The sequence below is a fragment of the Flavobacterium suzhouense genome (genome assembly GCF_042684765.1).
Lineage (GTDB): Bacteria > Bacteroidota > Bacteroidia > Flavobacteriales > Flavobacteriaceae > Flavobacterium > Flavobacterium suzhouense.
This window is the reverse complement of sequence record NZ_JBHUMD010000005.1, coordinates 112,060-222,796: the sequence shown is the minus strand read 5'-3', so window position 1 is coordinate 222,796 and position 110,737 is coordinate 112,060. Positions and strand designations below refer to the sequence as shown.

Sequence of the window (110,737 nt, the reverse complement as noted above, 5' to 3'; positions counted from 1 at the left end):
ATTGTACTGGTCATAAAAGGCATGATCGTCACCATCGCGATCGGCAAGGTAGGCGTCAAGGCTTTTTACCAGTTTTTGAAAGTCAGTATTGGTGGAGTTGGTTCGTACTAATCGTATCATAATTATTGGCAATAAAAAAGCGCGGATGAACCGCGCTGTATATAGTATTTAAAATTTTTCTTCATCTGGAATCTCCGAAGCTTTTGGCTCCTTATGGAAATCCAGTTTCTTGCGTCGAAGCTCAAAGTTTTGCCCAAGATATACCTTACGTACCATCTCATCCTGAACCAGGTCTTCAGGTACTCCCGCCTTTAGAATACCTCCTTCAAACATAAGGTAACTCTTTTCGGTAATGGCAAGGGTTTCCTGTACGTTGTGATCCGTTATCAGGATACCGATATTTTTGTCTTTTAGCTGTGCAACGATACGCTGAATGTCTTCAACGGCAACCGGGTCAACTCCTGCAAAAGGCTCATCCAGAAGGATAAATTTAGGGTCGGTAGCCAGTGCGCGTGCAATCTCGGTACGACGGCGCTCACCACCCGAAAGCAGGTCACCACGGTTAGTGCGGATGTGCTGTAACGAGAACTCATCGATAAGTGCTTCCATTTTTGCTTCCTGTTCTTTTTTAGACAGGTTGGTAAGCTGCAGCACGCTCAGGATGTTGTCTTCAATACTTAGCTTTCTGAATACCGAAGCTTCCTGTGCAAGATAGCCAATTCCATGCTGTGCACGTTTGTACATCGGAAAATCGGTAATCTCGGTCTTATCAAGGAAGATCTTGCCGCTGTTAGGTTTTACAAGCCCAACAATCATATAGAACGATGTTGTTTTTCCGGCACCGTTTGGACCCAAAAGTCCAACGATCTCACCCTGATTAACTTCTACCGAGATGCCTTTTACAACACTTCGCCCTTTATATGTCTTTATTAAATTCTCTGCTCTTAGTTTCATGTATGTCCTGTATTAAACAGTTGTGTTGCCTGCACTCTCATCAAGCGCTTCCCAAAATTCGTAAGCCCTGCGCAGGTGAGGGATAACAATAGTACCACCAACAAGCGTGCCGATACTTAAAGCTTCCATTACCTCGGCTTTGGTAAGTCCTTCTTTGTGGCAGGTTTCCAGGTGGTATTTTACGCAATCATCACAACGAAGCACTACAGAAGCCACAAGGCCTAAAAGTTCTTTGGTTTTTACGTCAAGCGCACCTTCCATATAGGCATTGGTGTCAAGATTAAAAATACGTTTGATAACCTTATTGTCGTCCGCCAGGAGCTTTTCGTTCATTTTTTGGCGGTACTCGTTGAATTCTTTTACTATATCAGCCATTGTTTTCTGCCTTTTCTAGTTTTGCTTTGTTTTTTTCGATTCGTGCCGCGATAAAGATACTTACCTCATAAAGGATAAGTAGTGGTATCGATACTATAGTCTGACTCACCACATCAGGAGGAGTGACTATAGCGGCAATGATCAGTATGACAACAATTGCATATTTTCTGTATGTGCGAAGGAAATTTGCCGAAACCAGTCCTATTTTAGAAAGGAAGTACATAATTATAGGCATCTCAAATACAAGTCCGCACGATATTGCTGTTGTTTTTACAAGACTAAGATACGAATCCAGGTCGATATCATTCTTAACTACGTCACTAATCTTGTAGTTGGCCAGGAAGTTTAAGGACAATGGTGTAATTAGGTAATGTCCAAAAATTACGCCTATAAAGAAAAGTAGCGATGTCATGACAATAAAGCCAACAGCATATTTTTTCTCCTTATCGTATAAGGCCGGGCTGATAAATTTCCAGAACTGCCAAAGGATAAAAGGGAAAGCCAGAATGAAACCTGCAGTTATTGATGTCCAGATGTCAGTGGTAAACTGGCCGTCCATTGTTCTACTCTGTATCTCAAAAGGCAGCTCCTGAATACAAAAGCTTTTATCGAGATCGTATTTATTAGCAAGGTCGCAAAAAATTCGGTAGGTTATAAAGTCACCTTTTACAGGAGCGAATATAATCTGATCGAAGATAAAACTACTAAAAGCAAAGGCAATACATCCTCCGATTATAATACCAGCAGAGCTTCTTACCAATAGCCAGCGCAGTTCTTCCAGGTGGCCCAGGAATGACATTTCACCAGCATTATTCTTTTGTTTAGCCATTATACTATTCCTTCTTTTAAGATATCATGTAAATGCAGTATGCCTTTATACTCGCCATTGTCGGCTACCACAAGCTGGGTGATGGAATGATTCTCCATGGTATTAAGGGCATCTGCAGCCATGTCGGTACTTTTTATTGTTTTCGGGTTGCGGGTCATGATATCCGCTGCCGTCACTCCAGCAATATTATCCCTGTCATTCAGCATTCTTCGGATATCTCCATCGGTAATGATACCAACAATTTTCTCGTTTTCAATTACAGCAGTAACGCCGAGCCTTTTTTCGGAAATCTCCACTATGGCTTTTTTAATGCTGCAATCAGGACTAACCTGAGGTTTGTGGGTGTCGTCAAGCATGTCACCTACGCGAAGCAACAGCTTTTTGCCCAATGCACCTCCCGGATGGTATTTAGCAAAGTCCTCACTTCTGAAATCGCGCATCTCCATAAGGCAAACAGCCAGTGCATCGCCTAATACAAGCTGTGCTGTTGTACTGTTGGTAGGGGCAAGGTTGTTAGGACAAGCCTCTGACTCTACATACGCATTAAGTAAATAGTCGGATTCTTTTCCAAGGAAAGAAGATTTGTTGGCCGTCATTGCAATAAGAATATTGCCAAAACGTTTTAACAAAGGAACCAATACTTTGATTTCAGGACTGTTGCCGCTTTTTGAAATGCAGATAACCACATCGCCGGGCTGTACAATGCCTAAATCGCCATGAATGGCTTCGGCAGCATGCAGGAATATTGATGGAGTTCCTGTAGAATTAAGGGTTGCAACGATTTTTTGGGCAATGATGGCACTCTTGCCGATTCCGGTAACTACAAGCCTTCCTTTGCTGTTGTAAATTATCTCGGCTGCTTTGGCAAAATCGTCGTCAAGGAATTGTACCAGGTTAGCAATGCTCTCACTTTCAGAAAGTATAGTTTTTTTGGCAGAAGCCAATATTACGTCTCTATTTATCAAACTTGTGAAATGTTTAAAAAGTTGTGCGTGTTAAAGATTTTTGTATCTTTATGTTCTGCAAATTTATGTAAATTACTATTAATAAATAATGAAATCGACCGAAATTGACTTGCACAAAGAGTTAAAAAAATATTTTGGTTTTAACAAATTCAAGGGCCTTCAGGAAGATGTTGTAAAGAGTATTATTTCAGGCCACAACACATTTGTTATTATGCCTACAGGTGGCGGTAAATCATTATGTTACCAATTGCCTGCGCTGGCACTTGACGGAACTGCAATCGTAGTTTCTCCCCTTATCGCGCTTATGAAAAACCAGGTGGATGCCATCAGGAGCCTTTCATCTGAGCCCGGTATTGCACACGTACTTAATTCCTCGCTTACTAAGACAGAAATTAATCAGGTTAAGAAGGACATCTCTTCGGGATTGACGAAATTGCTTTATGTTGCTCCGGAATCACTGACAAAAGAAGAATATGTCAGTTTCCTGCAAAGCGTACCGCTTTCGTTCGTAGCCATAGATGAAGCTCACTGTATATCGGAATGGGGGCATGACTTTCGCCCGGAATACCGTAACCTGAGGAGTATTATTCGCCAGTTGGGCGATGTACCTGTTATAGGGCTTACAGCTACTGCTACGCCTAAAGTACAGGAGGATATCCTGAAAAACCTCGAAATGACCGATGCGAATACTTTTAAAGCATCGTTTAACAGGGCTAACCTGTTTTATGAGGTTCGTACTAAAACCAAGAACGTTGAATCGGATATTATTCGTTTTATTCGTCAACATAAAGGAAAATCGGGCGTTATCTACTGTCTGAGCCGTAAAAAGGTAGAAGAGATAGCACAGGTATTACAGGTAAATGGCATTAGTGCCGTACCGTATCATGCCGGCCTTGATGCCAAAACCCGCGCCAAACATCAGGACATGTTCCTTATGGAAGATGTTGATGTAGTTGTGGCTACCATTGCTTTTGGTATGGGTATCGATAAACCGGATGTTCGTTTTGTAATACACCATGATATCCCTAAATCATTAGAGAGCTACTATCAGGAAACCGGACGTGCCGGACGTGATGGCGGTGAAGGCCACTGTTTGGCTTACTACTCTTATAAGGATATCGAAAAGCTTGAGAAATTCATGTCGGGCAAACCGGTAGCAGAACAGGAGATAGGTTTTGCACTGCTTCAGGAAGTTGTGGCTTATGCCGAAACTTCGATGTCGCGACGTAAATTCCTGCTGCACTATTTTGGTGAGGAATTTGACGAGGTAAATGGCGAAGGTGCCGATATGGATGACAATGTTCGTAATCCTAAGAAAAAAGTTGAAGCTCAGGATCAGGTAGTGACATTGCTGAAAGTGGTAAAAAATATCAATCAGCTGTATAAATCCAAAGAAGTTATCTTTACCCTTATAGGTAAGATCAATGCCGTTATAAAAGCGCATAAGACCGATTCGCAATCGTATTTTGGTTCCGGTTCTGACCATGACGAAAAATACTGGATGGCGCTTATACGTCAGGTATTAGTCGAGGGGTATCTCTCTAAAGATATTGAGACGTATGGTGTACTGAAGCTTACTGCCGAAGGGGAAGATTTTATAAAGAATCCAAAATCGTTCATGATGAGTGAAGATCATGATTATAACGAGAATGAGGAAGAGGCTACCGTTACGGCGGCTAAATCTTCAGGAACTTCTGATGAAGTGCTTATGGGTATGCTGAAAGAGCTTCGTAAAAAAGTGGCAAAAAAACTAGGGGTACCTCCGTTTGTGGTATTTCAGGATCCTTCGCTTGAAGATATGGCACTTAAATATCCTATCAGTATCGATGAGTTGGGTAACGTACACGGAGTAGGTGAGGGTAAAGCCAAGAAATATGGTAAGGACTTCGTTGAACTGATTGCGCGTTATGTTGAAGATAACGACATCATGAGACCGGATGATCTTGTAGTAAAATCGACAGGGGCCAATTCAGGACTTAAGTTATACATTATCCAAAATATTGACAGGAAGCTTTCGCTAAATGATATCGCTAAAGCGAAAGGTTTGGATATGGATGCGCTGCTTAAAGAAATGGAACAGATTGTTTATTCCGGAACCAAACTGAATATCAGTTACTGGATCGATGATATTCTTGATGAGGATCAGCAGGAGGAAATCCATGATTACTACATGGAGTCAGAATCCGACAGCATCAAAGATGCGTTGAAAGAATTTGATGGCGATTATGATACTGAAGAGCTACGCCTTATGCGTATTAAGTTTATCAGTGAAGTGGCTAATTAGTATTCAGTCGCAGTCACAGTTTACAGTTTGAAACACACACACGAAAAAAAATATAAAAGAAAATCCTGAATTGCTTCAGGATTTTTTGTTTCTATACAATATGAGATTGAAGTTTACTGTTTTCCACTGAACACTGAACACTGAACACTGAACACTGAACACTGAACACTATCCTTCGTACAATTCCCCTCTATGTGGCTTCAGTGCATCGCGAACCTGTATCATGTGCTCATCGGTCACAACCATCCATGCAATGGCATGCATATCAGACAGGATATCAAATCCGGTGATGTTAAGTGGTAGTTTTTCTATGGCGATATATTCTTTAAGGTGTATCTCGTGGTGCTCGGCAGTTTTGGCTCCGGCTTCCCCACGGAAATCCCATATCAGTTTTATTTTTCTCATTTTTTAAGTTGCAAAGTAGCTGAGTTGCAAAGTTACAAAGTTTAGCCAGTCTGCAAGGTTTTTGAAACCTTGTAGGTTTTAATTATGGTAAAGTATTTATATTTATGCCGGTCATACCTACAAGGTTTTGAAAACTTTGCAGGAGATAAAACATAACATAAATGAAGCACTATTTTAATTTTTATACATCTTATAACCAATTCTACTTGGGAGATGAAGGGAACAAAGGTGATACTGGATCTTCCAATTTTTGGACTGAAAAAGCTTTTTCAGATCGATTAGCACTTGAAAACGGTGTTGTTGGAGTCGGAATTCAAAGCTGGGGAGATGTTAAAGGTGAGATTGAAATATTAGAGAATGCCCCAGAGAATACAGATTATGAACAATATGACCATGTCGTTGAAGGTGGGATTAATATTCGGTCAGGAGAACTGCAAATCATTGATTGTCCAAATGGTAGTTTGGAGTTGTCATTAAAAGTTGATCCGGGTAATTATAGAATAAGAGTCTATGGTTCAAATTTTATTAGTGTTGAAGAGTCTGATTTGGCCAATGATACAGATAATGATTATTATAGAATAGAAATATGGCAGTCTAATGATTTGGAAAGAAAAGTTTTAAAACAGTATAATCAAGTTTAATCTATATTTTTATAAAATCCAATATAACACTAATGAAACATCTATATCTAACCGCCTTTCTCTTTTCAATAACCATAACATCTGCACAGGAACTAAACCTGCAACAGGCCAATGCCCTTGCAAAACTTCCTGTAAAATGCCTTCAGCAGGAATACCCAAATAAGCTAAGCCAGCTTTTAGCAGATGCCTCAGAAATTCAGTCACCAAAACAACTGCACCCTGCTTTTTATGGGTGTTTCGACTGGCATTCTTCGGTACACGGACATTGGAGCCTTGTCTATCTGCTAAAGAAATTCCCTAATCTTGAAGGTCGTGAAGAAATTATCAATAAGCTAAAAATAAACCTGTCAAAAGAAAATATAGCACAGGAGGTAGCTTATCTGAATAAGAAACATGAAAAGTCATACGAGCGTATGTATGGCTGGGCATGGCTGCTGAAACTGCAACAGGAATTAAACACATCCAATGAGCCTTTTGCTAAAGAACTGGCTGCTAACTTGCAACCGCTTACGACACTTTTAGCAGAACGTTATACTGAATTCCTGCCAAAACTGAATTACCCTATACGTGTCGGTACCCATACCAGTACGGCATTTGGGCTTAACCTTGCATGGGATTATGCGGTTCATGCCAATAATCAAACTTTACAGCAAAGTATCAGAACGAATGCGCTTCGTTTGTTTAAGAATGATATTGATTGCCCGTTTGCATGGGAGCCAAGCGGTACCGATTTCCTTTCACCCTGTATGGAAGAGATAGGTATTATGCAGCGTGTTATGCCTGCTAAAGATTTCCTGAAATGGCTTAAGGACTTTGCTCCGGCATTATTCGACAAAAAGTTTACATGGAAACCGGGAGAAGTTTCCGACCGTACCGATGGTCATTTGGTACATCTTGACGGACTTAACTTTAGCCGTGCTTGGAATTTATATACACTTGTAAAACAATACCCTAAAGAACTTGGGCACTTAAAGCCTTTGGCTGATGCCCATTTTAAATATTCATTGCCTTCAATAACCGATGGTAACTATGAAGGCGAACACTGGCTGGCGTCGTTTGCGTTGTATGCCTTTGAGATGAAGGAGTAGTCAGGATGTCGGAAGTCCGATGTCCGAAGATTTATATGCTCTTTTTCCCCTCTCCTTTGGAGAGGGGTTAGGGGTGAGGTCAAATTTAAAAATATTCATTAATTTTGCCCCATGCCAAGAGAACTTCAGATACAGGTGGCGCCCGAAGTAGCCGCACAACAACCATTGTTAGTTAACCATATTGCTAAACTCATGCAGGTAAAACCTGAGGAGATACGCCATGTGGCTATCATTAAGCGTTCTATAGATGCCCGTCAGAAAGCGATTAAGATCAACCTTAAGGTAGCTGTATACTGGAATGAAGATTATATCGAAACCAAAGCTCAGCTTCCTGATTATAAAGATGTTTCCAATAAGCAGGAGGTCATTATCATTGGTGCGGGCCCAGCGGGTTTGTTTGCTGCATTGCAACTTATCGAGCTTGGACTGAAACCAATAGTCTTGGAACGTGGTAAGGATGTACAGGAGCGTCGCCGTGACCTGAAGGCTATAAACCGTGATCATATTGTTGGTGAAGACTCTAACTACTGTTATGGTGAGGGTGGTGCAGGAACTTACTCTGATGGTAAACTCTATACACGCTCTAAAAAGCGTGGTGATGTAGACCGTATCCTTGAACTATTCGTAGGCTTTGGTGCAAGCGAAGAGATACTGGTGGAAGCCCATCCGCATATTGGTACGAACAAACTGCCGAAGATCATCAAGTCAATGCGCGAGAAGATCATTGAGTTTGGCGGTAAGGTATTGTTCGATACCCGTGTGGTGGATATCTTGGTGAAAAATAGTGAAGTGGAAGGCGTTGTAACACAAAATGGTGATACAATAAACGCCTCAAAAATAATATTGGCTACGGGACATTCTGCCCGTGATATCTTTGAACTTTTAGACCGTAAAAAGATATTCATAGAAGCGAAACCTTTTGCCCTTGGTGTTCGTGCAGAGCACCCTCAAGCACTGATAGACAGTATACAATACAGTTGTGATTACAATACAGGCAGGGGAGAGTTTCTTCCTCCGGCACCGTACTCTATTGTAAAACAAGTCAATGGCAGGGGAATGTACTCGTTCTGTATGTGTCCGGGTGGGGTGATAGCGCCTTGTGCTACCAGTCCGGGAGAGGTGGTAACCAATGGATGGTCGCCTTCAAAACGTGATCAGGAGACAGCCAATTCAGGTATTGTGGTAGAACTTAAACTTGAAGATTTCAAGCCTTTTGCCAAGCATGGCGCTCTTGCCGGAATGGAATTCCAAAAGGCTATAGAGCAGAAAGCATGGCATTTAGCCGGTGAAACACAGCGTGTTCCGGCGCAGCGTATGGTCGACTTTACACAGTCTAAAGTATCGGCTGATATACCTAAAACCTCTTATGTGCCGGGTACTACCTCGGTGGAATTAGGGCAGGTATTTCCGGGGTTCATTACCCAGGTGTTGCGTCAGGGATTTGTTGATTTTGGCAAATCAATGCGCGGTTACCTGACCAATGAGGCTATTTTACATGCTCCGGAGTCAAGGACTTCATCACCGGTGCGTATCCCAAGAGATAATTTTACTTACGAGCATCTGCAAATCAAAGGATTATATCCTTGCGGCGAAGGTGCGGGCTATGCAGGTGGTATCATTTCAGCGGCAATTGATGGCGAAAAATGTGCCATAAAGTGCGCCGAAAGCCTCGCCTAATATTACTCTTTTTGCTCTCAAAACGCCATTTTTGTGCGTAAAATTATAATTGGTCAAAAGTCTGAAATTCAGAATTTTGTAAATTAATGTTTCTTTTTTAGTTTTTATTATGTAATGTTTTTGGTTACAGTTAAAGGTTGATTTTGTTTTTAAGTCGGCATATTTTTTTATATTCGCAAACAGATTAATTTTCCTACATATCACCGATGAAAAAAATAGTTACCCTTTTCCTTTTTGTATTTTCCTTTTCAGTTTATTCCCAATACAATTTTAAAGTAGCAGATTCGGTTCTGGCGTCCTATAACAAACCGGGTTCGCCGGGTGTTACTGTATTGGTTAGTAAGGATGGCAAAGTCATTTACCAAAAAAGCGGTGGTTATGCTAATATCGCCAAAGGTGAACTGATAAATAACAAAACCTTATTTAATCTTGCTTCCGATACCAAGCAGTTTACTGCTGCCTGTGTTGTTATGCTTTCGCAAAAAGGCAAACTTAAGCTTGATGACAATCTTGCTAAATACTTTCCGGATTTTCCTGAGTATGCGCAAAAGATAACTGTTCAGGACCTGCTGAACCATACTGCGGGTCTTGTGGATTACCGAACTGCATTCTGGATAGGAGGTAAGGAGGTAAATGTCTTGTCAAATGAGGATATAAGGAATATGCTGAAAGCAACCCCTTTAAATTTTGAACCCAAAACGGATTGGAGCTATAGTAACTCAAACTATTGGTGCCTGGTTCAGATTGTTGAGCAGGTGTCGGGAATGCCTATAAGTAAGTTTGCAGAGAAAAATATCTTTAAGCCTTTAAAGATGAAAGATACCCATTATCACCGTGGGGTTGCAACACTGAGGAATGCTGCTATAGGTTATAAGATGGATGATGTTACATACACAGAAATTGATAAGGATACGGGAGTACCCGGTGGAAGTGGAATGTTTTCTACAACGAGCGACATGCTAAAGTGGCTTTCTGAAATGCAGAGCAAAAAAGTGCTTGGGACTGCTTTTTGGGATGTTATGCTTAATGGACAAAAGTATACAATAGGTAAAGAGGTATATTATTCAAATGCCTTGTTTTTTCAGGCTTTGAGTGGTAAAAAGGCTATTCATCATGGTGGTGATCTGGATGGTTACCATTCTGATATGAGTTATTTTCCTGATGAAAATGTTGATATCATTGTCTTTACCAATAGGGGTGATTTTAATGTATTGAGTATGCAGAAGGCTATTACCAGTCAGCTTTTCGGGTTTAAATATTCATGGCCGGCAGTAGAAAAACCTGTAGTTGTAAAGGTGCCGGGTGAAAAAATTGAACAATATTCAGGTGTTTATGAGGCTGAAGGAATGCTATTTGAAATTACTGTGGCCGAAAACGCAATACATGTTTTGCAATTCTGGGATGGCTCCAACTATGATATCCCAGCAACGGGACAGAATTCTTTTACCTTAGCTCAGGCGGGTGCTGATTTTTTATTTGAGGATATAATCAGTGGTAAGGCGCAGACTATGAAACTGACTCAGGAAGGAGAGACAATGCCTTTTAAACGTGCAGAAAATTATGATTTCCCTGATTTTAGCCGTTTTGAAGGAAGCTATTTTTGCAGCTCATTAAATGCAAAGTATACTTTTTCTCAGCAAAAGGGGAAGTTATTTTACAGTTTGAATGGGCAGAACCCTAAACAGGTTTCGGTGATAGAGGAAGATACTGTTTATATTGGGCCTTCAATAGTATTGACATTTCATCGTAATAATAATGAGGTTATGGGATTTACACTCAATCATGTAAGAGTTAAAAACCTTGAGTTCGTTAAGATCTAAATAAAAATCCCCTCCGCATAGATGCAAAAGGGGACAGGGTGGTTAAATAGACGTTTTACGAAGCCATTTTAGCATATCAGTAGTCATTTGTGGCAGAAGTTGATGTGCGGCGTAGTATTCATGATATTCGGGTGTAATGCCTTTATTCTCCAGCCATTGTTGAGCATCGCGGGCATAGTCAATGGTCAGCAGCTCGTCTTCAATGCCGTGTGAGATAAAAACTTTCAGTTTTTTTAGTTCTTTAGAGGGCTGTACCATTGGACGTATTTCCTGCAAAAGCCTGCCACTCATTACGGCAATGCCTTTTACCAGTCCCGGATTGGAAAGCGCAACGCTGTAGGACATAATCCCTCCCTGGCTGAAACCACCTAAAAAGATATTCTTTTCGTCAAAGCTGTATTTTGCTTTCATTTCGCCTACAAACTTTGCAATAAGCTGACGGCTTTTTTCCTGTTCTTCAAAATTGATCACAGGTTTTCCGGTTGCGAAATCAACATGGAACCAAGCATATCTTCCTGTGCTTAGGGTAAGCGGTCCGCGTGCGGATATCACAAGGAAGTTATCAGGAAACTGATCGGCAAGGCTAAAAAGATCGTGTTCATTACTGCCTACCCCATGCATGAGTATGATAGCAGGAGGGTGAGCAGTTTTTATTTTTGGCTCACGAACCATATAGTGAAGTGAAGCCTTTTCCTGGCTCTGTAGTGTCATGGTCATTAATGTTAAGAGTAAAGTTAGTGTAGCTTTCATGTTATCCGATCTTAACGGAAGTCATGGTTAGTGAGCCTCCTACAGCCTTGTCGTTAAAGATACTCACGTCTTCGTCTTCGCTCTTTAAAGCAAGTGTGTATAATAAAGGCAAATAATGTTCCGGCGATGGAATAGCCAGTTCAAACGCTCTTCCCTGTGAAGCAAAATTGATGAGCGACTTGTGGTCGCCCGATTTTATATACTCTTTAATTTTATTGTCGGCTTCAAACGCCCAGTCGAAACCAAAGTTGTCAGTATGGATATTCTTCCAGTCCAGCATCCTCAGGTTATGTACAATGTTTCCGCTACCGATGATAAGCACGCCTTTTTTACGCAATGTTGCAAGCTCCTTACCTAATTCGTAATGGTATTGCGGCGGCTTGGTATAGTCGATACTGAATTGTATTGTAGGTATATTGGCATTAGGGTACAGGTGTTTTATAACCGACCATGCGCCGTGATCCAGTCCCCATTTATCATCCAGTTCTACATGGGCAGAGGTAACAAGCTGTTGCGTTTGTTTTGCCAGTTCCGGGCTTCCGGGAGCCGGATACTGTACATCAAAAAGTGCTTTAGGGAATCCTCCGAAATCGTGTATTGTTGGCGGACTCTGCATTGCAGTTACAAAGGTGCCTCTTGTTTCCCAGTGTGCCGATACACACAGTATGGCTGTAGGTTCAGGTATTTGTTTGGCAATTTTCCTGAAGTTGGCAACAAATTCATTTTCTTCAATGGCATTCATAGGGCTGCCATGTCCTAAAAACAGGGCCGGCATAGTAACGCCTTTATTTTCTATATTTTGGGATAGTTTTCCTAATTCGCTAAGGCCCATTACTCCTGCGTCTGCAAATGGCAATGCGGCTATGCTCTGTAAAAACTGTTTGCGATCCATAATGATAATCCTTAAAATTATAGTACAAAGTTCAGCAATACTGCTGTGCAGCGGGTAACAGTTTTAGGTAAAAACGTAGTACAATCAGGAAATGAGCTTTTGCATATCTTCCTTAAATTCGGTAGGGGTCTGACCCGTACGCTTTTTAAATACCCTTGTAAAGTAGGCTTTCTCATTATATCCCAGTTCAAAACCTATTTCAGAAACTGTCTTATCGGTGTAGATAAGCAGGTTCTTTGCTTCAATAAGTTTTCGGGTTTCTATAAGCTCCGATACGCTTTTTTGCATGATCTGCTGGCAGATGAGGTTAAGGTTTCGCGCCGACATAAACAGCTTTTCGGCATAGAAGTCTACACCCTCCGGCCTCCTGAAATTGTTTTCAAGCAAGGCAAGGAAGTTTTTAAAGGTAATGCTGTTGGTCTTTAGGAGGTCATTTTCAGGATCCGCTTTTTTCCTTTCATTCTCAATCATCATGAACAGTGCCGAAAGCAGGTGCTTTATGATAGAGAGATTAGGTTGTGGCATGTTGTATTCCCTGTCCATCATTTCACAAAGTGTAACCAGGCGGTTAAAACAATCGTCTTTTTGGGTTGTAATAGTAGCATAGTTGTGGTAAAATGAATAGAGGCTAAAAGTAATTTCGGGAATGAATTCGCTTTTAAAGCGTACTACCCACATATCGCATTTGCCATCTTTTAGTGCAGGTTTTACCCTGTGTACTTTTCCTTTGGTAATAAAGCTTACAAAAGGTGCTGCGTAGGTGTTGGTGTCAAAGTCTATAAAATGTTCCAGTTCGCCTTCCATTGCTATGATAAGCTCTTCGTAGTCGTGATTGTGCGGATTGTTAGGCAGCGTAGCAATGCGAAGGGTTTCTTCGGGGGTAAGACGGTATATTTTAAATAACTGGTCCATTACTGAGTTTGTTATCTTATAAAAAGTCTCTCGTCAAAATCGAAGGGCTCAATAAGTTTTACTTTGATCTTTTTGAAGTCTTTATGGGAAGGATTGATAAGGTAATTGAATTCGCCCTGTACAACTGCAGATGGTACTTTAAGTACGGCTGTCTTTTCTTCGGTTACAAATATATCTCCTATTTCCTGTGTTGAATGGGCATGAGGGAGCGATTTCCAGTCCTCAGGGAGGGAGGGAGATTTTATCTCAGTAATCTGTATCGTGTTGGGAATCTCAATCGCAATAAGTACATAATCTATTGGCAATATGCCAAGGGGCGTATGTACAGCGATTTCTGTAGTACACAGTGCACGTGATTCGCTGGTATATACCATTGCAGTACCTTTGCTGTTCCAGCGGCCACCGGCTTTTTCGGCACCGCGTCCACTAAGGTCATTGGCATATACTTCTTTGCTCAGTCGGAAAACTATCATGCCAGTACCCCGTGTTCGATCCTTATAAGCTCATCTTTTAAGAGGCCTATTCCGAAAGAACTGTCAAAAAGCTCTTTGGGTTTTATTTTGCCAAGGGCAAGGTTTTGGGTGTTTAACCAGGTATCAAAGTTATGGCTGTTGCCAAAAACTTCTATTCCTTTTTTGTACAAAAGAGCTATCTCTACTATCTTTTCTGACTGAAGGGCATCAAAGGTGCGCTCTTCTTTTTTGTAGCGTTGCATGGTACGTTCAGAGACATGCAAAAAGCCTGACCATTCGGCAAGGTCGAACGGGCTTTTTTCCATAAAGTTTACAAACACGGGGAATTGTATTCCCTGACGTACCAGTGATATCAACGACATAATGTTTTTATCATCAATGGCATTGTAACTGATGTTGTTGCTGAAAAGATCAATCGCTTCCATGGGGCTTCAGAATTTGATAATGACAAAGTTACGAAACTATTTTTAGTTTATCGACATTTGTCGTTAAATTTTTCAAATATGGCAAATGTTAAAGTTATTTTTATTTCAGAAAAAAATGAAACTTTGTGATGGTTTAGCATGGATTTTGTGTACATTTACCTGTATTTAAAACTATTAACCGTCCTGCAGGTTTAATAACAGGTCAAATTTGTCAGGACTAAATTTATTGCCATGGCAGTTAAAAAAATAATACAAGTTTCTAAATCTGATATTATTGATAAATATTCAGATTATTGCCTGATGAATGGGCATAAGCCGGCATCAGTGTATAAGTTTTCTAAAGAAAATGGTTTTGATGAGGCTGAATTCTATAAATTTTTCACTTCTTTTGACTCATTGGAGCATTTTTATTTTGCAGAAATGTTTAATCATTCACTTAATGTATTGCAGCAGTCGCCGGCCTATGCGGAATATGGCGGCGTAGAAAAACTTTCGGCATTCTATTTTACCTTTTTTGAAATGGCTACAGCTAACAGAAGCTTTATAGTCTATATGATGGAGGAGGGAGGTCTCGGACTAAAGAATGTGAAAAAACTGAAATCACTGCGTGCTGAATTTTTAGTGTATGCGGAAGCGGTGCTTGAAAAGCCCGTACAAGCAGGTGATGAAAGGGCAAACAAGCTTCAGGGCAGAGCGCTGAGTGAAGGAGCATGGCTACAGTTCTTATCTATCTTTAAATTTTGGATGGAAGATACCTCACCGGGGTTTGAGAAGACCGATGTGTATATTGAAAAATCAATTAAGGCGTCGTCAGATCTTGTGTACAACAGTCCGTTGAGCAGCCTTTTCGACCTTGGAAAGTTTGTTTGGAAAGAAAAATTTACCGTATAATATGAAAAGGCTTGATTCTATTCCCACAAATAAGATTGAAAGGGTTACCAAACTGGTTGCCACTGGTGCAAAGGTAGGAGGGAATTACCTTAAATATTACGGGCAGAAAATTGTTAATCCTGAGATGACAAAAGATCAGCTGCATGAAGATAATGCTGCGGATATATATGACGGGCTTAAAGAATTGAAAGGTAGCGCGCTCAAAGTGGCACAGATGCTGAGTATGGAAAAAAATTTGCTCCCGCAGTCGTATGTGGAGAAATTTTCACTGAGCCAGTTTTCGGTACCGCCGCTTTCGGCACCATTGGTGATGAAAACATTCAGGAGCTATTTTGGTAAGGAGCCGCACATGCTGTTTGACGAATTTAGTGCCGATTCTATTAATGCTGCAAGTATAGGGCAGGTGCATCGTGCTAAAAAAGACGGGAAAAATCTTGCTGTAAAAATACAGTATCCAGGTGTAAGGGAGAGTATTGGTACTGATATTGCTTTGGTAAAACCAATAGCGATTCGTATGTTCAACCTTCAGGGAGCTTCTGACGAATATTTCAAAGAAGTGGAAGATAAACTTATAGAGGAAACTGATTATGTGCTGGAACTAAAGCAGAGTGAAATGATAAGAGAAGCCTGTTCTCACATTGAGAATTTGAGATTTCCTAAATATTATCCGGAGCTTTCGTGCGAGAAGATTATTACAATGGACTGGATGGAAGGTATTCATCTTTCTGAATTCTGTAAGATGGAAACATCTCAGGAAAAAAGAAATAAAGTAGGACAGGCATTATGGAATTTCTATATGTATCAGATACATGAACTTAAATATTTTCATGCCGATCCGCATCCGGGGAATTTTCTTGTGGATGCCGATGCTAACCTGATGGTTATTGATTTTGGCTGTATGAAAAAAATACCTGATGCTTTTTATGTGCCTTATTTTGATTTGGCTAAAAAAGAAAATCTAAATGATCCGGTATTTTTTAATGATAAGCTGTACGAACTTGAAATCCTGAAAAAAACTGATTCAGCTAAAGAAGTAGAGTTTTTCTCTACGCTGTTCCACGACTTGCTAACAGTATTCACTGAGCCTTTTCAACAGGATAATTTTGATTTTTCGGATACAAAATTCAGCGATGCTATAGCGGGGCTTAGCGAAAAGTTTGCAAATGACAAAACACTCAGAAAAATGAATGGTAATCGTGGATCGAAACACTTTATTTATGTTAACCGCACATTTTTCGGATTGTACAGCCTGTTGTTTGACTTAAAAGCAGCTATAGATGTAAGTACCTATAAAGGGTATGTTACTGTATGATAAAAAATATTGAAAATAATAAATGCCACGCTATAACGTGGCATTTATTATTTTAAGGCACAGGTATCTCTTCTTCGAGCATATTGTGTTCGGTTTTATCAAAATACGTGCAGGTCATCTCAACCATGTCTACAACCCATTTTTCGACACCATCCTGAGCACATTGGCTGCAAAAGGTCGGATAATCGGTTTCTCCTGCCTGATGGGCATTTAGATGGTGGATAAAGCTGCTTTTATCGCCTTTGTCGGCTATTGTTTTAGGTTCATAAACCGCAGGAGACTGTACCCTGTAATTGTCGCTGCCCCAATATACGGTATGGCCGTCTTTTACATAGGTGTTGTAGTGGATAATTCCCAGCTTTATAAGATCCTGAACATACTGGGGGAAATCGGCACCACTCTTAACTTTTGAGTGTGCCTGTTTGATTTTGTCTAATGTAAACATACTACTCAAGTTTAGGGTATTAAAGGTACAAAAATTAAATACAGAGGTATAGGTTAAGGTAAATGTTTTTATTCCAGTCCTTTTTTATCAGGATGCCAAAACGGTTTTGTTTTTATTTGCTTTGGTGAAAAATTCAGTTCCTTTTTAAAATAGTTATGAAGGCCAACACAGATTGAGGTTTCACCGGCTATGTATACTGCAGTATTCTCTTTACGGACGCCACTCCATGAAATTTCGGCAATAAGGTCTTCCAGTGTATTGGCACACGATTCAAGGAAACCAAAGTTTCGTTTTGGATATATATCATCAAAATAATGTTCTTTACTTGAAGAATAAACTATTCCCGAGGCTTTGGCCATGAGACCGGTGTGGCGGTTAAGTTCGTAAAGGTGTGCCAGTGAAGAAATATCTCCTAAAAACAAATGATTGTCGGCATCAGGACTTAATGTGAACTTTCCTTCCGGTCCGCGGAAGTAGATAGTATCGCCATATTCAAGGTTCTGAACCCATTTTGCTCCCTGTCCGTTTGAGAAAGTACACACGGCAAGATCGGCTTGGTTTGTAAGTTCGTCATAATACCAGATGGAGTAGGAACGAACCAGATTAGAAAGTGACATCATATTGTCAAGTCCAACCAATACCCTTAGTTGCTGTCCCGGAATATAATTCTTTAGGTTGTCTCCATTTATTTTTATCCTGATGTGGTAGGTAGTTGGTGTTATCTGTTCTTTATAAATTAGTTCTGCACTGCGGAACGTTTTGTTGATAATAGATTGTATAATGCTCATGTTGTGATTAATTGCTGGTGCAAAGTACCGTCAACAGGCTTAAAAATCCATTTTACGAATCATATAAATTATTGGACTATTCGCGGAATTTTTTTCTGAATGATAAAGGCGTCTGGCCTGTTATCTTTTTAAAAAGACGTGAAAAATAAGTGTGGTCATCATACCCAAGCACATAGGCAATTTCCTTAATATCGGCATCGGTATAGTATATTTGCTTCTTGGCTTCAGTAATCATTGTGTTCTGTAGCCAGTGAGTTGCAGATAATCCTGTAGTTACGTTTAGGCAGTGATTCAGGTGTGATGTGGTGATATTAAGTTTTTTGGCATAGAATGATGGTAATTGAAGGAAAGAATATTGCTCAAGCAATTCTTTGAATTTGAAGGTTATAATGGCTGCCTGACTTTTTGGTTTAGTTTTTACGTTCCTTTTTTTATAATACAATGCACAGGCCTGGCTCAAAAAGGCTGTAAGCAGGCCGTTAAGGATTATGGATTTATACGGGTTGTCGGAAGTGAATGTCTGGTGTAGTAATGCAGCCGTATCTTCAAGATCTTTGCCTTCACCTTCTTCAAATTTGGCATATTGCTGCTGTGCCGAGAGATTTTCCAGCATATCACGTAGATGGTTCGGTATGAGGAAAGACTCTACCGACATAAAAAATCCCTTTACATCATTGCTTGCTTCTTTTGGTGCGTGTACCTGAAAAGGTTTTACCACCATAAGGCCTTTTGCTGAAAGCTCAAAATCTTCCATATCGCAATGAAAGACCGATGTTCCTTGTAGGGTTATCAGAAAGATATAGTGGTCGTCCATATGCTCCTGCATATAGTCTTCGGGTCCTACTTCTTTTTTTACATCTTCAAAAGAAATATAATCAAGATCAATACCTCCCACAGCACGGGCGTCCTGTTTATTTATGGGGATGTTTTTGATGGTTTTCATAGCAAAATTATGGGATTATAAATGTATGGTTTTTTAAAATATATACAATATTGTCAACTCCTGCTATCAAAACGTTAAACGGTCTGTTATCCGCAAAGTTTTTCTTATTTTTGAAGACTATTAGAAAGCTATGACAGAAGAACAGGTAATACTCGTAAACGAAAACGATGAACAGATAGGGCTGATGCCTAAAATGGAGGCTCATGAAAAGGCTTTACTGCATCGTGCTTTCTCGGTTTTCATACTAAACTCCAAAAACGAGATTATGCTGCAGCAGCGTGCGGCTCATAAATACCATTCTCCATTATTATGGACAAACACAACCTGTAGCCATCAGCGTGAAGGAGAGACAAATATTCAGGCAGGAATGCGTAGGCTTAAGGAAGAAATGGGGTTTGAAACCGAACTTAAAGAGCTTTTTTCATTCATTTATAAAGCGCCGTTTGATAATGGCCTTACTGAACACGAGCTTGACCACGTGATGATAGGGTATTATAATGATGCCCCGGATATTAATACTGATGAAGCCGAAAGCTGGAAATGGATGAGCATTGAGGCTGTAAAAGAAGATATGCAACTGCATCCCGAATTATATACCGTATGGTTCAGGATTATTTTTGATGAATTTTATCATTTCTTAGAAGACCATAAATTATAGTTGGCAGTCGCAGTATTCAGTTAGCAGTGCCTATAAAAAATATAAAATAGTCAATAGACAATTATGAGAGTAACCGTAAGCAGAAGTGCCCATTTTAATGCTGCCCACCGCCTGTATCGTAAAGACTGGAGTGATGAGCAGAACAACGCTGTTTTCGGTAAGTGCAACAATGCAAACTTTCACGGGCATAATTATGAGCTTATCGTAAGCGTGACCGGAGAGATCGATCCGCAAACAGGGTATGTTATCGATATAAAAATACTTAAGGATATTATTGCTGATGAGGTAGAAACGCCTTTTGACCATAAGAACCTTAATCTTGATGTGCCAGACTTTGCCGACCTGAATCCTACTGCCGAGAATATTGCAGTAGTGATATGGAACAGGATAAGAAGGCGCATAGACAGCGCAATGGATATTGAGGTGGTGTTGTATGAAACGCCACGCAATTTTGTTACGTACAGAGGAGAATAATCCAAATCCAAAAAACATATATAATGAAATTGTATCCGCTGGTCTTTGAACCCATCCTGCAGGACAGGATATGGGGTGGGACTAAATTAAGAACCGACCTTGGTAAAGACAATCTGCCTACTGAAACTACCGGTGAAAGCTGGGAACTTAGCGATGTAAAAGGCAATGTAAGCGTTGTGGCTAACGGCGACTATAAAGGACAAAAACTTACCGATTTGTTAGAGCAGTTCCCTGCCGAAGTGCTGGGGTATAAAGTACACGAGAAATTTGGTAAGGAGTTTCCTCTGTTGTTTAAATTCCTTGATGCAAGAGATGACCTTTCCATTCAGGTGCATCCTAATGATGAACTGGCAAAAGCCCGTCATAATTCATTCGGGAAGACTGAAATGTGGTATGTTATGCAGGCTGATGAAGGCGCACGCATTATTGTTGGCTTTAAGCAAAAATCAAGCCCTGAAGAGTATCTTGAGCATTTAGAGAACAAAAGCCTTATTGATATACTAAATGAGGTACCGGTAAAAAAAGGTGACGTATTCTTCCTTGAAACCGGAACCATCCATGCTATTGGTGCCGGTATTGTTATTGCCGAGATTCAACAGACTTCTGATATTACCTATAGGATATATGACTGGGACAGGGTAGATGCTAACGGCAATTCCCGTGAGTTGCATGTAGAGTTGGCGCTTGATGCCATGAACTACAATACTACCGATACCCAAAAACATTATACCACGGTAGAGAACCGGGCTAACGTAATGGTAGAATGCCCTTATTTCACTACAAGTTACCTGCCGCTTAATGGCAGTACGGGTGTGAGTAAAGACGGCAGCAGCTTTACGGTTTATATTTGTACGGAAGGCGAATTTGCTGTTGAAGCTAATGGCGAAAAGCATAATTTCAAAAAAGGGGATACCGTGCTTATTCCCGCGTCGTTAAAGGTTTATCTTCTTTCGGGAGAGGCTACATTGTTAGAAATAGGTATTTCTTAACAGCATAATCAAAGAATAAGCTTAACTTTGCAAACAATTTAAAAACAAAATAGAGATGGCAAGCGTAAAAAACTTAAAGAAAGACATCAATTTCGTATTAGGAGATATTATCGAGGCAGTTTATGTTTGGGAAATAGCAACAGGCGGAAAACCAACTGAAAAAACTGAAGCGCTTATAGATGAGGCTATTGTACTTTTCGACAGCCTGATCGCTAAAGTAAACCAGAAAAACGTAGAAAATAAAAAAGCACACTTCAGAGCTATCAATAAACAGCTTGAAGATTCTGCTACACAATTAGTTGAGAAAATCAACGCGCTGTAAGCAAAAAAAATCAATAAAACGGGGCAATAAATAGTTGCAAAATTCAAAACCGCACTATATATTTGCACCCGTATTGAGAACGCCGGTGTAGCTCAGCTGGCTAGAGCAGCTGATTTGTAATCAGCAGGTCGTGGGTTCGAGTCCCTCCATCGGCTCAATAAAAACCGCTTAGGAAACTAAGCGGTTTTTGTGTTTTTATGACTTTTAGTTATAAGTTGACAGTTTATAGTTTACAGTCTCTTTTGCAGCGGATTACTGCGACTGCGACTGAAACTGTCAGAAAAACTGAATACTTTTTTTTGAAAACCTCTTGCAGAATAGAAAAATCATTATATATTTGCACCCGTATTGAGACGCCGGTGTAGCTCAGCTGGCTAGAGCAGCTGATTTGTAATCAGCAGGTCGTGGGTTCGAGTCCCTCCATCGGCTCAATAAAAAACCGCTTAGGAAACTAAGCGGTTTTTGTGTTTTATGTGGTAATCGTTTTTTTCTTTACGAGTCCTATTAAAATATTTGCGATTAACAAAGGCTGCGCTGCAATTGCAATCAAAACTATAAGCGTAATACCTGTATTAAATATCTCAGAGCTGTTGTCTAAAATATCATCAGGATTACTTGTTGCTAAAGTTATTGCCCATAGAATATAGTATGCAATAAAACTGCCTATTGTAATTATGGTGTGTATAGCTATAAGTTTTTGATTTAATATTTTTCCAGACACCTTATAAATAAGTCCTATTATAAAATATATTAGCGTAAGGCCGGTGTATATATGTGAATGAGCCATCACGTAATGCGTGTCATGAACATTTACATCAAACACGCTGTTTTCATCGGATATGAACTCTGTACAGGCAAGAAAGCCTAATATAATGCCCACCGCCCAAAAATACTGATATACGTTACTAGTTTTCATATATAACAAAACTAATAAAAAAAACCGCTTAGAAAGCTAAGCGGTTTTAAACTGTTTACTGTGACTGAATACTACGACTTTTATTTCACTTCAGCCGTTTCGGCTTTTTTTCTTTCAGCTACATATTTGGTCAGCATCTTTCCGTAAAGGGATTTAGCCACTTGGGGAGACATGCTTTTTTGTATTGTGTCAAGATATTTAATATTGATATCAGCAATTTCGGATAATGCGATATAAGGGCCAATTTCGTGTTTGGCATTGTTTAGCGCAAAATTTGCGGTGTAAAGATACCTTCTCTTTAAATGCTGATCGAATTTTAATGAAATGCTATCTAGTTGGGTTTTATTACCGGCTTTTGTTGCTTCCAGATTTTTTGCTACAAGGTCCAGATTGTCATTACTGAATCGTGATCTTATTTTTTGAAAATCTTCATAAAGTTTCTGGTTTTCAGAACCTGTAATTTTAGCTTTGTAAAAGAACTCGTCATTACTTGATTCGATTTTCATATTGCCCGGTTCAGCAAAAAAAGGAAGGTTATTATCTACAGATGTAGTTTGGCCTCTGTCAAGGAAAAGGTAAAGCATTTCCGGAGAGTCTATTTTTAACCATGTCTCAAAAGTAGATTTACCGTTAAATTCGATTGTGTCAATTGCAACAAGCGACGTGTCTACCACTTTCTTGATATAAATCTTTCCTTTTTTAAGTCCTTTAATGTTTCCGGTAAGGTGCAGATTGGCATCCGTATGTTCTTCTTTATTACACGAAACAAGCAGCGCCAGTGCCATCAGGGCAAGAATAGTTTTTTTCATATACTGAGAAAACAGGTTTTTAAAATTTTCCGCAAAGTAAGCAAAATAATGGAGGTATTCTCAGGGTATTTTTAAGAAAATAAAGCCTAAAATAAAAAAGGCTTCCGCATTACGAAAGCCTTGAGTATAATCAGAATGTTCTGTCTTAGTCTATAAGCATGTTAACCAGCTTAACGTTGCTGCGGTGTACAAAGTCTACAAAGTAACCCGTAAGTCCAAACGTAGATTTTTCTGCAGTAGTACAGGCTTTGGTAGTGCCATTGTTTCGGTATTCTTTCTGGCTTGCAGTTGCAGGTTTAGCAGAAGTTTCCTGAACTTTAGCCTGTTTAGCAGCAACTTTCTTGCATCCTGTTGTCTCGTGGGTTTCAGGGGCAGGCTTTGGCTCGGTATTTTTTTCTGTGTTTGCAAAAGCTGCAGTACCAAGTACAAGAAGCGCCAGGGTTAATAAATTTTTCATATTAGGTTGATTAGTAGTTTAGTAATTGTTGTAAATGTACAAAATTATCCTTTAAGCCATGCTTCTTTCAGCTTGTTTTTTGCTGATTCAGTAGCATGGAAACCTTCTGTTTCTTCCACCGGAAGCTTTACTGTACCTTTTATTTCCTGTTCTTTACTGTCACGTCTTATTTTTACCGTAATAGCATCACCTTCTTTCCACCCTTCACTGGCTCCTAAAAGGTCATAGATGTTATCAAGGTTGTAAGCTTTACCGTTAACGCCTAATATAACATCACTGTTCCTAAGTCCAAGGTTTGTCATAAACGCATTAGGTGTAACAGTTGGCAGGATTACGATTTCTTTAGCAGGATTGATAGTTACCATAGGGATCTGGCCATCTTTAAGGAAAGGATTTCCAGGGGTTTTGATCGTAGTTTTTGTGACGCCCATTTTAGCAAAATACTGATCGTAAGGTATAGGTGTTGTTCCTGCAACATATTTTTTCAGAAACTCTCCAACTTCAGGATAGGTTAGCCTTGTAATGGTTGCAAAAAGATCTTCGTCATTAAAAGGTTTGTTGCTTCCGTATTCTTTAGACAAATCCCTCATAAGAGTTAGTATTCCTTTTTGCCCGTTGCTGCTTTCCCTCATCTGAATGTCAATGCACATTGCGATAAGAGCACCTTTAAGATATACATTATAGTAAGCATCTTTATAAGGCTTCAGCAATATGTTTTTACTCATATTGGTAAAGTTCATAGTATCGTCAAATCCTTTTGACTGCGCTATCTTTTCCGACATCCTCTGGTAAAATTCATCCTCGGTAATAAGTCCCTGATTAACCTGGAACAGGTTAGCGAAATATTCGGTAACACCTTCATACATCCAAAGATGCTCGCTCATTTTTGGTGTATTGTAATTGAAATAATGTATCTCCTTAGAGTGTACGCTTAATGGAGTTACAATATGGAAGAACTCATGTGAAACAACATCTTTCAATGTGCTTTTTAACTGGTCTAAAGGATAATCCTCCGGCATTACCACCGTTGTAGAGGTAGTATGCTCTAATGCCCCATAGCCATGGGCATCGTCCGGAGTACCATCGGTAAGGTAAATAAGTACGCTGTATTTCTTAGTACTGTTTATAGGACCCAGAAATTTCTTTTGTGCACGCATCATAGTCTCCATTTCAGGAGTCAGCATTTTTGCGGTTATTTTTCCGGTAGGAGAGTACACAGCGATAAGAATATCCATATCATCTACTTTAAAAGTAGTATAATCCGGTTTGGTATACATGATAGGATGATCTACGAGATCAGGGTAACGTGGTGATGTAAATACATCTACCTCATTGCTTGCATCGGTATCAATAAGAGAGGTAGCTCCCCATAGGTTTGAAGGATGCGAAATGGTAACGGTATAAGGAGTTTCACCTTTGTTTTCGAAGTAACCTATAAATCCGTGAATGTTTACCACAAAGTTTTTATCTGCAAGAATATTGGTTCCGGCAGGTGAGAAAATATCATGAGTGTTTTCGATATCATAGGTATCGTTAACAAGATAAGTTACTTTTGTCAGTTTTTTTGCACCCTCAATCTTCCATGAATTTTCATCCGGTCTTGTAACTGTAAGCTCTTTTCCTTTTTTGTCAAAAGCTTTAAAGCCTTCTATATATTTTCCGTAATTGTCTTCTGAATAAGTTCCCGGAACAATTTTAGGAATAAAAAAGGTAGTTGTTTCCGTATCAAATGCAGGCGGAGTAATGCTTACCATCACTTTGTCGTCTTTTACATTCTTAAGGTCTATGGCGACCTGAATGTCTTTGCTTTTTTGAGCAAAAGCCATACTGCCTAATGACAACGCTATAGCAAGCGTACAGATGAATTTTTTCATAGTTTGGATCTTATACTTTGTAAGTCGATTGAAAGCTTTATTTGTTACAAAATAAATTGAAAAATATCTTACTATGTTACAAAATTATTTATCATAACGATACTTCTTCGAGTTAGATCGTATTAATAGCCATAATATTCCTGTTAGTAATGCAGGTATCTGTACATATTCTCCCAGTTCGGGCCATACAAAATACCGAATAAGTATTTCAGATACTATCAAAACAGCAGCCATGCTAAAGAAAACATTTCTGAACAGCGTGGCTATGGCTTCAATGTTTACTTTAGCCTTTTCTGCCGGCGACATAGTGTTGTAGCCGGCGATAAGGTTGTACATTTTGCCATATTTTACTGCTATTGCAGCTACGATAAATATAAAAGCAACAGCAAGCATAATTGTTTTTATTGTTTAAGTATCCAGTTGGTAATTTCATCAAGTGCTACGGGGGCTATGGTTTGCTCTATCTCGCCATATTCCTGAAGTGATCCTGTGGTGCATTCCTGAAACAGGTGGTTCAGGTTCATTAGCTTTTTGGTAGTTACTTTTTTATTGCCCCCTTTTTCGGCAGCTCTCTTTATGCCATCAAGATTTGCATCGGCGGCTACCTGTATGTCTTTACTGCCGTTAATAGCAAGAATAGGGCACTTAAGTTTTTCAATAACCGGTGCAGGGTCATACCTAAGAAAATATACAAACCATGGTGAAGTAAGTTGCTCGGTTTGTCCGGCAACAACACGGACAATTTCATCTTTAGGCACTCCTTTAGAAGCAAAGAAAGCACCAAATTCTTTTGTCAGGATGTCGTTAACTGTAGCCTTTCTGATTTTCTCATCATTTTCGGTTGTTATGGTATTGTATACTTTTCTTAAGGTAGCCCCCATTGTTGTAAGTTCATTTTCAGGAATGCCGTCAGCCTTGCCTGCAAGGTAGTTTTGAAGCACCATTAATTCACTGCCTTTAATGCCCGGGCCGGCAAGGGAAACTATAAACGCTATATTGGCATTTTTTTCAGCTACCAGTTGCGCTATCAGGCCGCCTTCACTATGTCCTAAAAGGCCTATTTTCTTTTTATTTACTTCTTTTCTTGTTAGCAGGTAATCAAATGCCGCCTGGGTATCGGTAGCAAAATCAGCAGATGTATCATTTATTGGATTTCCACCCGATTTTCCAACACCTCTGTCGTCATAACGAAAGACTCCTATGCCGTTTCGTGTAAGATGATCGGCCAACACAAGAAAAGGTTTGTGATCCATAATTTCCTCATTACGGTCTTGTGCGCCACTTCCACTGATAAGTATGACAACAGGATAGTTTCCTTCTTTTTTCGGTAACGTAAGTGTTCCACCCAGGTTAATACCTGCCTTTTCATTTTTGAATATTATATCTTCGGTGTAGTACGGGAATGGCGCTTTAGGTTCCTGAGGACGTTTTGCTTTGGTTTCTATTATTTCACCTTTGCTAAGATCTAGTGCCAACGCATAAGTTCCCTGGTTAAAAGTTCCTTTAATAATGTCGTTTTCGAGCTTTCCTTTGTAGCTGATGCCTGCTGCGGCAATGGAAAAAGTAAGAGTATTGTCTGTAAAAGCAATTTTGTCCACAGGCATATCTTTAGATCCCTGGTCGGGGCTGTCCATAGTGGCAGTATAACCTCCAACACCTGCAGAGATGTTTAGGACAAGGCGTAATTTACCGCCCGGTATTACAAGGTTACCCTGCCATTTTCCGGAAATGTCCTGTGCGAATAGCGATGCTGAAAACAGCATCATAAGTAATAAAAGTGTTTTTTTCATGATGATTAAACTATGATTGATGATTGAACTATTGGTAGATTAGTGGGAAAATAAAAAATGAAACAATTTCTATTAATAGGATTGTTACAATAAACATTACTATTTGTTTTGTGGTTTTAAGATTTGAAGCCGTTTTAACTCCATTGTACAGTAAGGCGAAGAACCAAATAACTAAAGGTATTAAAAGCAGGCTGATCAAAAGAACAGGAAGGATTTCAGGGAGCATTTTTTCAATGGTACCCGGATCCTCTCCCACTACGGCATCAATTTTTGCCATGTAGCCGCCTACACCGGCAAGGGTAGTTATGTAAAGAGGTATTCTGGCAATAAGAACAGTGCTTAAAATATCTATAGGCCTTGTTTTTTTATTGATACTATAGCTATAGATAAAAAGACCTGCAAAAAGGAGAGCAATGGCAAATACGTTTTCTGTAAAAGCAAGAACGAATGTTGTCCCCTGGTTACTTATATGCATATCCAGTGCTCCGTTGTAATGTGCCCCAAACAGGTAGGCCAGTAATGAACCAAGCGCTATTGCTAAAAGGCCAATAAAAAGTAACGGACGTGCGTCGTATTTCTCAAAAGGGTTGAATAATAGTTTTTTCATAAGTGGTTTAGTGGTTATTCTTCTGGTGTTAGTTTTTTTACTTTTTCGATCAGGTCGTCCAGGCGGTTACGTACAGTTGGATAGCTGATTCCCATTTGTGCAGCCATTTCTTTAAGGCTTCCGCTGGTCAGGAAAAACTGAAGTATAAAAGCCTGTTCGTCTGCCGGGAGCCGCAGTAAGGGAGGCAGAGGGAAGTTGCCTGTTACTTCGGTGCTGCAGGACGGACACGACAATCGTGATACCTGCAATGATGCCGAACAGCTGGGGCAGGCAATTGGAAGTTTAGGTGTTTGCATGATTGATGATTTAATTTTAAACAAATTTAAATAAAATTAAATACAAGTTGAATAAAATTAAAATAAATTTTCTTTTTGTTTAGTTTTAGGTCAAAAAAAAGCTCCCTAATGTGGGAGCTATATATTAAAATTTATTTTTAAAGTAATATTTTGAATCCAGTTCGTCATCTTCTAAACTGTTAATGGGTTTAGGCTTAGGCTTTTTAGATGCCACCTTTTTCTTCCACAATTCAAAATTATCCTGAGATAATTTTTTATGCATAATCTCTGTCACTTCCTTTTCCGATAGGCCAAATTCTTTTTTGATTTCTTCAAAGGGTTTTCTCTCCTCCTGGGCTAGCGTTACGATTCTTTCCAGCGCTTCCCTGTCTAATTCGGTATGGTTCTTTTTCATCAGATGAAAAATTAAATCAGGTAATATTTTAAATGTTTATGATTCTTTACTCAATATTAGTAAAAAAAATAATCGAATATGTAGGAGTCTTTCTTTTTGAAGTTTTTTTAAAATTTTTTAAAATTCAATTAATAATTTCAAAATCTTACCGTCGTGATGTCAAAAGAATTACATTTTTTCTTTGTTGAGAGCCCTGTTGTTGCTAATCAGGTATACAGAAAAGCCCAATAAATTAACACTAACTGAATCGGTAGCCTGATGAGGCGTACCCATTTTGGTAGTCCCATAGCAGCTTTCTCGTTGGTATACATGTATACATTCGCAGGGAAAATGGCAATCAGCAATGCGATTATTCCCCATGCGGCAAAAGCTGATGCGGCAGGAATACAAAGTAATATTCCTAAAATGACTTCGGCAGCTCCACTTATCAGATTAAGAATCTTTGGTACTGGAAGAAAAGCAGGGATCATTTTTATATAAATGCGAGGTACCCTGAAATGATTAATACCCGCCAGTATGTAGAGTAGTGCCATTAAATATAAATGCCATGGTGATGCCATAATTGGTGTTTTACTCAAAGTTAATCTTTTATATCTTTGAAGTATGATAAAATCAATGCATAAACTTTTCACCCTGTCTTTTCTTTTCCTGCTGCTATCATGCGGAAAAGAAAAAAAGGAGTCCGGACCGTCCGGGCTTAATGATACCAGTACGATAGTTATAGTGCCAAAGGATACTTCAGTGATTTCTGTTAGTAATAATGATGTTATAGAAAAAGAAGCACATGTACAGGTAAAAAAAACTAGCGGATGTGATATGCTGCATAAAGGAATTTTTGTTTACAAAGATCCACAGGGACAGGATGTGAAGGTAAGCATTACAGATAATGTATGGACCGAAGAGCACAAAAACGGCCAGTATGTTACCATAGCCCAAATGAAATGGACCTGTCAATGTACCTATGAAAACACGCTGTTGATGTCTTCGTTGCCTGGCTTTAGTCTGCCACCCGGAACTGTAATGCAGGTAACTATTGATAAAGTAGAAGGTTTAGATATCTATTTTACGGCTACTGCTGCCGGTAAGAGTTACCATAGTAAGCTAACGAAAATATAGTTGGTTTGGTGATAGGGTTATTCGTTTTACTAATCACTAATAGTATATACATGTTAGATTTTATTATTCACCAGGGTGAAGCTAACAAATAACCATATCCACAAATAACCTAATCAACTGTGTTGTTTCGCTTCTTCAATTAAATCATTAAGGTGAATACGCAGTGCTTTTACCGATATGCTTATTTCCCAAAATGAAATAGCAAGAGAGCCTAACAACAGCAAAAGACTTAATCCAAAAACATAAGCGCCCCAGTCCTGTACTCCGCCAAAAAGCAATGCCATCGAAAATACCGAAAAGAACAGGCTCAGCACGCCATACATCTGCATGTGGCGAATCAGGGTCAGCCTTTTGTTAAGGTTGGCAATTTCCAGCAGGATACTTTTTGTCTGATTCGCTTCATAATTTGCTTTCAGTCCGCGCACTATGGTAGCGATGGTCAGGAAACGATTGGTATACGCTAATAATATCAATGATGTTGCCGAAAATAAAAGGGCAGGAGTTTCTATTGGGAGGTTCATCTGTGTGTTTTTTGGTAGAGTAAAGTTATGAAAGTTTACAATGAATGCTACCCCTAATATTAAGATACTTTAAGGTTAATTAGTATACCGCTAACAACTGGGTGATTGTAATTGCTTTAATTTTAATGTAATAACAATTAAAAACAACTGCTATGGATTCGATTAACAAACAACAGAAAGAAGATAATTTTAAAGACCTGATAGGACAGGAGGCTCTGGAGAAGATAAAATCCTTGTCGGATAAATCAGGAGGGTGCTTTTTCTGTACCCGCATAGAAACAGGAAAACGTTTTGAAACCCGCCCAATGGCTCCCGAAAAAATAGATGATGAAGGGAATTTCTGGTTTCTGAGCGCCAATGATTCCCATAAGAATAAAGAGATTGAAGCCGACCCAGCAGTACAGCTTTTATTTCAGGGTTCATCATACAGCGATTTTATGACCCTTTACGGAAAGGCAACCATTAGCACCGATAAACAAAAGATTGACGAACTTTGGGATGCCCAGATGAAAACCTGGTTTACTGAAGGCAAGGACGACCCACGCATCACAGTAATTAAATTTACCCCGACAGATGGTTACTACTGGGATGTAAAAACTAATATGGCAGTATCCATGATAAAACGATTGTACGGGGCGGCAGTAGGCGAAACCTACGACGACTCAATACAAGGAAAAATAAAACCTTAATGGGTAATGTTAGTTATGAAAAGCCATCTTTCAGAAATGAGGGATGGCTTTTTGTTGCTTACAATAATTTTTTATATAATCTTCCTGTTTACCGCATATGCAAGTGCTTCGAGTATGTTACTAACATTAAGGCGTTCAAAAATCTTCCTTCTGTAATATTTAATAGTATCAGGTGCTACATGTAGTTTTTCGGCAATTTCATTTATAGTAAGTCCTTGCGCGTGAAGTTGTAAAACCTGTATTTCTTTTTTTGTCAGGCTGGCTTTATTTGATTTTTGCCATGCTCGCGTTGAGGTATCCAACGTCCACATTTCGTCGCTGCCTTCTTTGTAGATTTCAATGTTTCCGACAGTCTTATGGTTTGATATTGACACCGCGCACAATGATTTCCATAGTTTGCCCTCAGTTGTAAGCAACAGCGGCGTAAGCTTATGGTTAATGAGAACTTTTTTATTGTCTTTATTTATAAGATGGAAGTCGTAAGTAATCGAATAGTTTTTCTTTTCTTCAATCGGGAGGCGTTCGTAAAAATCAAACCCGGCTTCATTTATTATTCCCAGTATTTCAAGGTCTTTTTCGGGTACATGCCTGAAATAAAACTCATACCCCATTTCCTTTACTTCGTTAGCTGTATAGCCGCACAGGAATAACGGATTGTCGGAGACATAATCAAAAGACATCTTTTCATAGTCAATCACATACACACTTTCATAGGTGAGCCTTGCAAATGCTTTTACCACTTCAATGTAGTCGGGGCTTTTGTTTTGGTCAGAAGCCGATATTTCGCCGATAGTATTTCTGGTAAGCAGGCTGGATTTTGGATTGTTCATGGTTGTTGGTATTCACTTCAAATTTACACTATAGTGTAGTATTAAAAAACTTTTTTGTGCTAACCTTTGTTGCAAAACCAACCGCCATTATGAAAAAAATAGATGAACTTACTTTTGAAGAGCTTTCACTTCGAAAATCGAAACTAAAAGGTGTAGTAATAGGTTATGGGATATTGATAGTTATTGCCTTGTTACTTTTTATTTATCTACAAGCAAAACCCATACTTTTTATTCCTGTTTCGGTTTTGCCTGTAATTGGGCTGCCATTGTTCCTGTCGTTAAAAATGACGATGGATGAAATAGCAAAACGAAAAGGAAGAGGGTAATATAAATTTATAATTTATGGATACTGCTGTAAACTGTAAAAGCTGTAATGAGCCGATAAATAAAAACTTTTGTGCAAGTTGTGGACATCCTGCTGTACTCAAAAGGGTAGACAGTCATTATCTGCTGCACGAAATTCAGCATGTGCTCCATTTTGAAAAGGGTATAGGTTACACCACAAGAGAATTGCTGCTGCGGCCCGGAAAAACAGTAAGGAGATTTCTGACCGAAGACAGGAGCCGGCTTATCAAGCCCATCATTTTTTTGATTGTAACCTCGCTTATCTATTCTACAATAGCTCATTTCTTTCATACCGAAATAGAGGTCCCTGTTCTAAAGGATTCGGCAGTTTTCAAGATCCTGCAATGGTTACAGGGGCATTATGGCTACGCCAGTATCATAATGGGAATGTTTATTGCATTTTTTCTTAAGCTGTTTTTTAGGAAGCAGGGTTATAATTTATTTGAGATATTAGTGTTGCTGTGTTTTGTAATGGGTATAGGCATGCTTATAGGGTCAGTATTTGCACTTATCGAAGGGCTGGCCCATATTGAACTCAGCAATTTCGGCTCCCTTGTAACCTTTTTATATAGCGTCTGGGCTATTACCATGTTCTTTAAGGGTAAAGCAAGCAACTATCTTAAGGTATTTGTCGCTTACATAACAGGTGTTCTCGTATTTACCATCTTAGCTATATTCTTAGGTGTGCTAATCGACCGTTTATAATCATCATCAATCAAAAAACGCACAAAAAAACCTGCAGTTCTCACTGCAGGTTCTCAATACTATGATCTAATATCTCAATACTATTTTATCAATTCAAAACTACGTTTTACGAAAGCGGTAAGCTCTTCGCCTTTTAGCAGGTTTTGCGATAGTTTGGCAAGGTCAAGCGCCTGTTTTACCAAGGCTTCCTGATGCGTTTTGTCAGTTGAGTTCAATATGTTTGAAGATAACTCATGGTTAGTGTTTACCACTACATTATACATGTCAGGGAAATTACCAAACATACCCTGTCCACCGCTTGCGCTCATTTCTTTCATACGACGCATGAACTCAGGCTGTGTAATCATAAAAGGAGCAGCATTGCTGTCCATCGCCTCAAGCTGTACCGAATAACCTGATGCAGGGATGAACTCCTGGATAGAAGCTTTTAGTTTTTCCTGCTCTTCGTCGCTTAGTTTAGAGATATGTTGCTCATCTTTTTTGATAAGCTTGTCAATATGATCGGCATCTACACGGGCAAATGTAAAGTTCTCATTATCGGCTTCCAGCTTCTGGATAAGGTGCGACACGATAGGCGAGTCAAGAAGCAATACTTCATAACCTTTATCCTGAGCAGCCGCGATGTAACTGTGCTGTGCATCTTTGTTAGAAGCATAAAGCACAACTAATTTGCCATCTTTATCCGTTTGTGTCGGAGCCAGTTTTTCTTTTAATTCATCAAGGGTAAAGAATTTGCCATCAACAGTTGGGTAAAGTACAAACGCACCTGCTTTTTCGTAGAATTTAGGCTCGCTAAGCATACCATACTCAAGAACGATCTTGATGTCATTCCATTTTTGCTCGAAATCTTCACGGTTTTCAGTGAATAGTGATTTCAGTTTGTCAGCCACCTTACGGGTAATGTAGTTTGATATTTTCTTTACAGCACCATCTGCCTGTAGATACGAACGTGATACGTTAAGCGGAATGTCCGGTGAATCGATCACTCCACGAAGCATGGTAAGGAATTCCGGTACTATGCCTTCAACATTATCTGTTACGAATACCTGGTTTTGGTATAGCTGTATTTTGTCTTTTTGTACCTGTAGGTCTGCCGAAAGTTTCGGGAAGTATAAGATACCAGTCAGGTTGAACGGATAATCTACATTAAGGTGTATGTTGAAAAGCGGTTCTTCAAACTGCATTGGGTAAACTTCCTGGTAGAAGTTTTTATAATCTTCATCAGTAAGATCTGATGGTTGTTTTGTCCATGCAGGATTAGGGTTGTTGATGATGTTGTCAACTTCAACAGTTTCAGCTTTGTAATCTTCAGGAGCATCTTCCGGTTTTGGAAGCGTTTCTGTACGTGTACCAAATTTAATAGGCACCGGCATGAACTTATTATATTTTCTTAGAAGTTCTGAGATTCTGTTTTCCTCAAGGAACTCTAGTGAGTCTTCAGCAATGTGAAGGATGATTTCTGAACCTCTGTCAGTTTTGTCAGCCGGCACAAGCGTAAATTCAGGGCTTCCGTCACATGTCCAGTGAACCGCAGGTTCGTCTTTATAAGATTTAGTAATGATCTCTACTTTTTCAGCCACCATGAAAGCAGAATAGAAACCAAGGCCGAAGTGTCCTATGATACCTGAGTCTTTAGCTGAATCCTTATATTTTTCAAGGAATTCTTCAGCACCCGAGAAAGCTACCTGGTTGATATATTTCTCAACCTCTTCACCTGTCATACCTATACCCTGATCGATGATGTGAAGTTTTTTACCTTCTTTATCAATCTTTACCTCAATTACAGGGTTTCCATATTCAACTTTAGCTTCTCCAATACCCGTAAGGTGTTTTAGCTTAAGCGTTGCGTCTGTTGCGTTTGAAACCAATTCACGTAAAAAGATCTCATGGTCGCTGTATAGGAATTTCTTGATTAAGGGAAATATGTTCTCTACCGAAACATTAATTTTTCCTGTTGTCATAGTAATAGGTTTTTATATGTTTTAAGTTTTCACTGTATACTCAAATAAAATACCAATCGGCAAATGGTGACAAATTGACATTTTTGCTTTCTTTCTCTTTTTAAATGTTGTGTTTTCGACCGGCTATTTGTTAAAAAAAGTGCTTTTAAGAAAAGATTAATATGGTGCCGATTTAAAAAATCTTTAGATAAAATCACTTTGGTTATCAATACTCCTGTGTGTGTCAGGCTTATGCGTGATAACTAAAGTTAAAAATATTCTTATTAAAAAAATAACATGTGTGTTGCTTTGTACATCACTTATTCATTAATTTTATACTGCAAAAAATCAATGGATTTAAACCTTTAAAACCTTTTAAACTATGAAAAAATTTCTTTTTTTAAGCATGTTTGTCATTATGCTGGCTTCATGCGGAGGCCTTGACACAAAATCGCAATCAGGTCTTAAAGGAAACTGGACTATTACTAATGTAACATATCCCGGTTCAGACTATATTAAAGTGACTTCTTTTGATGTTGCTGATTCAAAATGTTTTGTTGGCAGCAGCTGGAACTTTGTATCAAACAACAACAAAGGAACTATGAACGTAAACGGAAGCGGAAATTGCCCTTCTTTCAGTAGCCCTATTGTATGGACAGTTACTAAAACAGGAGATTTTACACTTAAAATCACTGAAGGTGCAAAAGCTAAAAGAGTAACAGAAGGTTACTTCCTTAAGATGAGAAACCAGAGTGAAACTTCTTTTCAGCTTGTAGATAATGTAAATGTAGGCGGTAAAAATGTTGAGGTAGTTTACCAGTTCTCTAAAATGTAATCAATAAAATCAAATATTTAACTCATGAAAAAGACAAAAATTTATATGCTTACACTTGCACTAATTGCAAGTATAGGATTCACTTCATGTGAGGCTGTTAAAAATACAAATAATACTCAAAGAGGTGTTGCTATTGGAGCTGCTTCAGGTGCTGTTATAGGCGGTGTTCTTGGTAACAATGTAGGTAAAGGTGGTAACACAGCTCTTGGTGCTATCATTGGTGGTGTTGTAGGTGGTGCTGCCGGTGGTGTTATTGGTAACAGGATGGATAAACAAGCCCAGAAAATTGACCAGGCTCTTCCGGGAGCTGATGTTGAAAGGGTAGGAGAAGGAATCAAAATTACATTAGGTGAAAACTCAGTAAACTTTGATCTAGGTAAATCTTCACTTACTGCTACAGCTAAAGCTAACCTTGACAAGCTTGTACCGGTATTCAACGAATATCCTGATACAGATATTCAGATAGTAGGTCATACAGACAGCAGCGGTAGCGATGAGCTTAACCAGAAACTTTCTGAACAAAGAGCTGCATCGGTTAAAACATATCTTTCAAGCAAAGGTATCAGTGCAGGTAGAATTGTTACTACCGGTCGTGGAGAAACTGAACCAATTGCTGATAATACTACAAAAGAAGGTATGGCTAAAAACCGCCGTGTAGAATTTGCTATTACCGCAAATGAGAAAATGAAAGCTGACGCTCAAAAAGAAGCTGCGAAACAGTAATTGTTTCTCGTTATCATAAAGAAAGAGGCTGCCTTATTAGGCAGCCTCTTTTGCATTTAAGAAAGTGTTAGTTATAATTAAGACATAGCGTAGCTATGAATGTTCTTGTTTTTACCACCAGTCAGCTCTGTTTTTATTACGTCCCAAATAGTAGGTAAGCCCTATTGATGCATTCAGCATTTTTCCGGTATAGGTACCGTTATATTCGCTGTAAAAAGAGTTTTGTTGCCTGAAATTCAATATTCCCGATAAATCGCCTCTTAGTGCAAAAGAATCATTTATGTATAATTGGACCGTGCCTCCTATTATAAAATTACCAATATTGTCATAGTCTCTCTCTTCAAACGGATTGAGCCTGGTGTAACCTACTCCGCTATGTAAAAGCAAACCTACAGTACTATTGGTAAGTTCTCTGAAATTTAATACCCTTCCTATATTGTATACCGCCTGAACGGAAGCCCTGTCGAGAATACTTCCTGTGCCGGGTGTTCCGTTGTCGTCAATACGATCATGAGCATAGTCAAATTTTACACCCCAATATTCATTAGCCATATATCGGAAGCCGATACCTGAATGTTTAAAACTGGTTTGTGTCGGATTCCGTGTATAGGTTAGTCCATATTCTGCCTCAAATGAAAACTGGTTAAAACGGTTGCGTGTAACGCTCAATTGTGAAAATGCCTGTGTGGTTAGCGCAAGAGCTAAAATTGTGATTGTTTTCTTCATACTGTCAGGCAGAGCCCCCTACTGTTAAATTAGTTAATTACAAAATCCAGGGCAGCAGATAATTACGTATATATAATTATCTGTTGCTAAGGCCGCTACTGCGGCATATATAGTAAGGGATGTTTATTTATTGGTTAGATTGGTTAAGGCGTTTTCAGGTTCTGAAAGCGCCTTTATTGTTTCCGTCCGGCCAATAAAAAGTGAGTATAGGTGATATTGGTACAACGCTATATGTTAAAGAATATTGACAAGGCAGTTGTTAAAAGAATATTAAAATTTTTAAATACCCTATTCGGATAGTAATTACATATTTTAGGTCTTAATATTTGTTAAGCAGGGTGGAGTGTATTCCCTAATTGAATATTTTTGCAGAATAATAGAACACAAATGCTTGCAGTAAAGAACATCTCATTCGGCTATACCGATAAGATTATTCTCCACAATATAAATTTTACCGTAAAGAAAGGCCAGAACATTGCTGTTATTGGCGAAAGTGGCTGTGGCAAGAGTACGCTGCTTAAGCTTATTTACGGTTTATTCGATCTTAACGAAGGTGAAATAACATACAAGGGAGAGGTTGTTACCGGGCCTAAGCACAACCTTATTCCGGGAATGCCTTATATGAAATACCTTGCACAGGATTTCGATCTTATGCCTTATGTAACAGCCGCTGAGAATGTAGGGAGTTTTTTATCTAATTTCTATCCTGAAGAAAAACAACGACGCATTGCCGAGTTACTGGAGATTGTAGAGATGAATGCTTTTGCCGATGTAAAGGCAAAGTACCTTAGCGGAGGGCAGCAGCAGCGTATTGCATTGGCTAAAGTGCTTGCTCTTGAGCCTGAAGTGCTATTGCTGGATGAACCTTTTAGCCATATCGATAACTTCAGGAAAAATGCTTTGAGACGTAATCTTTTTGCTTATCTGAAACAAAAAGGGGTTACGGTAATTGTGGCCACGCATGACAGTACCGATGCACTATCATTCGCTGATGAAACCATAGTGCTGAAAAATGGGAAGGTACTGGATAAAGCACCTTCTAAAGAAATATATTATTTCCCTCACGATAAATATACCGCATCGCTTTTTGGTGAGGTAAACGAGATAAAGCTGGAATTGCTTACACTTACCCAAAACCCTGAAGAAACGGTATTGATATATCCGCACCAATTAAAGATAACCGAAGGAGGCCCGTTAAAAGTAGTTGTAAAACAATGCTATTTTAAAGGGAGCCGTTATCTTATAAAAGGAGCATTAAACCGCCAGGTTATATTCTTTGAACATAACAAGGAGATTGAGGTAAATACCGAAGTAGCTCTTGCTGTTGACAGGGAAGCTTTTGGCTAATTAAAGTGTAAAGGTAGCTTATAGTATGCTTTTATCGGTTGGCCTTCTTCTTCTCCCGGTATCCATTTAGGGCTATCGGCTATAATCTCTCTGACTTTTTCATCAAATTTAGGGCTGATTCCTTCCAGGGTTTCAACTTCGCTGATACTCCCGTCTTCATTTACCATAAACGTTACCAACATAGAGCCTGGCCTGTAGCTTATGGCGCGTTGCGTCTTTGGGTGAATCGAATTAAGGAATGCCTTGAGACCTCCGGGATATTCCGGTGCTTTCTGTTTTTTGTTGTTTTCTTCTTCGGTAGTCAGTACATCATGAACTCTTTCTTGTGCACTGGGGGAAAATGCAAAAAATGCAGATAAAAAAGCTGTAGCTAATTTCTTCATAAAAAAAGTTTATGATTCAAATATAAAATAAACTTTGAGTAAAACAAATAGTTTGATAATCAAATCGTTATATGGTTAATTTTTTCTGATGAAATAAAACTTGCTCAAAAAGGGACTAAAGTGGTATTAACTAAAAATCAGGCATTAAATGAGGTTTAATTTTAAAGAATGTTTAATTTTGTAAACTGATTTTTAATAAAATAATCAATTTATGTATCATTCAAAAATCTCTGGATTAGGTTATTACGTTCCGGAAAATGTTGTGACAAATGAAGATTTGTCTAAAATAATGGAAACCAATGACGGGTGGATCCAGGAACGTACCGGCATTAAAGAAAGAAGACATGTTGTAAAAGGCGATGGCGATACCACAACTACTATGGGGGTTAAAGCTGCAAAAATTGCCATTGAGCGTGCCGGTATCGATAAAGAAGAAATTGACTTCATCATATTTGCAACCCTTAGCCCGGATTATTATTTCCCAGGTCCCGGTGTTCTTGTGCAAAGAGATCTTGGTATGAAACGCACTGTTGGAGCACTTGATGTGCGTAACCAGTGTTCGGGTTTTATCTATGCTATTTCGGTTGCCGATCAGTTTATCAAAACAGGAATGTATAAAAACATTCTGGTAATAGGTTCTGAGCTGCATTCTACGGGTCTTGACATGACTACACGCGGACGTGCTGTATCAGTAATTTTTGGTGACGGTGCAGGAGCAGCTGTTCTTAGCAGGGAAACAGACCTTACAAAAGGTATCCTTTCTACACACCTTCACTCTGAAGGGCAACATGCCGAAGAACTTTCACTTATTGCTCCGGGTATGGGTAAACGTTGGGTTACTGATATTATAGCTGATGCCGATCCTAATGATGAGAGCTACTATCCGTACATGAACGGACAATTTGTATTCAAGAACGCGGTAGTTCGTTTTAGCGAGGTAATAAATGAAGGGCTTAAGGCTAATGATCTTCAGGTAAGCGATATCGATATGCTTATTCCTCATCAGGCTAATCTTAGGATTTCACAGTTCATACAGCAAAAATTCGGTCTAACTGATGATCAGGTGTACAATAATATCATGAAATATGGTAATACTACTGCAGCGTCTGTGCCAATCGCGTTAACCGAAGCATGGGAGCAAGGTAAGATTAAAGAAGGCGACACTGTGGTATTAGCTGCCTTTGGTAGCGGCTTTACCTGGGGTAGTGCTATTATTAAATGGTAATTCTTTCAGTTGTAAAGTTGAAAGTTATAAAGTTTTAAAGTCGGCCACTACTGCTGAAATATAGTATCCCGCTTAATTTGTAAATAAGAATTAAGTGGGATTTTTTATGGGTTGGAGTGAAGCTTTCTTCTTTTGAAAGGAGGAGGGGTATCTTTTATTCCTATTTTTGAAATCTAAAATCTACGATTTATAATCTGAAATCTATGTTCTGTTTACTGCTATTTATTCTCATTATAATAATAGTATGGTGTTGGTATCCTGCTACACCATTGCCAAAAGGTACTATCATAGATAAGCTGGTTGTACGAAAGTCAGAAAGAAAAATGGAAGCCTATTCTGAGGGGAATCTTATAAAAACCTATAATGTTGCTTTAGGGAAAGACCCTGTTGGGCACAAACAGTTTGAAGGCGATAATAAAACACCTGAGGGTATTTACATAATCAACGACCGGAATCCGCGTAGTGCTTATTATAAGAATTTAGGAGTGTCGTATCCTAATGCAACGGATAAGTCTAATGCATTAAAACTTGGAAAACCGGCAGGGGGAGATATTAAAATTCACGGGCTGCGAAATGACAAGGGGTATATGGGGAAACTCCACAAAATGAAAGACTGGACAGCCGGTTGTATTGCTGTTACCAATGATGAAATGGATGAATTATACGCAACTGTAAAGCAAAACGCGGAAATTGAGATTTTGAAATAGAATTGAGAATTGAGAATTGAGAATAATGATTAAACATCTCATATCTCAATACTAAAAAAATAAAAAACAAAAACCCCGGGCGCAACTCCCGGGGTTTTTCCAACCTAAACCTAAATTTAATATGAAGATATCATATTAAGTTGTTGCCAGGTAGTAGCTTAGAACATTCCACCACCTGCTTGTTTTGTATTGTCGTCGCGTTGCTTGCGTTGTAATGCTCTGTTTTTACCTCCTCCAAACATATAGTTAATTCCGAAGTACACCGTACGGCTTTCCCAACGGAACTCTCCTTCCTGTGGAAACGGATTTTTTGATTCGAAACCATAACGCATAGTTTTGAACATATCGTTGTAACGAAGACTAAGTGTCATTTTGTTGTCAAGCAGTGTATAACGCATACCACTGTCTATTTTATACATGTTTTTAGTATCATTCTGGATTCCGTTTACCGGCCCGCGGTAGAAACCAAATACGTTAAAGTTTAATCTGCTGTTTGCTTTTAGGTTAACGTTAAGCCTTGCGTTAAAAGCATTTGTTGTTATGCTTTTGGTTTCAACGATATAGGTTCCGTCGGTCTGCTCGATAGAGATTCTACCTTTTTGATCAATACTCGAAAAGTCTATTGCAGGCTGCATGTCCAGCCATTTGTTCACTTTGTAGTTTGCAGAAACTTCAAAACCAAAGGCATTGTTGTTGTTGAAGTTGCCATAGCTCATTACCTGGTCATCTTTGTTTGCGGTAGTTTCGTTAGGATACAGTATTCTGCTAATCTCGTCATTTATCAATCTGTAGAATACACCACCAGTTATAGAAGACCCTTTACCAAACATTTTGGTATAATTAAATTCAATTGAATTAGTAAACTGTGGTTTCAGTTCAGGATTGCCTATCGAGGTGAAAAGCGGTGTAGCAAACTCCCTGATTGGTTTTGTCTGCTCAAGGCTTGGCCTGTCTACACGACGGCTGTAGCTTAATTGCAGCATATTTTTCTCATTAAGGCTGTATGTCAGGTAAGCCGAAGGGTATACTGTTAGGTAATCATCTTTAAACGCCGGTATACCGGTATTGTTTGCAGTTACTTTGTAGCTTTCGAAACGCGCACCCAGCTGGTAACTAAATTTCTCAAATTTCTGCCCGTATGTGGCATATAGTGAATATATATCCTGATCGTAGGTGTAATCAACATATTCCTGGCCAAGTTCAACGATAAGCGGGTTTGTTGTACTATAAATGTTGTCTGAGCGTATCAGCCTTGCTTCGGCGCCAAACTCTAGTGTAGACTTATCACTCAAAGGATTTACATAGTCTAGATTTAAGGTCATATTTTGACGGTTATCCTCTACATTGTCATAATAAAATCCAGGGCCAGTACCGATTGTGGTGTTGTAATCTACATTCTGATTTTCCTGAGAGTCATTATAGTTGCCTTCGAAATCAAGGGTATGCCCTTCTTTTTCAAACTTATGCTTAAAAGCCAAGTTGTAGGAGTTGTTATAGCTGTCACCGTCCAGATCAGATACCTGCGAGATATCCGGCTGCCCTAAAGAAGGGTCGTAAGTAGCATTAGTAGCTATGGTAGCAATGCCGCTGCTGTAGTTTTGGTTGGTATATACTGACAATGTGTTGTTGTCATTAATGTAGTAATCCATACCAATTTTACCAAGGAAGTTTTTGTTGTCATTCACGACATCGATAAGCTGATGCGAGTCTTTGTCAAGGCGGTTGACAAATCCACCGTTAAATTGCTTGCCCTCATTACTGCCAAGGGTTGTAAAGAAATTAACTTTCCCTTTGCGGTAGTTCATGTCTAACGAATTATTGGTTTTAGGGGTTTCACCAAAAGTGAGACCGGCATTAAAGCTTCCGTTAAAACCATCCTTTGAGTTTTTATGAAGTACGATGTTTATAATACCGCTCATACCTTCCGGATTGTATTTTGCACTCGGATTGGTAATCAGCTCAATTTTTTTAATAGTGGTTGCGGGAATTTGCTTTAGCAATTGGGCAGGATCAATATTAGTAGGTCTTCCGTCTACAAGTACCCTTACATTTGTGTTTCCGCGAAGAGAGATATTACCATCCTGATCGACATTTACCGATGGTATATTATTCATAATCTCCGATGCAGTGCCTCCTGCAGTGGTTAAGTCACGGCCTACGGTTATAACCTTGCGGTCCAGCTTTTGCTCAATGGTAGAAACTTCTTTTACGATGTTTACTTCATCCAGTGTTGAAGCTTCTTCGGTAATATTAATAGTGCCGAGATTTACGCTTTTTGATGAATCGCTGAGATTTGCCGTAAGGTTTACGGTTTTGTATCCCATAAACTGTATTTCCACAGCATAGTTTTTCAGCGGAAGGCTTTTGATGGTAAAAGTTCCGTTTTCTTCAGAAATGCCCCCACCGGTTACAGTACCATTTTCCTTAAGGACAATGCTAACGTAAGGTAGTGCCTCTTTTGTTTTGCTGTCAATAATTTTACCCGATATGGTACCTGTGTTTTGGGCAGCCATAGTCATGATACTCCCAAGCAGGAGCATGCATAAGAACTTAAATTTCATTGTTCGTGATTTGATTGATGATTTTTTGGCAAAGGTACCGTCTGTAAAACTAACATTCAATACAAGTTACCCTTCATGCACTGGCAAAATTTAATAACAATCCTGCTTTATGCATTTAACAATAAGACAATCAAGAGTGTGTTTTGTTACAAAAAAATGCGAAAAAAATATTATTTAGAAAGAAACAAAATAAGCTTAACAAATTTTGAAGAATTTTGGTGTACCTTGTACTGAAATGAAATCTACTGTTAATCAGTGTCTTCGTTTTTTATGGATAATAAAGAGATTGGGCTTTAAATTATGATTTATTTAGAAAAAATCGTTTCAGGACGTTGGTAAAATATGTTTATCTTTGCACGCTTAAAAAAATAATACAAAATGGCATTATCGAATATCTTAACTTTCCAAATTATCAAAGCGGTTGAAGCTTTGTATGGTGTAACTGTAGAAAAAGTTGAACTACAGGCTACACGGAAAGAATTTGAGGGTGATGTTACCATGGTTATTTTTCCACTGCTTAAAGTTATAAAAGGCACTAATCCTGCCGAGCTTGGTAGTAAAATAGGAGAGTACCTGGTTGAAAATACTGCTGAGGTAGAAAAATTCAACGTGGTAGGTGGTTTCCTTAACCTTGTTATTGCCGATGCATACTATATCAACTATTTCAACGGTATTAAGAACGATGACAAATTTGCTTTTCCGGCAAACGACCCGAATGGCAAAGCTGTTATGGTAGAATATGCCTCGCCAAATACCAATAAGCCACTTCACTTAGGACACGTCCGTAATGTATTGCTTGGATATTCTGTAGCTAACATTATTGAAGCAGCAGGTAAAAAAGTATACAAAACACAGGTTATCAACGACAGGGGTATTCACATCTGTAAGTCGATGCTGGCGTATGAGAAATTTGGACATGGTGAAACTCCGGATAGCGATAACATAAAAGGAGACAAACTTGCAGGTAATTATTATGTCGAGTTTGATAGGCACTATAAAAATGAGATAAACGAGCTTGTAGCTTCAGGTATGACCGAGGATGAGGCTAAGAAAAAAGCTCCAATACTTCTTGAAGCACAGGAAATGCTTCGTAAATGGGAGGCCGGTGATGCTGAGGTAATGGCACTTTGGAATAAAATGAACGGCTGGGTTTACAAAGGGTTTGAAGAAACCTATGCAAACATAGGCGTTAGTTTTGACCAGAACTATTATGAAAGCAATACCTACCTTTTAGGGAAAGACGTAGTTGCCGATGGCCTTGCTAAAGGTGTGTTTGAAAAAGATCCTGATGGTTCAGTTTGGATCGATCTTACTTCTGACGGGCTAGACCGTAAGATCGTATTACGTTCTGACGGGACATCAGTATACATTACCCAGGATATAGGTACTGCAATCCAGCGTGTGAAAGATTTTTCAGATGTTGGCGGTATGGTATATACTGTGGGTAACGAGCAGGATTACCACTTTAAAGTGCTTTTCCTAATCCTTAAAAAATTAGGATATGACTGGGCTCAGAACCTATATCACTTGTCTTACGGAATGGTTGACCTTCCATCAGGAAAAATGAAGAGCCGTGAAGGTACTGTAGTTGATGCAGATGACCTGATGGCAGAAATGACCGCTACTGCAAAAAGCATCTCTGAAGAACTGGGTAAACTTGAAGGTTACTCAGACGAGGAGAAAGCAAAACTATATGAGACTATTGGCCTTGGTGCCCTTAAATACCAGATGCTTAGGGTAGATCCTAAGAAACGCATTCTTTTTGATCCGAATGAGTCTATTGACTTTAATGGAGATTCTGGGCCTTTCATCCAAATGTCGTATGTAAGAACAAGGGCTATATTGCGTAAAGCTGATTTTGATTTAGCTAAAGATGTGACAGATGTTGAACTTCATGTAAAAGAAAAGGATCTTATCAAACAGATGGAACTTTTCGTTACTATAGTTCAAACAGCGGCTCATTCCTACAGCCCGGCTATAATTGCTAATTATGCTTATGACCTTGCTAAAGAATTCAGTTCTTACTACCAGGTAGTATCTATACTTGGAGAAGAAGATATGAATATAAAACTATTCAGGGTTCAGCTTTCTAAGAAAGTTGGTGAAACTATAAAAGCCGCTTTCGGCCTGCTTGGCATTGATATGCCAGAGCGTATGTAATTGTTGAGTGATGAACCAGAATAAGCCTTACTTTTTTCAGTCGTATGCCATTATTGTGATATCAGTGATATCGCTATTGGTGTTTAAGCCATTTTTACCAAAGAAGATATTCTCGGAAACTCCTGTTGCAACTAAAAATGTAGTAGTAGACAGCCTTGCGCTCGAAGCTGCAGCTGAAGATGAAGGTGTAGCGGAAGAGCAAAACGATACATTACAGGATAACAGCCGTATTAGCTTTGAGGCTGTAAACGGTATTAAGTTCCCGACAGAAAATTTTGATGATTATAAAGGTTATCAGCATTTGGTACTTTTCTATGAAAAGCTACTTCAACTGGAAACCAAACAACAGGGTAATGTAAGGATCGCCTACTTTGGTGACTCTATGACTGATGGCGATATGATCGTTAAAGAATTCAGGGCAAGCCTTCAGAACAGGTTTGGTGGCGAAGGCGTAGGGTTTGTAAATATTACATCAGAGTCGGCACCATCAAGAAGCACGATTTCGCACCAGTTCTCATCTAACTGGAAAACGCTTTCGTATCTAAATGTAAAAAATCCTGTTAAGCCATTCGGTGTCAACGGACACGTATTCTTTGTTAAAAAAGATACAGTTGAGCCGGTTTGGGTAAAATATAAAGCCAGTAACCTTTCGCATTTGTCTTCACTTAACAATCCTACACTTTTCTATGGTAAATCAGGAAACAGGGAGGCAAGTGTAAACTTTATAGTAGGTAAAGATACTATCGCTAAAAAACTGAATCCGTCAAAAAAGGTAAATGCGCTTAGTCTTGGGACAGGAGATATAAAATCGTTTAAGGCTAACTTTGTTAAAGCTGATTCGATTCCTTTCTACGGATTTAATTTTGATAACGGAAGAGGTGTTCATGTTGATAATTTCTCGAACAGGGGTAACTCGGGACTTCCTATCGCAACTTTTAATACCGAGGTAATGAAGGCTTTCAATGAAAAGCTTGGATATGACCTTATTATACTTCAGTATGGTACAAACGTGCTGAACTATGGATCACTAAATTATACCTGGTATGAGAAGAAAATGTCCAGAGTTGTGGCGCACCTCCGCGAATGTTTCCCGGGAGTAGCTATACTTATTATTTCTACAGCAGATAAGTCTACCAAGTATGATCTTGAAATGAAAACCGATTCAGCTGTAGTGCCGCTTACACGTGCACAACGTAAATATGCTGTAAGTTCTGAGGCTGCCTATATTAATCTTTATACACTGATGGGGGGTGACGGCTCGATGGTAAAATGGGTTGAGGAAGCACCTGCAAAAGCAAATAAGGATTATACGCACTTTAACTTTAGAGGAGCTAAACAAGTATCAGATCTTATTTATAAGCAGATAAATAACGGATATGAACAGTACAAAAAGCTAAGGGGAATGGCTCCAACCGTTCCGTCAGCGCCTACAGTTGCGGAGCCGTCTAAACCTGTTGTTAAAAAGCAGGATTCTATAATCAAAAAACCTGACACCACAAATGCAGAATAAGCTATTAGCCATACTATTCCTGCTGTTGTGTTTTTCTGCATCAGCACAGGTCGATACTACCGAAGTGGAGATAGATTCTGTGTTTGCAGGTTACGTAAATATTGATACTACCGAAATTGTTTCCGGTGACAATATTATTACCAATACTTCTGCCTTAAAGCTTGTTTTTATGAAGCTTTATCAGATGGAAAAAGAAAAAAAGGGGCATGTAAATATTGTTCATGTTGGCGATTCCCATATCCAGGCTGACTTGATGACAGGGGTAATACGTAAAAACTTGCAGGAGCGTTTTGGTAATGCGGGTTGCGGGTTTTCATTTCCGTATAAACTGGCACGTACCAATGGCGGACGTTATGTAGGCTTTAGTTCGAATGCCTCATGGCAAAGCAGAAGAAATATATATTCACAAGAAGCCGGAATGAATGTAGGGCTAAGCGGTATAGCTCTTAAAACCCGTGAAGATTTTGTACTGGCTCTTAATGTAAGAGATAGTTCTTACGACTTTAATACCATAAAGGTTATCACACCGGGTAATAAGCCTTATTTCGATTTGGCAACAAGTTCAAAAACTATAGTGCTTGAATCTACGGTTCCTAAAAAAATAACCCACCGTATTAAGAGCGGGGAGGTTTTAGGAAGCATAGCTAATAAATATGATGTAAGTATTGCTCAGATAAAAAAAGCAAACGGACTTAAAAGTGATAATATCAGGGCAGGAAAAATTCTTAAGATTCCAACAAGCCAGATGCAAAAGAAACAGGTAAAACGATCAGAGTTTATACCTCTTGCACTTACAACCGAAGCAAAGGCTAGTTTGTATCACAGCGATGCCCAACTGGATAAAATTTATCTGTTGCCTGCTAAAGGACCTGTTGAATATACACTTAGCGGCGTATCTCTGGAGAAAGATGATGCCGGGCTGTTATATCATAGTATAGGGGTTAACGGAGCGAAATGTTCTGATTATAATAAATATCCTTTGTTTTTTGATCAGCTTCCTGCGCTTAGTCCTGATCTTGTTATTATTTCTCTAGGAACCAATGAGTCATTTGATAAAATGAATGGTGATGCTTACAAAACTCAGCTTAATACTTTCATTGCAAATGTAAAGGAAAAGAATCCTGATGCAGCGATATTGGTAATGACACCACCACCGTCATTATTTAAAAGGAAATATCCTAATATGTTTGTCGCAGATTATGCCAAAAAGATATTAGTTGAAGAGACTGAAAAAAATTATGCCACTTGGGACCTTTTTTCCGAGATGGGAGGGCTTTTCAGCGTTAACCGAAATGCTGCCAAAGGACTGATGAGTACAGACAGGGTACATTACTCTAAAGATGGATATGAAAAACAGGGCAGGCTTTTTAGTGAAGCTTTCCTGAATGCTTATGATAATTTTAAACTTAATAACGGTTACTAACTAATGCAGCAGATTTCAGATATTTTTTCGCAATTTTCAGGCGAAGACATAGTAAAATTGTTTGCCTATGACGCGAAATCGCCTTTGCTATTCAATACCTGGAGGTTTCTGGGATTGTTTCTGCTGTTTTATCTTTTTTATATACTGCTAAGGAATACATTTAGGGCAAGGCTTGTATATACCATATTTTTCTCGCTTTATTTTTATTTTAATTCAAGCGGTATGCTTTTCGTATTGCTGCTGTTTTCTTCAGTTGTTGATTATACGCTTGGTTATTTTCTTTACAGGGAAGAGCGTACCACATACCGAAAGATCTACTTGTGGTTTAGTGTAATTGCTAACCTTACGTTTTTAGGGTATTTTAAGTATACAAACTTTATTATAGGAACGTATAATGACCTTTTTGGAGCTCATTTCGAATTTTACAAAGTAATACTTCCGGTGGGTATTTCATTCTATACCTTCCAGTCGATAAGTTACATTATAGAGATCTACAGAAAAGAAATAGTACCTACTAAAACCTATGTTGATTATCTTTTCTTCGTATCGTTCTTTCCACAGCTTGTGGCGGGTCCTATTGTGAGAGCTAAGGATTTCATTCCGCAAATTTATGCTAAGCTTGAACTTACGAGGGAAGATGTAAACAGGGCGTTGTTCCTTATTATTGGCGGACTTATCAAAAAAACGGTAATATCCGATTATATCTCCATCAACTTTGTTGACAGGGTATTCGACCTGCCTAATGCTTATACACCATTTGAGAACCTTATGGCTGCTTACGGCTACACCATCCAGATTTACTGTGATTTCTCAGGCTACAGTGACATGGCGATAGGTATAGCGCTGCTTTTAGGATTTAAGCTGCCTACTAACTTCCGTACACCATATAACTCGTCTTCTATCACCGAATTTTGGAGAAGGTGGCATATATCACTTTCTACATGGTTAAAGGATTTTCTTTATATATCAGTAGGTGGTAACCGAAATGGCTCTTTTGCGGGTTTCTTTTTCCCGGTTGTGTTTTTCCTTTCATTAATAGTGTGGGGTGCAACTTATGGGCCCGAGAGTAACCTGCCGCTTATACTTGGTATTGGTTCTTTACTGGTGTTTACACTTACTTTTGCGCTTTCAAGAGACAAAGACAGAACCATGTTTACCAATGTGAACCTGATGACAACCATGTTGCTGGGCGGACTTTGGCATGGTGCGAGCCTACGTTTCATTATTTGGGGTGCGCTGCATGGTATGGCTTTGGCAGTACATAAATTATTTGCAGAATATTTCCCTGAGCGAAAAGGGGCACCTAAAACAGGAGCTAAACGTGTATGGAACTTCTTTTCAATAATCCTGACTTTCCATTTTGTCGCATTTTGCTGGTTGTTTTTCCGTGCTAAAGATTTTACTACAGCACTGGAGGTTATTAACAACATAAGCCTGGTGAAGTTTGCCCCTGAACAATGGCAAACTATCATTATGGGGTATAAAAATGTATTCCTTCTTATGCTTATAGGTTATGTATGGCATTTCCTTCCGGAAAGTTTTTCCTCTACACTGAGAAACACCTTTGATAAAACCCCTCTTGTTGTTAAGGGGATTGTTTTAGGATTGGTGTACTGGCTGGTTTATGCTGCAGCTTCTGCAGGACCACAACCATTTATTTATTTCCAGTTTTAGGGTTATATGTAGGAATATTTCGTTTTTAGCTGAAAATCAGTATTTTTGAAAGCTAAATGTGTGTTTTAGGTTAATTTTTTGTGTACTTTTCGCCCCTAAATTAACTTATTACTATGAAGAAAACTTTACTATTACTCTCGTTACTTGCAGGTTTTGCAGTTCCGTTCAAAACTATGGCACAGGAGGCATATACGCTTACGCCGTTTGATGGTGCTATTTTTTATGGAATGTATGGTGAAACTGTAAGCGAACCTGTTCCTGAAGGACTTATTCGTAACTCTAACTCTTCTTATGGAAGAATGCTTACGCAGGAGGAACTTGATGCATTCGGTAATACACTTACCATGACAGTTACACTTAGCCCGCTTTGTGATAACTATGACAGGATTGGTAACGTAAACCTTGCCTTTGTACCTAAAGGACAAACAACTTATGATTATAACGAGGTTAAAAGAATTGAGATTGGCCGTTTTATTACTCCTTTCATGAGACTGACTAATACTACAGTAACGGAGGTACCTTATGTATATGATCTTAATCATTTAACGAACCTTTTCCACGATGAGGCATTAACAGCGGTTTATGATCTTTGGATAGAACTTGAGGTTTATGGTTATCAGGGTGGCCCTGGCCAGGGAGGTGCGGCTGTTGAAATTCCAATTTGTGCTAACAGAAAAGATGTTTATATGGGCTCTTTAACTTTCGAGTCTACTACTGATGAAAATATTGCAACACCAGCTTCTTCATTTGTTACACCATTGTCTTTTAAGTATGAGCTAAAAAACTATACCCTTGATGGTACAGATGTATTAGATCAAACGGTAAGATCATTGTATGTAACTCTTGATGCTCCGGTTCAAAACGCACAGCTTCATATTATTACTTCTAACCACGGATCAAATAGTCAAGGTGAAGAGTATGTTAGAAGAAACCACTTTATCTATTTTGATGATGAATTAAAACTACAATATAAACCGGGAGGTGTATCATGTATACCTTACCTTCAATACAACACTCAGGTAAACTGTATTTATTACCAGTGTAACGGAACAAGCAATCCTCCTGTTATGCCTGATGATGATGCTTATTGGTACTGGAATAACTGGTGTCCGGGAGATAAAATTCCTAACCGCGTTGTTGAGTTAGGAGATCTTGCGGCAGGTCTGCACACATATAGAATTGAAGTTCCGGATGCAGTATTTGCAGGAGATCAGGGATATTTTCCAATGTCTGTTTATTTAACAGGAGAAGGCATTGATGGTTTAGTATTGGACAAACAAACTTTCCTTAAAGAAGCGGTAAGTGTTTACCCTAACCCAACAAATGATTTTGTTACAATAAATACAGGCGGTCTTGCTATTAAATCAGTAAATGTGGTTAATACTTTAGGTCAGAATGTTTACACAGGTTCTTCTGATAAAATTGATATGACTCAATTCCAGTCAGGAATTTACATGGTAAAAATTGCATTTGACAATAACCAATCGGTGATTAAGAAGATCATTAAAGAATAATGATTTCTATTATAATTTAAAAAGCGCCTTTAAGGCGCTTTTTTTATGTCTAAAATGTAAATTTTATAAGTGCGTTGGGGGTGCGCTCAAGCGCATAGGTATTTACAACTTCGATACCGTTGTTGTCACTGTTAATACGGTAATATCTGTTTATGATATTTTTGCGGTTGAAAATATTTTGTACTGAAAGGCCTAACTGTAATTGCGATTTTTCAGTGGCTTTTATAACATAAGAAGCAGAGAAGTTTACCTGGAAAAAGTTCTGGATGTTTGCCGAGTTGGGTGCTGCATACTGAACAACAGGACTGGAAGGTGTAACAAATTCCGGTGCGTTGCTAATCGCAGGCGTAAAAGGTTTGCCGGTAAACCATCTGGAACCTAATGCGATTTTTACTTTTTTCCACTCATAAATTGCAGCGGTATTTATAGTATGTTCGATCTCAAAACTGCTCGGAAATTTGTTCGGAATAAAGTTGTCAAACTTATAATTGTTGTCGTTTAACGTATAGCTCATCCAGGTATAGAAGTTTTTGAATTGTTTCTGAACAAGGAATTCACTTCCCCATACAGAATATTGTCCTGTGTCATGCAAGAGTTCCAGCTGATCCTGGAAGCCCTGTCCGCCTGAGGTAATACCTTTTACCCTTTTATAATAATTTTCTAAAGATATAAGCCAGCCATTGCGTTTATAGGTTGCTCCTATAGATAATTGCCTGCTTTTTTGAACGGGTACATCCTTATCGTTAGATAACACCCATCTTCTTTTCTCTATGCCCAGAAAGTCACCCTGAAGTTCAACAATCTGTGAAGTGCTCTGACTTTTCATTTCGGCAAGGCCTTCAAGCTGCCAGTCGGGAGTCAGAGTATAATTTACCTGTAAACGTGGTTCAGGGTAGACCATGCCAAATTTGGTAATGTAATTTAAACGCACTCCGGCTCTTGAATGTAGTTTTTTATTTTCGGTATCATATTCAACTTCGCCAATAAGAGCGTGGGTTCTTAAAACCTCTTTAATATTCCTGCTGTAAGATGGCTCGTTAACCCGATCTGAATTTTCGATACCTATCTCGTTATATTGATACCCGGTGTGCAACTGGTAACGGTCGGTTAGCTTTTGATGGTCAGCGATCTTTAGTCCCATGTCAAGGATAGTATTGCCTTGCTGCATTACCTGTCCAGACTGTATTGATGAGTTGTTTCCGTCAACATTATAATAAGAAGTATAAAAACTGGCTTCGCTGCTGTGGTTTTTATTCCATTGCGTATTCCAGCCTGCCGAACCGCCAAGTGTTAGCTGCTGAAGATTACTGCGTTCTGTAATAACAACACTCCCTTGAGTAAAGTCAAGATTGTTTCTAATTCCAATGAAGTCTACAAACAGGTTGTGCTTAGTTCCTATTTTCTGATGATATTGTCCTGTAAAATCATAGAAGTAAAATTCTTTGTCGCTTTGGTAGTTTATTTTGGTGCTCTGATCCAGGTCGGTAACTATAGTGTTCTGAAATATCCTTTTAGAGTACTTGCTATAGGTAGGGAATTCTATGGCATCAGTAAATGAGCGTCGGGCTGAAATTTCGAAATTTGCATTTTCACTGGCTTTTATCCTGGTGTAAAAGTCAACATTGATCATGTTGCTTCCAAAGGTAAAATTACCATTTCCTATATCTTTAGTATGAGACGATATATCAACGGCGCTCGATACGCTCTCTCCATAAAATGCAGAGGTTCCGTTCTTAAAGATTTTTACCTCATTACCCAGGTTAGGGTTAATTGCCGAAATTAATCCAAAGAAGTGACCGGTTTGATAAAGGCGTATGCCATTCCATAAAAACAGGTTTTGGTCGTGCGTACCACCCCTAACATTAATGTTAGATACGGTTTCATCGATGCTGCTTATGCCCGGAAGCTGCTGCATGGTAAGCAACACGTCGGGTTCTATTAGTCCGGGTAGGATGCCAAACTTTTTAGGTTTGAGCGTAAAGCTTCCATCTTTTTTTTTGGAGATACCCGTGGCAATATAACGCTCGGTAATCAGTTCCTGAAGTTCGAGTACTTCGAGTTTTAAAACAATGGCTTTACAGTCATCCTTAAACTCTTTTACGTTTATGCTTATGGGTTCGTAGTTAAGGTGGTCGATAAAGATACTTCCGGTAAGAGAAGCGGGCAGTTCAAAATAACCATCCTGTCGGGTAACAATTTTGCTGTTGTCGGGAAGTTGTATGACAGCCCTGTCTACGGGATCGCCAACTTCATCGATTATGTAAGCACAACGTTTCTTAGCTATTGATGGGGCAGAATATATTACGATATATCCACCAACTTCTTTGTAGCTTAAATGGGTACGATTTTCTATGTATACCAGTTTGGCTTTTAACGGAAGGAATATTTCAGGCGGAGAAATAAGTTTGCCTTCGATGTCTTTATCGGCATAGTTGAACTTTACATTATGGTAAAGCGCCATGTCTTCAAGCAGTTTTTTGAGCTCAATACTTTTATTTTCGTTCTGCCCAAAAATATTGGGGACGATAAATAAAAGCGGTAAGAACATCAAAAGATGCCTGATTTTTAGCATTATTCAACAGAGAGTATGATTTTATTGCCTGCTTTATGTGATTTTAAATGGTGAGCAGTTTCAATAATCTCAAGGGCATCCCCAATGTTGTTCATTGGTATTTTACCGGAATGCTTTATAGTACTGATTTGTTTATCCGAAAGTTCGATATCTACACGGTACTGACGTTTCATTTCTTCAATGATTCGGCCCAGTTCTTCATGCTGATAGTTTACCTCATAAGTAAGCCATCCCGGTTGAGTATCTTCCTCTGAAGGCATATCTAACTGTTTGCCATTATCAAAAGCTACACTCATTCCCGGTGTAAGCAGGATGGTGTTTCCATTGCTGCTTACTCTGACCTTACCTTCAAAACAGGTTACATCAAAACGGTTGTCCCTTGCTTTTACATTAAACTGCGTACCTACTACGGTAACTTTTCCCATAGTCGTAATCACATCAAATGTCTGACCTTTGGCTACTTTAAAGTAAGCCTCGCCATCAAGATGCAATTTACGATTATTTTTCCAATTCCAGGCTTTATAATCGGCTTCAGATCCCGAGTTTAATGTCACTGAGGAGTTATCCGGTAGTTGGAATTCTGTACGCTGTCCGTTTTCAGCAAAGGCTGTTGTGGTTTTATTAGTATATACAAAGTAAGTTACACCTAATGTAAGGATTAGCATTGCTGCAATTCTAGATATCCATGGGCTCATGGTTCTTACTTTTGCCGGTCTGTTTTTGTTTGCCTCAATTCGGGAATACAAAGCATCCATGTCAGCTTCAGGAACGGTAAGCTGCGCAGAATATTCTTTTATCTTATTGTAAGTAGCATACTCAGGCGTGGCCATGAAGGCTTTTAGTTCCTTCTCGTCCAGCTCATTATTGAGCCATTTTGCTAACATATTCTCGTTGTTCATTTTTATTCCTTTTTTACTATAACAGCTTTCTTTTAAATTACCCTACCTAAGGTTGTCAATTTCTTTTCGTAGTTCTGTTAGTGCTCCGTGAAGCCTCTTTTCTACAGCCTTTACACTTATACCGAGAATTTCGGATATCTCATGATATTTCTTTCCATCGATACGATGTAAAAGAAATGCCGTACGCTGGGCTTCGGTAAGTTTAGCAATGGCATTTTGCAGTTTAGTCTTAAACTGGTCTTCTTCAAGTAAAAATTCCGGACTCTGGTTGTCGGTATTTTTTGGAGCACTTTTTTTAGAATACTCCAAAACAACTTTTTGATGCGCAATCTGATTCAGCGTCGTATTGTTGGCAACGGTGTATAAAAAAGACTTGGCTTTGTCTAAAGGTACATTAGCGCAGTTTTCCCATAGCTTTATAAATGCTTCCTGGGTAACATCTTCTGCCTGCTCTTCGTTTCCGTATTTGTAGTACAGGTAATTGCGTAATGATTTTGCATGGTTTTTAAAAAAATTAGCAAAAATAATATCCTCGCAAATGCCCTTTAGTGAATTGTCTTTCATTTTGGCTTGTAAAAGTGGGCGTAAATTATAAAAAAAATAGAAGTTGCATACAAAGCGTTGTAAAAAATTAAAAATGTGCTTTTTGGACAAATACTAAATCAACTTTTGCAAATTCTAAACCAGTTTGGGCAGCTTCTAATTTACGATTTCAAATCGTGTAGAATTTTACTTTATTTGTATCAGCATTAATGAGTGAAACTTTAAAAAAATTATAAAATTTTGCTCTATATGTTCATCATTACTAATTTTACATTAATATTTTAATACTAAACCAATGAAAAAAATCAATCTATTTGTTGCTTGTCTTGCTTTTATGGGACTGACTGCCTGTTCAGATGATGACGGGAAGTATAATGTAAACGGCAATGCAAATGCAGTAGCAAACAACCTGAAGTCAGGAACCTGGAGAATTACTCTTTTTCAGGAAGACGGTAATGACGAGACAGGGAATTTTGAAGGGTATAATTTTACCTTTGGTGAAAATGGAGTGCTTACAGCTACAAACGGGACCAATACTTATACAGGTGCATGGTCGGTTTATGATGACGATAACAGCGATGATGATAGTACTGATGACAGCTTTGACAGCGATATTGATATTGATATAACTTTCACTGAGCCTCTTGAATTTGTTGATTTGACCGATGATTGGGATATTGCTACCAGAACAGGGACAGAGATTAAACTTGTTGATGTGAGCGGAGGCGATGGAGGAGTTGATTATCTTACTTTTCAAAAGAACTAAATTAATTTAAGTAGTATAGTCTTTTTTGGAGGTTTTATTACCGGATAGAAGATATTTTGATCCAGAAGATAAGCTTCTGGAGAGTAACATACATGAAAAAGAACCCTGATTTTATAAGGCCAGTCGCTTAGGTGATTGGCTTTTATTTTTAAAAAAAGTAAAAAGCAGGTAGGGTTTTTTTAAATTTGACTGTTTAAGATTATATCACATAGAATGATAAAAAGATTTTTTGCTGTTTTGATATGCGTATTTGCGGCAGTTTCCTGCCAAAATGAATCGGTAAGTGAAAATACCGAAGCATTAACACGTAGCTCCAATTTGACGGATGTGTTGAAGTCAATTTCGGCTAATGATACAGCAGAGGATAATGTGATTGACAGTACCAGTTGCTATAAGATAAAGCTTCCGGTGCAAATTATGGTTAACGGACAGCAAATAAGAATTGTTTCACCGTCTCAATATGAGGCTGTAGCGGCAATCTTAAATGAAAGCGAAGAAGATGATGATCGCGTTACTTTGTTTTTTCCGATAACAATTACAGATCAGGATTATAATGAGGTAACTGTTGAAAATCAGGAATTGTTTGATGCGATTCGCGAAACCTGTACTGACCCGGTTCCGGCAATAGGAGATGATTGTGTTTCATTAGTGTTTCCTCTGAATTTTTACCGTTATAACAGTGGTTTTCAGATTCAGAACACTTATGTACTTAACAGCAATAAAGATCTTCATGTTATGCTGATGACTTTGGGACCTAACGAGTATTACTCGATAGGATATCCAATTTCGTTAAATGTAAAAGATGGCGCAGGAATAACTGTGTTTTCAAATGAAGAGTTACTGAGTGCTATAAATTTTGCGCTTCAGGGCTGTGAGCAGGGCGGATGCACTAATCCGGGTGTACTCGTAGAGGATTTATCGCTTTACATTACGTTCTCAAACGGAGTTGTAAAAGACCTGAAAGGTAGCGAAGTTACTGTGCCGCAGGATATAGTTTTTACAGCAGACAGACAGGGGAATCAAAAATGTGCGGTAGCTTTTAATGGTTCGCAGTTTTTACAGGTAACAAAAAGCGCTGATAATGCCATTGTACAAGGTCAGCCATATAGTATAAGCCTTTGGTTCAGGATGCAGAATACCAACGGTGGCGACGTTGAAAAGCTTTTCTCAAAAGGAAATGCAACAGGAGAAGGCTTTCAGTTAGTAGTTAAACAGCTTAATGCTCCTTTGTTTGCTGCAGGAAATGTTGAAATTGCAGATACTGACTGGAAAACGGATGCAGCCCTTCCGGTAGATACAAGTAACTGGCATCATTGGGTAGTAACAGTAGATGAGGCTAATAATATAAAACTATACCGTGATGGTGAGTTAAGAAATAGTCAGGATGCTTCTGAAGCCAATATTGGAAATGTAGCAATGGATTATTTTATAGGAAGCGGTTTTACAGGTTTCCTTGACGACCTGAGAGTCTACAAAAAAGTGCTTTCGTTTACTGAAGTTCAGGTTTTATATGAGCTTGAAGGCGATTGCAATACATGTTTAGAATAGTTGTGTTTTTTTAAATATTCAAGTTTTTTTCCGAAGAAAACCGGCCCCTTCCCAGGCCGGTTTTCTATTTTTTACAGTTTGGTATGCCAAACCTTTATTATAATCGTCTCAAAGCATACCTTTTTATTTGTGTAAACACTGCATCTTAAAAATCAAATTCTTAAATTTGCACCTCTATAAAAAGAAACCCTGATTTATGTTTGATAATTTAAGTGAAAAATTAGACAAAGCCTTACATATACTTAAAGGTCACGGAAAGATAACCGAGGTAAACGTTGCCGATACTCTTAAAGAGGTTAGGAGAGCATTACTGGATGCCGACGTTAATTTTAAGATCGCTAAAGATTTTACTACTAAAGTAAAAGAAAAAGCGATTGGCGAAAATGTACTTACTACATTACAGCCGGGCCAGCTTATGGTTAAGCTCGTTAAAGACGAACTTACCGAACTTATGGGAGGAGATGTTTCAGGTATTAACCTATCGGGAAATCCTACGATAATATTGATGTCGGGTCTTCAGGGTTCTGGTAAAACTACCTTTTCAGGTAAACTTGCCAATTACCTTAAAACTAAAAAGAACAAGAAACCATTATTGGTTGCCTGTGATATTTACCGTCCTGCGGCTATCAACCAGCTACACGTTGTAGGGGAACAGATAGGTGTAGAGGTATACTCTGAAGAGGGTAACAAAAATGCTGTTGAGATTGCTCAAAATGCCATCAAACATGCTAAAGCAAACGGATTTAATGTAGTTATCGTCGATACTGCCGGTCGTCTTGCGATAGATGAAGAGATGATGAACGAAATTGCTAACGTTCATAAAGCGATAGAGCCAAACGAAACCCTGTTCGTAGTAGATTCAATGACAGGTCAGGATGCTGTTAATACTGCAAAAGCATTTAACGACAGACTGGATTTTGATGGTGTTATCCTTACCAAACTTGATGGTGATACACGAGGTGGTGCCGCTATCTCTATTAAATCAGTAGTTAACAAGCCAATTAAATTCATTGGTACGGGTGAGAAGATGGAAGCAATTGATGTTTTCTATCCAAGCCGTATGGCCGACCGTATCCTTGGTATGGGTGACGTTGTTTCCCTTGTTGAGAGAGCACAGGAGCAATATGATGAAGAAGAGGCAAGAAAACTACAAAAGAAAATCGCTAAAAACGAATTTGGTTTTGACGATTTCCTTGCACAGATTCAACAGGTTAAGAAAATGGGTAACATGAAAGACCTTGTTGGGATGATACCCGGTGCAGGAAAAGCACTAAAAGATGTTGAGATTGAAGACGACGCCTTTAAACATATAGAAGCTATCATTTATTCAATGACGCCAGGTGAGCGTAGCAAACCTGCAACCATTGATGTAAAAAGAAAGAACAGGATTGCAAAAGGATCGGGTACCTCTATACAGCAGGTAAATCAACTGCTGAAACAGTTTGAGCAAATGAGCAAAATGATGAAGATGATGCAGGGTGGTGCCGGCAAGAACCTGATGCGAATGATGGGCGGAATGAAAGGAATGAGGCCTTAAAATACAGAGACGCGGTTAAACGCGTCTTTTTTTATTATATTTAACTGTCACGGCAGTATTCAATTGAACATCTATTTTCAAAAATAAAACACGAACAATGCAATTACTCGACGGAAAAAAAGTTTCGGAAGATATCAAGAATGAGATTGCCGAAGTTGTAGCAAAAATGAAGAAGAACGGCGAAAAGGTACCGCACCTTGCAGCTGTAATCGTTGGTAACGACGGAGCGAGCCTTACTTATGTAGGGAGCAAAGTAAAAGCCTGCGAGCGTGTAGGATTTGAATCTACACTTGTAAAAATGCCAAGCACTATTTCTGAGCTTGAGCTTTTGAAAAAAATTGAGGAGCTTAACCAGGATGATAACATCGATGGTTTTATAGTACAGCTTCCGCTTCCAAAACAAATCGACGACCAGAAAGTACTCATGGCGATAGACCCAAGCAAGGATGTTGACGGTTTCCACCCTGAGAACTTTGGTAAAATGGCACTGGATATGACTACTTTTATTCCTGCAACGCCATTTGGTATCCTTGAGCTTTTAGAGCGTTATAATGTAGAGACAGCAGGTAAGCATACAGTAGTTATTGGTCGTAGCCACATTGTAGGCCGCCCAATGAGTATCCTTATGGGGCGTAAAGGTTTCCCTGGTAACTCAACCGTTACGCTAACGCATAGCCACACTAAAAACATCGCACAGATAACAACTCAGGCTGATATCATTATCACTGCCCTTGGTGTGCCAAATTACCTTAAAGCAGAGATGGTTAAGGATGATGCAGTAATAGTAGACGTTGGAATTACACGCGTTGCTGATGATACAAACCCTAAAGGTTATGTTATTACCGGCGACGTTGATTTTGAGAACGTAAGCAAAAAAGCGTCTTTCATCACTCCGGTTCCGGGTGGAGTAGGGCCAATGACAATTGCTATGTTGCTTAAAAATACGCTTCTTGCAAGAGAGCTTAGAAGAGACAAAAAGTAATATTTTATGATAGAAAAGAGAGCCAATTGGCTCTCTTTTCGTTTTTAAAAATCTGTAGATGTAGTTGTGTCTTTCAGATTTTCAAATTCATTCATCTGGCTTTCAAACTTGGTGGTTGCCCTTCTGTAGGCATCACTTCCTAGTAATAGATGAAGAGGTGGATTTTGTTCAAAAGCAGTCTGTATCATAATGGCAACGCCTTTTTCAGGGTCACCGGCTTGTTTACCGTCAAGCCCCTGATATCTGATAAGCATTTCATTTATGTTATCATAAGCACCATCAATATTTTTCGGAACGGCTAATGACTCTTTAGACAGGAAACTTGTTCTGAAACCACCCGGTGCCACAGCTGTAACGGTAATGCCGAAGGGTTGTACGTCCTGTGCCAGTGCTTCAGATAAACCAATTACTGCCGACTTGGCTGCTGAATAGGCTGCCCATCCCGAACCCGGTGCAACACCTGCTATGGATGCTATATTTATTATATGTCCTGATTGCTGTTTACGCATGATAGGCAACGTATGACGTATAGTATTAAACACAGCGAATACATTAATGTCAAAAGCAGCACGAACATCACGATCTTCTACTTCTTCAAGGCTTCCGCCAATACCATACCCGGCATTGTTGACAAGTACATCAAGCCCGCCAAATTTAGCTTCCGTTTTTGTTATCGCTGCTGCAACCGAACTATCGCTTGCAAGGTCTACTTCCAAAGGCAGAAAGTTTTCTGAATCGCCAATAGCTTTAATGAGTTCAGCAGTTGTGCGCGATGTGGCGGCTACTTTTTGTCCCGTGGCTAAAAGCTGTTTCACGAATAATAATCCGAAACCTTTTGATGCTCCGGTTACAAACCATATTTTTTGTTTATCTGTTTTCATTGTTATTAATTTAATGGTAGTACAAATTTCGGAAAACTTTGTGTCTAAACGTTTATGGCTTTCAAACGGTTAGTTGTATTAATCAAACAGGAAGGGCTGCCTCATTGAGGCAGCCCTTTTTTTCATAGCTTTTTTAAGACTATCTTTTCAGATAGTCCCTATTTATCACCGTAACCTAAATTTATTCTTTGATGATTTTGATTCGTTTTGATCCGTTTTCACCAATTACATTTACAAGGTATGCTCCTGTAGAAAGCTGTTGAAGATTTACAACTGCATTCTGTGTGTTTACATTTTGAGAATATACCAGTTGTCCGGTAATGCTGTATACTTCTACTTTTTCAATTGTAGACTGCGCATTAAGGTTAAGTACATCTTTTACAGGGTTTGGGTAAGCTGTAATGTTTTTTAGGGTATTGTCACCAAGACCGGCAACTTCTTCAGTTGTGAAAGGAATAGTTATCCATCCACTGTTTGAAGGTCCGCACTGAACCCTGACGAATGCATAATACTGTGTGCCCGGTTCAAGTCCTTCATAGGTTTTAGAAGTACCGGATTCATTTTCCCATCCTTCTGTAGGTAATGTATCGGTAGTGCCATATGTTATATGGTAAACGTTTGGAGTAGCATTTCCTGATGTTGCTGCTTCCCATGTTATTGTAGCAGTGGTTGTAGTAACCGTTGCTGAGCCATTTGTTGGTTCGCCGCAATCAATAACTTCAATTTTAAAATCATCTACATAGATAGCACCCTGGCCCGCCTCGCTGTAAGCATTGAAACCAAAATAGTAAACACCTGTAGGCATGTTAAAGTACTCAATGAAATATTCTTCCTGCGTTCCACCTGTTATGCCTTCGTGCGTTCCAAAGTTATTGCCAATCTGGTAGTTTGGATTAGGATTGCTGTTAAGTGTTACTTTCAGGTTTTCGGTAGAAGTACCGTTATTACCATATTTATAAGATACTTTGTAAAGTGTACCTTCTGTAAGCTGAATTCCCTGAGTAAAGAACCATGAGTTGGCAGCATCGTTAGTAGCTGTATATACAAGAGTATTACTTGTAAATCCGCTACCAGGGTTGTTTGCGGTTACCCAGTCATTTCCTGATATCGCTTCCTGAGCAATAGTGCATTCAGGTGTTGCCGGAACTGTTGCTGATTCGAAATCAAGTATATAAGGAACAGTTGTAGGTTCACAAGCCGGTGTTGTAAAGCTGATGCTCTCTGACCAGTCACCCATTAGTGGACCACACTGGCTTCTTACAAAAATATAATACGTAGTGCCGGGAGTCAGGTCAGTAAATTCTTTTGTTAATGCCTGTACATACTCACCGCTTTCAGGAGCAGTATTTGTTGTAGGGTGTGCAACCAAGTAACCAAAACTTGTGTTTTCTTCAGGAGTTCCCCATGAAATTGTTGCCGATGTTGGCGTGATGTCTGTTGCTGTAATGTTTTGAGGAACACCACAATCCCAGTCTTTTACTTCAATATTGTCTACATACAGGTTACCCGCATTAGCTTCGCTGTGAGCATTAAATCCAAAGTAATATACGCCGCTCGTAGGAACAGTTACAATTCCTGAAGTATGTACGGTAGGAGTATTGCCTGTTATGTTTGTTAAATCATTTACTGTACCAATTACCGATGCAGCGTTAGGGCTTGTCGCTATTACTGTAGCAAGGCTTTCAGTTGTTTCACTACTGTTATTGCCGTAAGTATATCTTAGTTTGTAGAAACTTCCTGCATTAAGTTGGATACCCTGAGTAAAGAACCATGCATTTGCCGTTTCTGTTCCTGCAGTATATTGTAATGCGTTGCTTTCAAATCCACTGCCCGGATTAGCTGCTGTTACCCATTGATCACCTGATGTACATGAAGGCAGGGATGGTGTTGTTGCTGTTTCAAAATCTTCTGTGTAGGGAACAGTTGTAGCTGCACAGGTAGGAGTTGTAAATATTACCGGCTCACTCCATCCACCCACTACCGGCTGGCATTGTGTACGTACAAAAAGATAGTAAGTAGTACCCGGCTGAAGATCAGTTACTGTATTTGTAGTTACATTGTTATAATGTATAAGTGATTGATCTGTAGGAGGAGTATTTGTTGTAACATAGGCATAATGATACACAGTAAACATATCTGTATTGTTATTCGCCGTGTCATTCCATGTAAATGTTGCTCCTGTTGTAGTAAGGTTTGTAACCGTAACATTTTCCGGACTGTTGCAGGTAACAGGCTCAACTATTATGTCATCAACATAAAGATTACCCTGATTAGCTGCACTCGTTGCATGAAAGCCAAGATAGTAAGTAGCCGTACTTTGTGCAGGGAATGTTGTTAAAAGGAATGTAGTTGCAGTACCTCCCGTAATACCTGCGTGAGTTTGGAAAGCCGGATCTGCACTTGTTCCGGTTGTGCCCAGTGTGACTACAAGATCCTCTGTTGAAGCTCCGTTGTTACCATAACGATACGAAATCTTGTACCACACACCCTGTGTCATGGCAATTCCTTTTGAAAAGAACCAGGCATTTGCTGCCTGTGTGTTACCGGTATACTTAAGGGTATTGTTATCAAACCCGTTTCCTGGGTTGTTTGCAGTTGTCCAGGTATTGGAGCCTGAAGCTGTTGTACATGAGGGTAATGAGGGTGCGGTTGCCGACTCAAAATTCTCTGTGTAATAGGATAGTGGAGTACAATCCTGAGCCCATGTTTGCGAAGCAAAAAACAGGCCTAATAGCAAGATAATTTTTTTCATAAGTAGTTTAGTTAATTTTTGAACTTTGCTAATTTAAAAACTTAACTAAATGATTATCAGTGAAATGAAATTATAACAAAATTTATTTTATTGTTATTTTTTTGTAGGAAATTCGTTTTAGTATGTAAGAAAATAACATAAAATAACGCTTTAATAAGTTTTTGTTATAATTATGGAAATATAAAGTAAATATTACTTATGGTTTTTGTGACTATAAGTAAATGAAAAAACCTTACAAATACATTGTAAGGTTGTAAAACTGTTATAATATTGTTATAAATTCGGTTAATTGCGAATACGTTTTCTTAAAGTATGTTAAAATGTGAAAATAAGTGAATTTTTATCACTCATTATATTAATCTTTTTTACGTGGATTGTTCCTTCTATTGGTATTAAAAGGCTTGCCGTTATTACCGTTTCTGTTGTTTTGCGGCCTGTTTGGGTTTAAAGGTCTACGCGCTTCTGAAATTCTTCTTGTTGGTTCTTCTTTTGGAAGACTTGCTTCTTCTGTTTTGCTTGAGGGCTCAATAAGAGTGTTAAGTTCTTTAATTTCTGCCGAAGTAAGGTCTCTGTATCTTCCTAAAGGCACATCAAGCGATATATTTATGATACGGATACGTTTAAGGGCTGTAACATCATAACCAAGGTATTCGCACATGCGGCGGATCTGACGATTGAGTCCCTGGGTAAGTACTATCCTGAAAATGTATTTGCTTATTTGTTCTACTTTACATTTTCGGGTAACAGTATCGAGGATAGGAATCCCGCTACCCATGCGTTGTATAAACCTGTCGGTAATAGGTTTATTAACGGTAACAATGTATTCTTTCTCGTGATTATTGCGTGCGCGTAATATCTTATTTACGATATCACCGTCGTCAGTCATAAATATAAGTCCTTCACTGGCTTTGTCAAGACGGCCAATGGGGAATATTCGCTTTGGATAATTGATATAGTCTACAATATTATCTTTTACATCAGTATTAGTAGTGCATTCGATGCCTATCGGTTTGTTGAATGCGAGATAAATGTGTTTTGAAGTTTTCTCTTTTATAAGTTTGCCGTCTATACGCACTTCGTCTTCAGGAGAAACTTTAGTTCCCATTTCCGGTACTATACCATTTATGGTAACCCGGCCTTCTTCTATAAGTTTGTCGGCTTCCCTGCGTGAACAATAACCGGTTTCCGATATAAATTTATTCAGACGTTTCAATTCTTCTTCCATACTGCAAAAATACTACAATTTGGCACGTAAACCATATAGAATTGTTGATAAGCTTTTGGCTAAAACGTTGTAAATGTTAAAATTATTAACAAATCAAATTGTGTTAAAACTCTTTTTATACATTTGGAACAATCAGTTGTAAATCGCTGTTTACTAATCAACTAAATTATCCATGAAAAGAAAATTACTCATTATCTCATTTTTGTTCCTTTTTTCAGGGGCTGTAGAAGCCCAAAACCGAAAAGGAACGCTTAAGCTCCGAAAGGGCACGGACGCTCACAAATTATACGTTTCTTTTAATAATGGTGTAAATCTTGGCAATAGTCAGGATTATATAAAAGATCTGTCTGCTTATATTCCTGAATTTAAAGAGCTTTCGGAAGAGTATAATATTACCATTCGTAAAACTATCGCTATCAATCCTTCAAAACTTGCAGAACTGGAAGCACTTGCAGTGAAAAATACAGGTAGTGGTGCATCAGTAAGAAAACTGTCTAATATAGTTGAACTTAAGATTGAAAATCCTACTAATGAGCGACTAATGGCTTTGGGACAAACACTTGAAAAGTTTAGCGGTGTGGAATATTGCAGTCTTATGTCGGCTAAGCCTATTCCTTTCCCTCATGATATTGAGCCTGCAACACCTTCTCTTTTAGAATATCAGAATTATATCACTGATTATGGTGTTGATATGGTTTATGCCTGGGATTTGGGATTAACAGGGCAGGGGATTAATATCCGTGATCTTGAAGGGAGTATGAATCCACTGCATGAAGAGCTGAACGACCGTAATGTATCCTTTGCTGATAACATAACTATTCATCCTGATATTATTGATGATGAGACCCATGGAACAGGTGTTTTCGGGATATTATATGCTGATCCCGGAAATTATGGAATTACAGGGCTGGCTCATGGGGCTAATGAACTTGTAATGTATTCAGTAATTACGGTAGAGGCTGAATATGATGTGCCTTTCTCAATATCAAAATGTTTTGAGCAATCAACAGAGGGCGACTTTGTTATTTATGAATTGCAGACTGACGGGTATGGCGAACTTGAAGATTACGGCCCATCAGAATATGATCTTCCTGTTTGGGATCTGACTAAGGCAGCTACTGATGCAGGTATCATCGTTGTGGCTGCTGCCGGAAATGGGAATCAGGATTTAGACAGTCCCATATTTGACGAATACAATAGCCGTGGCGACAGCGGAGCTATTATAGTTGGTGCCGGGAGCCCTGATGAAGCTCACGATCGCTTGTGGTATAGTACCTATGGTGAAAGAGTTGATCTTCAGGGTTGGGGGCTGAATGTGCTTACTGCCGGAACGGGTCAGGCATATATCGTTAACGACGATAACAACCAGACTTATACCTGGTTTAGCGGAACGAGTTCAGCGACGCCTATAGTGGCTTCATGCGCCATAGTTTTGCAATCGTATTATCATGCTAATACCGGCGAATACCTGAGTGGGGTAGAGCTTAAAGAAATTTTAAAGCAAACAGGAAAACCACAAGGGCTGGCTTTAGAAGGTAATATTGGTCCGCTGCCTAATATGCCTCAGGCTATAGAGGCGATGGATGTTTTACTCGGAATAAACAGTATTGAAAAAAATACATTTATAGCTTATCCTAATCCTGTTGCCGAAAGACTAACCATTACCGGTAATTTTAGCGAGAGTGTTTCTGCAGAGGTCTATAATGCTTTAGGACAGCTGATGTATGAAACGAAAGGAATTGAAAATGGTATTGACTTCAGTAGTTTTTCAAAAGGGGTTTACATTGTAAAAGTTAAAGACAACGGAAAGACCCAATCAAGAAAAGTGATTAAGAACTAAAGGTGCAATAAAGCAAAAGCGGAATAGTAATTCCGCTTTTTTTATTTTTCAAAAAGGAATTCGTAAACAGACTTGTAAAGGGCATCGCCATGCATACTGTGTCCGAGTCCTTTGGTGGTTACAAATTGTGCATCGGGCCAGGCTCTGGCTATTTTCTCCGCTTCTTTAAATGATACAACCGTATCATGAACATCATGTGCAATAAGCCCTTCAATCTTTATTTTAGACGCAAATACACTACCTGAAAATTCATGGGTTTTGATTTTGTAATGCTCAAAGAAATGTTTTTCAAGCAATTGAAATACATTGCTGTTAAGACTCAGGATACCGGCGTAATTTTTTAATAAGGTATTAAGGTCGCAGGGCGCACCAAGCGTAACCAGTTTTTTTATGTAATCATTTTGGTAATGCGATTGGAAATAAAGAGCAGTTGCACCACCAAGGGAATGGCCAACAAGATAATCAGGTTTGAATTTCTGTACTGCAACATTTACAAATTCGGCATAACGGGGCATACTGAATTCTGATCCCGATGAAAGTCCGTGCGCCGGAGCATCAATCGCTATTATGGTAGTGCCGGATTTTTTTAGGTGACCTATCAGAAGCTCCCAGCGCGAAGCATTGCTTTCCCATCCATGCATCAATAAAACCTTGGTGTCATTACCTTTCCATGTATATATCTGGAAAAGAAAATCGTTGTGGGTTATCATTTCAGCATCTGCTTCTTTGAGTACATCCGGAAGCGATTCTTTGATAAGTCTGCCGTCCCGGGGATGACTAAAGAATTTATAAGCAAGCCAGCTGGCTTTTTTGGGGTATATGTAACTCAGGATGTTAATGTACAGCCCAAGTGTTTTTGAAATAAGGAATGTAAGTAACTTTTGCATTAAAGCTAAGCTAAAAAAAAATCCCCGACCAGACGGGGATTTTAAAATTATATTTTAGAGAACAATTGTTCCATTTTTTCTCTTTCTTCTTCAGCAAGAACGCTGTCTACAAGAATTCTTCCGCTGTGCTCGTCAGTAATGATTTTTTTACGTGCGGCAATCTCCATCTGTGTTTGAGGAGGGATAGTGAAGAATGAACCGGCAGATGCACCTCTTTCGATAGATACTACCGCAAGGCCATTTCTAACGCTTGTTCTGATTCTTGTGTAAGCAGCAAGAAGTCTGTCTTCAATCATGCCCTGGTATTCCACAGATTTTTCTGAAAGGAAACTTTCTTCTTTCTGAGTTTCAGCCATGATAGCATCAAGTTCTGATTTTTTGTGGTTCAGGTGAGATGATTTAGCATCAAGACGTTCTGAAGACTGTGCGATAGTCTCCTTTTTGTGCTCAATAGAAGCTTTCATTTCTTTAATGTGCTTCTCAGCAAGTTGTATTTCAAGTTCCTGAAACTCTACCTCTTTAGTAAGAGAGTTGAATTCGCGATTATTGCGAACATTCTTTTGCTGTTCAGTATATTTTTTGATGGCAGCTTTATGGTCTTCAATTGCAGATTTCTTTTCTTTAATCTGCTCTTCGATAGACTCAAGGTCAGTTTTAAGCTTTTCAAGTCTTGTGCTTAATCCGGCAACTTCGTCTTCAAGATCTTCCACTTCTAACGGAAGTTCTCCTCTTACGTTCCTGATTTCATCAATTCTTGAATCAATTAACTGTAAATCATAAAGTGCTCTTAATTTGTCTTCAACACTTAGTTCCTTGATATTCGCCATATTTATAAGTACTTAACTGGATTTGTATTTTCTTCCGATAAAATGAATGCAAAATTAGGGATTTTTTTCGTAAGATAATCAACTATATAATTTTTTGTGTAACGTTCGCTCTCAAAATGTCCTATATCGGCTAAAAGGAGTTTGCCCTCTGCTTCATAAAACTGGTGATATTTAAGGTCTGCGGTAAGAAAAGCATCAGCCTCCGATGCTATCGCATTTTTAATGGCAAAACTTCCTGAACCGCCTAATACAGCTACTTTTTTTATCGGTTTGCCTGTGTAAGCGCTGTGTCTGATGCCTCCAGCCTGCATTTTATCTTTTACAAAATTCAGGAAGGCTTTTTCTTCCATAGGTTCGGTAAATTCACCCGTCATGCCTAAACCAATATTCTGGTGCGAATTGTTCAGGCTGTAAATTTCGTAGGCTACCTCTTCATAAACGTGATTGCTGAATAATGCTTTCAGAATTTTTGATTCCAGGTGCTTTTCAAAAGTAACCTCGATCTTTATTTCGGTGTTTTCCATAAATTCACCTCTGTTGCCTACCTCGGGATTACTGTTTTCATTACCCTGATAGGTTCCCAGTCCCTGCGAATTAAAACTGCAGTTTTCGTAGTTGCCAATATTTCCGGCACCGGCGTCGAAAAGTGCGTTGCGTAGCTTGGTGTGATTTTCAGGAATGGTGTAAGTAACCAGTTTACGGATATAGTTCTCTTTTGGGATAAGCACCTTAGTATTGGTAAGGCCTAAAGCATCACAAAAAATTTTGTTTACACCATATTGGTGGTTGTCTAAAGCGGTATGTACTGCATATATGGCAATGTCATTTTTTATGGCTTTTATAATAGCCCGTTCCACATAATTTTTGCCGGTGATTTTTTTTAAGCCCGAAAATAATATTGGATGAAAGCAAACGACAAGATTGCAATTCTTGTTGATAGCTTCATCAATAACACTCTCCAGTGCGTCATGACATACTAATACGCCTGTTGCTGTAGTATCAGGGCTGCCTGTTAATAGCCCTACGTTGTCAAAGTCTTCGGCGTAAGCAAGAGGAGCCATTTGTTCTAGAACGGAAAGTATGTCTTTTATTAGCATGATTTGAGTGTTACTGATAAACAAAAATAGTGTTTTATTATTTGAAAGGCTTTTCTGGGTAGGATTATATAATGTATACAAAAAAAACCGCCCAATGGGCGGTTTTAAATTTTAGAAACAGAAATTAGTTACAATCTGTCATCATTTCCATAGCCTCTACAGCTGAAGTGTATGACATTCCTGTGTCCTGATTGTTGATAAATGCATTTCCGTTTTCGCCTTTACAGATTGTCTGCTCAGGTGCAGTTACACCCTGAATAGTGTATGCATCACAAGTTACACAGTTGCTGTTGCTTTTTTTGTCTCCGTCGTCATCTGAACATGCAACAAACGTCATTCCGGCTAAAAGAGCCATTGAAAGGATAAGTTTTTTCATAATTGGTTTTTGGTTAAATTTGTTATAAGTTTTGTTGGTTCAAAAAAATAGAAAATTTCTTAATAAAACAAATTTTTTTAAGTTAATTTTGTGATGATATTTCTTGTTATTAGTAAAAAAAATATAAATACCTGTGTTTGTTGAGGTTTGGGTTAAGCTTATGTTTATAATGAAGATTCATAGTGTAAAAAAATTACCTTTGTTGTACTAAATCTAAATAGTCCTCATGAAGATATTGCGTAAGCTTTTATTTCCCTTTTCGTTACTTTATCTTTTCGTAACAGCAGTACGTAATTTTTTATTTGATAAGGGTGTTTTTAAATCCTATACTTTTCCTGTTCCGGTAATTGCGGTAGGCAATCTGAGTACCGGCGGAACCGGTAAGAGCCCCCAAACCGAATATCTTATAAGGCTGCTTAGCGAGCAGTATAGAGTAGCTACATTGAGCAGGGGGTATAAGAGAAAATCTAAAGGTTTTATATTGGCTGATCAAAACAGTAATGCTGGTATATTAGGAGATGAGCCGTATCAGTTCTACAGTAAGTTTCCATCAATACAGGTGGCTGTTGATGCTGACAGGAAAAATGGAATTGAACAGCTATTATCTTTAAATCAAAAACCTGAAGTCATATTGCTTGACGATGCCTATCAGCATCGCAGGGTAAAAGCTGGATTTTATATTTTGCTTACTTCCTATGGGGATCTATATGCTGAGGACTACTTATTGCCTGCGGGTAATTTACGTGAGAACAGAAGAGGTGCCGATAGAGCAAATTACATTGTGGTAACAAAATGCCCTTCTGATTTAAGTAAGGCTGAGATGGAAACGATAAAAAAGAAGCTCAAGCCAAAAAAATCACAAAAGGTTTTCTTTACTAGTATAGAATATGATGAATATGTATATTCGAAAGAGGTTTCGATAAATATTGATGATTTATCCGAACAGCCAAAAGTTTTGGTTGCAGGCATTGCTAAGCCTAAGCCTTTTTTTAATTATTTGATGGAAGATTATGATGAGGTTATGGCTTTTCCGGATCATCATAATTTTACCGAAAACGAAATTACTGTTTTAAATAAAAAGGCAGAGGATAGACGAATCGTTACAACTGAAAAAGATTATGTGAGACTGGTAGATAAGTTGCCTGCTGACAGATTGTTCTATCTTCCTATAAAAAGCAGGCTGTTAAACGATAAAAGTGATTTTGATAATACAATTTTAGATTATGTGGGAAAAAGTACAGCAAACCGCTAAGTATATTTCTGACAAAACCGGGTTTACTCCGCGTTATGGTGTTATTCTGGGATCAGGTCTTGGGAGTTTCACAGATGAAATTGAAATAGAGCATACACTTAATTATGATGAGATTCCTAATTTTCCGGTTTCAACCGTTGAGGGGCATTCAGGTTGCCTTGTTTTTGGGAAAATAGGGCAAAATAATGTTGTGGCCATGAAAGGCCGATTTCATTATTATGAAGGTTATGGAATGGATGAGGTTACCTTTCCTGTGCGGGTGATGAAAGCCCTGGGTGTTGAAAAATTAATTGTTTCTAACGCTTCAGGGGGTGTTAATCCTTTTTATAAAGTAGGTGATATCGTTTTGATTTATGACCATATTAATTTCTTTCCGGAACATCCTTTACGGGGTAAGAATGACGAACGTTTTGGACCTCGTTTTGTGAATATGCATGAGGCATACAGTCGTAAAATGATTGCTAAAGCTAAAGAAATTGCTATAGGGCAGCAAATAGATGTTAAGGATGGTATTTACCTTGGGCTACAGGGGCCAACCTATGAAACAATGTCTGAATACCGAATGGTTAAGATTCTTGGGGCTGATTGCGTAGGAATGTCAACTGTACCTGAAGTTATTGTGGCAAGACATATGAATATGGAAGTATTCGGTTTGTCTGTTATTACCGATATGGGTAATGAGGAAGGTATTGAAACATTAAGTCATGATGAAGTGCTGCAGGCGGCTAAGATGGCGGAGCCAAAAGTGAAAGCACTTATAAAAGAACTGATTATTAAGTATTAGTTTATTTTGTATTTTTGATAAAATTACTATTATGCTTACCAAAGAAAAAATTATAGAAGCCATAAAAGATATGCCTAATAAATTTTCAGTTGATGATTTATTAGACAGGATTATGCTTCTGCAAAAAATTGAAATTGGACTTGAGCAATCAGAGTCAGGAAATGTAGTGTCAACTGATGAAGCTAAACAACGACTTCAGAAATGGCTGAAGTAAGATGGACTGATCAGGCTTTGTATGATATTGAGAATATCGCTGAATTTATAGCAAAAGACTCAGAAACATATGCGAAAATTCAGGTTGAGCGATTTTTTGAAGAAACTGAAATATTAGAATCATTTCCTTTGTCGGGTAGAATTGTGCCGGAATTAAAAGATAAAACTATAAGGGAAATTATATTTGGCAACTACAGGATAATTTATAGAATATTTTCAAAGGAATATGTAGATATTCTAACTATTCATCATAGTAGTAGATTAATAAAGAACAATAGACTTTTTAAATAGAAATGCCACGAAAGTTCGTGGCATTTCTATTTTATTTTTCCAAGAACAGGATAAGGTCTATTATTCTTGAAGAATAGCCTATCTCGTTATCATACCATCCAACCACTTTTACCATTCTGTCGATTACAGATGTTAGTAGCGAATCGAATAAGCATGAATTGCGGTTTCCTAAAATATCGACTGATACAATTGGGTCTTCAGTATAAGCTAATATTCCTTTAAGTTCGTTTTCTGATGCTTTTTTGAATGCAGTATTAATTTCTTCGATGCTTACTTCACGTTTTACATAACAGGTGATGTCTGTAAGCGAGCCATCCGGTACTGGTACACGTATACCGCCACCGCCTATTTTACCAACAAATTCAGGGAATATTTTTGTCAGGGCTTTTGCAGCTCCTGTGGTGGTTGGTACTATTGATTGAGCAGCTCCGCGTGCCCTTCTCAGGTCTTTATGAGGTTGGTCGTGAAGGCTCTGGTCGGTAGTGTATGAGTGAACCGTAGTGATATACGCTTGTTCAATCCCGCAAAGGTCATTGATGATCTTCATCATTGGAGCGGCATTGTTTGTCGTGCAGCTTGCATTTGAAATTACTTTCTCGGTACCGTCCAGAATATGTTCGTTAACGCCTAACACAATGGTCTTAATTCGGTCATCTTCAGGAGGTGCAGATAGTATTACTCTTTTTGCACCGCTTTCAATGTGTATATTAGCATCTTCCAGGGTTTTAAATTTACCTGTAGATTCAATTACAATGTCTATATTGAATGATTTCCAGTCAATATCAGCGGCATTTTTTTTGCGCAGGAAAGAATATGATTTTCCGTTTATGATAAGGCTATCTTCCGTGTGGGAAACCTCAAAAGGCAATACGCCGTGAATACTGTCGTATTTTATAAGATGCGCCATAGTACGGGCATCGGCAATATCGTTTATGGCCACCACCTCGATAGAAGGGTGGTTAATCAAAAGCCTGAAAAGGTTTCGGCCGATGCGGCCAAAACCGTTAATGGCAATTTTTGTTTTTGTATTCATTTCCGTAAAACTGTCAAATGTATGCTGACAACTTTAAACTATTAAAGAATATGTTTTTGTGCTTTGTATGATGAACGTACCAGTGCACCGCTCTCTACATGGCGGAAACCAAGTTCTAGTCCGATTTGTTCGTATTTTGCAAATTGCTCCGGAGTAATGAACTCTTTTACAGGTAAGTGTTTTTTGCTTGGCTGAAGGTATTGACCTATAGTCAGTACATCAAGGTTAACTGCGCGAAGATCGTGCATAGTCTGGATTACCTCTTCTTCGGTTTCGCCAAGACCAAGCATGATACCCGATTTTGTGCGGTTAATTCCGTTGTCTTTCAGGTAGCGTAATACCTCAAGGCTGCGTTCATATTTTGCCTGGATGCGTACCTCACGGGTAAGTCTCTTTACGGTTTCCATGTTGTGCGAAACTACTTCAGGAGCAACCTCGATAATACGATCGATATTTCTTTCGATTCCCTGGAAATCAGGAATAAGTGTTTCAAGGGTTGTGGTAGGATTCATCCTGCGGATAGCCTTAACGGTTTCAGCCCAGATGATTGAGCCTCCATCTTTAAGGTCATCACGGTCTACGCTTGTTACAACAGCATGTTTTATGTTCATCAATTTAATAGAACGTGCTACTTTTTCCGGTTCATCCCAATCTACAGTTTCCGGACGGCCTGTCTTAACGCCGCAAAAGCCACACGAACGTGTACAGGTATTACCCAAAATCATAAAGGTTGCAGTTCCTTCGCCCCAGCATTCACCCATATTAGGGCAGCTTCCCGATGTACAGATGGTGTGAAGCTTGTATTTGTCTACAAGTCCGCGAAGTTCAGTATATTTTTTGCCTGTCGGTAATTTTACCCTAAGCCATTTTGGCTTTTGCGTAAGCAGTCCGTTTGAGGCGGTAGGTCTTACAGTGTCTAAAACAGTTTCCATAGAAAAAACTTTGAGGTACAAAGATACTACTTATTTGTATATGTAAGGTTGTTTTCAATAGATGTAGTTAGTTGTGGTAATTCTTTGCTTAAATGTTGTCTCTTTTCTTAAATGTTTTATTTATTACTTAGTAAATCAGGGTTATTTTAAATGATAAAGCCCCAATTAAGGGGCTTTTTTAGTTTACTTTTACTGTTATTGGAAGGTTGTAAGCTGTTCTTACTGCTTTTCCGCCTTTCATGCCCGGTTTCCATATCCCTTTAAGAGATTTTAGTACTCGTACAGCTTCTGCGCCCATGCCGTAGCCCGGATCGCGTGTGGCTTTTATGTTGCTTAGTGTGCCGTCAGGCTCAACTACAAAAGATACCAAAACTTTTAGGGTTGATACGTTTTCCAGTTCGGGACTATTGAATCTTCTGGCTACATCTTTGTAAAATGCATCTAATCCGCCCGGATATAAAGGTGCAACATCAACAAAGGTTTCAATTGTACCTTCCGGGTTTGTTCCTGTACCGGGACCGACACCTGTTCCCGGACCGGGAGCAGTCGATGTTCCGTCAACCTGTCCTCCTTTAACTCCCTCGCCTGTAGTTTGGCCCGGATTTGTGTTCAGTACATCATCTGTTGTTGGCAGGTCAACAGGAGTAGGGTCTGATGCTGCTACTGGTGTAGTAAACGCAACTGTTGGTTCTGATGATGCCGCTCCGCCTGAGGCAGGTTCCTGCGGCTGTGGCTTTGGTGCTTCGGGTACTTTTGGCATTTCAATAAGTTCTACAGGAGTAATAGGTTCCATAGGGCATGATATTACTTCACTGGTTTCTCTTCCAAAATGATTGATAAGTGACGGTATGGTAATTAAAGAGACAACTAATCCTATACCGGTTACCAATGCAAGCATGGTTGTTTTAGGATCTTGTTTACGTAGTTGGTAAGCTCCGTATTCCTGATTGCGGCCTTCAAATACAAGGTCGATCCATCCGTGGTCGAAAACGCTGATTTTTGACATAGCAGTGTGATTTTTGGTTGTTAATAATAGTATGTATACATACTAAAACGTTTTCGTTGTTTTTAATATTGTAGGAAATAGCATAATTATTTAAAATGTAAATAATCGTTTCACATTGTAGGGTTTTTTATATTTGTAGTATGAAAAAGGTTGTTTTTGCAATTATTATGCTGCTTTTTATTTCTGTCATGGCTGTAGCTCAGAATACTAAGTTGAAATTCAGGAAGATTAATGATAATGTTTATACCTATACAAACTATCATTTATTTTCCGGTTCGCCATTTCCGTCAAACAGTTCTTATCTGGTTACGGATGATGGAGTAGTACTTTTTGATACTCCTTGGGATGAAACCCAGTTTCAGCCTTTGCTTGATAGTATAGAAAAGAGGCATGGTAAAAAAGTGGTATTGTGCATAGCAACCCACTTTCATGATGATAGCTCTGCCGGTTTGGAATATTACAGGAGTAAAGGAATAAAAACTTATACATCGAAGTTTACTAAAGAATTAGCGGAAAAGCACAATGCGAAACAGGCGGAATTCATTTTTGAAAACGACACGGTATTTACCATAGGGGGACAGCGGATAGAGACCTTTTATCCTGGAGAAGGACATAGTTATGACAATATAGTGATATGGCTCCCAAAAGATAAATTTCTTTTTGGCGGGTGTTTTCTAAAAAGTGTTGAGAGCGATAATCTTGGAAATTTATCTGATGCTAATGTAAGTGCCTGGGATGAATCACTTATAAAGCTGATGAAAAAATTTCCTAAACCTATGTATGTAGAAACCGGTCATTTTAAAGGATCAAAAGGATGGAAGGCGGTAAAGCATACCCTTAAGCTGGTTAAGGATTATAAACCGGATTAGTCTTTTTTGCTGATGATTTCGGCTAAAAGTTTCTTAGCTCTCAATAATTTCACTTTTACATTATTAAGAGGCTCATTAAGCTGATCGGCAATTTCCTGATAGCTTAATTCCTGAAAATAGCGAAGTTGTATCACTTCCTGATACTGTGGTTTCAGTTTTTTTATACACTCCAAAAGGCTGGAAAGATTTTGTTCCCTGATGATTTCATCTTCGGGAGTAGGAGAACTATCGGCTACATTATAGGCCTGCTGATCCTCTTCATCGGTAATATCAATAAAAAGGGATGATTTCTTTTTACGTAGTAAATCGATATGCACATTTTTAGCAATGGCTATGAGCCATGTGTTAAATGCATATTCCGGATTATATGTTGTAATCCGGTCAAAGGCTTTAGCAAATGTTTCGATTACAATATCCTCTGTATCGGCTTCATTTTCGGTGCGCTTAAGCATAAAACCGTATACCTCATTCCAATAGCGGTCAAGCAAAAAAGTAAAGGCAACCTGGTCACCTTTTTTTGCTTTATCTATATGTTGTTGTATTATTTGAGGGGTTATTTCCAATGCGCCGGTTTTGAGAACAAATTGGTAAAGAAAACATTCAGTTGTGTGAAGGTAAGGATTATTTCAATAACCGGATACCAGTAAACTGTATCTTTTTCTTTTAATTTGGCTGCGCTGTATCCAAGGGTAAGCCAGCTGCCAAGATAACGAACTGCAACTACCGGAACCATAAACATCCAGTTGTATTGTAAAGCAAACAATACTGCCATAAGTGCAAAGAATGATAGTTGTGTAAGGAAGAAAAACCTCAGTTGGAATTTATCGAAAGTGCTAAAAAATTTAGTAGTAAATACCTGTTTTCTTTTTTGTTTTCTCCAAGAGCTGAACGATTTTTTAGCTTCAGTGTAAGTAAAGCTTTTAGGAGCATAACAAATGGTAGTGTTGCTTTTAGTTGCGGCCTGATTAAGGAATAAAGAATCTTCACCCAGGCGTATGTTCATGTGCTCTATGTAGCCGTTTACTTTAAAGAATTCTTCTTTTTTGTAAGCAAGGTTACGTCCGTCACCTGAGAATGGTTTGCCTATTTTAGCCCATGAAAAATATTGGGTGGCAGTAAGCATATTATCAAACCTGATGATCTTATTTATGAAAGAGTTTTTGACTTTCTCATAGGCGCCATAACCCAATACAATAGTACGGTTAGCTGTAAAGCGCGATGTCATTGCTGTTATCCAATCGTTAGATGTAGGGTAACAGTTTGCGTCAATAAACAGTAAATAGTCTTTTTTGGCTGCCTTGATACCAAGCGTTAGTGCATATTTTTTATTGCCCCAAAAAGCCTCGTTATTTTCAACTTTTACAAGACGGATGTTACTGTATTGCTTTTCGAATTCTTCAAAAATATCAAGAGTTTCATCGCTCGAGGCATTGTCTATAAGTACAATCTCAAAATCAGGGTAATCCTGCTCTGCTAGAATTGGAACAAGGGTTTTTACTTTTTCGGCATCATTTTTAGCGCAAACAATAACCGAAACGGGTACTTTTTTAGGTGTAATTTCCTGTGCCTGTGCAAAGGCAAATTTTCCGAATATTATAAGGTAATACACTAATTGTGTAACAACAACAGCGATAAAAACGTAGAAAATAATGTTCAGCATATAGGCGGGCGGCATTTGTGTTTCCAGCTGCAAAATTAGGAAAAAGTGTCGACCTCTTAACAATTAAAAATTAAATAATATTAACTTCAGCTTCAATCCTGATTCCGAAGTTTTTATATACGGTTTCCTGAATATTTTTAGAAAGATCGAGAATTTCCTGTCCTGTTGCATTGCCATAATTTACCAATACAAGGGCCTGCTTTGCATGCACTCCCGCATCGCCAAAACGTTTGCCTTTAAAACCGCTTTGCTCGATCAGCCAGCCTGCAGGTACTTTTACTTCAGTATCTGATACGGTATAGTGAGGCATGGTAGGGTGGAGCAGATATGCTTTTTCAAACTCCTCTGAAGTTATTATTGGATTCTTGAAGAAACTTCCGCTATTGCCCAAGTCTTTTGGATCCGGTAATTTGCTCTGGCGGATAGCTGTTACAGCCGCGCTAACATCTTTTATCGTTGGGACAACTATGTTATTTTTGGTAAGTTCGGCGGCTATATCGCCATATGAAGTATTTATCTTGTGATTTTCTGTTGTCAGCCTGAATGTAACAGATATTATTATGTACTGGTTTTTCAGAGTTCCTTTAAAGATGCTTTCGCGGTAAGCGAACTGACATTCTTCTTTAGTAAAAGTCTTTATTTCCTGAGTGGCAATATTCATGGCTTCACAGCAAACAAAGGTGTCTTTTATTTCGGTGCCATAAGCGCCAATGTTTTGGATAGGGGTAGTGCCAACATTTCCCGGAATCAATGAAAGATTTTCAAGTCCACCAAGGTTGTTGCTGATACAGTACTGCACAAACTCATGCCAGTTTTCTCCGGCCATGGCTTTTACTTCGGCATATCCGTTTTCGTTTTTTACAATCTCTTTACCTTTCAGGTCAACGTGGATAACAAGTGCATCAATATCCTGGGTAAGCAGCATATTGCTGCCACCGCCAAGAATAAATAATTTTTTGTCCTGATTTTCTTTTAAGGTTTCGGCCAGTTCTGCAACGGTATGCACCCGAACGAATTCTTTTGCAAAAGCGCTGATGCCAAAAGTATTATGGTTTTTTAGAGGATAATTCGCAACGATTTCCATAGTGAATATGAGGTTGTTTTGTGGTGCAAAAGTAAGGCTTTAAAACTTATTCGGTAGTAAGGCCACGATTTAAAAAATCGACAAAGGGTTTTAATACAAGTAGTTTTTTAGCGGTGTTTTTTATAAAATCCTTGCTTTCTATCTCTTTGTCAGAAAGTTTGGCTGTTGCTGTAAAGCTTTTCAGTTTCAGGAATTCTATTGCTGGATGATCTTTCTCGTAATCCTTTGGTGCTGTTTTTAATGCATTTTCGGAGTCCAGTGCTCCATATAGTTTTTTGAATTCAGGATTTTCTACAATCTCTTCCAGGTCTTCATAAAAACCGGCAATTTCTCTTCGGATGCCTTTTAGCTGATCGGCGTCAGGCATATGCATGCCAGCAGCAATAAATGATGCTCCTTTTTCTATATGTACATAATACCCGGCAAGGCTTGCATTTTTTGCACCCGGGCTCATCCAGATGCCCATATTGGTCTTATAAGGTGATTTGTCTTTAGAAAAGCGGATGTCCCTGTTGATGCGGAAAGAACATTCCTTAAAGCCAAGCTGGCTCAAGGTTTCATCTTCTTTGCTTAATTCGGCAACAAAAGCTTCTACAGTTTCTTTATAATCATTTTTGTATTCTGCATAACGCTTTTGGTTTGCCTGAAACCAGTCACGATGGTTATTATTCTTTAAATCCTCAAGGAATTGAAAGGTGTCTTTTGATAGCATGATTTGATTGATTTTTGAATAGTAAATGTAGTGCTTTAATCTGAGATTATAATTACAGATTAAATAAGGTATAGCTCTGATGCGTTTCCTTTACAATGTTTTCCGTACGCTCCGGATGGGTGTCCGAGATAAAGATCTGTCCAAAAACCTTATCGTCTATCATCTGAACAATTTTGGAAACACGGGTTTCATCCAGTTTATCAAAAATGTCATCAAATAATAAGATTGGGAGTACCCCGCTTTGCTTTTTGATGAATTCAAACTGGGCAAGCTTTAATGCGATAAGGAAAGACTTTTGCTGTCCCTGTGAACCGAATTTCTTTATTGGGTGTTCTTCGATCTCAAAAAGCAGGTCATCTTTGTGTATCCCTACGCTGGTGTATTGTAGCACACGGTCGCGTTGCAGACTTTCGTCAAAAAGGTCTAGTAATCTTTTATTATGCAAATGACTGTCATACCTCAGGCTTACGTCTTCGGCTGAGTCAGTTATCGACTGATGATGCTTGTTAAAGATAGGAATGAAGTCCTCAAGAAATCGCTTACGCTTTTCAAAAAGAGAGTGTCCAAGATCGTCCAGCTGCTCGTTATATATAGATAAGGTGTCCTTGTCAAAGGTATGATTCAGGGCAAAGTACTTCAGCAGGGCATTGCGTTGTGCAACAACCTTTTGGTAATTAATGAGTTCCTGAAGATAGGCGGGGTCAAGTTGTGAAATTACGCTGTCGATAAACTTACGACGGGTTTCACTGCCTTCGGTAATCAGGTCGCTGTCTGATGGAGAAATAATAACAAGCGGTATAAAACCTACGTGTTCAGAGAATTTATCATAGATCTTTCCGTTGCGTTTCAGGACTTTTTTCATCCCTTTTTTCAGGCTGCAAACAATCTGTTCATTACGGTTATCTTTATCAAAAGTACCGTCTATCACAAAAAAGTCTTCTCCGTGCTTAATATTCTGTACTGCTAAGGGATTAAAATAGCTTTTTCCGTAGGCTAAATGATAAATAGCATCCAGTACATTTGTTTTTCCCACACCATTCTTTCCGGTAAAGCAATTTATTTTAGGGTCAAATTCATAATTTGCCTCAGCAATATTTTTATAATTGAGGAGCGATAAATTCTTTAAATACATGGGGTAAACGGAATCCTGATTGTGAGAACCTTGTGCAAATCAAGGCTCTTTTCTTAATATGCCGCAAATTATCGAAAAATATCGACAAAAGATATTTTAATATTCAATAAAAATTTTATTTTTGCGACTCATTAAAATAACTTAAATGGCAACGTACAACAAAAGAGGCTATAAAGCTCCAAAACCCGAAGTAGTAACAGAGGTTGAACCGGTAGAAGAAACTTTTGACGGAAAAAGCACAACAGCAGAGGTGTTTAACGCCCTTGATGAGACTGCTTCTAAAACAGAAGACTGGGTAGCTAAGAACCAAAAAGGTATCCTTGTAGGGATAGGTGTTGTAACTTTTGCAGTACTTGGTTATTTTGGATACTCAAGATTTGTAGATGCTCCTAAAGAAAATACTGCTGCTGAGGATATGTTCCAGGCTCAGCAATATTTTGAGCAGGCTGTAAATGCACCAACTGCAAGTGATTCTTTATTCAACCTTGCTCTTAAAGGTGGTGAAGGTAAACTTGGCTTTGTAGGTATTATTGAGAACCATGCCGGTACAGATGCAGCTAACCTTGCTGAATACTATGCAGGTACTTCATACCTAAATATTGGTAAATATAAAGAAGCAGTAGAGCACCTTGAGAAATTCAGCACTAAAGATGAAATCCTTGATGCTATGGCTAAAGGAGCTACAGGTGATGCTTTTGCTCAGCTAAAAGATAATAAGTCAGCTTTGGAGTTCTATGAAAAAGCAGCTAAGGCAACGTCTAATGATCTTGTCGCACCACGTTTCCTTTTCAAAGCGGGACAAACGGCACTTGCTTTAAACCAAAAAGCAGATGCTCTTAAATATTTCAAAGAGATTCAGGATAAATACAGCACTTCTGCAGAAGGAGCTTCTATTGATGCCTATGTTGCAATGGCTGAATAAGTATGGCTACAATAAATAAAAACTTATCAGAATACGATAAAAATACTGTCCCAAACGCGAAAGATTTTCGGTTTGGGATTGTTGTTTCTGAGTGGAACGAAAATATAACTGCAGGCCTGTATAAAGGTGCTATTGAAGCATTGCTTGAAAATGGAGCGTTGGCAGAAAATATCATTTCATGGGATGTACCGGGAAGCTTTGAGCTTATTTATGGTTCAAAAAGAATGATAGATACCCAAAATGTTGATGCTGTTATAGCTATAGGCAGTGTTATACAAGGGGAGACCAAGCACTTCGACTTTGTGTGTGAAGCAGTTTCACAGGGTATAAAAGATCTTAATGTGCAAACTGATGTACCTGTAGTGTTTTGTGTGCTTACCGATAATACCCTGCAGCAGGCTATAGACCGTAGCGGTGGTATTCATGGTAATAAAGGTACCGAAGCAGGTATAGTAGCTATTAAAATGGCTTATTTAAGACAACAAACGAAATAATTTTTAAAATTTATTTTAATCAATATCAGGCTCTTTCGAAAGAAAGGGCTTTTTTTTTGAAAAAAAATACACTTTTTTAAATCCAAAGAAAATAGTCTTTCGTATATACCTGTAAGTAAACGGATTTAATGGTACATCTGACAGTATTACGAATTCGTAATTTGTTCCCAAAAAGAAATAAGCCATTTAATTAAAGTAAGGTGTGGTTTTATGGCTTCCCCTTTTCACCGCAAGGATGAAAAGGGTTTTTTGTTTTTATATGTTCTTACTTTTTCTTTTTAAGTCCTGACTTTTGAATATTCTCCTCAACCCTGAATTTTACTATTTTAGCGATGAGGTCCAAAGGCAAAGGTTTATCAAAAGGGAATTGTATCGATCCTTTTCCTGTTTTATAATTACTTATTTCTTTTTGAAATGCTTCGTTACCGGAGGGTAGGGCATAAAAGCCTATATGGTTCGTGAAAGCTGCAAAATAAACCAGATTTCCATTTAGTTTAAATGCAGGCATACCATAACTTATGCTTTCCTCGGCATCAGGAGCTGTCTTCTGAACGGTTTGACGAACCTGTTCTAAAAGCTTTTGTACTTCAGGGGTAAAGCCTGCAATGTATTCGTTTATGTGTTTAGGTTTATCCATAATTAAAAAAATTAACCCTAAAGCAAGGCTTTAGGGTGTTCTTTATTATTCAGCTGCAGCTTTAAGTTTCGCTATATCCAGTTTTTTCATTTGCATAAGGGCACCCTTCACTTTCTGGCTTTTGTCGGCATCTTTCTGATTTAGTAAATCTCCCAATCCTTTAGGGACTACCTGCCATGAAACCCCAAACGGATCTTTTAGCCAGCCACACATACTTTCGCTGCCTCCATTAGCTGTAAGGCTGTCCCAGTAATGATCTATTTCTTGTTGGTCATTACATTCAATTACAAATGATACCGCTTCGTTAGGAGTAAAATGTGGTCCTCCGTTAAGGATCATGAATTCTTGGCCGTTAAGTTCAAATACTGCTGTAAGTACCGAGCCTGCCGGCATTGGTGCGCCTTCTCCATAATAAGATACTTTTTTGATCTTTCCGTTTTTAAAAACAGAAGTGTAAAGTTCCAGTGCTTCTTCAACCCGTCCATTAAACCAGATGCATGGAGTGATCTTTTGCATAATAATTAGATTTTATTGTTTGTTGTTCAATATAATAAATCCAAAGTTACCTAATCGATTTATGTCTCTTGCGGTGTAAACCTGACAATCAGGAGGGTAAATTGAGACAATTAGTGTCCGCTAAAAAAGGCAAGCATTTTTTCAAGCGCACCTTCAGAGTGCATCATTTCGCCATTTTTTAATGATTCTGTTGCTGCTTCTGAGGCTCTCTTACGCATAGTGGTTTCATAATGAGCGATAGCATCCTGTGTGCTATTAAACTCGTCTGATGTCAGACACTCGCTTAATTCTAAAGCGTCAAGCATGGCCATATTTACGCCTTCACCTGCAAAAGGGGGCATTACATGGGCTGCGTCACCTAATAAGGTAAGGTTTGGTTTTGCTTCCCAGGTTTGATCTAAAGGCATGCAGTATATTGGTCGGGGTATGAAAGAGGCAGCATTTTCAAACAATTCGTTCCATATAGTGCCCCATTCAGGATATTCCTGTCCGAACCACTCAAGCAATTGTTTGTTATCTGTGTAATCAATACCGCTATTGGTTGCCCAGTTCTGATCAATTTTTATGCTGGCATAAAACCCTATGTCTCCGTTACCTTTTTGTCCTCCCAGTATACATTTTGAATTGCCGAAAGCCATTATTTTTCCACCATCCAGCATAGCGCTAAAATTGGGTGCGGTTTCTCTAGCATTATAAATGTTCCCTTCAAGCATTGTTATTCCCGAATAAAACGGTTTAATATCGGTAAGGTAGGTACGTATTTTAGAATTGGCACCATCTGCGGCAATCACTATGTCTGCGTAAAATGAAGCGCCATTTTTAAAATGGAGTAACCATCCATTACGCTGTTCTTCCATATTTATAAAATGACTGTCCCATATTACAGTGTCAGATTCAAGTGATTCCAATAATATGTTTCGTAAAGGGCCACGGTCTATTTCGGGACGAAAATGTTCATGACCAAAATTTTCATCAGGTTTTGCTTCGTGGTCTTTAAAAATAATTTCTGCATTATGGTTTGTAATAATAGCTTTATCTGCACCGGGCATATAGTTCTTTTTGAATTCGTCCAATAGATCTGCTTTACGAATGGCTGCCAGTCCTGATTCGTCATGCAGGTCAAGAGGGGAACCCTGTACCCGGGCATATTTATCAGTGTCTCTTTCGTATACTTTTACATTGGCTCCTTTAAGCTGTAGCAGTCTTGCCAGTGTAAGTCCACCAGGCCCACCGCCAACGATGGCGATTTGTTTATCATTTAATTTCATACTGTCATTTCTTAATTAACAGGACAAAATTATTGCTGCTTCAGTACAGATAATAGTATAAATCGGTCGTCTTTATTTTTGGATAACTCTTTCGGAACTTCACCGGAGAATTTTTTGATCTCCTTAATAAAATGATTCTGGTCGGTAAAATTAAGTTCCGGGAAAAGCTGGCCGTGTGCAATATGTTTTAAAGATATCCTGAACCTAAGTATATTGCAATAAGCTTTTAATGATAGCCCGAACTGTTGTGTAAAATAGCGGTTGATTTGCCTGCTGCTCCAACCAACTTTTTCAGAAAGTTCCCTTACGGTCATTTCTCCATTTGAAACATAGATCAGTTCAAAAAGCTTCCGTTTTCGTTCATCAATCTCTTTTGGTAATAAGTTTTTTACTGTCTGGGTTGCTTTCTGGTAAAAAGTATCAAAATCATTCAGATCATCGGGTCCAAAGTTCCAAAAGTTAGCGGGTTGTACGTTAGCACTATCCAGAAAACCGGCAATAGGAGTCTTTAAAATATATTCGACAGCTAATGGTTTAAAACTGATTACGAAAGTGAGGGTGCCGGGCATAATGGCTCTTGCTTCGGGATAAGTTTCCAGTCCCATAAGCGTAATATGAAATGGTTCGCAAGCTGATTTGGAAAAGAATAAGTCAATCCTGCCATCCGGCATAATCACAACTTCCTTCGGTTCATCGGATGGATTTTCGAACATTCCTATGCTTTCTACAAAATCACTGATGGAATTTTCAGGTGGGATGAATTTATAATTAAAGTTGTGGCTCATTACCTATGCTTTTCTCAATAGCATAAAGCTAAATAAAAAAGCCGAACTATTGGTTCGGCTCTTACTTATTATATAGGCTTTTATTAAGCTATCTCGTGATGAGTTTCAACTGTTGCTAGGTAACGCTCAGCATCAAGGGCAGCCATACAGCCTGAACCCGCAGCAGTAATAGCCTGACGGTATTCTTTATCCTGAACATCTCCTGAAGCAAATACTCCAGGTATATTCGTTTTTGTAGATTTACCTTCAGTGATAAGGTAACCTGTCTCATCCATGTCAAGCTGACCTTTAAAGATGTCAGTGTTAGGTTTGTGACCAATAGCTATAAACAGGCCTGTGATAGCAATGTCATGTTTCTCGCCGGTTACATTGTTTACAATTCTTAGTCCGTCAACAACCTGGTCACCTAATACTTCATCAACTTCGCTATTGAAAAGTACTTTTAAGTTAGGAGTGTTCTCAACACGGTGCTGCATTGCTTTAGAAGCACGCATCACGTCTTTACGAACAAGCATTGTTACACTTTTACAAATGTTGGCAAGGTAAGTAGCTTCTTCGGCAGCGGTATCTCCTGCACCCACTATAGCTACATCCTGGTTGCGATAAAAGAATCCGTCACATACTGCACATGCTGATACTCCTCCGCCTCTAAGGCGTTGCTCACTTGGCAAGCCAAGGTATTTAGCTGTAGCACCAGTAGAAATGATTACAGTTTGCGCGTGAACTTCTTTATTTCCGTCTATGATGATTTTATGCCATCCGCCAGATTCTTTGCTAAATTCAACAGCTGTAGCCATCCCAATACGTACTTCAGTACCAAAACGTTCAGCCTGTTGCTGTAGTTGAACCATCATTGTTGGTCCGTCAATACCTTCAGGATATCCCGGAAAATTATCAACTTCGGTAGTTGTCGTAAGCTGTCCACCCGGTTCCATACCAGTGTAAACAACAGGTTTCATATCAGCTCTTGCAGCATAAATGGCTGCAGTATATCCCGCAGGCCCTGATCCTATGATAAGGCACTTTATTTTTTCAATTGTTTCAGACATAATATTCGTGGTCTTAATTTGCTCTGCAAATGTAAGTTTTAATTAAAATATTAGCTACTGAAAGTTATCAGTTTTCATTATTGAAAAATAAAATTCAGTTATCGCTTTGAGATATCGATTTTAGTAGTATATTTGCACCGCTCAAATGAGGTAATTCATTTGAATTCGGGGTGTAGCGTAGCCCGGTCATCGCGCCTGGTTTGGGACCAGGAGGTCGCAGGTTCGAATCCTGCCACCCCGACAACAAAATCCTTCCTGCTTTGCAGGAGGGATTTTTTGTTTTAGGGGGATTAAGCTTGCTTAAAATTTCTCTAAAACAAAAAATACCGGCAGTTAAAAAACGTAGAAGGATTTTGTTGTATCAAATTCCAACTACAGGATCATGAAATAATCCTGCCACCCCGACAACAAGCAGAACATTTATGTTCTGCTTTTTTATTTTTATATGCTACAAAAAGATTCATATATTTGATTTTGGTCCAAAAGGCTTAATATATTTTATGAAAAAGATAATATTACTTTTTCTTTTGTTATTTAATTCAATATTTTCATTTTCTCAGAACTCCGAGAAAGGCATCTGGAAATCATCTTATTCAGAGCTTCGGTTAAAATTTGATGAAAATTGGCAACTGATTACACCCCAATTAGACTCTGAACGCAAAACAATGATTGCGTTGACTGATTCAAAAGATCATTCTTCAATCACAGTAAAAATTACTGACGATGTTCCGAAAGAACAGCTTTCGGATGAAGCATATAATGATGCTGTTAAGGAACAAATGTTAAAAGCGGATGCTGAGAATAAATTTTTAGTTCAGGAAGTAATTGATTTTAAAGAAAAAAAGTTTACCGTACAGATATTTCTTATGAAAACTAAATTTGGTGACTTTGCATTGACATGTTATACATATAGAGATGGTAGAAAAGTTAAATCCATTCAGTTAGCATACCCTAGAAGTCTTGTTAGTAATCCAGGAAAAGAATTACCTGAAAAGATTAAGAAAGTTTTATCAGATATGAACATCTAATTCTTTAATAACAAACCCGGACAGTATTGTTCGGGTTTGTTATTTGATTTAACGATATGCTACAATTCTTAAAAGAAACCACGATATATCGTAATATAATATCATTGCTTAAAATTTTAATATTCTGATTTTTAGTTTTTTATGTTTTAAGGAGTGTTAATTGCTTAACTTTAAGTGCATTTAGAAAATATTTTTTCCAATTAATAATCTAAAAAAATCTTAAAGACATGAGTACAATTAAACTTAAAGACGGAACTGAATTTTATTACAAAGACTGGGGAACAGGACAACCAATTGTTTTTCATCACGGATGGCCTTTGTCAGGAGACGACTGGGATGCGCAAATGATGTTTTTCCTAAAACAGGGATACAGGGTTATCGCTCACGACCGTAGAGGTCATGGACGTTCAGGACAAAGCGCCGAAGGGAACAACATGGATACTTATGCAGCAGATGTTGCAGAACTTACCGCAGCTCTTGATTTAAAAGATGCCATTCACGTTGGGCACTCAACAGGTGGGGGAGAAGTTATTCGCTATGCGGCTAGATACGGAAAAGGCCGTGTTGCGAAAGCAGTTATCATTAGTGCTGTGCCGCCAATCATGGTGCAGAGTGAAAGCAATCCTGAAGGTATTCCGTTGTCAATTTTTGATGAGATCCGTAAAGGAACTGCCTTTACAAGATCATCTTATTTTTACGATTTCCCTATTCCTTTCTACGGCTGGAACCGTGAAGGTGCTAAAATAGACGAAGGTATCCGTCACAACTGGTGGCGCCAGGGAATGAATGGATCTGTATTGGCTCATCATGACGGAATAAAAGCATTCTCTGAATCTGATTTCAGAGAAAATCTTCAAAGTCTTGATATTCCGGTATTAGTGCTTCACGGTGAGGATGACCAGATCGTACCGGCACATCAGGCACCAAAATCAGCAGCATTACTTAAAAATTCTAAATTGATTACTTATCCCGGATTCCCTCACGGTATGCCAACTACCGAGGCAGAAACCATCAACAAAGATATTCTGGAGTTTATCAGATCTTAAATTTGAATTTATTCAAACTAAAAGCCGGGCATATTGTCCGGCTTTTCTATTTTTGGTTTATGGAAGAACAGAATTCGGAAACAAGACGAAACAGAGGGAAGAGTTCAGAAGATAAAGGCCTTTTTGCTTCTGCTCATGAACAATTGAAGCTCGAAGAAGCTTTAAAAGATTTGTATTACCTGCTAAGCAGAGGATATCCTATGAAATCTTCTTTAGCATTATCAGCGAATCGTTACAGGCTTAAAACGCGTCAGCTTTTGGCGTTACAAGGTATGTCATGTTCAGAGAGGGAATCAGAACTCAGGGGAGCAAAGGAAATTAACAGTAGCGATCTAAAAGGAAAGACCGTTTATCTGGATGGTTTTAATGTTTTGATATTGTTAGAAACACTTTTGTCAGGAGGGTATGTTTTCAAAGGACTTGATGGTTGTTACAGGGATATTTCTTCGGTACATGGCACCTATCGTAAAGTAAACCAGACAGAGACTGGACTGATTATGATAGGAAAATTATTTGAAAGTCTCGAGGTTGAAAAAGTAATCTGGATATTTGATACACCAGTGTCTAACAGCGGAAAACTTAAGGTGCTGTGTTATGAGATTGCGGAAAACCATAGTTTTAAATGGGATTGCTATCTTGAAAATTCGCCCGATAAATTCCTTGTTCAGGAGCCCAGGCTGGTTTGTAGTTCTGATGCATGGATACTAAATGAATGTGCAGAATGGTTTAATCTGGGAGCTTTTATTATTACGACATTTTTAAAAGTGAATAGTTCTGATAGTATAATTGAGTTTAACCTATTATAAAAATGTATATGACGAGATAAGCGTATAATGTGTGTTTTTACTTCATGTCGTAAAAATTAAAATCTGAATAAAATATAATGTATTGATATTCAGTTTTTTGCTTTTAAGGTGTTGTTTTTGGATTTCATAAAGGAATCAACTTATTAAAATAAATAACATGAAAACAACAGATCTTATTAAGCAGCTAAAAAGAATCTTTTTAGTAACAGTAATGGCTTTAATTGCCTTATTTGCTACTTATACAGTGGCACAAACTAAAAGCAAAGTGAAAAATATTGTACTGGTACATGGTGCTTTTGCCGATGGTTCAGGGTACAAAGGCGTTTATGATATCCTTGTTAAGCAGGGATACAATGTTAGTGTGGTTCAAAATCCGCTGACGTCTTTAAAAGATGACGTAGCGGCAACAAACAGAATTATAGACAGACAAGATGGACCTGTAATACTTGTTGGTCACTCATGGGGCGGAACAGTAATTACTCAGGCAGGTAATAACCCTAAAGTTGTTGGGCTTGTATATATTGCGGCATTTGCACCTGATAAAGGTGAGGATACACTGCAGTGGGTAATGTCACTTCCTCCTGCTCCTGAAAACGGTATTCTTCCTCCTGATGCAAACGGGATGGTTTATTTTGATAAGGCTAAATTTCACGCAGGTTTTGCGGCCGATGTAAGTGCTGACCTTGCAGGGTTTATGTATGCTTCACAGGGGCCGATAGCCGGGCAATGTTTTACAGATAAAGTAGAAACTGCAGCTTTTAAAAACAAACCTGCTTATGGCATTGTAGCTACAGAAGATAAAGGTATTAATCCTGATATACAACGTAATATGTATAAAAGGGCAAACATGAAAGTGACAGAAATTAAAGCGAGTCATGCTGTTTTTATTTCTCAGCCTGCAAAAGTTGCTAACGTTATTATAACTGCTGCCACAAGCGCAGTAAAATAATATCCTCCCTCCGTATAATAAAAAAGCATCCGCCAGGGCGGATGCTTTTTTATGGGTTATGTATTAATTACATCTCTTTCTTGTACAATACTGCACTGTCGGCAAAATTGGTTACCTGTACTTTAGGTTTTCCAAAGAGCTCAATCTCTGCTTTGCCTGATGCAGCAATGGTAATGTTTTCGGCAGCATTAATGTTGCAGTGAGTATAACTTTCGGCTGTCAGGTCAAGATTTTTAACAGTGAATTTTTTTCCTGTAAACGAAGCATTGTTATCTACACGGATTTTAGCTTCAGCCGCATCTCCTTCAATAGTGGCCGTTGTTTTTTGGTAAAGGTCAAGTTTGGCAGTCATGCTTGCTGCGATTAGAGCTTTTAATTGCGCATTCTTGCTTAGTTCTACGACTACATTGTCGCCCTGATAGTTTAGTTCAGCTGTTGCTTTATCATTCATTACCAGTGTGAAGTTCTTAGATTTCACATTTAGGTAGGATTTAGAATAATCAAGATTTTTGATGGTAATGTTTTCCAGCTGCAAATCGGCAAGGGCATTTATTGTAGCTTCATTTTTTGCAGTTATTGTTTTCAGGTTATCAGTATAGGTAACCCTAATGCTTATTTTTTTAGCAGAAGTTATTTCTTTGTCAGTATAGATGCGAAGGGTAGTGCCATTTAGCTCAGCTTTAAAAGTTTCATGAAGGTTATCATCGGCTTCAATTTCCAGACTTTGTGTAGTACCTTTAGAAAGAAAAATTTCTATGTTGTCTTCTACTTCAAGACTTTCAAAATTATCAACTTCTTTTTGGGTAACGGTAACAATTTTAGAACCTTTAATCTTTTCTTTTTTCTGAGCGAACGTAATAGACGTAAAAAGTACTGCCAATAGTAGCAGGAAAGCTTTTTTCATGTTATTTCATTTTTTATTGGTTATCGCAAATATATAAAAAAACACCGGCGAAGCCCCGATGTTTGATGATGTACAAATGAATTTAATGTGAAGGTTTGTGTTCATAACTAAGCACGCGCGACATTTTCCAGGAACCGTTTTCCAGTAGCCACATGTTAATGAATTTTGCGGTTCCGGTTTTCTTTTCTACTCCGTTTTCGATCAGATAAAAATCATGATCGCCCATAAGTATGGCACCATAACCTTCAAGTGGATAAACCTTCAGGCTTTCTTTTACAGTCTTTCGTATTACTTTTGGCTTAGGTTCGTTACAGATATTTGCTTTAAATGTTTCTATGAATATCTCAATCCCTTTAGAATAGCCACCTTTATCGTGGTAAAATTCAAGGTCGGTTGTAAAATAAGTCCTGAATGCCGCTACATCGCAGGTATTGTAAGCATCAAATGCTTTGATGTCCAGATTCAAAATTTTTTCAGTCAGGACTTCTGATGATGATGGGTAAACTTCATTCTGAGCATGTATGGATGCAGTAATACCAAAAATTAATGCTAATAGATATATTTTTTTCATAATTGTTTTAGATTAAAAAAGCCTCCTTTCGGAGGCTTTGAAGAGTATAAATTACAGTTGCGATACATTCCCGCCTGAACTGGCATTTTGCTTTAGTTTAGCAGGAGTAGTAACATATTTTATATTTGCTCCACTTGATGCATCTGCTGACAGATGTTTAACAGCATCGACAATAATTGATCCACCGCTTGATGCATTTGCTTCTACATTTTCAGCTTTTAATGCCTTAGCGTTGATATGGCCGCCGCTTGAAGTTTGAGCATCAAGATCATTTGTTTTTCCCGAAACACCTATGTGCGATCCGCTACTGGTTTCGCATTCAAGCTTGTCAGCATCTATTGTCAGGTCAATACTGCTTCCGCTGCTTGATGAAAACGACATTGAGTCTCCTTTAATCACACCGTTGGCAGTAATCTTCGCGCTGCTGGAAGTAGAAAGCGATTCAATGGTAGGCATAACCACAGTAATCCTTTTCATGTCACTATCAAGATTTGCATCTGAGGTAATCTTAAGTTCATGGCCTTTAATTTCAATCTTAATATGCTCTACAAGATTTTGATCAGTTTCAAGTGTTACTGATGGTTGGCTCCCTTGCACAAGTATAACTTCAAGGTCTTTTTCAACAGAAACTGAATTAAAGTTACCTGTAACAGGAATTTCTTTTTTTACAACATTTCCGTCTCCGTCAACCGTTCTTATATCAAAACCGCATGAGGCAAATAATAATGAGACTACTATGGCAACCATAGCTTTGGCAATATGAACTATAACTTTTACCATGAGAAATATATTTTAAATTATTTTTTCGTTTTGGCAGTAACGTTAATACTGTCTACACTTAAGTGCAGGTTTACTTTTTCATCAGATATATTTATCTGGCCTTTACCTGCACCGTTAATATGAATATCAGCGGGCGGAGCAGGAGGAGCTGGAATATCTTCCGGAGCTTCCTCATCATCAGGGCATGTAAGACATTCTACTTTGTCCTCTTTCATTTTATATACCCATTTGCTGGCATCATCCCACCAAAGGTTAAAGAACCAGTCTTCGGTATTATCATACTCTTTTACGCTGTCGTCACATTTAAAAATTGTTCCTTCAGGCAGGTAAAGATAGATTTCAACTTTTTGGTTACGATATTTGTTTGTAATATCAGTTAACAGATAATTGTCTAAAATTAAGGTATTTCCCTCAAATTTGAAATTATATTTAATTTTTTCCGCTCTTTTGCGCGCTTCTGCCGATGTTCTGCCATTAGCTATTTTTTCAATCTGAATAAATGGCTTTGTTCCATCGGTTTTCAACAGTACAAATGATACATCATTTGAATAGATCACATCGTTACCTATAGAATCCTGTGTAAAACGGAAATCATTATGGTCAGGGTAAAATGATTTTGCAAAATAATCGTTGTATCTGAATTTTATCAGAAGTGTATCATTTTCAGGAGCTGCTTCATTTTCAAAAAGATTTATGTCCTGTTTGAATACGGTTTTACCTTCATCGTTTATTTCTTTAGTCTGGCTTATACCCAGGTAAAGTACACTCACAAAAGATAGTACCCATAATGCCAATAAGGTAAATTTAGTAATGTTTCCTATAGGTTTTAAGTTGTCAACCAATATCTTAAGTCCTAAAAGGAATATCATGAATAGTGGTATGGCAATCATAAAGAATACTGCTGTACCCATTAACCATATCGGAGCATCGGTATAATTAAATCCATCTACCCAGGGATGCCACATTGAGTTCTTTAGTGATGAGGTAAATAACAATGAGAAATAAAATACCACCACTACACCCAGCATTATTGCTGCACTAACGGCAATTAATGCGCCTATTACCTTTGCAAATCCTGTAAACAGGGCAGAGAATACAGCTCCTATACCACTACCTATTTTTTGGGCTCCGTTTTTGGCATTATTACCCAACCTGTCATAGTCTACATTCTGAAGTTTTCCGGTAATTGAATCAATTTCTTCCTTTACCTTTTTTTCGATATTAGAGATATTGATGGGTTCGCCCGTCATTTCAAGTTTTTCGGTAGTGGTAATTGCCTTTGGGATAAGTACCCATAATAGGATATATATGAATATACTTGTTCCAAATGAGATAAATAATGATATGACGAATAATATTCTTATCCATAATGGATCGATCCTGAAGTAATGTGACAATCCGGCGCATACACCGCTAATCATACCTTTATCACCATCCCTGTAGAATTTTTTGTTTCTTGGAGCATAGTTATAATCAGGGGCTGTGTATGTGTTTTTTTCGCCTGTAGTCTCTTCGTCTATCCTGTAGTCTTCCGGCTGACCCATTATAGCCATGATCTCATCAACTTCTGCATTGCCTACTACCTGTTTGTCGCTTTTTAGCTTTTCAGAAAGCAGTTCGGCAATCCTTCCTTCAATGTCGCTCATAATCTCATCTTTCCCGTCAGGAGAAAGTGAACGTCTGATAGCGTCAAAGTAGCGGTTTAACTTTTGGTAGGCATCTTCATCGATATGGAAATAGAAACCTCCTAAATTTATACTGACTGTTTTGTTCATGGCTATGCTTTTTGACTGGTTATTATATTTACTGCATCGGATAATTCCGTCCAGGTGATATTAAGTTCTTTTAAAAATTCCCTTCCTTCATCGGTCAGGCCGTAGTATTTTCGCGGTGGGCCCGATGTTGACTCTTCCCAGCGATAGCTAAGAAGTCCATCGTTTTTTAATCTTGTGAGCAATGGGTAAACAGTACCCTCAACCACAAGCAGCTTTGCGTTTTTCAGTGTGTCCAGGATCTCCGATGTGTATGCATCTTTTTCTTTTAATACACACAGGATGCAGAATTCAAGGACGCCCTTACGCATCTGGGCCTTAGTGTTCTCAATATTCATTAGTCATCATGTTTTTAATTCACTTTCTTTTTCTGTGTCTCATGCTATAACCTTCAGCCCTAATTGTTTAAAGCTAATTTAAGGTTATCTCGTTTTATAGCATACATATTGTTGCCTAAATTTACTTCTGCCGGTTCTCCATAATAGGTAATTGAAGATGAGTTATCGGCATCCGCACTTATCGATTTAATAGCATTTACAAAAGCCGTTGAACCGTTTGTTGTTTTTATATCAGCATTTTGGCTTAAAAACTTACCTGCTATCAAAGATCCGTTGTTGCATGCTACTTTAGTGATGTCAGCATTTCCGGTAATTTTTATTGTCGATCCGCTGGTAGTTTTTCCTTCAAACTCTACGGTCTTTACTATTCCTCTGAACATAGAGCCTGACTCCGCTTTAATTATACATTTTTTGCTGCTGTTTAGCTCTCCCGTAAAAGAGGCTCCCGATGCCAGCTTTACACTTAGCTCTTCTCCTGTAATTTTACCGTTTGCTTTTATCGTTGCTCCGGTAACCGCTTTAAAGTTTTTTACATGTGCTGCAGAAACGTATACTTTAGCGACTCCCAGTACCGGTCCTTTGTTTTCATTGTCTCTCATGTAGACTTTCAAGGAGCCTTTACTGAATTCCGTAACGATGTTTTCAAGAGTTTTAATGTTATCGGATTCCACTTTTAAAGAGGGGGCGTCACTTTGTGTGAATACCACTTCAATTCCGTTCTTTACGTCAAGTGTTGTAAAATTTTCACTTTTACGCGTCTCACTTGTTTGTGCCTGTGCGCTAAGCCCGATTACGACTAAAAGCGCTGTTGTTAAAAATTGTTTCATAACTGTTCGTTTTTGATTTGATTTGATTTGATTTGACCTGCCTGCCGGCAGGCGGATTGATGATGATTGAACTCTGATGATTGCTGCCGTGATTAAGGACAGAATTGGTTGATTGATTGTTTTTTGATGATTGAACTCTGCGACGATTATTTATGTTTTTGTTGTAATTTCTTTATATGTATTATGGCTTCTTTAATTATTTCTTTACCGGTGTCGCTGGTGCCGGATATTTTACTGTTGTTTTTTTCAATATTGATTTTTATGCCTTCTTTTGATGAGGTTGCGATAAGTTTGGTGTCCTTGTTTCTGTAGTTTATACTTCCTCCGGGAGTTAGTTGGGTTATTGCCGTTTCATCATTGTTAAATGTAGCATTACCGTTCATTTCTATCTCAATGTCATTTTTGTTGTTTTTTACGATCATTTCTCTTTTTATGACACCATCGCTATTGTATGAATAGCTATATTTTACGTTGCTGTCGTTAGAGTTGCACGAAACAATCATTAATAGCATTAACAGCATTACGGTTATTGTTTTCATTATTTTATGAATTTTATAGTTAATGGAAAATCATATCGTTGTCCATTGTTGTTTTTTACGGCTGCATAAAGGATAAGAAATAACTCTGCTGTTTTAAGAAGTATTACAATACAAACCGCTATCACTGCAATAAGTACAAGCCAAGTAATGTTGCCAAGGCTAAATTGCTCTATGATCCATTCTCCGTCAGAATTTATTATCAGGTCCATGTTGCTTAAAAATGTACATAGGAAAATTGGTACAGCAATTACAGCTAATAGGAAAGAGTAAAGGAAAAGGCTTAACTGAAAATTGATTGCCTGTTTACCATTATAATCTACAAATTCTGAATCGTTTTTCTTAAGACTCCATATCAAAGCCGGAAATATAAAGTTACCTAATGGAATAAAATACTGTGTTAATGCGCTTAACTGCAGTATTGTAGATGTGTTTTTGTTTGCTATTGTTTCCATAGTATAGGTTTATATCAATTAATATTCTATGCAAATATATGTCTATTGTCAGGTATTGTGCAATACAAAGTACTGTATTTTAACAAAAAATTAACATTTCTAAAATTGGTTAATTATCTGTATTTTAGCAGAAAATCAAATGTATAATGGAATTCACGCCTTCTAAACTCAATACTTTCCTGTTTGCTAAGCTTCCTTCGGCCTATTGGAGCGGGGTAAGGGTAAAAGCTATATCTACATCTTTATGTGTAGCTACGGTGAAGCACCGGTGGTTTAACCAAAACCCTTTTAATTCTATGTATTTTGCAGTGCAGGCTATGGCTGCAGAACTTACTACCGGGGCACTGGTTATGTATCATATTAAGAAGAGTGGGAAGAAAATCTCAATGCTGGTGGCCAATAATAAAGGCAACTTTACTAAAAAGGCACGTGGCAGAATTACTTTTACCTGTAATGATGGGAACTTAATAGAGGATGCTATACGTAAAGCTATAGAGACAGGTGAAGGACAAACTTTTTGGATGACCTCTACAGGAAAGGATGAAGCCGGAGATCAGGTTTCGTTCATGGAGTTTGAATGGAGCATTAAGGTTAAATAAGTTCTTCCTTAAATATAAGTTAAAATCGGGTGTATTCGGCTACGGCTTTTTATATTTGATTAACCAAAAAAACAGATATGAAGGTATTATTAACCGGAGCTACGGGACTTGTAGGCACTGAATTAGTATCGTTGCTCTTAAAGAACGGCATATCTGTTAATTATTTGACTACTTCAAAAGATAAGATACAGGATGAACCTAACTACAAAGGGTTTTACTGGAGTCCTGAATCGGGTGAAATTGACAATCATTGTATAGAGGATGTAGATGCTGTAATTAATTTGGCAGGATCGCCTATTGCCAAACGGTGGACTGACACCTATAAAAAACAAATACTGAACAGTAGGGTAGCATCTGTAAATGCAATTTATAATCTCCTCAAAAATAACCCTAATAGTGTACATCAGTTTATCTCTGCATCTGCAATAGGTATTTATCCCAATAGTCTTGATAAAGTGTATTCTGAAGATGAGGCTGCTTTTGATAATTCTTTCCTTAGTACTGTAGTACAACAATGGGAAACTGCATCTGATAAAATGGAAACATTAGGTGTAAAAGTGGCAAAAATCCGTACAGGTTTGGTTTTGTCAGGTAAGGGGGGGGCTCTTAAAGAGCTTGCAACTCCTATCAAATATGGTTTTGGGGCTGCGTTTGGTAGTGGTCAGCAAATGCAGTCATGGATTCATTTAGATGATCTTGCGGGTATTTATGCTTATGTTCTGCACAACGAACTCGAAGGTATTTATAACGCTGTGGCACCCCATCCGGTTACAAATCATACTTTAGTGGAGCTTGCAGCTAAAGTAATGGACAAGCCTTTTTTTCTGCCGAATGTGCCAAAATTCGTAATGGAACTTATTTTGGGCGAAATGCATACATTGTTGTTTGACAGTCAGAATGTCAGCGCAAAAAAAATTATAAGTGAAGGATATCAGTTTAAATACCTCTCTCTCGAAAAGGCACTTCAGGTTGAATTGAAATCTTAAGATACTTCTCAAATACAGAGACTATATCTATTATTTGATATTCCTCTTTGCAGTTACACTAACTTTCAGTTCAATATTGTCATCTATGTATTGATCCCCAAGATTTTCAATAGCACTTTTAGAATTATAGTTTATATTCCACAAAGTTCTGTTTATCTTAAAACTCTCACTGTTTAGAATTACAGTTGAATCATTTACACTAACAAAAGCCGGAAAGGTGATGTTTTTTGTGATCTCCTTTATAGTGAGATTGCCTTCAATTAAAGTTTGATTGTTGGTTTTAGCTATATTGGTAATTTCAAATATGCCTATAGGGTATTTGGTTACATTAAAAAAATGGTCTTCGTTGGTTTTGTCTCCCAGTCCTTTTAAGTGATTCTCAAGGTTTGTTCTGTTTTTATCTTCCTTTGGATCGGTCACGGTAATGCTATTCATATCGATGGTGAATTTTCCGCTTTCAAGCTCATTGTCTTTTATAAAAAATACACCATCTTTTAGCTTTATTGTTCCGGAGTGACTTCCGGTAGGCTTTGTGCCGATCCAGTTAATATTGGAAACCAAAGTGTCGGCAATATATTTTTGGGAGGCTGGCGCCACGGGTTTTGTTAATTCGGCTTCGGTAATTATTGCTTCGCCCGAAGTAGTTTCTTTTCGGCATGAGGTGGCAAAAAGTATAACTGTTGCTGCCACAAAAAGTTGTTTTTTCATGGTTTTAGTTTAGACTAGGATTGTACTATCTTTTAAAATTAAGAAAAATAGCCGTGACAATTTGACATTTTACAGATTTTGGCAATACTTTTGCGTTTCGCTAAAGCGAACGAAAACAAAATAATGTTTAAGAAATTATTTAAGAATATGAGCCAGGAGAATTCTGAAAACGTAGAGAAAGACTTAAATCAGGACGGAATAATAAATGAGAACCAAGCTGCTGAACAACATGAAGGCGTGGCATCTGCTGAAGAATTGTCAGCCGAAGAAAAGCTTAGTGAGGAACTTGCCAAAGAGAAAGATAAGTTTTTAAGACTGTTTGCTGAATTTGAAAACTATAAAAAAAGAACATCTAAAGAAAGATTAGATTTGTTTAAAACAGCTAATCAGGAAGTGCTACAGGCTATGCTTCCGGTTCTTGATGATTTTGACAGGGCTATGACGCAGATTTCAAAATCTGAAGATGAGGTTTTGCTTAAAGGAGTAGAGCTTATACATAATAAGCTTAAAGATACACTTGTTTCTAAAGGACTTGAGCAGGTAGAAATTAAAGCTGGGGATGCTTTTGACGCTGATTTTGCAGAAGCTATTACTCAAATCCCAGCACCGTCGGATGATCTTAAAGGTAAGATTGTAGACGTGATTGAAAAAGGATACAAACTGGGAGATAAAATTATCCGTTTCCCTAAAGTTGTTATTGGTAACTAATTTAAAACTGTTAGCATTACAGTAAGATGAAGAAAGATTTTTACGAAATATTAGGCATTGATAAAAGCGCTACTGCGGACCAGATTAAAAAGGCATACCGTAAGAAGGCTATTGAGTACCACCCTGACAAAAATCCGGGAAATAAAGAGGCAGAGGAAAAATTTAAGGCTGCTGCCGAAGCTTATGAGATATTAAGCGATCCGGATAAGAAAGCACGTTATGATCAGTATGGATCAGCGGCGTTTGACGGTACAGGTGGTTTTAATGGCGGCGGTATGAACATGGATGATATCTTCAGTCAGTTTGGAGATATTTTCGGAGGCGCATTTGGTGGCGGCTTTGGTGGTTTCGGAGGGGGAGGCGGCCAGCGCAGGATGAAAGGAAGTAACCTGCGTATTAAAGTAAAGCTTACTCTTGACGAAATTGCTAACGGTGTCGAGAAAAAAGTAAAAGTGAAACGTAAGGTACAGGCTAAAGGCGTTAGCTTTAAAACGTGTCCTACGTGTAATGGTGCCGGTCAGGTAATGAAGGTAACCAACACGATACTTGGAAGGATGCAAACTGCTGCTACCTGTCATACCTGTGGAGGTACGGGGCAGATCATAGAATCTAAGCCTAACAATGCCGATGCTCAGGGTATGATAATGGAAGACGAAACAGTATCAATCAAAATACCTGCAGGTGTAGTAGACGGTATGCAGCTAAAAGTTGCAGGAAAAGGTAATGATGCACCGGGTAATAACAGCATTCCGGGTGATTTGATTGTTGCAATTGAAGAAGTTGAGCACGAAACACTTAAACGTGAAGGTGAGAATCTTCACTATGATTTATACATAAGCTTTGCCGAAGCTGCGCTTGGAACATCTAAAGATATCGAGGCTGTAAATGGAAAAGTAAGGATAAAACTTGAAGAGGGCATACAGTCAGGTAAAATACTGAGACTGAAAGGTAAGGGTATACCGAGTCTTAACTCTTACGGTAGTGGTGACTTATTAGTGCATGTAAATGTTTGGACTCCAAAGACTTTGACAAAAGAACAACGTCAGTTTTTCGAGAAATCACTTACGGATGAAAACTTTATTCCGCACCCTGAAAAGTCGGATAAATCTTTTTTTGAAAAAGTTAAGGATATGTTTTCATAATTTAAGAAAAAATTATATATTTGAAATTCACTATGTAAATAGTGAATTTTTCTTTTTCATAGCAATTTTTCCCATCTTTATGCAAATAAAGGTGGGTTTTTTTATTTAGGAGGTTTTAATACCTGCTAATTATCCGTCATTATTCTTTATTTTTACATTCTCAATCAAATTTGAATGGAACCAATTCTTGAAGTAAAGAATGTTGTTAAGCAATATGGCAATTATACTGCCCTTAACAGCGTTTCACTACAGGTGCCGCGAGGCAGCATATATGGACTTTTAGGTCCTAACGGAGCAGGAAAGACTTCTCTTATCCGAATTATTAACCAAATTACAATGCCCGATAGCGGTGAGGTTTTCCTTGATGGTGAAAAGCTCAACCCAAGTCATATTGCCAATATTGGCTATATGCCCGAAGAGCGAGGATTGTATAAAACCATGAAAGTAGGCGAGCAGGCATTATATCTTGCCCAGCTTAAAGGGCTTACCAAAAAGCAGGCTAAAGATCAGCTGGAGTATTGGTTTGACCGCCTTGAGATAAAAGGATGGTGGGATAAAAAGATCCAGGAGTTATCAAAAGGGATGGCGCAAAAAATACAATTTGTGGTAACGGTACTACACCAACCCAAACTGCTTATTTTTGATGAGCCTTTTAGTGGTTTCGACCCTGTAAATGCCAATCTTATAAAAGATGAAATACTGGCGCTTCGTGATAAAGGCACTACGATTATTTTCTCTACCCACAGAATGGAAAGCGTAGAGGAAATGTGTGACCATATTGCGCTTATCCATAAATCGAACAAACTTATCGAAGGCGAACTTAATGATGTTAAGAAGCAATACCGTACCAACACCTTTGAAGTAGGTATCCTGTCAGGGAATAACCATCAGGTTACAGGTGAGCTTAGCCAGAAATACCAGGTGGCTCCGGCAAGTTTTAAAACCCTTGATGATGAGCTTAAGCTTCAGATTACCCTGCCTGAAGGTGTTACTTCGCGACAGCTGTTAAGCGACCTCGTACAAAAGGGCGATGTAACTTACTTTGTAGAGAAGATACCAAGCGTAAACGATATATTTATTCAAACTGTAAGCAAACGATAATTATGAGCCTATCCTTAATTGTAAAAAGAGAGTTTGTCGCCAAGGTGCGCAATAAATCTTTCATCGTGATGACTTTTTTGAGTCCGCTATTGTTTACAGCTATGGCGATGCTGGTGGGTTATCTTGCCAGTGTGAATGACGATGAGGTAATTAAAATTGCGATCCATGACGAATCAGGAATGCTGGAGCCCGATTTTAAAGACACTAAGAAAATAGAATATGTAAATTTATCGGAGATGCCATTGGCAGTAGCCAAAGAAAAAGCTGCTAAAAGCTATGAGGGTCTTATATATGTACCAAAGGTAGCCACGCCACTTGAATTAGAGAAGAAAGTAGAATATATCTCTGACGAAAGCCCGTCAATGGATTTTATTGATGGTGTGCAGGATGTTATAAACGATAAGCTTTTCAGGTATAACCTTGAACAAAAAAACATCAATTACGAGGAAATTGGCAAGGCAAAAGCCGAATCTGAAATTCACCTTAGCAAATTTTCTGGAGAGGAAAGCCTGAAATGGCTTAATGAGATCAAGATAGGTATCGGGTTTGCTTTTGGTTATCTTATTATGATGTTTATTATCATTTATGGTAATATGGTAATGCGTAGCGTAATCGAAGAAAAGACTAACCGTATTATCGAAATTATCATTTCATCGGTTAAACCTTTTAAACTGATGATGGGTAAAATTATCGGTACGTCTATGGCAGGGATATTACAATTCCTGATATGGGCGATATTGGGAACAATCCTGATTTTTGTTGTCGCAGGAGTTTTCGGAATGAAAGTTGGCACAGGTGCGGTAACACCGGAAATGGTTGAAGCCGGAAAAAACTCGATGGGTGAAATGCAGGCTTATCTTAATGAAATATGGAACTTGCCATTAGGTATGATGGCTGGATGTTTCCTGGTATACTTCATTGGAGGTTTCTTTTTATACAGTTCAATTTATGCATCAATAGGTGCAGCAGTAGACAGCGAAACCGATTCACAGCAATTCTTATTACCTATTATCCTTCCGCTTATGCTGGGAGTGTATGTAGGGTTCTTTACGGTAATCAATGATCCGCACGGCACAGTAGCGACAGTATTCTCAATGATACCGCTTACATCGCCTATCGTAATGATGATGCGCATACCGTTTGGTGTACCTGTATGGCAAATTATAGTTTCGGTAGTATTGTTATTTGCTACATTCTTACTTGTAGTATGGTTTGCAGCTAAGATTTACCGAATCGGTATTCTTATGTATGGTAAGAAACCAACCTATAAGGAAATATTCAAATGGCTTAAGTACTAGTATGCAGTAATAAGTTAACAGTTTACAGTACGTTAAAAAATAGCATGGATTTTGTTAATCATAAATAGTAAGCTTTATAAGATTAATATATTTAGCGAACGCTCAAAGAATCCATGAATCAAACAATCTAAAAAAGAATGTCCAAAATATTAATAATAGAAGACGAGGCTGCAATCCGCAGGGTATTGGGAAAGATACTGTCGGAGGAAAGCGATACCTATAAAGTTGAAGAGGCCGAAGACGGCCTTGCAGGGCTTGAAAAAATAAAGAACGAGGATTACGACCTGGTACTTTGTGATATTAAGATGCCAAAAATGGATGGTGTTGAAGTGCTGGAAGCGGTAAAGAAGATAAAACCTGAAATTCCTTTTGTGATGATTTCGGGTCATGGCGATCTGGAAACAGCGATCAATACAATGCGTCTTGGAGCATTTGATTACATCTCAAAACCACCGGATCTGAACCGTTTGCTAAATACTGTTCGCAATGCGCTGGACAGAAAAGTACTGGTGGTTGAGAACAAGATGCTGAAAAAGAAAGTCAGCAAGAGTTATGAGATGGTAGGTGACAGTGAGCCTATCAATCACATAAAAGAAATTATAGAAAAAGTAGCGCCTACTGATGCCCGCGTATTGATTACCGGCCCTAACGGAACCGGTAAGGAACTTGTGGCACACTGGCTTCACGAAAAGAGCGAGCGCGCTGCTGCGCCTTTTATTGAGGTGAACTGTGCTGCGATACCATCGGAACTGATAGAAAGTGAATTGTTCGGTCACGTAAAAGGTGCTTTTACCAGTGCGGTGAAAGATCGTGCCGGTAAGTTTGAAGCTGCCGATAAAGGAACTATTTTCCTTGATGAGATAGGGGATATGAGTATGCCCGCTCAGGCAAAAGTACTTCGTGCACTTCAGGAGAACATGATTCAGAGAGTAGGAGCCGAAAAAGATATTAAAGTAGATGTTCGCGTTGTTGCAGCAACGAATAAAGACCTGAAAAAGGAAATAGCCGAAGGGCGTTTCCGTGAGGATTTATACCATCGTTTGGCAGTTATTCTTGTAAAAGTACCTGCGCTGAACGACAGAAGGGATGATATACCAACACTTGTAAACCATTTTGCGGAGAAGATAGCTTCAGAGCAGGGCTCGGCTACCAAGAAGTTTTCGGCAGAAGCCATTAAACTATTGCAGGAATATGACTGGACGGGTAATATCCGTGAGCTACGCAATGTAGTAGAGCGCCTTATAATATTAGGAGGCGCCGAAATAAGCGAGACCGATGTAAAGCTTTTTGCAAGTAAATAAAATTTATCACTGTCCCGATAGCTATCGGGAACATAAAGAAACCTCAGAGATTCTCTGAGGTTTTTTATTTTTCTTTTCGTTACTTTGTGGTCTCTTTCAACAATACAGAATTTAAGAGCGCACAAAGCAGTAATTCTCTGTGAATCTTTGTGCTTCTTAGGGAATATCTGTGTAATAGCAAAAAAATGCATTTAAAAAAAATAAACGAAAAGCTTGCCCGTGCCCTTGAAGAAGCGGGACTTACAGAACCTACCGAATTGCAAAAAGAAACATGGAGTACCATTAAAAGTGGTGTTGACTGTGTATTTCTGGCAGATTCGACACTTGGTAAGACTACAACTATTGTTATCAATGTGATTCAACGTCTTGATAAGCCATTTGAGGAGTCGCCGCGAGCATTGATCATGGTTCAGGATAAAGCTAAAGTGCTGGAAATGATGGAGCTTTTTAAAAAGTATGGTAATTACAATAACCTGCGTGTGTATGGTGTATACGAGCAGGGTGATATTGACTATGATAAAAACCAGATTTCACTTGGTATCGATGTGCTTATTGGTACGCCGGTAAGGCTTAATGAGATGTTCTCCACAGCAGGATTTGATGTAAACAGGCTAAAAATGTTCATTGTTGACGATGCCGAAGACCTGCTTAAAGTAAGGATGGAGCCAAAAATAGCGCGTATATCAAACAGTATTACTAAAACGCAACGACTGTTCTTTACCGATGTAATTACCGATCGTGTTGAGATACTGGCTGATAAAATAATGGTAGAGCCGTTATTCTTTGAATTTGATGATCAAGAGGATGAGGATTACGACGATGAGGAGGAAGATGACAATATTCAGGAGTAATGAATACGTTTAAGGTTTTTACGCCTCCTAAAGTAGATTTGAGAAAACTTTCTGTAAATCATTTTGTAGGTGTTTTTTGGATGGTAGCTATAATTGCTTACACTATAGGCTATATTACAGACAATAAAACCCTAAGGGTAATTTGCTGGTCAATATTTCTGTTGGGTATTATACTTAAAGTAATATCATTTTTTATAAAAAAGCCTAAAAGAATACTTGAAGGTATAATTACCTTCGAAAAAGATAGCATAGCCATAAATGAACATAAATATAATCTTTCTTTAATCAGTAAACTTCAATTTAGTGATCATGGAAACTATTTAAGGAAAGCAGAAAGCTTTTCTACAGATAAAGAAAGCTGGCCAAATGGGAAGGACATAAGCGTTCTTCTGAATTTTACAGATGGTAGTGAAATCATCAAATATTTTGAATTAAACCATAGGGGACAAATGCAGGACATACGCCCGCAGCTTGTATATTATCATAATGAAGGCAAACTTCATTTCCTTAACCTGATCGATATTCTTGGTATTGAAGATTATAATGCCATACAAATATTTAAAAATTCTCTGTCCGAAGGCGGAGATGTAAAAAGCTACTGAGAAATCAGTAGCTTTTTTCTTTATATTCGTGTTCAGTAATCAATTAGTCATGCAAACAATACTCGAAACCCCACGTCTGTTATTTCGTTTAATTCAATCTTCAGATGCTGAGGCTATGTTTGAAATGGATTCTGATCCTGAAGTGCATTTGTACTTAGGTAATAATCCTTTAAAGCATATTGATGAAGTGTACCCTATTATTGAAAACCTGCAATGGCAGTATACCGAATTTGGGATAGCAAGAATGGCTGTAATCCTTAAAGAAACAGATGAATTTGTAGGTTGGGCAGGACTCAAAAGAGAACGCAACCTGCCGGATAGAGGCATATTTATAGATTTGGGATATCGATTTCTTAAAAAGCACTGGGGTAAAGGTTATGGAAGTGAGGTTGCGAAGGCATTGGTAGACTATGGCTTTAATGTAATGAAGCTAGAGAAAATAAATGCTTATGCTGATACCGGTAATGAAGCATCGCGAAGAATTCTCGAAAAATCGGGTTTAAAATTCATTGAGACTTTTATTGAGGATGGTGTGGAAGAAGCCTGGTATGAAATAAAGAATCCGAATTTATGATTAAGAGCCTCAAATTTATAACGATTATTATTGTTTCTTTTCTTGGGTTTATATACCTGTTTTTGGTTGCTTACTTATATTTTAATCAGTAGGGAATGATTTTTCAGCCTGAAGTTTTGACTAAGAACTATAAGTTTTCATTTGATTCTAAATTTGAAGAGCTTTCTATTCCTGTTGAGAAGGATGTAAACTTGAACGGTTTGCTTTTTAAATCAGCGGAAACTAAAGGACTCGTGTTTTATCTTCATGGTAATGGAGGTTCGGTGAAAGGTTGGGGTGAAATCGCTACGACTTATAACGATATGGGATATGATATTTTCATTCTGGACTATAGGGGTTACGGTAAAAGTGAAGGGAAGATATCAGGGGAACAACAGTTTCTTAATGATGTGCAAAAGGCCTATGATTATGTAAAGGCAGGCTATCCTGAGAATAAAATTATAATTGTGGGTTATTCCATAGGTACTGGACCAGCAGCTAAGCTGGCTTCTGATAATAAACCTGCAGGACTGGTTTTGCAGGCGCCCTATTACAGTCTAAGGGAAACAATTAGTTCTATGGTTCCATTTATGCCGGGATTTTTAAAGAAATATAATTTTGAGACTCATGAATTCCTTCAAAAAGTAAAAGCACCTGTCTGTATTTTTCACGGTTCTGATGACAAATTGTTGCCTTATAGTAACTCGGAAAAGCTTAAAGCAGAATTTAAAGAGAGAGAGACATTAATTACACTTCCGGGTCAGGGACATAACGGTATCAATGATAACAAACATTTTAAATCGGAATTTAAAAAGTTTGCTGATGATGTTTTAAAGAATTAATGTGCCTTCTTCTTTTTCAGTAAATAACCCAAAATCAAACCTACTACTATCCATAGTGGGATACCCAAAAGTATTTTGGTAATGGTAAAACGTTCGTGGTCAAAAAGGGGAAAAATAATCATGGTGATGATATAAAGGATGCCTCCCCAAACTAGTCCTGATCTAACCCATTTTTTCATTGTATAATTTTTTTGGTTGTTTTCCAAGCATCAGGTATCCCCAAACCAATCCCGACAGTATAAATACAGGTATCCCTATCACTAGGTTTGTGGTGGAAAATGTTCCATCTAATATTGGAAAGGCTATGGCGAGTCCAAAGGCCATAAGAGCTCCCTGGAGCAATCCATATTTAACCCATTTTTTCATCGTTATCTTTTTTAAGTTTCTTTACGCGTCGTTTCTCTATGTAAATTACGAAAAAGCAGACAATTCCCCAAAGAAAAAAGTTGACAACTATCTGTGAGAGGTCAATAGTGTTATTGCTCCAGCCAAGTAAAGGCAATACAAAAGTGGTAAGCACAAAGCAGAAAAAGAACCAGGCTATAACCGCTTTTGTATATCGTGACATAATTATTGTTTTGATTCTTTTTTGCGTGAAACGTAACCAAAGATGAGTCCGCCAACAAGCCAGAACGGAATGCTTACAAGAACTTTCATCGGAACGATATCCGTTCCATCAAATAATGGAAATAATACATTTATGACCAATGCCATAAACATTCCCCAGAACAATCCGAATTTTATCCAGCTTTTCATTAGGAGTCGATTTGTTTTTTAGGTCCATTTTTCTTTTTACCATTCCAGTAGCCAAAAATAAGTCCGAAAATAAGCCAGAAGACAGCATTGATTAGGATTTTACCTATTAGGAATTTTGGTTCGTTTTCATCCTGAAATCCGGTCCATACCAATATATAAGGAGCTACGAATGTCATGAAAACAAACATCCAAATAGCATAAAAGAGTCCTGTTTTAACCCAAGGTTTCATCAAAATCAATTAAAAATTATACTTTCAAAAGTAGCCAATCTTTTTATGTTCTGCAAATAAACGCTGTTTGACAAATCGCCTGATTATCCTATCTTTGCGGCTTCAAAAAAATAATCATGATTACAGTAGATGCGCTTTCGGTACAGTTTGGCGGTACCACGCTTTTTAGCGATGTTTCTTTTTCGATTAATGAAACGGATAAGATTGCCCTTATGGGTAAGAACGGTGCGGGAAAATCGACACTGCTTAAAATTATTGCAGGGGTAAACAAACCTTCGTCAGGAAACATCTCGGCTCCAAAAGGTACTGTTATTGCCTACCTTCCTCAGCACTTGCTTACCGAAGACAATGCTACTGTATTTGAAGAGACATCTAAAGCCTTTGAAACAATCTTCAAGATGAAGGCTGAGATTGATGAGCTTAACGAACAGCTTACTATTCGTACGGACTATGAGTCGGACGAATACTATAAGATCATCGAAAGAGTATCAGAACTTAGTGAGAAATTCTATTCTATCGAAGAGGTTAATTATGAAGCCGAAGTTGAAAAGGTACTTCTCGGTATGGGTTTCACCCGTGAAGATTTTGCAAGGCCAACATCGGAGTTCAGCGGTGGATGGAGAATGCGTATCGAGCTTGCTAAGATACTATTACAAAAACCGGATCTTATCCTTCTGGATGAGCCTACCAACCACATGGATATTGAGAGTATTCAGTGGCTTGAGGATTTCCTTGTAAACAGTGCCAAAGCCGTTATGGTAATATCGCACGATAGGGCGTTTGTAGACAACATTACTACCCGCACCATTGAAGTTACAATGGGAAGGATATATGACTATAAAGCAAAATATTCACACTATTTAGAGCTACGTAAAGACCGTCGTGCGCATCAGCAGAAAGCTTATGATGAGCAGCAAAAGATGATTGCCGAGAATGTGGAATTCATAGAGCGTTTTAAAGGAACTTACTCTAAAACACTTCAGGTGCAGTCGCGTGTTAAGATGCTTGAGAAACTGGAACTTGTTGAGGTTGATGAGGTAGATACTTCGGCACTTCGCCTTAAGTTCCCGCCGGCTCCACGTTCAGGGCAGTATCCTGTAGTGGTAAATGAGCTTTCTAAAGCATACGGTGACCACGTGGTATTCAAAGATGCTGAAATGGTTATTGAGCGTGGTCAGAAAGTTGCCTTTGTAGGTAAGAATGGTGAGGGTAAATCTACGATGGTTAAAGCCATTATGGGTGAGTTGGAATATCAGGGTAAACTGGAAGTAGGCCATAATGTAAAGATTGGATATTTTGCTCAGAACCAGGCATCACTTCTGGATGGAGAGATTACTGTTTTTGATACGATTGACCGAATTGCTGAGGGTGATATCCGTACACAGATCAAGACTATTCTTGGAGCGTTTATGTTTAGTGGCGATGATACAACCAAGAAGGTAAAAGTACTTTCTGGAGGTGAGAAGACTCGTCTTGCCATGATTAAGCTATTGCTTGAGCCGTATAACGTACTTATTCTGGATGAGCCTACCAACCACCTTGATATGAAAACCAAGGATATCATTAAAGATGCGCTTATCGCATTTGACGGTACACTGATACTGGTATCGCATGACAGGGATTTCCTTGACGGGCTGGTAACTAAAGTGTTTGAGTTTGGCAACAAACGTGTAAAAGAACATTTTGAAGACATAAAAGGTTTCCTTGAAATGAAAAAGATGGAAAACCTTAGGGAGATAGAGAAGTAATATAGATATGAATATAACCGAAAGGCAGAAGCTCACGCTTCTGCCTTTTTTGTTATTTCTTGTTCCATTTGTCAAAGCCTAAGATGTCTTGTCGGATATCTTTTATTTCTTTTGTACCATATTTGTCAGCGAGGTAATGTAAGGCAAGAAGGTTATAGTCTTCATAAAAACTAATATTAACAGGAGCAAGGCAACCAAAATCATAATACTTTACTTTATATTTTGTCTGGAAATCTAAATCGGTTTGGGTTTTTGCCTTCGGGGCAATTCCGCCAAGTTGGTATAAGGTGATAGTATTTCTTTTCAGGTCATTCTCAAATTTTTCCTGCGGTGTTTTCTCCTGTGCAGAGACAAGAAATGAACTTATTGTAAAAAATAAGGTAATAAACGACTTCATCATTTAAATTTAAAAAAAAGCCCGGCCGATTATGGCGTCTGCCGGGCTTAGTTGAGTTAAGTAACTAAAAATTTATTTTACCATTTCCACCAGCCTTACAAATTCTACTCTGTAACCATCGGGGTCATTTTGCAGTCCTTGTT

122 protein-coding genes and 3 tRNA genes (2 of these 125 running past the window's edge) are annotated in these 110,737 nt (G+C 38.5%); 56 read left to right on the top strand and 69 right to left on the bottom strand.

The window, feature by feature from the left end; translation table 11 throughout:
* The 5 genes in view from ACFSR3_RS03950 to ACFSR3_RS03930 are tightly spaced (at most 48 nt apart) and all read right to left on the bottom strand, a layout consistent with a single transcriptional unit that may run on beyond the window.
* Positions 1 to 120, bottom strand: the beginning of a protein-coding gene (locus ACFSR3_RS03950; protein ID WP_379819819.1) for a GNAT family N-acetyltransferase. The gene continues 330 nt to the left of window position 1, outside the view; the window shows 120 of its 450 coding nt (coding positions 1-120); it begins with the start codon at positions 118 to 120; its stop codon lies off the left edge, out of view.
* A gap of 48 nt (positions 121 to 168) precedes the next feature.
* Positions 169 to 954: an LPS export ABC transporter ATP-binding protein gene (gene lptB / locus ACFSR3_RS03945; RefSeq protein WP_114757393.1), complete on the bottom strand. Its 786-nt coding sequence runs from the start codon at positions 952 to 954 to the stop codon at positions 169 to 171.
* 12 nt (positions 955 to 966) lie between these two features.
* Positions 967 to 1,329, bottom strand: coding sequence for a carboxymuconolactone decarboxylase family protein (locus ACFSR3_RS03940; RefSeq protein ID WP_114757392.1), 363 nt, complete (start codon positions 1,327 to 1,329; stop codon positions 967 to 969).
* A complete protein-coding gene (gene tatC, locus ACFSR3_RS03935; protein WP_379819818.1) occupies positions 1,322 to 2,158 on the bottom strand; it encodes a twin-arginine translocase subunit TatC in 837 nt (278 codons plus the stop codon). Before tatC ends, ACFSR3_RS03940 begins: the two co-directional genes overlap by 8 nt.
* Positions 2,158 to 3,123, bottom strand: coding sequence for a KpsF/GutQ family sugar-phosphate isomerase (locus ACFSR3_RS03930; RefSeq protein ID WP_379819817.1), 966 nt, complete (start codon positions 3,121 to 3,123; stop codon positions 2,158 to 2,160). Before ACFSR3_RS03930 ends, tatC begins: the two co-directional genes overlap by 1 nt.
* 88 nt (positions 3,124 to 3,211) lie before the next feature.
* Between ACFSR3_RS03930 and recQ the strand changes: the two genes are divergently transcribed.
* Complete coding sequence (gene recQ / locus ACFSR3_RS03925; protein ID WP_114757391.1) at positions 3,212 to 5,407, top strand: DNA helicase RecQ; 2,196 nt, start codon at positions 3,212 to 3,214, stop codon at positions 5,405 to 5,407.
* A gap of 168 nt (positions 5,408 to 5,575) precedes the next feature.
* On the opposite strand, the gene ACFSR3_RS03920 is transcribed toward recQ, so the two are convergent.
* Entirely contained in the window at positions 5,576 to 5,812 is a 237-nt protein-coding gene (locus ACFSR3_RS03920) for a hypothetical protein (RefSeq protein ID WP_379819816.1), read from the bottom strand.
* A 161-nt stretch (positions 5,813 to 5,973) separates the two neighbouring features.
* Between ACFSR3_RS03920 and ACFSR3_RS03915 the strand changes: the two genes are divergently transcribed.
* The 4 genes from ACFSR3_RS03915 to ACFSR3_RS03900 all read left to right on the top strand — a co-directional run bounded on the left by ACFSR3_RS03915 (position 5,974) and on the right by ACFSR3_RS03900 (position 11,038).
* A complete protein-coding gene (locus ACFSR3_RS03915; protein ID WP_379819815.1) occupies positions 5,974 to 6,453 on the top strand; it encodes a hypothetical protein in 480 nt (159 codons plus the stop codon).
* A gap of 32 nt (positions 6,454 to 6,485) precedes the next feature.
* A complete protein-coding gene (locus ACFSR3_RS03910; RefSeq protein WP_379819814.1) occupies positions 6,486 to 7,541 on the top strand; it encodes a DUF2891 domain-containing protein in 1,056 nt (351 codons plus the stop codon).
* Between the two features lie 111 nt (positions 7,542 to 7,652).
* Positions 7,653 to 9,218 carry an NAD(P)/FAD-dependent oxidoreductase gene (locus ACFSR3_RS03905; protein WP_379819813.1) on the top strand — a complete coding sequence of 522 codons (1,566 nt, stop codon included), beginning with the start codon at positions 7,653 to 7,655 and terminating at the stop codon, positions 9,216 to 9,218.
* A gap of 206 nt (positions 9,219 to 9,424) precedes the next feature.
* A complete protein-coding gene (locus ACFSR3_RS03900; protein ID WP_379819812.1) occupies positions 9,425 to 11,038 on the top strand; it encodes a serine hydrolase domain-containing protein in 1,614 nt (537 codons plus the stop codon).
* A 42-nt stretch (positions 11,039 to 11,080) separates the two neighbouring features.
* Here the strand turns inward: ACFSR3_RS03900 and ACFSR3_RS03895 are convergent, their stop codons facing one another.
* The 5 genes from ACFSR3_RS03895 to parS all read right to left on the bottom strand — a co-directional run bounded on the left by ACFSR3_RS03895 (position 11,081) and on the right by parS (position 14,490).
* A complete protein-coding gene (locus tag ACFSR3_RS03895; RefSeq protein WP_379819810.1) occupies positions 11,081 to 11,788 on the bottom strand; it encodes an alpha/beta hydrolase in 708 nt (235 codons plus the stop codon).
* A gap of 1 nt (position 11,789) precedes the next feature.
* Complete coding sequence (gene ygiD / locus ACFSR3_RS03890; protein ID WP_449267417.1) at positions 11,790 to 12,620, bottom strand: 4,5-DOPA-extradiol-dioxygenase; 831 nt, start codon at positions 12,618 to 12,620, stop codon at positions 11,790 to 11,792.
* 144 nt (positions 12,621 to 12,764) lie between these two features.
* On the bottom strand, positions 12,765 to 13,592 hold the full coding sequence (locus tag ACFSR3_RS03885) for a helix-turn-helix domain-containing protein (RefSeq protein WP_379819808.1): 828 nt from the start codon (positions 13,590 to 13,592) through the stop codon (positions 12,765 to 12,767).
* 11 nt (positions 13,593 to 13,603) lie between these two features.
* Positions 13,604 to 14,065, bottom strand: coding sequence for an RES family NAD+ phosphorylase (locus ACFSR3_RS03880; protein ID WP_379819807.1), 462 nt, complete (start codon positions 14,063 to 14,065; stop codon positions 13,604 to 13,606).
* Positions 14,062 to 14,490: a type II RES/Xre toxin-antitoxin system antitoxin gene (gene parS, locus ACFSR3_RS03875; protein WP_114757383.1), complete on the bottom strand. Its 429-nt coding sequence runs from the start codon at positions 14,488 to 14,490 to the stop codon at positions 14,062 to 14,064. Before parS ends, ACFSR3_RS03880 begins: the two co-directional genes overlap by 4 nt.
* A gap of 231 nt (positions 14,491 to 14,721) precedes the next feature.
* Between parS and ACFSR3_RS03870 the strand changes: the two genes are divergently transcribed.
* Positions 14,722 to 15,381 carry a TetR family transcriptional regulator C-terminal domain-containing protein gene (locus tag ACFSR3_RS03870; protein WP_379819806.1) on the top strand — a complete coding sequence of 220 codons (660 nt, stop codon included), beginning with the start codon at positions 14,722 to 14,724 and terminating at the stop codon, positions 15,379 to 15,381.
* A 1-nt stretch (position 15,382) separates the two neighbouring features.
* The gene (locus ACFSR3_RS03865; RefSeq protein WP_379819805.1) at positions 15,383 to 16,693 is read left to right on the top strand and encodes an ABC1 kinase family protein; all 1,311 of its coding nucleotides are present in this window, start codon (positions 15,383 to 15,385) and stop codon (positions 16,691 to 16,693) included.
* A 52-nt stretch (positions 16,694 to 16,745) separates the two neighbouring features.
* Here the strand turns inward: ACFSR3_RS03865 and ACFSR3_RS03860 are convergent, their stop codons facing one another.
* The 3 genes from ACFSR3_RS03860 to ACFSR3_RS03850 form a co-directional block, all read right to left on the bottom strand.
* Positions 16,746 to 17,138 (bottom strand): DUF1398 domain-containing protein, encoded by a 393-nt coding sequence (locus ACFSR3_RS03860; protein WP_379819804.1) that lies wholly within the window; start codon positions 17,136 to 17,138, stop codon positions 16,746 to 16,748.
* 68 nt (positions 17,139 to 17,206) lie between these two features.
* A complete protein-coding gene (locus tag ACFSR3_RS03855; protein WP_379819803.1) occupies positions 17,207 to 17,926 on the bottom strand; it encodes a siderophore-interacting protein in 720 nt (239 codons plus the stop codon).
* A gap of 76 nt (positions 17,927 to 18,002) precedes the next feature.
* Complete coding sequence (locus tag ACFSR3_RS03850; protein ID WP_379819802.1) at positions 18,003 to 18,869, bottom strand: AraC family transcriptional regulator; 867 nt, start codon at positions 18,867 to 18,869, stop codon at positions 18,003 to 18,005.
* Between the two features lie 130 nt (positions 18,870 to 18,999).
* Here ACFSR3_RS03850 and idi point away from each other — a divergent pair, with 130 nt between their 5' ends.
* The 6 genes from idi (at position 19,000) to ACFSR3_RS03820 (ending at position 21,741) form a co-directional block, all read left to right on the top strand.
* The gene (idi, locus tag ACFSR3_RS03845) at positions 19,000 to 19,527 is read left to right on the top strand and encodes an isopentenyl-diphosphate Delta-isomerase (RefSeq protein WP_114757377.1); all 528 of its coding nucleotides are present in this window, start codon (positions 19,000 to 19,002) and stop codon (positions 19,525 to 19,527) included.
* Positions 19,528 to 19,590: 63 nt separating this feature from the next.
* Positions 19,591 to 20,001, top strand: coding sequence for a 6-carboxytetrahydropterin synthase (locus tag ACFSR3_RS03840; RefSeq protein WP_379819801.1), 411 nt, complete (start codon positions 19,591 to 19,593; stop codon positions 19,999 to 20,001).
* Positions 20,002 to 20,024: 23 nt separating this feature from the next.
* Complete coding sequence (locus ACFSR3_RS03835) at positions 20,025 to 20,990, top strand: type I phosphomannose isomerase catalytic subunit (RefSeq protein WP_379819800.1); 966 nt, start codon at positions 20,025 to 20,027, stop codon at positions 20,988 to 20,990.
* A 55-nt stretch (positions 20,991 to 21,045) separates the two neighbouring features.
* Entirely contained in the window at positions 21,046 to 21,312 is a 267-nt protein-coding gene (locus tag ACFSR3_RS03830; protein WP_114757374.1) for a hypothetical protein, read from the top strand.
* Positions 21,313 to 21,393: 81 nt separating this feature from the next.
* Positions 21,394 to 21,467: transfer RNA gene (locus ACFSR3_RS03825), tRNA-Thr, on the top strand.
* Between the two features lie 200 nt (positions 21,468 to 21,667).
* A tRNA-Thr gene (locus ACFSR3_RS03820) sits at positions 21,668 to 21,741 on the top strand.
* Positions 21,742 to 21,781: 40 nt separating this feature from the next.
* Here the strand turns inward: ACFSR3_RS03820 and ACFSR3_RS03815 are convergent.
* The 10 genes from ACFSR3_RS03815 to ACFSR3_RS03770 form a co-directional block, all read right to left on the bottom strand.
* Positions 21,782 to 22,228, bottom strand: coding sequence for a hypothetical protein (locus ACFSR3_RS03815; RefSeq protein ID WP_379819799.1), 447 nt, complete (start codon positions 22,226 to 22,228; stop codon positions 21,782 to 21,784).
* A gap of 80 nt (positions 22,229 to 22,308) precedes the next feature.
* Positions 22,309 to 23,037 (bottom strand): DUF4369 domain-containing protein, encoded by a 729-nt coding sequence (locus tag ACFSR3_RS03810; RefSeq protein WP_379819798.1) that lies wholly within the window; start codon positions 23,035 to 23,037, stop codon positions 22,309 to 22,311.
* A gap of 145 nt (positions 23,038 to 23,182) precedes the next feature.
* Positions 23,183 to 23,494 carry a hypothetical protein gene (locus ACFSR3_RS03805; protein ID WP_379819797.1) on the bottom strand — a complete coding sequence of 104 codons (312 nt, stop codon included), beginning with the start codon at positions 23,492 to 23,494 and terminating at the stop codon, positions 23,183 to 23,185.
* A gap of 44 nt (positions 23,495 to 23,538) precedes the next feature.
* Positions 23,539 to 25,368 carry a M61 family metallopeptidase gene (locus tag ACFSR3_RS03800; protein WP_379819796.1) on the bottom strand — a complete coding sequence of 610 codons (1,830 nt, stop codon included), beginning with the start codon at positions 25,366 to 25,368 and terminating at the stop codon, positions 23,539 to 23,541.
* An 84-nt stretch (positions 25,369 to 25,452) separates the two neighbouring features.
* The gene (locus tag ACFSR3_RS03795; RefSeq protein ID WP_379819795.1) at positions 25,453 to 25,761 is read right to left on the bottom strand and encodes a DUF3784 domain-containing protein; all 309 of its coding nucleotides are present in this window, start codon (positions 25,759 to 25,761) and stop codon (positions 25,453 to 25,455) included.
* Between the two features lie 8 nt (positions 25,762 to 25,769).
* The gene (locus ACFSR3_RS03790) at positions 25,770 to 27,158 is read right to left on the bottom strand and encodes an alpha/beta hydrolase (protein ID WP_379819794.1); all 1,389 of its coding nucleotides are present in this window, start codon (positions 27,156 to 27,158) and stop codon (positions 25,770 to 25,772) included.
* 28 nt (positions 27,159 to 27,186) lie between these two features.
* Positions 27,187 to 27,765 (bottom strand): YIP1 family protein, encoded by a 579-nt coding sequence (locus ACFSR3_RS03785; protein ID WP_379819793.1) that lies wholly within the window; start codon positions 27,763 to 27,765, stop codon positions 27,187 to 27,189.
* Positions 27,766 to 27,779: 14 nt separating this feature from the next.
* A complete protein-coding gene (locus tag ACFSR3_RS03780) occupies positions 27,780 to 28,061 on the bottom strand; it encodes a DUF2089 family protein (RefSeq protein WP_379819792.1) in 282 nt (93 codons plus the stop codon).
* Positions 28,062 to 28,185: 124 nt separating this feature from the next.
* Positions 28,186 to 28,455 (bottom strand): DUF2805 domain-containing protein, encoded by a 270-nt coding sequence (locus ACFSR3_RS03775; protein ID WP_114757362.1) that lies wholly within the window; start codon positions 28,453 to 28,455, stop codon positions 28,186 to 28,188.
* A gap of 206 nt (positions 28,456 to 28,661) precedes the next feature.
* Positions 28,662 to 29,015, bottom strand: a complete 354-nt coding sequence (locus ACFSR3_RS03770; protein ID WP_379819791.1) for a DoxX family protein — start codon at positions 29,013 to 29,015, stop codon at positions 28,662 to 28,664.
* Between the two features lie 55 nt (positions 29,016 to 29,070).
* Between ACFSR3_RS03770 and ACFSR3_RS03765 the strand changes: the two genes are divergently transcribed.
* Complete coding sequence (locus ACFSR3_RS03765) at positions 29,071 to 29,571, top strand: hypothetical protein (protein ID WP_379819790.1); 501 nt, start codon at positions 29,071 to 29,073, stop codon at positions 29,569 to 29,571.
* Between the two features lie 113 nt (positions 29,572 to 29,684).
* Here the strand turns inward: ACFSR3_RS03765 and ACFSR3_RS03760 are convergent, their stop codons facing one another.
* Positions 29,685 to 30,092 (bottom strand): DUF2721 domain-containing protein, encoded by a 408-nt coding sequence (locus tag ACFSR3_RS03760; RefSeq protein WP_379819789.1) that lies wholly within the window; start codon positions 30,090 to 30,092, stop codon positions 29,685 to 29,687.
* A 152-nt stretch (positions 30,093 to 30,244) separates the two neighbouring features.
* On the opposite strand from ACFSR3_RS03760, the gene ACFSR3_RS03755 reads away from it, so the two are divergent.
* Entirely contained in the window at positions 30,245 to 30,781 is a 537-nt protein-coding gene (locus tag ACFSR3_RS03755) for a pyridoxamine 5'-phosphate oxidase family protein (protein ID WP_379819788.1), read from the top strand.
* 71 nt (positions 30,782 to 30,852) lie between these two features.
* Here the strand turns inward: ACFSR3_RS03755 and ACFSR3_RS03750 are convergent, their stop codons facing one another.
* Positions 30,853 to 31,611, bottom strand: a complete 759-nt coding sequence (locus ACFSR3_RS03750) for a helix-turn-helix domain-containing protein (RefSeq protein WP_379819787.1) — start codon at positions 31,609 to 31,611, stop codon at positions 30,853 to 30,855.
* An 89-nt stretch (positions 31,612 to 31,700) separates the two neighbouring features.
* Between ACFSR3_RS03750 and ACFSR3_RS03745 the strand changes: the two genes are divergently transcribed.
* Positions 31,701 to 31,937, top strand: coding sequence for a hypothetical protein (locus tag ACFSR3_RS03745; RefSeq protein ID WP_379819786.1), 237 nt, complete (start codon positions 31,701 to 31,703; stop codon positions 31,935 to 31,937).
* A gap of 16 nt (positions 31,938 to 31,953) precedes the next feature.
* Positions 31,954 to 32,661, top strand: a complete 708-nt coding sequence (locus ACFSR3_RS03740; RefSeq protein WP_379819785.1) for a DUF3667 domain-containing protein — start codon at positions 31,954 to 31,956, stop codon at positions 32,659 to 32,661.
* An 80-nt stretch (positions 32,662 to 32,741) separates the two neighbouring features.
* On the opposite strand, the gene htpG is transcribed toward ACFSR3_RS03740, so the two are convergent.
* Positions 32,742 to 34,622: a molecular chaperone HtpG gene (gene htpG / locus ACFSR3_RS03735; protein WP_379819784.1), complete on the bottom strand. Its 1,881-nt coding sequence runs from the start codon at positions 34,620 to 34,622 to the stop codon at positions 32,742 to 32,744.
* Positions 34,623 to 34,983: 361 nt separating this feature from the next.
* Here htpG and ACFSR3_RS03730 point away from each other — a divergent pair, with 361 nt between their 5' ends.
* Positions 34,984 to 35,436, top strand: coding sequence for a lipocalin family protein (locus ACFSR3_RS03730; protein WP_379819783.1), 453 nt, complete (start codon positions 34,984 to 34,986; stop codon positions 35,434 to 35,436).
* 24 nt (positions 35,437 to 35,460) lie between these two features.
* Positions 35,461 to 36,159 carry an OmpA family protein gene (locus tag ACFSR3_RS03725; RefSeq protein WP_379819782.1) on the top strand — a complete coding sequence of 233 codons (699 nt, stop codon included), beginning with the start codon at positions 35,461 to 35,463 and terminating at the stop codon, positions 36,157 to 36,159.
* Positions 36,160 to 36,270: 111 nt separating this feature from the next.
* Here the strand turns inward: ACFSR3_RS03725 and ACFSR3_RS03720 are convergent, their stop codons facing one another.
* A complete protein-coding gene (locus ACFSR3_RS03720; protein WP_379819781.1) occupies positions 36,271 to 36,885 on the bottom strand; it encodes a hypothetical protein in 615 nt (204 codons plus the stop codon).
* A gap of 387 nt (positions 36,886 to 37,272) precedes the next feature.
* On the opposite strand from ACFSR3_RS03720, the gene ACFSR3_RS03715 reads away from it, so the two are divergent.
* The gene (locus tag ACFSR3_RS03715) at positions 37,273 to 38,232 is read left to right on the top strand and encodes an ABC transporter ATP-binding protein (protein WP_379819780.1); all 960 of its coding nucleotides are present in this window, start codon (positions 37,273 to 37,275) and stop codon (positions 38,230 to 38,232) included.
* Here the strand turns inward: ACFSR3_RS03715 and ACFSR3_RS03710 are convergent.
* Positions 38,229 to 38,615, bottom strand: coding sequence for an energy transducer TonB (locus ACFSR3_RS03710; protein WP_379819779.1), 387 nt, complete (start codon positions 38,613 to 38,615; stop codon positions 38,229 to 38,231). The genes ACFSR3_RS03715 and ACFSR3_RS03710 overlap by 4 nt on opposite strands.
* A gap of 211 nt (positions 38,616 to 38,826) precedes the next feature.
* Between ACFSR3_RS03710 and ACFSR3_RS03705 the strand changes: the two genes are divergently transcribed.
* Both ACFSR3_RS03705 and ACFSR3_RS03700 read left to right on the top strand, forming a co-directional pair.
* The gene (locus ACFSR3_RS03705) at positions 38,827 to 39,840 is read left to right on the top strand and encodes a 3-oxoacyl-ACP synthase III family protein (protein ID WP_379819778.1); all 1,014 of its coding nucleotides are present in this window, start codon (positions 38,827 to 38,829) and stop codon (positions 39,838 to 39,840) included.
* Positions 39,841 to 40,043: 203 nt separating this feature from the next.
* Entirely contained in the window at positions 40,044 to 40,547 is a 504-nt protein-coding gene (locus ACFSR3_RS03700) for a L,D-transpeptidase family protein (protein ID WP_379819777.1), read from the top strand.
* Between the two features lie 158 nt (positions 40,548 to 40,705).
* Here the strand turns inward: ACFSR3_RS03700 and ACFSR3_RS03695 are convergent, their stop codons facing one another.
* Positions 40,706 to 43,108: a TonB-dependent receptor domain-containing protein gene (locus ACFSR3_RS03695; RefSeq protein WP_379819776.1), complete on the bottom strand. Its 2,403-nt coding sequence runs from the start codon at positions 43,106 to 43,108 to the stop codon at positions 40,706 to 40,708.
* Positions 43,109 to 43,486: 378 nt separating this feature from the next.
* On the opposite strand from ACFSR3_RS03695, the gene argS reads away from it, so the two are divergent.
* The 5 genes from argS to ACFSR3_RS03670 all read left to right on the top strand — a co-directional run bounded on the left by argS (position 43,487) and on the right by ACFSR3_RS03670 (position 51,389).
* Positions 43,487 to 45,268: an arginine--tRNA ligase gene (argS, locus tag ACFSR3_RS03690; protein ID WP_379819775.1), complete on the top strand. Its 1,782-nt coding sequence runs from the start codon at positions 43,487 to 43,489 to the stop codon at positions 45,266 to 45,268.
* Between the two features lie 10 nt (positions 45,269 to 45,278).
* A complete protein-coding gene (locus tag ACFSR3_RS03685; RefSeq protein ID WP_379819774.1) occupies positions 45,279 to 46,778 on the top strand; it encodes a hypothetical protein in 1,500 nt (499 codons plus the stop codon).
* Complete coding sequence (locus ACFSR3_RS03680; RefSeq protein ID WP_379819773.1) at positions 46,768 to 48,201, top strand: LysM peptidoglycan-binding domain-containing protein; 1,434 nt, start codon at positions 46,768 to 46,770, stop codon at positions 48,199 to 48,201. The genes ACFSR3_RS03685 and ACFSR3_RS03680 overlap by 11 nt, the downstream gene beginning before the upstream one ends.
* A 3-nt stretch (positions 48,202 to 48,204) precedes the next feature.
* The gene (locus tag ACFSR3_RS03675; protein ID WP_379819772.1) at positions 48,205 to 49,875 is read left to right on the top strand and encodes an MBOAT family O-acyltransferase; all 1,671 of its coding nucleotides are present in this window, start codon (positions 48,205 to 48,207) and stop codon (positions 49,873 to 49,875) included.
* Between the two features lie 113 nt (positions 49,876 to 49,988).
* The gene (locus tag ACFSR3_RS03670; RefSeq protein WP_379819771.1) at positions 49,989 to 51,389 is read left to right on the top strand and encodes a peptide-N-glycosidase F-related protein; all 1,401 of its coding nucleotides are present in this window, start codon (positions 49,989 to 49,991) and stop codon (positions 51,387 to 51,389) included.
* 49 nt (positions 51,390 to 51,438) lie between these two features.
* Here ACFSR3_RS03670 and ACFSR3_RS03665 read toward each other — a convergent pair whose 3' ends face one another.
* The 3 genes from ACFSR3_RS03665 to ACFSR3_RS03655 are packed head-to-tail and all read right to left on the bottom strand — an operon-like array spanning position 51,439 to position 55,424.
* Entirely contained in the window at positions 51,439 to 53,937 is a 2,499-nt protein-coding gene (locus ACFSR3_RS03665; protein ID WP_379819770.1) for a TonB-dependent receptor plug domain-containing protein, read from the bottom strand.
* 23 nt (positions 53,938 to 53,960) lie between these two features.
* The gene (locus ACFSR3_RS03660; protein WP_379819769.1) at positions 53,961 to 54,860 is read right to left on the bottom strand and encodes a FecR family protein; all 900 of its coding nucleotides are present in this window, start codon (positions 54,858 to 54,860) and stop codon (positions 53,961 to 53,963) included.
* A 42-nt stretch (positions 54,861 to 54,902) separates the two neighbouring features.
* Positions 54,903 to 55,424 carry an RNA polymerase sigma factor gene (locus ACFSR3_RS03655; RefSeq protein ID WP_379819768.1) on the bottom strand — a complete coding sequence of 174 codons (522 nt, stop codon included), beginning with the start codon at positions 55,422 to 55,424 and terminating at the stop codon, positions 54,903 to 54,905.
* Positions 55,425 to 55,698: 274 nt separating this feature from the next.
* Here ACFSR3_RS03655 and ACFSR3_RS03650 point away from each other — a divergent pair, with 274 nt between their 5' ends.
* From ACFSR3_RS03650 to ACFSR3_RS03635, 4 genes are all read left to right on the top strand, one after another.
* Positions 55,699 to 56,169 (top strand): hypothetical protein, encoded by a 471-nt coding sequence (locus ACFSR3_RS03650; RefSeq protein WP_379819767.1) that lies wholly within the window; start codon positions 55,699 to 55,701, stop codon positions 56,167 to 56,169.
* A gap of 213 nt (positions 56,170 to 56,382) precedes the next feature.
* A complete protein-coding gene (locus ACFSR3_RS03645; RefSeq protein WP_379819766.1) occupies positions 56,383 to 57,717 on the top strand; it encodes a LamG domain-containing protein in 1,335 nt (444 codons plus the stop codon).
* Between the two features lie 196 nt (positions 57,718 to 57,913).
* Positions 57,914 to 59,254: a signal recognition particle protein gene (gene ffh / locus ACFSR3_RS03640; RefSeq protein ID WP_379819765.1), complete on the top strand. Its 1,341-nt coding sequence runs from the start codon at positions 57,914 to 57,916 to the stop codon at positions 59,252 to 59,254.
* Between the two features lie 97 nt (positions 59,255 to 59,351).
* Positions 59,352 to 60,236 carry a bifunctional 5,10-methylenetetrahydrofolate dehydrogenase/5,10-methenyltetrahydrofolate cyclohydrolase gene (locus ACFSR3_RS03635; RefSeq protein WP_114757337.1) on the top strand — a complete coding sequence of 295 codons (885 nt, stop codon included), beginning with the start codon at positions 59,352 to 59,354 and terminating at the stop codon, positions 60,234 to 60,236.
* A 44-nt stretch (positions 60,237 to 60,280) separates the two neighbouring features.
* Here the strand turns inward: ACFSR3_RS03635 and ACFSR3_RS03630 are convergent, their stop codons facing one another.
* The 3 genes from ACFSR3_RS03630 to rluF all read right to left on the bottom strand — a co-directional run bounded on the left by ACFSR3_RS03630 (position 60,281) and on the right by rluF (position 65,094).
* The gene (locus ACFSR3_RS03630) at positions 60,281 to 61,117 is read right to left on the bottom strand and encodes an SDR family NAD(P)-dependent oxidoreductase (RefSeq protein ID WP_379819764.1); all 837 of its coding nucleotides are present in this window, start codon (positions 61,115 to 61,117) and stop codon (positions 60,281 to 60,283) included.
* 181 nt (positions 61,118 to 61,298) lie between these two features.
* Complete coding sequence (locus ACFSR3_RS03625; protein WP_379819763.1) at positions 61,299 to 63,869, bottom strand: fibronectin type III domain-containing protein; 2,571 nt, start codon at positions 63,867 to 63,869, stop codon at positions 61,299 to 61,301.
* A gap of 355 nt (positions 63,870 to 64,224) precedes the next feature.
* The gene (gene rluF / locus ACFSR3_RS03620; protein WP_379819761.1) at positions 64,225 to 65,094 is read right to left on the bottom strand and encodes a 23S rRNA pseudouridine(2604) synthase RluF; all 870 of its coding nucleotides are present in this window, start codon (positions 65,092 to 65,094) and stop codon (positions 64,225 to 64,227) included.
* A gap of 172 nt (positions 65,095 to 65,266) precedes the next feature.
* Between rluF and ACFSR3_RS03615 the strand changes: the two genes are divergently transcribed.
* A complete protein-coding gene (locus ACFSR3_RS03615; protein WP_379819760.1) occupies positions 65,267 to 66,934 on the top strand; it encodes a S8 family peptidase in 1,668 nt (555 codons plus the stop codon).
* 41 nt (positions 66,935 to 66,975) lie between these two features.
* Here ACFSR3_RS03615 and ACFSR3_RS03610 read toward each other — a convergent pair whose 3' ends face one another.
* From ACFSR3_RS03610 to ACFSR3_RS03595, 4 genes are all read right to left on the bottom strand, one after another.
* Positions 66,976 to 67,821 carry an alpha/beta fold hydrolase gene (locus ACFSR3_RS03610; protein ID WP_379819759.1) on the bottom strand — a complete coding sequence of 282 codons (846 nt, stop codon included), beginning with the start codon at positions 67,819 to 67,821 and terminating at the stop codon, positions 66,976 to 66,978.
* Positions 67,822 to 67,868: 47 nt separating this feature from the next.
* Positions 67,869 to 68,648, bottom strand: a complete 780-nt coding sequence (locus tag ACFSR3_RS03605; RefSeq protein ID WP_379819758.1) for a zinc ribbon domain-containing protein — start codon at positions 68,646 to 68,648, stop codon at positions 67,869 to 67,871.
* A 2-nt stretch (positions 68,649 to 68,650) separates the two neighbouring features.
* Positions 68,651 to 69,745, bottom strand: a complete 1,095-nt coding sequence (locus tag ACFSR3_RS03600) for a Nif3-like dinuclear metal center hexameric protein (protein WP_379819757.1) — start codon at positions 69,743 to 69,745, stop codon at positions 68,651 to 68,653.
* Positions 69,746 to 69,869: 124 nt separating this feature from the next.
* Complete coding sequence (locus ACFSR3_RS03595) at positions 69,870 to 70,121, bottom strand: hypothetical protein (protein WP_379819756.1); 252 nt, start codon at positions 70,119 to 70,121, stop codon at positions 69,870 to 69,872.
* A 226-nt stretch (positions 70,122 to 70,347) separates the two neighbouring features.
* Between ACFSR3_RS03595 and lpxK the strand changes: the two genes are divergently transcribed.
* Genes lpxK through ACFSR3_RS03575 form a run of 4 tightly spaced genes read left to right on the top strand, consistent with a single transcriptional unit; the run spans position 70,348 to position 72,661 of the window.
* Positions 70,348 to 71,373: a tetraacyldisaccharide 4'-kinase gene (gene lpxK / locus ACFSR3_RS03590; protein ID WP_379819755.1), complete on the top strand. Its 1,026-nt coding sequence runs from the start codon at positions 70,348 to 70,350 to the stop codon at positions 71,371 to 71,373.
* Positions 71,345 to 72,157, top strand: a complete 813-nt coding sequence (locus tag ACFSR3_RS03585) for a purine-nucleoside phosphorylase (protein ID WP_379819754.1) — start codon at positions 71,345 to 71,347, stop codon at positions 72,155 to 72,157. Before lpxK ends, ACFSR3_RS03585 begins: the two co-directional genes overlap by 29 nt.
* 31 nt (positions 72,158 to 72,188) lie before the next feature.
* Complete coding sequence (locus ACFSR3_RS03580; protein ID WP_379819753.1) at positions 72,189 to 72,371, top strand: hypothetical protein; 183 nt, start codon at positions 72,189 to 72,191, stop codon at positions 72,369 to 72,371.
* On the top strand, positions 72,359 to 72,661 hold the full coding sequence (locus tag ACFSR3_RS03575) for a type II toxin-antitoxin system RelE/ParE family toxin (RefSeq protein ID WP_379819752.1): 303 nt from the start codon (positions 72,359 to 72,361) through the stop codon (positions 72,659 to 72,661). The genes ACFSR3_RS03580 and ACFSR3_RS03575 overlap by 13 nt, the downstream gene beginning before the upstream one ends.
* Positions 72,662 to 72,692: 31 nt before the next feature.
* Here ACFSR3_RS03575 and gap read toward each other — a convergent pair whose 3' ends face one another.
* From gap to ACFSR3_RS03560, 3 genes are all read right to left on the bottom strand, one after another.
* Positions 72,693 to 73,694, bottom strand: coding sequence for a type I glyceraldehyde-3-phosphate dehydrogenase (gene gap / locus ACFSR3_RS03570; protein WP_379819751.1), 1,002 nt, complete (start codon positions 73,692 to 73,694; stop codon positions 72,693 to 72,695).
* Positions 73,695 to 73,735: 41 nt separating this feature from the next.
* On the bottom strand, positions 73,736 to 74,626 hold the full coding sequence (lipA, locus tag ACFSR3_RS03565; RefSeq protein ID WP_379819750.1) for a lipoyl synthase: 891 nt from the start codon (positions 74,624 to 74,626) through the stop codon (positions 73,736 to 73,738).
* Between the two features lie 178 nt (positions 74,627 to 74,804).
* Positions 74,805 to 75,632 (bottom strand): energy transducer TonB, encoded by an 828-nt coding sequence (locus tag ACFSR3_RS03560; protein ID WP_379819749.1) that lies wholly within the window; start codon positions 75,630 to 75,632, stop codon positions 74,805 to 74,807.
* A 140-nt stretch (positions 75,633 to 75,772) separates the two neighbouring features.
* On the opposite strand from ACFSR3_RS03560, the gene bla reads away from it, so the two are divergent.
* Entirely contained in the window at positions 75,773 to 76,501 is a 729-nt protein-coding gene (bla, locus tag ACFSR3_RS03555) for a BlaB/IND/MUS family subclass B1 metallo-beta-lactamase (RefSeq protein ID WP_379819748.1), read from the top strand.
* On the opposite strand, the gene ACFSR3_RS03550 is transcribed toward bla, so the two are convergent.
* The 5 genes from ACFSR3_RS03550 to recF form a co-directional block, all read right to left on the bottom strand.
* Complete coding sequence (locus tag ACFSR3_RS03550; protein ID WP_379819747.1) at positions 76,498 to 77,064, bottom strand: RNA polymerase sigma factor; 567 nt, start codon at positions 77,062 to 77,064, stop codon at positions 76,498 to 76,500. The genes bla and ACFSR3_RS03550 overlap by 4 nt on opposite strands.
* Positions 77,055 to 78,161 carry a glycosyltransferase gene (locus ACFSR3_RS03545; protein WP_379819746.1) on the bottom strand — a complete coding sequence of 369 codons (1,107 nt, stop codon included), beginning with the start codon at positions 78,159 to 78,161 and terminating at the stop codon, positions 77,055 to 77,057. Before ACFSR3_RS03545 ends, ACFSR3_RS03550 begins: the two co-directional genes overlap by 10 nt.
* Positions 78,162 to 78,231: 70 nt before the next feature.
* Positions 78,232 to 79,245 carry a UDP-N-acetylmuramate dehydrogenase gene (gene murB / locus ACFSR3_RS03540; RefSeq protein WP_379819745.1) on the bottom strand — a complete coding sequence of 338 codons (1,014 nt, stop codon included), beginning with the start codon at positions 79,243 to 79,245 and terminating at the stop codon, positions 78,232 to 78,234.
* 46 nt (positions 79,246 to 79,291) lie between these two features.
* Positions 79,292 to 79,957 (bottom strand): DUF2461 domain-containing protein, encoded by a 666-nt coding sequence (locus tag ACFSR3_RS03535; protein WP_379819744.1) that lies wholly within the window; start codon positions 79,955 to 79,957, stop codon positions 79,292 to 79,294.
* Between the two features lie 52 nt (positions 79,958 to 80,009).
* Entirely contained in the window at positions 80,010 to 81,089 is a 1,080-nt protein-coding gene (recF, locus tag ACFSR3_RS03530) for a DNA replication/repair protein RecF (RefSeq protein WP_379819743.1), read from the bottom strand.
* A gap of 145 nt (positions 81,090 to 81,234) precedes the next feature.
* Between recF and ACFSR3_RS03525 the strand changes: the two genes are divergently transcribed.
* Both ACFSR3_RS03525 and ribH read left to right on the top strand, forming a co-directional pair.
* Entirely contained in the window at positions 81,235 to 82,011 is a 777-nt protein-coding gene (locus ACFSR3_RS03525) for a tetratricopeptide repeat protein (protein WP_379819742.1), read from the top strand.
* A 2-nt stretch (positions 82,012 to 82,013) separates the two neighbouring features.
* Positions 82,014 to 82,505 carry a 6,7-dimethyl-8-ribityllumazine synthase gene (gene ribH / locus ACFSR3_RS03520; protein ID WP_379819741.1) on the top strand — a complete coding sequence of 164 codons (492 nt, stop codon included), beginning with the start codon at positions 82,014 to 82,016 and terminating at the stop codon, positions 82,503 to 82,505.
* Between the two features lie 265 nt (positions 82,506 to 82,770).
* On the opposite strand, the gene ACFSR3_RS03515 is transcribed toward ribH, so the two are convergent.
* From ACFSR3_RS03515 to trxB, 5 genes are all read right to left on the bottom strand, one after another.
* Positions 82,771 to 83,142: an iron chaperone gene (locus ACFSR3_RS03515; RefSeq protein WP_379819739.1), complete on the bottom strand. Its 372-nt coding sequence runs from the start codon at positions 83,140 to 83,142 to the stop codon at positions 82,771 to 82,773.
* Between the two features lie 45 nt (positions 83,143 to 83,187).
* Positions 83,188 to 83,658, bottom strand: coding sequence for a VOC family protein (locus ACFSR3_RS03510; protein WP_379819738.1), 471 nt, complete (start codon positions 83,656 to 83,658; stop codon positions 83,188 to 83,190).
* Positions 83,659 to 83,768: 110 nt separating this feature from the next.
* Positions 83,769 to 84,926: an FAD-dependent oxidoreductase gene (locus ACFSR3_RS03505; RefSeq protein WP_379819737.1), complete on the bottom strand. Its 1,158-nt coding sequence runs from the start codon at positions 84,924 to 84,926 to the stop codon at positions 83,769 to 83,771.
* A gap of 29 nt (positions 84,927 to 84,955) precedes the next feature.
* The gene (locus ACFSR3_RS03500; RefSeq protein WP_379819736.1) at positions 84,956 to 85,711 is read right to left on the bottom strand and encodes a helix-turn-helix domain-containing protein; all 756 of its coding nucleotides are present in this window, start codon (positions 85,709 to 85,711) and stop codon (positions 84,956 to 84,958) included.
* Positions 85,712 to 85,794: 83 nt separating this feature from the next.
* The gene (gene trxB, locus ACFSR3_RS03495; protein ID WP_379819735.1) at positions 85,795 to 86,760 is read right to left on the bottom strand and encodes a thioredoxin-disulfide reductase; all 966 of its coding nucleotides are present in this window, start codon (positions 86,758 to 86,760) and stop codon (positions 85,795 to 85,797) included.
* 166 nt (positions 86,761 to 86,926) lie between these two features.
* Here trxB and ACFSR3_RS03490 point away from each other — a divergent pair.
* The 5 genes from ACFSR3_RS03490 to ACFSR3_RS03470 all read left to right on the top strand — a co-directional run bounded on the left by ACFSR3_RS03490 (position 86,927) and on the right by ACFSR3_RS03470 (position 90,589).
* Positions 86,927 to 87,001, top strand: a tRNA-Pro gene (locus ACFSR3_RS03490).
* A 259-nt stretch (positions 87,002 to 87,260) separates the two neighbouring features.
* Entirely contained in the window at positions 87,261 to 87,788 is a 528-nt protein-coding gene (locus ACFSR3_RS03485) for a hypothetical protein (RefSeq protein WP_379819734.1), read from the top strand.
* A gap of 227 nt (positions 87,789 to 88,015) precedes the next feature.
* Entirely contained in the window at positions 88,016 to 88,834 is an 819-nt protein-coding gene (locus ACFSR3_RS03480; RefSeq protein ID WP_379819733.1) for an alpha/beta fold hydrolase, read from the top strand.
* Positions 88,835 to 88,893: 59 nt separating this feature from the next.
* Entirely contained in the window at positions 88,894 to 89,640 is a 747-nt protein-coding gene (locus tag ACFSR3_RS03475) for a DUF434 domain-containing protein (protein ID WP_379819732.1), read from the top strand.
* Between the two features lie 157 nt (positions 89,641 to 89,797).
* Positions 89,798 to 90,589 (top strand): alpha/beta hydrolase, encoded by a 792-nt coding sequence (locus ACFSR3_RS03470; RefSeq protein ID WP_379819731.1) that lies wholly within the window; start codon positions 89,798 to 89,800, stop codon positions 90,587 to 90,589.
* A gap of 67 nt (positions 90,590 to 90,656) precedes the next feature.
* Here the strand turns inward: ACFSR3_RS03470 and ACFSR3_RS03465 are convergent, their stop codons facing one another.
* The 8 genes from ACFSR3_RS03465 to ACFSR3_RS03430 form a co-directional block, all read right to left on the bottom strand.
* Entirely contained in the window at positions 90,657 to 91,493 is an 837-nt protein-coding gene (locus tag ACFSR3_RS03465; RefSeq protein WP_379819730.1) for a GIN domain-containing protein, read from the bottom strand.
* Between the two features lie 82 nt (positions 91,494 to 91,575).
* Entirely contained in the window at positions 91,576 to 92,064 is a 489-nt protein-coding gene (locus ACFSR3_RS03460) for a nuclear transport factor 2 family protein (RefSeq protein WP_379819729.1), read from the bottom strand.
* Positions 92,065 to 92,115: 51 nt separating this feature from the next.
* Entirely contained in the window at positions 92,116 to 92,844 is a 729-nt protein-coding gene (locus ACFSR3_RS03455; protein WP_379819728.1) for a head GIN domain-containing protein, read from the bottom strand.
* Between the two features lie 17 nt (positions 92,845 to 92,861).
* Positions 92,862 to 94,619, bottom strand: coding sequence for a PspC domain-containing protein (locus ACFSR3_RS03450; protein WP_379819727.1), 1,758 nt, complete (start codon positions 94,617 to 94,619; stop codon positions 92,862 to 92,864).
* Positions 94,620 to 94,621: 2 nt separating this feature from the next.
* Positions 94,622 to 94,954 carry a PadR family transcriptional regulator gene (locus ACFSR3_RS03445; RefSeq protein ID WP_114757867.1) on the bottom strand — a complete coding sequence of 111 codons (333 nt, stop codon included), beginning with the start codon at positions 94,952 to 94,954 and terminating at the stop codon, positions 94,622 to 94,624.
* A gap of 59 nt (positions 94,955 to 95,013) precedes the next feature.
* A complete protein-coding gene (locus ACFSR3_RS03440) occupies positions 95,014 to 95,781 on the bottom strand; it encodes a GIN domain-containing protein (RefSeq protein ID WP_379819726.1) in 768 nt (255 codons plus the stop codon).
* 146 nt (positions 95,782 to 95,927) lie between these two features.
* Complete coding sequence (locus ACFSR3_RS03435) at positions 95,928 to 96,320, bottom strand: hypothetical protein (RefSeq protein ID WP_379819725.1); 393 nt, start codon at positions 96,318 to 96,320, stop codon at positions 95,928 to 95,930.
* Positions 96,320 to 96,772, bottom strand: a complete 453-nt coding sequence (locus ACFSR3_RS03430; protein WP_379819724.1) for a DUF4870 domain-containing protein — start codon at positions 96,770 to 96,772, stop codon at positions 96,320 to 96,322. The genes ACFSR3_RS03435 and ACFSR3_RS03430 overlap by 1 nt, the downstream gene beginning before the upstream one ends.
* 146 nt (positions 96,773 to 96,918) lie before the next feature.
* Here ACFSR3_RS03430 and ACFSR3_RS03425 point away from each other — a divergent pair, with 146 nt between their 5' ends.
* Together ACFSR3_RS03425 and ACFSR3_RS03420 are read left to right on the top strand one after the other, a co-directional pair.
* The gene (locus tag ACFSR3_RS03425) at positions 96,919 to 97,371 is read left to right on the top strand and encodes a DUF4442 domain-containing protein (protein WP_379819723.1); all 453 of its coding nucleotides are present in this window, start codon (positions 96,919 to 96,921) and stop codon (positions 97,369 to 97,371) included.
* Positions 97,372 to 97,448: 77 nt separating this feature from the next.
* Positions 97,449 to 98,357 (top strand): TIGR01777 family oxidoreductase, encoded by a 909-nt coding sequence (locus ACFSR3_RS03420; RefSeq protein WP_379819722.1) that lies wholly within the window; start codon positions 97,449 to 97,451, stop codon positions 98,355 to 98,357.
* A gap of 30 nt (positions 98,358 to 98,387) precedes the next feature.
* Here the strand turns inward: ACFSR3_RS03420 and ACFSR3_RS03415 are convergent, their stop codons facing one another.
* A complete protein-coding gene (locus ACFSR3_RS03415) occupies positions 98,388 to 99,065 on the bottom strand; it encodes a YceI family protein (protein WP_379819721.1) in 678 nt (225 codons plus the stop codon).
* A 123-nt stretch (positions 99,066 to 99,188) separates the two neighbouring features.
* Between ACFSR3_RS03415 and ACFSR3_RS03410 the strand changes: the two genes are divergently transcribed.
* The 9 genes from ACFSR3_RS03410 to ACFSR3_RS03370 all read left to right on the top strand — a co-directional run bounded on the left by ACFSR3_RS03410 (position 99,189) and on the right by ACFSR3_RS03370 (position 107,463).
* Complete coding sequence (locus tag ACFSR3_RS03410) at positions 99,189 to 99,773, top strand: nucleotide exchange factor GrpE (protein ID WP_379819720.1); 585 nt, start codon at positions 99,189 to 99,191, stop codon at positions 99,771 to 99,773.
* Positions 99,774 to 99,799: 26 nt separating this feature from the next.
* Positions 99,800 to 100,915 carry a molecular chaperone DnaJ gene (dnaJ, locus tag ACFSR3_RS03405; RefSeq protein WP_114757860.1) on the top strand — a complete coding sequence of 372 codons (1,116 nt, stop codon included), beginning with the start codon at positions 99,800 to 99,802 and terminating at the stop codon, positions 100,913 to 100,915.
* Between the two features lie 174 nt (positions 100,916 to 101,089).
* Positions 101,090 to 102,016: an ABC transporter ATP-binding protein gene (locus ACFSR3_RS03400; RefSeq protein ID WP_379819719.1), complete on the top strand. Its 927-nt coding sequence runs from the start codon at positions 101,090 to 101,092 to the stop codon at positions 102,014 to 102,016.
* The gene (locus ACFSR3_RS03395; protein WP_379819954.1) at positions 102,016 to 103,314 is read left to right on the top strand and encodes an ABC transporter permease; all 1,299 of its coding nucleotides are present in this window, start codon (positions 102,016 to 102,018) and stop codon (positions 103,312 to 103,314) included. Before ACFSR3_RS03400 ends, ACFSR3_RS03395 begins: the two co-directional genes overlap by 1 nt.
* 137 nt (positions 103,315 to 103,451) lie before the next feature.
* Complete coding sequence (locus ACFSR3_RS03390) at positions 103,452 to 104,615, top strand: sigma-54-dependent transcriptional regulator (RefSeq protein ID WP_114757857.1); 1,164 nt, start codon at positions 103,452 to 103,454, stop codon at positions 104,613 to 104,615.
* Positions 104,616 to 104,800: 185 nt separating this feature from the next.
* Positions 104,801 to 105,466, top strand: coding sequence for a DEAD/DEAH box helicase (locus tag ACFSR3_RS03385; RefSeq protein WP_114757856.1), 666 nt, complete (start codon positions 104,801 to 104,803; stop codon positions 105,464 to 105,466).
* Positions 105,466 to 106,068 carry an MAPEG family protein gene (locus ACFSR3_RS03380; protein WP_114757855.1) on the top strand — a complete coding sequence of 201 codons (603 nt, stop codon included), beginning with the start codon at positions 105,466 to 105,468 and terminating at the stop codon, positions 106,066 to 106,068. The genes ACFSR3_RS03385 and ACFSR3_RS03380 overlap by 1 nt, the downstream gene beginning before the upstream one ends.
* A 49-nt stretch (positions 106,069 to 106,117) precedes the next feature.
* Positions 106,118 to 106,642, top strand: coding sequence for a GNAT family N-acetyltransferase (locus ACFSR3_RS03375; RefSeq protein WP_379819718.1), 525 nt, complete (start codon positions 106,118 to 106,120; stop codon positions 106,640 to 106,642).
* 95 nt (positions 106,643 to 106,737) lie between these two features.
* Positions 106,738 to 107,463, top strand: a complete 726-nt coding sequence (locus tag ACFSR3_RS03370; protein WP_379819717.1) for an alpha/beta hydrolase — start codon at positions 106,738 to 106,740, stop codon at positions 107,461 to 107,463.
* Here the strand turns inward: ACFSR3_RS03370 and ACFSR3_RS03365 are convergent.
* From ACFSR3_RS03365 to ACFSR3_RS03345, 5 genes are read right to left on the bottom strand one after another with little or no spacing between them, the layout of a single operon-like run.
* On the bottom strand, positions 107,460 to 107,642 hold the full coding sequence (locus ACFSR3_RS03365; RefSeq protein WP_114757853.1) for a hypothetical protein: 183 nt from the start codon (positions 107,640 to 107,642) through the stop codon (positions 107,460 to 107,462). The genes ACFSR3_RS03370 and ACFSR3_RS03365 overlap by 4 nt on opposite strands.
* On the bottom strand, positions 107,626 to 107,829 hold the full coding sequence (locus ACFSR3_RS03360) for a hypothetical protein (RefSeq protein ID WP_114757852.1): 204 nt from the start codon (positions 107,827 to 107,829) through the stop codon (positions 107,626 to 107,628). The genes ACFSR3_RS03365 and ACFSR3_RS03360 overlap by 17 nt, the downstream gene beginning before the upstream one ends.
* A complete protein-coding gene (locus tag ACFSR3_RS03355) occupies positions 107,813 to 108,031 on the bottom strand; it encodes a hypothetical protein (RefSeq protein WP_379819716.1) in 219 nt (72 codons plus the stop codon). The genes ACFSR3_RS03360 and ACFSR3_RS03355 overlap by 17 nt, the downstream gene beginning before the upstream one ends.
* A gap of 2 nt (positions 108,032 to 108,033) precedes the next feature.
* Positions 108,034 to 108,219 carry a hypothetical protein gene (locus ACFSR3_RS03350; protein ID WP_114757850.1) on the bottom strand — a complete coding sequence of 62 codons (186 nt, stop codon included), beginning with the start codon at positions 108,217 to 108,219 and terminating at the stop codon, positions 108,034 to 108,036.
* Positions 108,219 to 108,449 carry a hypothetical protein gene (locus ACFSR3_RS03345; RefSeq protein WP_379819715.1) on the bottom strand — a complete coding sequence of 77 codons (231 nt, stop codon included), beginning with the start codon at positions 108,447 to 108,449 and terminating at the stop codon, positions 108,219 to 108,221. The genes ACFSR3_RS03350 and ACFSR3_RS03345 overlap by 1 nt, the downstream gene beginning before the upstream one ends.
* Before the next feature lie 116 nt (positions 108,450 to 108,565).
* Between ACFSR3_RS03345 and ACFSR3_RS03340 the strand changes: the two genes are divergently transcribed.
* Complete coding sequence (locus tag ACFSR3_RS03340; RefSeq protein WP_379819714.1) at positions 108,566 to 110,197, top strand: ABC-F family ATP-binding cassette domain-containing protein; 1,632 nt, start codon at positions 108,566 to 108,568, stop codon at positions 110,195 to 110,197.
* Positions 110,198 to 110,249: 52 nt separating this feature from the next.
* Here the strand turns inward: ACFSR3_RS03340 and ACFSR3_RS03335 are convergent, their stop codons facing one another.
* Both ACFSR3_RS03335 and ACFSR3_RS03330 read right to left on the bottom strand, forming a co-directional pair.
* Entirely contained in the window at positions 110,250 to 110,597 is a 348-nt protein-coding gene (locus ACFSR3_RS03335; protein WP_379819713.1) for an FEKKY domain-containing protein, read from the bottom strand.
* Between the two features lie 69 nt (positions 110,598 to 110,666).
* Positions 110,667 to 110,737: the 3' portion of a YfbK domain-containing protein gene (locus ACFSR3_RS03330; protein ID WP_379819712.1), read on the bottom strand. It continues 2,857 nt past the right edge of the window; the window shows 71 of its 2,928 coding nt (coding positions 2,858-2,928); its start codon lies beyond the right edge, outside the window; the stop codon is at positions 110,667 to 110,669.

What these genes read in the sequence shown, in the direction of transcription:
- ACFSR3_RS03340 (WP_379819714.1), top strand. Translation starts at nt 108,566, where the DNA reads ATGATTACAGTAGATGCGCTTTCGGTACAGTTTGGCGGTACCACGCTT.
- ACFSR3_RS03755 (WP_379819788.1), top strand. Translation starts at nt 30,245, where the DNA reads ATGGATTCGATTAACAAACAACAGAAAGAAGATAATTTTAAAGACCTG.
- ACFSR3_RS03885 (WP_379819808.1), bottom strand. Translation starts at nt 13,592, where the DNA reads ATGGACCAGTTATTTAAAATATACCGTCTTACCCCCGAAGAAACCCTT.
- murB (WP_379819745.1), bottom strand. Translation starts at nt 79,245, where the DNA reads ATGGAAATCGTTGCGAATTATCCTCTAAAAAACCATAATACTTTTGGC.
- parS (WP_114757383.1), bottom strand. Translation starts at nt 14,490, where the DNA reads ATGGAAGCGATTGATCTTTTCAGCAACAACATCAGTTACAATGCCATT.
- ACFSR3_RS03470 (WP_379819731.1), top strand. Translation starts at nt 89,798, where the DNA reads ATGAAAACAACAGATCTTATTAAGCAGCTAAAAAGAATCTTTTTAGTA.
- idi (WP_114757377.1), top strand. Translation starts at nt 19,000, where the DNA reads ATGACAGAAGAACAGGTAATACTCGTAAACGAAAACGATGAACAGATA.
- ACFSR3_RS03545 (WP_379819746.1), bottom strand. Translation starts at nt 78,161, where the DNA reads ATGCTGAACATTATTTTCTACGTTTTTATCGCTGTTGTTGTTACACAA.
- ACFSR3_RS03595 (WP_379819756.1), bottom strand. Translation starts at nt 70,121, where the DNA reads ATGAAAAAACTTATCCTTTCAATGGCTCTTTTAGCCGGAATGACGTTT.
- ACFSR3_RS03535 (WP_379819744.1), bottom strand. Translation starts at nt 79,957, where the DNA reads ATGCTATCAAAAGACACCTTTCAATTCCTTGAGGATTTAAAGAATAAT.
- ACFSR3_RS03790 (WP_379819794.1), bottom strand. Translation starts at nt 27,158, where the DNA reads ATGAAAAAAACACTTTTATTACTTATGATGCTGTTTTCAGCATCGCTA.
- ACFSR3_RS03380 (WP_114757855.1), top strand. Translation starts at nt 105,466, where the DNA reads ATGAATACGTTTAAGGTTTTTACGCCTCCTAAAGTAGATTTGAGAAAA.
- ACFSR3_RS03355 (WP_379819716.1), bottom strand. Translation starts at nt 108,031, where the DNA reads ATGTCACGATATACAAAAGCGGTTATAGCCTGGTTCTTTTTCTGCTTT.
- ACFSR3_RS03715 (WP_379819780.1), top strand. Translation starts at nt 37,273, where the DNA reads ATGCTTGCAGTAAAGAACATCTCATTCGGCTATACCGATAAGATTATT.
- ACFSR3_RS03435 (WP_379819725.1), bottom strand. Translation starts at nt 96,320, where the DNA reads ATGAAAACAATAACCGTAATGCTGTTAATGCTATTAATGATTGTTTCG.
- ACFSR3_RS03840 (WP_379819801.1), top strand. Translation starts at nt 19,591, where the DNA reads ATGAGAGTAACCGTAAGCAGAAGTGCCCATTTTAATGCTGCCCACCGC.
- ACFSR3_RS03750 (WP_379819787.1), bottom strand. Translation starts at nt 31,611, where the DNA reads ATGAACAATCCAAAATCCAGCCTGCTTACCAGAAATACTATCGGCGAA.
- ACFSR3_RS03900 (WP_379819812.1), top strand. Translation starts at nt 9,425, where the DNA reads ATGAAAAAAATAGTTACCCTTTTCCTTTTTGTATTTTCCTTTTCAGTT.
- ACFSR3_RS03850 (WP_379819802.1), bottom strand. Translation starts at nt 18,869, where the DNA reads ATGAAAACCATCAAAAACATCCCCATAAATAAACAGGACGCCCGTGCT.
- ACFSR3_RS03475 (WP_379819732.1), top strand. Translation starts at nt 88,894, where the DNA reads ATGGAAGAACAGAATTCGGAAACAAGACGAAACAGAGGGAAGAGTTCA.
- ACFSR3_RS03910 (WP_379819814.1), top strand. Translation starts at nt 6,486, where the DNA reads ATGAAACATCTATATCTAACCGCCTTTCTCTTTTCAATAACCATAACA.
- ACFSR3_RS03385 (WP_114757856.1), top strand. Translation starts at nt 104,801, where the DNA reads ATGCATTTAAAAAAAATAAACGAAAAGCTTGCCCGTGCCCTTGAAGAA.
- argS (WP_379819775.1), top strand. Translation starts at nt 43,487, where the DNA reads ATGGCATTATCGAATATCTTAACTTTCCAAATTATCAAAGCGGTTGAA.
- trxB (WP_379819735.1), bottom strand. Translation starts at nt 86,760, where the DNA reads ATGTCTGAAACAATTGAAAAAATAAAGTGCCTTATCATAGGATCAGGG.
- ACFSR3_RS03800 (WP_379819796.1), bottom strand. Translation starts at nt 25,368, where the DNA reads ATGAAAAAATTCATCTGTACGCTTGCTATAGCGTTGTCATTAGGCAGT.
- ACFSR3_RS03445 (WP_114757867.1), bottom strand. Translation starts at nt 94,954, where the DNA reads ATGAATATTGAGAACACTAAGGCCCAGATGCGTAAGGGCGTCCTTGAA.
- ACFSR3_RS03775 (WP_114757362.1), bottom strand. Translation starts at nt 28,455, where the DNA reads ATGAAAAAGAACCATACCGAATTAGACAGGGAAGCGCTGGAAAGAATC.
- ACFSR3_RS03795 (WP_379819795.1), bottom strand. Translation starts at nt 25,761, where the DNA reads ATGCTTGCTGTTGCTTTTATATTTATCGTAGCTGCAATAGCAGTAAAA.
- ACFSR3_RS03765 (WP_379819790.1), top strand. Translation starts at nt 29,071, where the DNA reads ATGCATAAACTTTTCACCCTGTCTTTTCTTTTCCTGCTGCTATCATGC.
- ACFSR3_RS03370 (WP_379819717.1), top strand. Translation starts at nt 106,738, where the DNA reads ATGATTTTTCAGCCTGAAGTTTTGACTAAGAACTATAAGTTTTCATTT.
- ACFSR3_RS03915 (WP_379819815.1), top strand. Translation starts at nt 5,974, where the DNA reads ATGAAGCACTATTTTAATTTTTATACATCTTATAACCAATTCTACTTG.
- ACFSR3_RS03740 (WP_379819785.1), top strand. Translation starts at nt 31,954, where the DNA reads ATGGATACTGCTGTAAACTGTAAAAGCTGTAATGAGCCGATAAATAAA.
- ACFSR3_RS03705 (WP_379819778.1), top strand. Translation starts at nt 38,827, where the DNA reads ATGTATCATTCAAAAATCTCTGGATTAGGTTATTACGTTCCGGAAAAT.
- ACFSR3_RS03830 (WP_114757374.1), top strand. Translation starts at nt 21,046, where the DNA reads ATGGCAAGCGTAAAAAACTTAAAGAAAGACATCAATTTCGTATTAGGA.
- ribH (WP_379819741.1), top strand. Translation starts at nt 82,014, where the DNA reads ATGGCTACAATAAATAAAAACTTATCAGAATACGATAAAAATACTGTC.
- ACFSR3_RS03410 (WP_379819720.1), top strand. Translation starts at nt 99,189, where the DNA reads ATGTTTAAGAAATTATTTAAGAATATGAGCCAGGAGAATTCTGAAAAC.
- ACFSR3_RS03920 (WP_379819816.1), bottom strand. Translation starts at nt 5,812, where the DNA reads ATGAGAAAAATAAAACTGATATGGGATTTCCGTGGGGAAGCCGGAGCC.
- ffh (WP_379819765.1), top strand. Translation starts at nt 57,914, where the DNA reads ATGTTTGATAATTTAAGTGAAAAATTAGACAAAGCCTTACATATACTT.
- ACFSR3_RS03510 (WP_379819738.1), bottom strand. Translation starts at nt 83,658, where the DNA reads ATGCAAAAGATCACTCCATGCATCTGGTTTAATGGACGGGTTGAAGAA.
- ACFSR3_RS03700 (WP_379819777.1), top strand. Translation starts at nt 40,044, where the DNA reads ATGTTCTGTTTACTGCTATTTATTCTCATTATAATAATAGTATGGTGT.
- ACFSR3_RS03650 (WP_379819767.1), top strand. Translation starts at nt 55,699, where the DNA reads ATGAAAAAAATCAATCTATTTGTTGCTTGTCTTGCTTTTATGGGACTG.
- ACFSR3_RS03675 (WP_379819772.1), top strand. Translation starts at nt 48,205, where the DNA reads ATGCAGCAGATTTCAGATATTTTTTCGCAATTTTCAGGCGAAGACATA.
- ACFSR3_RS03745 (WP_379819786.1), top strand. Translation starts at nt 31,701, where the DNA reads ATGAAAAAAATAGATGAACTTACTTTTGAAGAGCTTTCACTTCGAAAA.
- ACFSR3_RS03810 (WP_379819798.1), bottom strand. Translation starts at nt 23,037, where the DNA reads ATGAAAAAAACTATTCTTGCCCTGATGGCACTGGCGCTGCTTGTTTCG.
- ACFSR3_RS03585 (WP_379819754.1), top strand. Translation starts at nt 71,345, where the DNA reads ATGTGGGAAAAAGTACAGCAAACCGCTAAGTATATTTCTGACAAAACC.
- ACFSR3_RS03645 (WP_379819766.1), top strand. Translation starts at nt 56,383, where the DNA reads ATGATAAAAAGATTTTTTGCTGTTTTGATATGCGTATTTGCGGCAGTT.
- ACFSR3_RS03710 (WP_379819779.1), bottom strand. Translation starts at nt 38,615, where the DNA reads ATGAAGAAATTAGCTACAGCTTTTTTATCTGCATTTTTTGCATTTTCC.
- ACFSR3_RS03685 (WP_379819774.1), top strand. Translation starts at nt 45,279, where the DNA reads ATGAACCAGAATAAGCCTTACTTTTTTCAGTCGTATGCCATTATTGTG.
- ACFSR3_RS03660 (WP_379819769.1), bottom strand. Translation starts at nt 54,860, where the DNA reads ATGAACAACGAGAATATGTTAGCAAAATGGCTCAATAATGAGCTGGAC.
- htpG (WP_379819784.1), bottom strand. Translation starts at nt 34,622, where the DNA reads ATGACAACAGGAAAAATTAATGTTTCGGTAGAGAACATATTTCCCTTA.
- ACFSR3_RS03575 (WP_379819752.1), top strand. Translation starts at nt 72,359, where the DNA reads ATGGCTGAAGTAAGATGGACTGATCAGGCTTTGTATGATATTGAGAAT.
- recF (WP_379819743.1), bottom strand. Translation starts at nt 81,089, where the DNA reads ATGTATTTAAAGAATTTATCGCTCCTCAATTATAAAAATATTGCTGAG.
- ACFSR3_RS03670 (WP_379819771.1), top strand. Translation starts at nt 49,989, where the DNA reads ATGAAGAAAACTTTACTATTACTCTCGTTACTTGCAGGTTTTGCAGTT.
- ACFSR3_RS03420 (WP_379819722.1), top strand. Translation starts at nt 97,449, where the DNA reads ATGAAGGTATTATTAACCGGAGCTACGGGACTTGTAGGCACTGAATTA.
- bla (WP_379819748.1), top strand. Translation starts at nt 75,773, where the DNA reads ATGAAAAAGGTTGTTTTTGCAATTATTATGCTGCTTTTTATTTCTGTC.
- ACFSR3_RS03425 (WP_379819723.1), top strand. Translation starts at nt 96,919, where the DNA reads ATGGAATTCACGCCTTCTAAACTCAATACTTTCCTGTTTGCTAAGCTT.
- recQ (WP_114757391.1), top strand. Translation starts at nt 3,212, where the DNA reads ATGAAATCGACCGAAATTGACTTGCACAAAGAGTTAAAAAAATATTTT.
- ACFSR3_RS03515 (WP_379819739.1), bottom strand. Translation starts at nt 83,142, where the DNA reads ATGGATAAACCTAAACACATAAACGAATACATTGCAGGCTTTACCCCT.
- ygiD (WP_449267417.1), bottom strand. Translation starts at nt 12,620, where the DNA reads ATGGGCCTTAGCGAATTAGGAAAACTATCCCAAAATATAGAAAATAAA.
- lpxK (WP_379819755.1), top strand. Translation starts at nt 70,348, where the DNA reads ATGAAGATATTGCGTAAGCTTTTATTTCCCTTTTCGTTACTTTATCTT.
- ACFSR3_RS03560 (WP_379819749.1), bottom strand. Translation starts at nt 75,632, where the DNA reads ATGTCAAAAATCAGCGTTTTCGACCACGGATGGATCGACCTTGTATTT.
- ACFSR3_RS03665 (WP_379819770.1), bottom strand. Translation starts at nt 53,937, where the DNA reads ATGTTCTTACCGCTTTTATTTATCGTCCCCAATATTTTTGGGCAGAAC.
- ACFSR3_RS03415 (WP_379819721.1), bottom strand. Translation starts at nt 99,065, where the DNA reads ATGAAAAAACAACTTTTTGTGGCAGCAACAGTTATACTTTTTGCCACC.
- ACFSR3_RS03455 (WP_379819728.1), bottom strand. Translation starts at nt 92,844, where the DNA reads ATGGTAAAAGTTATAGTTCATATTGCCAAAGCTATGGTTGCCATAGTA.
- ACFSR3_RS03430 (WP_379819724.1), bottom strand. Translation starts at nt 96,772, where the DNA reads ATGGAAACAATAGCAAACAAAAACACATCTACAATACTGCAGTTAAGC.
- ACFSR3_RS03465 (WP_379819730.1), bottom strand. Translation starts at nt 91,493, where the DNA reads ATGAAAAAAGCTTTCCTGCTACTATTGGCAGTACTTTTTACGTCTATT.
- ACFSR3_RS03600 (WP_379819757.1), bottom strand. Translation starts at nt 69,745, where the DNA reads ATGCTAATAAAAGACATACTTTCCGTTCTAGAACAAATGGCTCCTCTT.
- ACFSR3_RS03500 (WP_379819736.1), bottom strand. Translation starts at nt 85,711, where the DNA reads ATGAGCCACAACTTTAATTATAAATTCATCCCACCTGAAAATTCCATC.
- ACFSR3_RS03390 (WP_114757857.1), top strand. Translation starts at nt 103,452, where the DNA reads ATGTCCAAAATATTAATAATAGAAGACGAGGCTGCAATCCGCAGGGTA.
- lipA (WP_379819750.1), bottom strand. Translation starts at nt 74,626, where the DNA reads ATGGAAACTGTTTTAGACACTGTAAGACCTACCGCCTCAAACGGACTG.
- ACFSR3_RS03770 (WP_379819791.1), bottom strand. Translation starts at nt 29,015, where the DNA reads ATGGCATCACCATGGCATTTATATTTAATGGCACTACTCTACATACTG.
- ACFSR3_RS03345 (WP_379819715.1), bottom strand. Translation starts at nt 108,449, where the DNA reads ATGAAACCTTGGGTTAAAACAGGACTCTTTTATGCTATTTGGATGTTT.
- dnaJ (WP_114757860.1), top strand. Translation starts at nt 99,800, where the DNA reads ATGAAGAAAGATTTTTACGAAATATTAGGCATTGATAAAAGCGCTACT.
- ACFSR3_RS03615 (WP_379819760.1), top strand. Translation starts at nt 65,267, where the DNA reads ATGAAAAGAAAATTACTCATTATCTCATTTTTGTTCCTTTTTTCAGGG.
- gap (WP_379819751.1), bottom strand. Translation starts at nt 73,694, where the DNA reads ATGAATACAAAAACAAAAATTGCCATTAACGGTTTTGGCCGCATCGGC.
- ACFSR3_RS03780 (WP_379819792.1), bottom strand. Translation starts at nt 28,061, where the DNA reads ATGCAAACACCTAAACTTCCAATTGCCTGCCCCAGCTGTTCGGCATCA.
- ACFSR3_RS03760 (WP_379819789.1), bottom strand. Translation starts at nt 30,092, where the DNA reads ATGAACCTCCCAATAGAAACTCCTGCCCTTTTATTTTCGGCAACATCA.
- ACFSR3_RS03835 (WP_379819800.1), top strand. Translation starts at nt 20,025, where the DNA reads ATGAAATTGTATCCGCTGGTCTTTGAACCCATCCTGCAGGACAGGATA.
- ACFSR3_RS03400 (WP_379819719.1), top strand. Translation starts at nt 101,090, where the DNA reads ATGGAACCAATTCTTGAAGTAAAGAATGTTGTTAAGCAATATGGCAAT.
- ACFSR3_RS03485 (WP_379819734.1), top strand. Translation starts at nt 87,261, where the DNA reads ATGAAAAAGATAATATTACTTTTTCTTTTGTTATTTAATTCAATATTT.
- ACFSR3_RS03525 (WP_379819742.1), top strand. Translation starts at nt 81,235, where the DNA reads ATGGCAACGTACAACAAAAGAGGCTATAAAGCTCCAAAACCCGAAGTA.
- ACFSR3_RS03335 (WP_379819713.1), bottom strand. Translation starts at nt 110,597, where the DNA reads ATGATGAAGTCGTTTATTACCTTATTTTTTACAATAAGTTCATTTCTT.
- ACFSR3_RS03725 (WP_379819782.1), top strand. Translation starts at nt 35,461, where the DNA reads ATGAAAAAGACAAAAATTTATATGCTTACACTTGCACTAATTGCAAGT.
- ACFSR3_RS03785 (WP_379819793.1), bottom strand. Translation starts at nt 27,765, where the DNA reads ATGAAAAAACTATTATTCAACCCTTTTGAGAAATACGACGCACGTCCG.
- ACFSR3_RS03450 (WP_379819727.1), bottom strand. Translation starts at nt 94,619, where the DNA reads ATGAACAAAACAGTCAGTATAAATTTAGGAGGTTTCTATTTCCATATC.
- ACFSR3_RS03805 (WP_379819797.1), bottom strand. Translation starts at nt 23,494, where the DNA reads ATGAAAAATTTATTAACCCTGGCGCTTCTTGTACTTGGTACTGCAGCT.
- ACFSR3_RS03815 (WP_379819799.1), bottom strand. Translation starts at nt 22,228, where the DNA reads ATGAAAACTAGTAACGTATATCAGTATTTTTGGGCGGTGGGCATTATA.
- ACFSR3_RS03695 (WP_379819776.1), bottom strand. Translation starts at nt 43,108, where the DNA reads ATGAAATTTAAGTTCTTATGCATGCTCCTGCTTGGGAGTATCATGACT.
- lptB (WP_114757393.1), bottom strand. Translation starts at nt 954, where the DNA reads ATGAAACTAAGAGCAGAGAATTTAATAAAGACATATAAAGGGCGAAGT.
- ACFSR3_RS03625 (WP_379819763.1), bottom strand. Translation starts at nt 63,869, where the DNA reads ATGAAAAAAATTATCTTGCTATTAGGCCTGTTTTTTGCTTCGCAAACA.
- ACFSR3_RS03605 (WP_379819758.1), bottom strand. Translation starts at nt 68,648, where the DNA reads ATGGCGAATATCAAGGAACTAAGTGTTGAAGACAAATTAAGAGCACTT.
- ACFSR3_RS03635 (WP_114757337.1), top strand. Translation starts at nt 59,352, where the DNA reads ATGCAATTACTCGACGGAAAAAAAGTTTCGGAAGATATCAAGAATGAG.
- ACFSR3_RS03460 (WP_379819729.1), bottom strand. Translation starts at nt 92,064, where the DNA reads ATGAAAAAAATATATCTATTAGCATTAATTTTTGGTATTACTGCATCC.
- tatC (WP_379819818.1), bottom strand. Translation starts at nt 2,158, where the DNA reads ATGGCTAAACAAAAGAATAATGCTGGTGAAATGTCATTCCTGGGCCAC.
- ACFSR3_RS03350 (WP_114757850.1), bottom strand. Translation starts at nt 108,219, where the DNA reads ATGAAAAGCTGGATAAAATTCGGATTGTTCTGGGGAATGTTTATGGCA.
- ACFSR3_RS03360 (WP_114757852.1), bottom strand. Translation starts at nt 107,829, where the DNA reads ATGAAAAAATGGGTTAAATATGGATTGCTCCAGGGAGCTCTTATGGCC.
- ACFSR3_RS03880 (WP_379819807.1), bottom strand. Translation starts at nt 14,065, where the DNA reads ATGATAGTTTTCCGACTGAGCAAAGAAGTATATGCCAATGACCTTAGT.
- ACFSR3_RS03655 (WP_379819768.1), bottom strand. Translation starts at nt 55,424, where the DNA reads ATGAAAGACAATTCACTAAAGGGCATTTGCGAGGATATTATTTTTGCT.
- ACFSR3_RS03855 (WP_379819803.1), bottom strand. Translation starts at nt 17,926, where the DNA reads ATGAGCATTATACAATCTATTATCAACAAAACGTTCCGCAGTGCAGAA.
- ACFSR3_RS03375 (WP_379819718.1), top strand. Translation starts at nt 106,118, where the DNA reads ATGCAAACAATACTCGAAACCCCACGTCTGTTATTTCGTTTAATTCAA.
- ACFSR3_RS03895 (WP_379819810.1), bottom strand. Translation starts at nt 11,788, where the DNA reads ATGAAAGCTACACTAACTTTACTCTTAACATTAATGACCATGACACTA.
- ACFSR3_RS03440 (WP_379819726.1), bottom strand. Translation starts at nt 95,781, where the DNA reads ATGAAACAATTTTTAACAACAGCGCTTTTAGTCGTAATCGGGCTTAGC.
- ACFSR3_RS03365 (WP_114757853.1), bottom strand. Translation starts at nt 107,642, where the DNA reads ATGAAAAAATGGGTTAGATCAGGACTAGTTTGGGGAGGCATCCTTTAT.
- ACFSR3_RS03940 (WP_114757392.1), bottom strand. Translation starts at nt 1,329, where the DNA reads ATGGCTGATATAGTAAAAGAATTCAACGAGTACCGCCAAAAAATGAAC.
- ACFSR3_RS03870 (WP_379819806.1), top strand. Translation starts at nt 14,722, where the DNA reads ATGGCAGTTAAAAAAATAATACAAGTTTCTAAATCTGATATTATTGAT.
- ACFSR3_RS03580 (WP_379819753.1), top strand. Translation starts at nt 72,189, where the DNA reads ATGCTTACCAAAGAAAAAATTATAGAAGCCATAAAAGATATGCCTAAT.
- ACFSR3_RS03905 (WP_379819813.1), top strand. Translation starts at nt 7,653, where the DNA reads ATGCCAAGAGAACTTCAGATACAGGTGGCGCCCGAAGTAGCCGCACAA.
- ACFSR3_RS03480 (WP_379819733.1), top strand. Translation starts at nt 88,016, where the DNA reads ATGAGTACAATTAAACTTAAAGACGGAACTGAATTTTATTACAAAGAC.
- ACFSR3_RS03630 (WP_379819764.1), bottom strand. Translation starts at nt 61,117, where the DNA reads ATGAAAACAGATAAACAAAAAATATGGTTTGTAACCGGAGCATCAAAA.
- rluF (WP_379819761.1), bottom strand. Translation starts at nt 65,094, where the DNA reads ATGGAAGAAGAATTGAAACGTCTGAATAAATTTATATCGGAAACCGGT.
- ACFSR3_RS03860 (WP_379819804.1), bottom strand. Translation starts at nt 17,138, where the DNA reads ATGTTTACATTAGACAAAATCAAACAGGCACACTCAAAAGTTAAGAGT.
- ACFSR3_RS03865 (WP_379819805.1), top strand. Translation starts at nt 15,383, where the DNA reads ATGAAAAGGCTTGATTCTATTCCCACAAATAAGATTGAAAGGGTTACC.
- ACFSR3_RS03505 (WP_379819737.1), bottom strand. Translation starts at nt 84,926, where the DNA reads ATGAAATTAAATGATAAACAAATCGCCATCGTTGGCGGTGGGCCTGGT.
- ACFSR3_RS03730 (WP_379819783.1), top strand. Translation starts at nt 34,984, where the DNA reads ATGAAAAAATTTCTTTTTTTAAGCATGTTTGTCATTATGCTGGCTTCA.
- ACFSR3_RS03610 (WP_379819759.1), bottom strand. Translation starts at nt 67,821, where the DNA reads ATGCAAAAGTTACTTACATTCCTTATTTCAAAAACACTTGGGCTGTAC.
- ACFSR3_RS03720 (WP_379819781.1), bottom strand. Translation starts at nt 36,885, where the DNA reads ATGAAGAAAACAATCACAATTTTAGCTCTTGCGCTAACCACACAGGCA.
- ACFSR3_RS03680 (WP_379819773.1), top strand. Translation starts at nt 46,768, where the DNA reads ATGCAGAATAAGCTATTAGCCATACTATTCCTGCTGTTGTGTTTTTCT.